This window comes from Azospirillum sp. RU38E, assembly GCF_900188385.1.
Classification (GTDB): Bacteria; Pseudomonadota; Alphaproteobacteria; order Azospirillales; family Azospirillaceae; genus Niveispirillum.
In genome coordinates this window covers 1-95,412 of record NZ_FZOI01000019.1, presented here as the reverse complement: position 1 = coordinate 95,412, position 95,412 = coordinate 1, and the positions used below count along the sequence as shown (strand labels likewise).

Here is a 95,412-nt window from a genome sequence, read left to right as displayed (position 1 = left end):
ACAAACCAAACGCCTCATCCGACGCCTCACTGAACTCGGATACAACGTCACCCTCTCCTACGCCAACCCAAACCCCTGAGGCAGTTTCTTTCTAGTCCAGATTTTTACAACTGTGCAGGCCCGGTGCCTCCTGCCCGGTGCGCGCCACATACTCCGTATAACCGCCGCCATATTGATGGATGCCATCCGGCGTCAGTTCCAGCACCCGGTTGGACAGGGCGGCCAGGAAATGCCGGTCGTGCGACACGAACAGCATGGTCCCTTCATAGGCCGCTAGGGCGGTGATCAGCATCTGTTTGGTGTCGAGATCAAGATGGTTGGTCGGCTCGTCCAGCACCAGGAAATTGGGCGGGTTATACAGCATGATCGCCATCACCAGCCGCGCTTTTTCCCCGCCGGACAGCACCCGGCAGCGCTTTTCCACATCATCGCCGGAAAAGCCGAAACAGCCGGCCAGCGCCCGCAGCGATCCCTGGCCGGCCTGCGGGAAGGCGCTTTCCAGCGCCTCGAACACGGTCTGCTCCCCGTCCAGCAGCTCCATGGCGTGCTGGGAGAAATAGCCCATCTTCACGCTGGCGCCGACATTGACCGTTCCGCTGTCAGGCTGGTCAACCCCGGCAATCAGCTTCAGCAGCGTCGACTTGCCGGCCCCATTGACACCCATCACGCACCAGCGCTCTTTCCGGCGGATGGTGAAATCGAAGCCCTGATAGATGCTGCGGCTGCCATAGCCCTTATGGACATTACGCAGAACCGCCACATCCTCGCCCGAGCGCGGGGCGGGGGGAAACTCGAACGTCACGATCTGGCGGCGTTTCGGCGGCTCCACCCGGTCAATCTTGTCCAGTTTCTTGACCCGGCTTTGCACCTGACTGGCGTGCGAGGCCCGTGCCTTGAACCGCTCAATGAACTTGATCTCCTTGGCCAGCATGGCCTGCTGGCGTTCAAACTGCGCCTGCTGCTGCTTTTCGTTCAATGCCCGCTGCTGTTCATAAAAACCATAATCGCCGGAATAGCTGTTCAGCGATCCACCGTCGATTTCGATGATCTTGTTGACGATCCGGTTCATGAATTCCCGGTCATGGGAGGTCATTAGCAGGGCGCCGTCATAGGCTTTCAGAAAGCCCTCCAACCAGATCAGGCTTTCAATGTCCAGATGGTTGCTGGGCTCGTCCAGCAGCATGGCATCGGGTTTCATCAGCAGGATGCGGCCCAGCGCCACGCGCATTTTCCAGCCCCCCGACAGGGCGCCAACATCCTTGTCCATCATTTCCTGGCTGAAGCTGAGCCCGGCCAGCACTTCGCGCGCGCGACCCTCCAGCTCGTAGCCGCCCAACTCGTCAAAGCGCGCCTGCACCTCGCCATAGCGCTCGATGATGGCATCCAACTGGTCGGCTTGATCGGGGTCGGCCATGGCCTCTTCCAGGCTGGCCATTTCCTTGGCTACGTCACTGACCGGTCCGGCGCCATCCATCACTTCCTGAACGGCGCTGCGGCCGGACATCTCGCCGACATCCTGGCTGAAATAGCCAATGGTTATCTGCTTCTCCACCGAGACCTGGCCCGTATCCGGCAGTTCCTCGCCCGTGATCATGCGGAACAAGGTGGTCTTGCCAGCGCCGTTGGGGCCAACCAGCCCCACCTTCTCCCCCCGGTTCAACGCCGCAGAAGAGTCAAGGAATAGAATGCGATGACCATTATGTTTGCTGATATTTTCAAGGCGGATCATGGGAGGCGGGGTCCAGGTGCTTAAGATTGGCCCCCCTTATGCCACAAGATGCGGGATGCACCAGTGACCAGTTCGACAGTATATCGCGATGCACGGCCGATCAGCCAGGGGGAGGATCGCCCGTGCATCCTGTGGATCGACGGGGCCCGCCGATTGCTGTGATGTCTACGGTCTGAAATTTTGACCGATGGTAATGCTGCAACTGCCGCCGCGTGGCTCGTGAAGCTGGTATCAGTTGGGTTTTGCCTCCCCGGCGGCTGGTGGTGACCGTTCCGCCGGCTTGGCCTCATCACCTGTGTTCAGGATAACGGGCAGACCGTCGCGGCCGCCAATGATGATGGTTTTGGCATTGCTGGAGGTGGCGAAGCTCTGCGTTGCCTCAATCCCGCGCAGACGCAGATATTCCGGGGTGATGGTGCGGGCGACAATATCTTGGAACTGGCGGATGCCTTCAGCTTCGATCCGCTTGCGGTCCTTTTCCTTTTCCTCCCGCGCGATGCGGAAATCATATTCCTGCATGATCTGTTCCTGCTCGGCCTTGCGTTCAATGGCTTGACGCACGGTCAGGGGCAGGGTGACGTTGGAAACCAGCACTTCATCAATATGGATCATCGGCATGTTCAATGGATTGCCGGTCGTATCCTTATCATTACCAATGGGAAAATCGATCTTTGCCTGTTCTTCCAGGAAATCCTGAATTTCATCCCGTTTAACCGAGTAGAAATTTTCTGGCGTGTGCTTGGAGACGAACTTGTACAGCAGGCTGGCGATTTCCGGCTGGATCAGCGTTTCCAGATATTCTTTTCCCGCAAGCTTGTGCAGCAGGCCCGCCGCTTCCGGGTTGACCCGGTAGCGGAGTGCGACTTCCACCTTGATGGCCAGACCATTGGCGGCCACGGCTTCATATTCACGCGTAAAGCTGCGCAGGCGGGTATCGTACAGGGTGCTTTCATCCCAGGGGAAGATGAAATGGGTGCCTTCCCGCATCACCTCTTCCGTAACGGTACCGCCGGCAAACCGTTTCCACATCACCCCGACGGAACCGGCCGGCACCTCGATCACCATGCGGGGGGCGATGGCCAGCAGTCCCAGTATTATCGCCAGCGCCAGGGCGTAAAGGGAAACCGCATTCTCCTTCGCCCAGGCCTGGGCGCTATGCCAATAGCGCCAGCGGGCGGGTGTGGCGGCAGACGCTGCGACCTGTTTCATTCGCGTTCAGTCCCGCGTCTGCATCTTGAAATGGGATCCAGGCCGGGTAATGGCTTGGATAATGAAGGAGATCAGCGGGGTAATAAAAATCGCCAACAGGAAATGGCCGATGAACCCGAAGGTTGTCTTGCGACCCATGAAGCCGCAGATGGCACAGGACAGGCCATAAAGCAGGAATACCGTAATCAACATGGGGCCAGAACCTTTGTCACCGGGTTGGCATCGTTGCTGAGGAGAGAAGGCGGGGGACTGTCGGTCCCCCGCCAGCAGGCTCAGGCGGCGACCGGGGCGGCGGCCTCGGCCGTTTCCTCCGCCTTCTTGCCGCGCACCTTGTTGTACTGGGACACGAAATAATCCTTCACCTTCGCCGGATCGAAGGTCAGGAAGGTGCCACCAGAGGCGAAATGCTGTTCGAACACCCGGCCGACGGCATAGGTGAAGGCAGCGTTGAAGCCCGGCAGGGCCAGCCAGCGATAGGCGGTGCCCACCACCGGCAGGTTGGCGACCAGGGCGCTGAGGCCGGAGCTGGCGACGGCCTTGGGGGCAATGGTGGCCAGCAGCGTACCCAGGGCCGGGCGCACCAGATCGGCACGGAATTCCTGACCGTAAACCTTGGCCAGTTCGCGCACCAGGTTAAGCTGCACCCCAGCCAGGGCGACGCTGTCCAGCAGATAGACCGGCACCACCACCGTGGCGGCAGAGGCCAGCACGTGGTTGCGGATGATGGTGGCGGCATGGGCCGAACGGGCGGCATCCAGATCGCTGGATGTCGTGGTTTCGGCCGTGGTGGCCTCCGCTGCCGGGGCGGCAGCAGCGGCAGCGGCGGGGGCATCCGCAGCGGCCGTATCGGCAGCCGGGGCGGTACCCTCGGTCTGATCCTTCTTGGTTACCATGTCAGTGCGCTCCAGTAGAAGAGAGGATGGCGGGCCCGCCCCCGGCATGGCGGCGGGCTGTTCCTGCCCCGGATCGACGGTTAACGCTGGATGGCAGGCTCACGCGGCCAGCGACACCGTACAATGGGCTAACCAATGGTTGGGTGATAGTCAAAATTTTTCTCCTTATTTACAAGTCAAATCATATGATGATTACATGATGTCCTGACGCGGCGTCGGATTGCCGGGGGCGGCGTGGCTGATTGTTTCCAACCGGCCTTCATTCATGTGATAGGCGCGGTCTGCCAGGTGGAACCAGCGGTCATCGTGGGTGACGCAGATGACGATCTTGCCCATGGCCCGCAACTCCGGCAGCAACTCCTCATAGAAAATCTTGCGGAAATGCGGGTCCTGGTCGGCGGCCCATTCATCCAGCACGATGACCTTCTTATCTTCCAGCCGCGCCACCACCAGGGCCAGCCGTTTGCGCTGGCCGGTGGAAAGGCTGGTTGTGCTGAAACAGCCATCGGCGATGGACACTTTGTCCCGCATTTCCAGCCGTTCCAGCAGGGGGGCGGCGTCCGCATCCGTCACCGGCCCCACGCCATAGAGGCGGCGTGACAGGTGATAGTCGGAGAAGATGGCGGAGATATTGTCCCGCCATTGCTGCATCGCCGCCGTCGGCACCGGCTTGCCATCCACCAGCAGCGCCCCTTCATCCAGCGGCATCAACCCGGTCAAAAGCCGCAGCATGGTGGATTTGCCCGAGCCATTGCCGCCGGTGATGAAGCTGATCTCCCCGGCATGGAAGCTGGCATCCAGCGGGCCGACGGCGAAGATGGGATTGTCCCGCGCGTCACGATAGGCGAAACGGGCGCCTGACAGGGCGATGCTGGTGGGATTGTCGAAACCATCCACCGGTTCCGGCTCGGCCGCGGCTGCTATCGGGCCGGCGGCTTCGCGCAGCCGTTCCTCCATGGCCTCAATATTGGCCAGCGACATTTCCGCCTGGGTCAGCATGGGCGTGACGAAGGAAACGGTGCTGACGGGGCCGACGATAAACAGGGCGGCCGTGGTGGCGGGCACGACAACCGTATGGAAATCCGTGGTCAGCAGGGGTACCACGAATACCATCAGCCCGATCAGCGTATAGAACATCACCTCAATCAGGGAGAAATTGCGCCCCCATTGGGTTTTGGTGGCGATGTTGACGGTGCAGGCGCGGGCGGAGGCCCGGCCGATGGCTTGGGTCAACGCATCGGCGCGCGGCCGGCTCATCCTCACTTCCTTGAAGCCGCGTAGCATGTCGGTCAGCCCGTCAAACACATCGGCTTCCGCCGCGACGGTTTCCATCAACTGCTTGCGGAAGCCATGCATCCGGGCATAGCGCACGGCCACGGCCAGCCCGGCGAAGCCGAAGGCCAGCACACAGGCGATGGGCGACAGCCAGGCCAGATAAAGCGCCAGAAAGACCAGCATCACCGCCTGCTGGGCCCCGATCACCAGCAGCGGCAGGATGCTGCCCAGCGCCTGGGTATCCTGCACCAGCACGCCATTCAGCGCGGCCCGGCCGATCTTTTCCACCGTCACCAGATCGGACCGGCGCACGGCGTCGAACAGGCGCAGCCGGAATCCGTGGATCAGCCGTTCGGCATCGTGTGAGGCGGTCACCAGGGTGACATTATGGCTGATGCCGAACAGGGTGATGGTGACGACATACATCAGCACCAGCCGCAGACCCGGCTGGCCATCATCCTGCGTGGCCTGGGTGGCGGCCTGCACCAGCCACAGCAAGGTGGCGGTGGCGATGGCTGACAGCACGTTCATCCAGGAGACCAGCCGCAGATTTTCCGGTATCTCCCGTAAGATCACGCGGGCCAGATTGGAATTGAAGGGGGGGCGGGTCATGCGGCCATGTCCCCTTGTCCGGCGGGCGGGGGCGGCACCGGCACTTCACTCATCCGGCCTTCTTCCATATGCAGGCGGCGGTCGGCCACGTCGAAATAATGATCATCATGGGTGACGGCGATCAGGGTCAGGCCTTGCGCTTTCAGCGCGGGCACAATCTCACGGTAGAATTTGTGCCGGAAATGCGGGTCCTGGTCGGCGGCCCATTCATCCAGGATCAGGATGGGCTTCTTCTCCAGCAAGGCCGCCACCAGCCCCAGCCGCTTGCGCTGCCCGGCCGACAGGTCGCGCCGGCCGAACCGGTCATCCTTCAGCGCCGTCACCTTGTCCATTTCCAGCCAGGCCATCAGCCGGTCGGCTTCCGCCCTGTCCGGTGCGGGCGTGCCATAGAGGCGGCTGAACAGGTGAAAATCGGCAAAGACGGTGGCCATGTTTTCCCGCCATGCCGCCAGCCGGTCAGGTCCGACCGAGACACCATCCAGCAGCAACCGGCCCGATGTCGGCCGGTAAAGCCCGGTCAGCAGCTTGATGAAGGTGGATTTGCCGGAACCATTGCCGCCGGTGATGAACACCACCTCACCCCGCCGCAGCGTCAGATCGAACGGGCCGACGGAAAAGCCCTTTTCCCCGTCGCGGCCGGGGAAGGTGAAGCTGACGGCATCCAGCTGCAATTGCTGGAAATCGGCCGGCAGTGCCTCCCCCGGCTGGTCGCTGCCCTCTTCGGCCAGGGCGGCCAGTTCTGGTTCCAGTTCCAGCATCCGCCCGGCGGCAGCCTCTGCCGCTGTCATGATGGCCAGCGACTGCATCAGCCCGAAGACGGGGGCCGACATGAACAGCACGGCGGCGGCCACCTGCGCCATTTCGGCGCTGAAGCCCTTGGCATAGGCGGGGGCGACGAAGATCACCAGCCCCAGCATCAGGTTGAAGGCCATTTCGCCAAAGATGAATTGCTGCCAGCTATGCATATGCACAATGTTGCGGGCACCGACGGTACGTTCGGAGGCTTCCGTGAAGCTCTGCCCCAGCCCGGCGCTGCGGGCGCTGTTCAGCCGCTGTTCCTTGAACCCGTCAAACAGATCGGATACGCCCTCGAACAGGGCGGCTTCCTGCTGCATCAGTTTCTGCTGCTGCGCCTGCAGCTCCCGCCCCAGCCGTATATAGCCCCAGGTGCCCAGCGCCAGCAGCCCGCCGATCAGCAGGAAGGCCAGGGCGTTGATGATGGCGATATAGACCAGGATCGCCAGGGTCAGCAGGCAGGATTGCAGGGTCAGCGCCAGGAACTGGGAATTCTGGGAGATGGTCTGGCTGGCCTGGCTGATACTTTCAAACAGCGGCGTCTGGCCGAATTTCTCCAGCTTCAGCAGGTCGGCATGGCGGATATGGTCCAGCAGGCGCAGGCGCAGCCCATCCACCACCTCTTCCAGGTCACTGGCCATACGGCGCACCAGCCAGACCTGGGAGAACCAGAATCCGGCCAGCGAGGCCAGGAACAGCAAAGCCAGGGCCGCATCCAGAAAATCCGCCTTTTCCTTGGCGATATTCTGCGCAGCAGTATTGATGATGGCCAGCACGATGGTGCTGCTCAAGGCGGAGCCGCCCGCCGCCAGCAGCAGCCGGCGCAGCGGCTGCGATCCCAATCGACCCAGAAGGCGCAGCAGATTCATTATATCAGGCCGCCCGGACCAGGGCGGCGGCATCGGTCTGGCCGCTTTCGGCCACCCGGATGCGCAGCACGTGCCGGTTATAATCGCTGAAGGGCGTGCGGCCATGCAGGGCCTGATGGTTGTTCAGCACCTGCAAACTGTCCGCCGGCATCTGCAGGGCCACCAGCTTGTCCTGCCGCGCCACCTCTGCATTCAGGATATCCAGGGCGCGGCGCAGCTCCGGCGTGTCCATTTCCGGGTGAAGGGCCAGACCCTTGCGCAGCGTGTCGCTGCGGTAACGCACGGCCGGCCGTTCCCCGAAGATCGGGGCCAAGGTCACCTCCACCTTGTCGGCGGTGCCGGTTTCAGTGAAAACCGCCGGGATGCGGAAGGGCAGGGGCCGGTCGGTGAGATAGTCCATCGCCCAGCGCCCTTCCGCCGTTGCCGCCAGCGATTGGCGCAGGCAGCGCAAATCCCGGTTGGTGGAAATGCCACCCCCGCAGGCTGCCGGGGTGATATAGTAAAGCATCATGTAGCGTTCAGGGTTGGCAAAGTACTGCGTATCCGTATGCAGGTCTGCCTCGAACGGATGTTCAGAGAAGGTGGAGACGCTGTTGGTCGCCATCTTCGCTTCCCGCACCTTTACATCCCAGACGACACGACGATCCACCTTGTCGGTCGCGGTGGGCAGGCCCAGGCTGACCGACAGGGCAAACAGCAGGGCCGACCGCAGCGGCAGTGGCAGCCCCGCCAGCCCCAGTTTGGGCAGCACCAGGGCGCTGTAATCGCTTTCCAGCAGTTCCTGAATGCTGTTGGCCAGATCGAACAGAACCGGGGCCCGCAAGGCCAGATCGGCCCGCAGTTCGGTTTCCCGCTCTGGCGGCACCAGCCGGCCGGGATCGATTTCCCCGCCATAATGGTCGGCCAGCACGGCCAGGGCCGCGTCAATCTGCTCGCGGGCGAAGGGGCGCAGGGAGAATTCCCCGGTGCCCGGCCCCAGATCGCGGCAGTGGCTCAGCAGGTTATGTGGCATCGACATGGTTATCACCCTCGATATCCGGCTGGTTCGGTGAAAAGAGTGTGGGCGGCCGCCACCATGGCGGCTTGGCCATCGCGCGGCACGGCGGGCCAGACGACCCCCAGCCGGCGTAAAAACTGTTGTGTGCGGTCGCTGGCCAGTTCCAGCCGGCGACCGCGCGCCTGGGGGGAAATCCCGCGATGCAGACCGAACCCTTCCAGGATTTCCGCCAGGGCGGTTTCCAGGGCGGGCGCGTCGACCGCTGCCGTCACCTTGTCCAGGAAGCAGCCGAAATCCATCGCCGCCACCCGCGCACCGACGCCGTCGGCCCCGGTGATGAAATCGGCCAGCGTGTCGCGCCGTGCATGTTCGACATGGTGGGTCAGGTTGGCCAGGGCGGGGCTTTCCGCCAGGGCCAACACGGCGGCTGCCACCCTGTCGACATGGCAGAGCCAGAGATGGCTGTCATCAGGCACGGCCCCCAGCCGCGCCAGCGCACCCATCAGGCGGAAAAAGGCATTTTCCTTGATGTTGCGCTGCAAGGGGCCGCCATCGGCGGCGAACACCACATTGCCCACCCGGTGGATGCTGGCATTGGCCAGCCGGTCCCGCGCCCGCAGTACCAGCCGTTCGGCTTCCTGCTTGCTGCGGACATAGTAATTTTCCTCCTCCCCGTCGGGGGCGGGGTCATATTCAGTGAACAAGCGGAACCCGTCTTCCGGCGGGCGGCCGCAGACCGACAGGGTGGAGATCAGATGCAGGTCGGCCGTTCGCCCGCCGCTGGTGCGGCCATGCCGTTCGGCAAGGTCCACCAGATGCGCCGTTGCCGCCACATTATCGGCCTGGAAGTCACTGTAATGGCCGATATGGCTGACATTGGCAGCAGAGTGCAGAATGGCGTCCACCGATGCGGCCAGCCCGGCAAAACCGGCCTTGCCCAGCCCCAGATCGGGATGGCGCAGATTGCCCGCCCGCACCGACAGGCCCCCATGGCCCAGCAGGGCGGCCGCACCATCGGTTCCGAAATAATGGGCCACGGCGTTCAGCAGCCGCTGGCGGGCCGCCCCATCATCGGCGGCCCGTACCAGCACCGTCACCGCCCGGTCAGGGCGTTGCAGCAGTTCGCGCAACAGATAGGTGCCGAGATAGCCGGTGGCTCCGGTCAGCAGCACATGGCCGTAATCGGTCCGCTGCCCCGGATCGAAGCCGGCGAAACGGCTGTTGTGCCGGTCATAATCGGCGCGGGCCTGCGCCAACGTTGCCTCCCGCGCTGCCTCATAGGCGGGAAGTTGATCCCGATAATCCCGCCAATGCTGCCCGGCCGCCCCGATCAGGTCACGCAGGTGATCGGCGCGCGGCCGGCACTGGCGGGCGAAATCGGCCAGCACCGGATGTTCGTAAAGATCATTGATCCGCACGCTGTAATGTTTGCGCAGCCTTGTGATGGTGGCGATGGCCCGCAGGCTGTCACCCCCCAGATGGAAGAAATCATCCGTCCGTGACGGGGAGGCCCGGCCCAGAATATCGGCCCAGATGGCGGCCACCGCCATTTCGACACTTCCCTGCGGCGGCTCAGCCGCTGCGGCGCCATTGGCGGTCAGTTCGCCGGCGGCCAGCCGTTCTTCCAGCGTGGCCAGCAGGGCCTTGCGGTCGATCTTGCCGGCCAGATTCACCGGCAGGGCGGGCAGGGCCAGGATGCCGGACGGGATCATGTAGCCGGGCAACCCCTGGCCCAGGAAATCGTGCCAGCCGGCAGCATCGGGCAGCATGTCTGCCGATGTGCCGGGAACGACGAAGCCCCACAGGCTTTGCGCCCCGTCCGCCGCCTTGCGCACCAGCACGGCGGCATGGCGCACGGTCGGATGGCTGGTCAGCGCCTGTTCAATCTCGCCCAGCTCCACCCGCTGGCCGCGCAGCTTCACCTGACCATCCATCCGGCCCAGCACCAGCAGCTGGCCATCGTGGCGCCAGCGGCCCAGATCGCCGGTGCGATACATCCGGCCGTGCGGCGTCTGCCGGAAGGATTGTTCCGTCAGGTCCGGCCGGTTCAGATAGCCGATGCCCACCCCGGCCCCGCCAACCCAGATTTCCCCCACCGAACCGGGGGGCACCCGTTCCCCCTGCGCATCCAGGATCAGGATGAAGCTGTTGGGCAACGGCCGCCCGGCCGGCAGCGGATCATCATCCGGATCAATCCGGCCGATGGCGGCGGCGGCTGTGGTCTCCGTCGGGCCATAGCCGTTGAAATAGGCCAGACGTGCCGCATAGAAGCGGGCATCGGCTGCCACCGGCGGCTCACCCACCGTCATCAGGAAGCGCAGGGCGGGGAATTCCGCCTTTTCAAACAGGCGCAGATAGGAGGGGGCCATGGTGGCCATGGTGATGCCCAGCCGGCCCAGCATCGTCTTCATGCCGGTAATGTCATCCATCTCTGCCTTGGTGGCCGGCACAATGGCGCCGCCTGCCCCCCAGACCATCAGCAGATCGGAAATCCACAGATCGAAGGAGGGGGAGGCGATCAGCAGGGCGCGGTCATCCGGGGTCGCCCCGGTTACGCGGACCAGCCCCAGGGCCAGATTGACCAAGCCGCCTTGCGACAGCACCACGCCCTTGGGCACGCCGGTGGAACCGGATGTGTGCAGGATATAGGCGGGGCTGTCCGACGCCGTTTCCACCGCGGGCGGGGTGGCGGTATCCGTCAGCGCCAGCGCCTCCGGCCGCAGCAGGGCGGCACCCGTTTCCAGCAGGGCCGGCGGCGGCATCAGCCCGTCCAGCGCCAGCAGCAGGGTGATCCCGGCATTGTCGGCCATGAAACGCAGCCGATCCGCCGGCATCCCATGGGTCAGCGGCATATAGCAGCCACCGGCCTTCCAGATGGCCAGCACCGCCAGCGGCAGCGCGGCGGAACGTTCCGTATAGACGCCCACCGTCTGGCCGGGCCGCAATCCCTGCTCGATCAACCGGTGGGCCAGCGCATTGGCGCGGCCTTCCATGGCGGCATAGCTGATGCTGCCGGCGCTGGTGATCAGGGCCGGGCGGTCCGGCTGCTGGCGGGCCAGCTGGCTGAAGCGGGCGGCCACGTTGTCGGCCGGGGCCGTCAACCGTTCCCCCTGTTCCCAGGGGGCCAGCCGCGCCAGTTCCGCCGGCAGCAGCCGGGGCAGGGGCTGATCAAGCGGCTGGTCCAGCAGCGCCAGCATCTGGCCCACAAGACCGGTCAGCCAGGCTTCCGCCGTTTCCCGGTCATAAAGGTCGGCCTTGACGAACCAGGAGAGGGAGAGCCCGCCATCGGCCAGCCCTTCATGCACCAGCACCATATCCTGGGCCGGGGCATTGTGGCGCAGATCATAGGCGATCCGGCCCGCCTCTGGCAGAACGCTGCTTTCAGCCGGCCGGAAGCGCAGGGCATCGGGGTTGCTGTCCGTCGCGGTGACGGCCGGGTTCTCCGTCACCGCCATATCGAACAGCGGATAGCGGGCGGGCTGCACCAGCCCCGGATGATCCTGGCGGAAATCGCGGGCGATGCGGGCGAACGGATAGGCGCTGTGGGCCAGCGCATCGGCCAGCATGGTCCGGGTGGCGGCCAGGGCCGCCGTCACATCCGTCACACCCGACAGATGGAAGGCCAGGGGCAGCAGGGTGACATAATAGCCGACAATGCCGGCCTCTGCCGCGCTGGCGCGGGTGCTGGCGGCGGTGCCCAGCAGGAAATCCTGCCGCCCGGTGCGGCGCCGCACCTCCAGCCCCAGCAGGGTCAGCAACAGGGCGTGCAGGCTGGCACCCTGGCTGCGGGCCAGACGGCGCAGACCCTGGGCCTGATCCGCCGTCAGGCATAGGCGCAGCGTATGGCTGCCCCGGCCGGTGCCGGCGGTGCGGGCTGGTGGCCGGGGGTGATCGGTCGGCCAGTCGGCAAAACCATCCTCCCCGCTGGCGGCCATTGCCGCCAGTTTCTGCCGCCACCAATCGGCATCGGCCTGCCCGGCCAGCCCCAGCAGATGGGTACGTTCACGCCCGGCACTGTCGGCAAAGCTGCCGCTGGGCGCGGGAAGGCTCTGCCCCGCCAACAGGGCCGTCAGGTCCGCCAGCAGCAACCCCAGCGACGCGCCATCGCCCACCGCATGATGCAGGGCCAGCCAGAAAATCGGCTTTTCCTCCGCCACCTCTGTCAGACCCGCCCGCCAGAGCGGGCAAGTGGCCATGTCGAAGGGCCGGCCCTGTTCGGCCCTGATCTCGGCCAATGCCGTGGCCACATCCGTGGCCCGGCTGATCGTGAAGCGGCCGGGGCTTTCCACCGCCACGATCCGTTTCAGGATGTCCGTCTCTTCGTCCAGTTCATAGCGGGTGCGCAGGGCTGGGTGACGGGCGGTCAAGCCCGTCCAGGCTGCTTCCCATTTGTCGGCGGCGGGGACGGGGCCATCCACCGCCAGGGTCAGGGTGATGGTGAAGCCGCGCGTTTCCAGCCCGGCCTGCTGGGCGGTCCAGAATTCCCGCTCCCCCTCCGTGGCGATGTCGCTGGGCTGGGCCTGGATGACCGGGACAGGCTCGGCCAGATAGGCGGCCACGCGGGCGGCAAAGCCGGCCAGCACCGGATCGGCGAACAGCAACCGCGCCGGCACCGGGCGGGACACCAGCCCTTCCAGCCGGTGGCAAAGGGCGATGGCCAGCAGGCTGTGCCCGCCCAGACCGAAGAAATCATCCTCCCGCCGCACGGGGCCACTGCGCAGCAGCTCCGCCCATAGCGTGGCGATGGTCTGTTCCAGGCCGGGTTGCGGCGGGGTGCCGCCCGCCGGGCGCTCCTGCATCGACAGGCCAGCCAGCAGGGCGGTACGGTCCACCTTACCGGATGCGGTGACGGGAATGGCGCTGACCGGCTGGATGGCTGCCGGGATCATATAGGCCGGCAGGATGTCGCCCAGGAAAAGCCGCCAGCCGGCGCTGTCAGGCAAGGGCGCATCCGGCGCCGCATGGATGAAGGCCCACAGGCTTTGACGCTCCCCGGCCGTGCCATCCACGGCGGCAACCGCCTGGATGATGCCGGGATGGCGGGTGATCGCGGCTTCGATTTCCCCCAGTTCAATGCGGATGCCGTTCAGCTTCACCTGCTGATCGATGCGGCCCAGCACTTCCAGCCCGCCATCCCCGCGCCAGCGCCCCAGATCGCCGGTACGATAGCGGCGGCCTTCGGTGGTCTGGACAAAGGCTTTTTCCGTCAGGTCCGGCCGGTTCAGATAGGCCTGGGCCAGGCCGGCACCCGCCAGCCAGATTTCCCCCGTCGATCCCGGCGGCAGGCGGTTGCCGCTGACGGGATCGCGGATTTCCACACCCGTATTGGGCAGCGGCCGCCCGCAATCCAGCCGGTCCGGCTGTGCCGCCGACAGGTGCCCCATGGTGGAGGTGACGGCATTTTCCGTTGGGCCATAGGCGTTCAGGTAACGCACCCGCCCCGCCAGCCGGGCCACATCGGCCGGCAGCGGCGCTTCCCCACCGGTCACCAGCAGGCGCAGGCCCGACAGGCTGTCCGTATCCAGCAGGCGCAGATAGGTGGGCGTCAGGTCGGCGACGCTGATCCGCTGTTCCCGGATCAGGGCGGCGACAGCGGCCGGCTGGTCGATCCGGTCGGCCGGAACCGGGCAGAGGGCGGCACCGGCGGCCAGCGGAATGCCGATATCGGAGAGCGAGACATCAAAGGAAGGGGCGGCAAAGCCCAGGCAGCGATCTTCGGGTGTCAGCCCATAGGTTTCCACCGCCCCCAGCAGCAGGTTCAGATAGCTGCCATGGCTGACCACCACGCCCTTGGGCTGCCCGGTCGAACCAGAGGTATAGAGAATATAGGCCGCATCATCCGGCCCGCCGGCAACGGCCGGTCGCCCGTCCGGGGCCGGTTCGCTGGTGTCGATCTGTGGCAGATCAAGGCCCGGCGGCGGGGCGATGCCATCCAGCGCCAGCATGGCCACAGCCCCGGCATCGGCCGCCATGAAGCAGAGCCGGTCAGCCGGCAGATCGGCGGTCAGGGGCAGATAGACGGCGCCGGCCTTCCAGATGGCCAGCAAGGCGGCGGGCAGGTGCGCCGACCGGCGGGTCAGCACGGCGACCACCTGTCCCGGCTGCACGCCGGCGGCGATCAGCCGATGGGCCAGCCGGTTGGCCTGTCGTTCCAGCAGGCCATAGCTGACCGGGCCGTCCGCAGTCAGCAGGGCGGGGCGTTCGGCCTGTCCCGGCTGGTCCACCAGCATTTCAAACCAGCGGGCGAAGGTCAGCGGCGGGCGGGGCCGCGCCGGCCCCTGTTCCCAGCCGGCCAATTGCCGTTGCAGGGCTGGTGGCAGGGAGGGGATGGTCGCCTGTGCGCTATGGGCTGCCAGCCAGCGGGCGGCTTCCACCAGCCCTTCCAGCCAGAAGCGGGAGATGTCGACATGATAAAGGGCGGCATTGGTCTGCCAGTCCAGCATCAGGCCGCCATCGACCAGCCTTTCATGGGTCAGCACCATGTCCTGGCCGGGCGGGTTATGCATCCGTTCATAGCCGATCCCGTCGGCCGGCAGGGTCAGCAGCCGTTCCAGCCGCAATTCGTCATCCGCTACCGGGCGCGGGCTGACCGGGTTTTCGGTGATGGCGATATCGAACAGCGGGTAGCGGTCCGGCTGCCGCCGGCCAGGATGGGTGGCCCAGAAATCATGATACATCCGGGCAAAGGGATAGCGGCCATGGGCCAAAGCCGCCGTCAGTTCCTGCGCCGTATGGCGCAGCAGGGAGGCGAAATCACCGGCGTCCCCCGTGGCGCGGAAGGCCAGGGGCAGCATGTTGACACCATAATGCACGACCGCCGCTTCCGCTGCGGTTTCCGGCAGGGTGGCCGTGGTGCCGATCAGGAAGTCGCCCCGGCCGGTGCGCTGGCGCACAAGCTGCGCCAGCAGCGCCGTCAACAGCGCGTGCAGGCTGGTGCCATGCTGCCGGGCCAAGGCCAGCAGGCTGGCGGTTTCGGCCGCGTCCAGCCGGGTGGTGTGGCGATGGCTGCCGGTGATGGCCGTACCGCGCGGCAGGTCCAGCGCCCAGTCATCAAAGGCCGCAGCGGGCAGGGCGGACAGAAGGTCACGCCACCAGCCGGCATCGCTGGCCGCCTCGTCCGCCAGATAGGCCTGTTCGCGGCTGGAAATCATCTCCGGCGTGGCGGACAGGGAAGGCAATGGCTCATCCCGCAGCAGCGCCAGCAGCTCCGCCATGATCAGGCCGAGCGAACGGCCATCGCCGGTAGCATGGTGCTGGGCCAGCCAGAACAGCCAGTCGCCATTATCCGCCACATGCACCAGCCCCACGCGCCACAGGGGGGGCTGCGCCAGATCCAGGGGTGCCGCGATGCGGGCGCGGATATGGGCCATGGCCTGGGCATGGTCGGCCTTTTCGGCCAGTTCCAGCGCGGCATCAACCGGCAGAGCCGGCAGGATGTCGCGGTAGAGCGCACCATCCTCCCCTTCGCGCAGGTGGCAGCGCAGGGCCGGGTGGCGGGCCACCAGCTGGGCCCAGGCGGTGCGCCAGCGGGCGATATCCGGCACCGGCCCGCTGACGCGGCGCACCAGGGGCATGGTGAAGCCGGCCGTGTCCAACCCGGCCTGCTGCGCGGTCCAGAATTCCCGTTCGCCCACCGTGGCGCGGCGACCGTCAAAACCGGTGGCGGCACGATCCGTACCGGCACCCTGCTGCAGGCGGGCGGCGAAATCGGCCAGCACCGGGGCGCTGAACAGGTCGCGGGCGGAGACCGGCCGGCCCAGCCGGCTGGCCAGCTTGTGCGCCATGCCGATGGCCAGCAGGCTGTTGCCGCCCAGGGCGAAGAAATTATCCTCCCGCGCTGGCGGGGCGATGCCCAGCAGGGCCGCCCACAGGGCAGCAATATCCTGTTCCAGGCCCGGCAATGTCGGGTTTTTCTCCCCCGCCACCATCGCTACGGTGGCCGGGGGCGGCGGGGCCGCCCCTTCCAGCAGCCCCGCCAGCGGCAGGGCCGGCAGGTCGGGCCGGGTGGACAGCAGGGTCAGCCGCTCCACCAGCCCGCCCAGCCAGGCGGCGGCGCTGTCACGGCTGAACAGGCTGGCATTGACATGCCATTCCAGGGCGATGCCGCCATCGGCCAGCGCCTCATGGATCAACAGTAAATCCTGGCCATGGGCGCTGTGCGTCAGTTCATAGCCATCCGCGCCGATGCCCAGCCGTTCCAGCCGCACCCCATCAGCCACCATGGGGGCCGGCGGGTTCTCCGTCACCGCCACATCGAACAGCGGGAAGCGCAGCGGGTCGCGCAAGCCCGGCCGCTGACGCCAGAAATCCGTGTAGAGCCGGGCGAAGGGATAGCGCGCGTGCTGCAGCCCGCCCGCCAGCGCCTGCTGTGCCCCGCGCAGCAGGGTCGCCAGCGGTGCCGCCGGGTCCAGCCTCAGCGGCAGGGGCAGCATATTCACCCCATATTGCACCAGGGCGGCCTCGGCCGCACTTTCAGGAGTGGAGACGCTGGTGCCCAGCATCAGGTGCTGTCGGCCCGTGCGCCGCGCCATTTCCACCGCCAGCAGGGAGACCAGCAGGGCATAAAGGCTGACCGCGTGTTGGCGGGCCAGCCCGCGTAAGCCCTCTGCCAAGGCTGGTTCCAGCACCAGCTGGAAGCGGTGGGTGGCGACATCGGCACCCAGGCGGCGTGGGAAATCCAGCGGCAGGGGCAGGAAAGCCTCATCCGGCACGGCGGCCAGCTGATCGGACCACCAGACGGCATCGGCCGCCAGATCAGGCCCGGAGAGATAGGCCTGTTCACGCGCGGCACTGGTGGCCGGATCGGCTGCCAGCGGCGCCAGCACCTGCCCTTGCAACAGGGCCTGCAATTCAGTGAAAATAAGGCCCAGGGAACGGCCATCGCCAATGGCATGGTGCAGCGACAGCCAGAACAGCCAGCCGCCATCCTGCCCCACCTGCACCAGACCCGCCCGCCACAAAGGCGGCTTTGCCATGTCGAAGGCAAGCAGCTGGTTCTGCCGGATCAGGATGCAGGCGGCATCCAGATCGGCCGCTTCCGCCCATTGCAGGCCGGCAGCCTTGCCCAAATCCGCTTCCGTGGCGAAAACCCGGCGCAGGGCGCCATCATCGGCGGGGCTGAAACCCAGGCGCAGGCCGGGCTGGCGCTGGACCAGGGCCTGCCATGCCGCTTCCCAGCGCGCCCGTTCGGGCATGGGCCCCGTCACCCGACGGATGGCCGGGATGATATGGCCGGACGTGTCCAGCCCGGCCTGCTGTGCCACCCAGAATTCCCGCTCCCCTTCGGTGGCGCGGTCATCCATCATGGCGGCCAGCAGGGGGGGCGCCCCTTTGCCCGCCGCCAGCCGGGCGGCGAAATCGGTCAGTACCGGGGCGGCGAACAGGTCACGCGGGGTCACCGGCCAGCCCAGCGCCGGGGCCAGCTGGTGGGCCAGACTGACCGCCAGCAGGCTGGTGCCGCCCAGGGCGAAGAAATTATCCTCCCGCGCCACGGGCAGGCCGTCACTGCCCAGGTTCAACAGGCGGGCCCAGGCGCTGGCGATGCGCTGTTCCAGTGCCCCTTGCGGGGCTGTGCGGCTGGCGGCACCGGCCTGTTCGGGTCGGCGTTCCCGCAGGATGGCCAGCAGGCGCAGCCGGTCCACCTTGCCATTGGGGGTTACCGGGATGCCCGGCACATCAATGATGGTGGCCGGCACCATGTGCGGCGGCAGCCGCCCGGCCAGAAAACCGCGCCATTCCTCGTTGCCAAGCGGGGTGGCATTCGGGTGCAGATGCACGAAGCCGCGCAGCAGCTTGGTGTCCCCGGCCCCCTTATCCACGATCACGGCCGCCTGGCGGACGGATGCATGGGCCAGCAGATGCTGTTCAATTTCCGCCGGTTCCACCCGCTGCCCATGCAGCTTCACCTGATGGTCAATGCGGCCGGCCAGTTCCAGCAGCCCGTCTGCCGACCAGCGCCCCAGATCGCCGGAGCGATAGAAACGCCCTTCGGCCGTATCGATGAAGGCCTTGGCCTGCTGCTGCGGATTGTTCAGATAACCGCCACCGACGCCCACACCACCCAGCCAGACCTCCCCCGTGCAGCCGGGCGGCACCCGCGCGCCATCGGCATCACGGATGCTGATCACATCACCGGGCAGTGGCCGGCCGACGGGCAGGGGGCGATCGGCCGGATGGTCCGGGGCGATCCGGCCCAGGGAAACGATGATGCTGGTTTCCGTGGGGCCGTAGCAGTTCCAAAAGGCGATGCCGGGATGGTGGATGACATCTTCATGGCTGGGGGCTTCCCCGCCCACCAGCAGCACGCGCATACCGGGGGCATAGGGCTTGTCCTGGCTGACGCGCAGATATGACGGGGCGTGGAAGGCGATGGTGACGCCCAGGTCGCGGTATAAATCCTTCACACCCCAGGGATCTTCGCGCTCGATCCGGGTGACCGGCACCAGCGGCAGCCCGTGCAGCAGGCCCAGCCCCATTTCCCAGAGGGAGGCATCAAAGGCCGGGGTGGCGACCAGGGCCACCCGGTCGCCCGGCGTGCATCCTGCGGCTTCCAGCGTCGACAGGATGGCATTGATCATGCCGTCATGCCGCACCTTGGTTCCCTTGGGCGCGCCGGTGGTGCCGGAGGTATAGATGATATAGGCGGTGGCCGTCGGGGCCAGCGGCACGGCGGGGCGGGGCGCATCCCCCGTCAGCTCCGCCGGGCGGATCAGGGTCACCCCGTCCGGCAGGCCGGCCGGCGCCTCGGCACCAGGCAATAACAGCAGATGCCGGGCACCGGCATCGGCCAGGATGAAGGCGACCCGTTCGGCGGGCATTTCCACGGCCAGCGGCAGATGCACCCCGCCCGCCTTCCAGATGCCCAGCGTGGCGGCGGGCAGCCAGGGGCCATTATCGGCCAGCACGCCCACCGGCTGTTCCAGGCCCAGCCCGACGGCTAACAGGGCCTGGGCGATGCGGTTGGCCTGTGCCTCCAGCAGGGCATAGCTGGTGCTGCCGGCACGGGTGATGATGGCGGGTTGGTCCGGTATCCGGTCGATAATGGCTTCCACCAGCCGGTGGGCGGGCAGGGGCGCGCGAGCCTGCGCCGCCCCTGGTTCCACCCCGTTCAGCCATTGGCGCTCGGCCGGCAGCAGGTCGGGCAGGGGGCCATCCAGCCGGGCGGTATCGGCGGCCAGCCATTCCGCCCAGCCGGCCAGGGCAGTCAGCCAAGCCTCTGCCGTTGCCGGCTGGAACAGGTTGGCATTCCAGACCAGGGACAGCAGCACGCCGCCATCGGTGGTTGGTTCATGCGAGAAGGAGAGGTCCAGCCCGGCGGCGGGGACAGATCCATCCCCCGCCAATGTCACCGGGGTCAGGCTGCCGCCGACATCGGCATTGCCGGTGCTGCGGCCGGGATTGGCGGTCAGCGCCACATCCACCAGCCCCATCCGCCCGGCCGGTCGCATGGCCTTTTGCTGCTGGCGCAGATCACGGATGATGGACCCCGCCGGGTACAGCCCATGCTTCACGGCGCCGGTCAGGATGGATTGGGCGTCCTGCAGCAGCTCGCAGAGCCGCGGCCCCGCCGGCACGGCCAGCGGCAAGGGCAGCAGATTGACGAAATGCCCCAGCTGGTTTTCCGTTCCGGCCGGCCGGGTGGCAATGCCGCTGCCCAGCAGAAGCTGCCGCCGCCCGGTACGCCGCCGCATCTCCATCGCCAGCAGGGCCAGCAACAGCGCGTGCAGGCCGGCCCCCTGGCGGTTGGCCAGGGCCGTCAGCCGCGCCACCACCCCGGCATCCAGCTGCCGCTGGAAAGCGGGGGCGATCACCACCCCCGCCTCATCAGACCGGCGGCGGTCGCTGGGCAATTCCTCAAACGCTTCTTCCGGTAGGGCAGCCAGCTTGTCCAGCCAATAGGCGCGGTCGCGGTCGGCGTCGGGGGAGGCAAGATGCCGCCGTTCCGCCCGCGCGGCCAGCCGGGGGCCATCCAGCGCCGGGGCCAGCGCCCGGCCGGTCAGCAGCGACAGCAGATCCTGCTGCAGCTGGCCGGCGGACATGCCATCAACCAGCGCATGATGCAGCACGAACCAGAACAAGGGGGCGTCATCCCCGATCCGGATCAAGCCTGCCCGCGACAGGGGTGGCTGGGTCAGGTCAAAGGGTTGTGCTGTCTGGGCGGCGATGAAGGCGCCTGCTTCCGCCTCGCTGCTGAAATGCCGGGTTTCCAGCGTCACATCCAGGGCGGGGGCATCGGCTGGCAGGCTGCGCAGCCGTACCGTGCCATCATGGTCGCTGAACAGGCCGGTGCGCAGGGCCGGGTGATGGCGCAGCAGGCTGACCCAGGCATTCTGCCAGTCCGACGCATCGGCCTGCGCACCCGACAGGCGCAGCACCCGCGCTACATGGGCGGCGGCGGGGGGCAGGCCCAGGCTGGCGGCCACCCAGAAATCCACCTGCCCCAAGGTGGCGGCGGGGTTTTCCTCCAGCCCAACGCCTGCCGCGTCTTCTTCCGCCGCTGACAGGCGGCCGGCCAGGGCGGCGATGGTCATGCTGCCCAGAATATCGCGCACGCTGGCCGTCAGCCCAGCTGCCTGCAGGCGCTGGCCCAGCTGGATGGCGATCAGGCTGCTGCCGCCCAGGCGGAAAAAATCATCCTCCCGCCCGATCTGCGCCGCCGACAGCCCCAGAACCTCTGCCCAGATAGCGGCGATACGGCTTTCAATCGGGCCTTGCGGCGGGCCGCCCTGGCCTTGGCCCCGGTTCCAATCCGTTTCGGCCAGGGCCAGCAGGGCGCTGCGATCCACCTTGCCGGCGCTGGCGATCGGCAATTGCGGCAATGTCAGTACCAGGGCCGGCACCATATAGGCGGGCAGTTTGGCCGACAGTGCAGCCTGCCAATCCAGCCCCGACAGATCCGTGTCCGGCTTCGGCTCGACAAAGCCCACCAGCCGGCCGCGATGCTGCACGATGGCGGCAGCACGAACGCCATCCTGTGCCAGCAATACCCGTTCGATCTCCCCCAGGGCGACAGACTGGCCGGACACTTTCACCACATCGCCGGCCCGGCCCAGGGTCAGCAGCTCCCCCGTTTGGGTCCAGCGGCCAAGGTCGCGGGTGCGATAGGCGCGGCCGAAGGGGGTGTCGACAAAGCTCTCTGCCGTCAGGTCCGGCTGGTCCAGATAGCCACGGGCGATGCCGGGGCTGAGCACCAGGATTTCACCCTCCGCCCCGGCCGGCACCGGTGCCCCCTGTTCATCCACCAGCAGGATGGTGGTGTTGGGGAAGGGCCGGCCGCTGGGGATCGCCCCTTCATCCGTGGGCGACACCTTGTGCATGGCAAAGGTGCCGCAGAGTTCCGTCGCCCCATGCATGTTCCAGTAATCAACATGGCGGGCATAGTGGCGCGCATCTTCCGGATTTGGCCGTTCGCCGGCCGTCAGGATCAGGCGCAACCCGGCCGGCACCGCGCCGCCCAGCAATTTCAGGTAGGATGGGGTCAGCAGGGCGACACTGACCTGATGCCGGGCCATGCTGTCCAACAGATCGTCCGGCCGGTCCAGCAGGGCGCGACTGGCCGGCACCCAGGCACAGCCCAGCGCCAGGGGCAGGCATAGTTCCCGGAAGCCCAGAATGAAGCTGGGGGCAGACGACAGCAGCAGCCGATCCGTTTCCCGGATACCCTGGGCCAGCGCATGGCCCAGCGCCATGTTCTGGCAGCCGACATGCTGGATCAGCACCCCCTTGGGCTTGCCAGTAGAGCCGGAGGTGAACAGGATGGCCGCCAGCTGGCCGGGCTGGCCGGGCAGGTGCGGACGGCCCCAATCCTGCCGATCCGCATCATCAAGGGCCGGCAGGCGCAGCACCTCAACCGGCCGGCCCCGGCCGTTCTCCGCCAATGCCACCAGCAAGGCCGGCGGCGGCTGGTGCCCATCCAGGGCAATCAACAAGCGGATACCGGCCTGGGCCGCCATATTGGCGAGGCGCTGTTCCGGCAGGTCGGCCAGCAGGGGCACATAGGTGCCGCCGGCCTTTAAAATGCCCAGGAAAGCAATGGGCAGCTGGGCCGACCGGTCCACCAGCACGCCCACCGGCTCTTCGGTTGCAATCTGTAACTGCAAAAGCCGGTGGGCCAGCCGGTTGCCCATGCCATCCAGCTGGCCGAAACTGATGATGCCGTCCGGGGTGATGATGGCCGGCCGCTCCGGGTCACGATCCACCCAGGCTTCAAAGGATTGGTGCAGGCAAAGGTCAGGCAGTGGCAGGTGGGCGCCATGGCTGAAATCCGGCAATTCCGGGCCGATCATCGGCGCGTTCAGGCTGTCCGGCATGTCCTTCCCCACATGTTGGGTCATTGGTCACGTGCCCGCTTACCGGGCATGTTCTATGAAAAATGTAACTCAAAGATGTGCGCACCTTACGCATCCAATGCGGGAAGTCAATTGATGTTTTGTAAATTTAAAATTCAATTTCGTTATATGATTGTGTCGGGTGGGTGAAAAATTTCTCAACCCCCTGGTGCGCGGGGTTGGTGTGCTGATATTGCTTCAACAAAAGGGTGGCGCCCCGGTGGAGATGGCGTGATCCCTCCGTTCCACTGTTAAGGATTTTGGCCAAAATGATGGCCAGTCACAGCTTTTCAGTGCATAACTGTATTAGAGCCGGGTGCGTTTAAACGGAAACGCACCCGGCTCTAAGTCCTTGTTAAGCGAGCGGATTCACGCTCCAAAGCGATTCCGCTTTTCCGCGATCCGCTCTAATATTGCGTAGCGTTGAGCCCGAAATATGGGGTCGGTGACGAATCACGCCAAGACAGAGCCGGGCGAAACCAGATGCGGCCCAAACTTCACTTCCGGTCTCACACCAATCTCCCCGGATCGGTCACGATCAAGGGAGATTGGTATTACTATTGAGGCTGTTGTGTCTCTCTGGGCGGCGATTGTGGGGTGGTCACCTCGGGCGCCGGGCCGTACAGGCGGCGGTGGCCCTCAATATCCAGCGGGGAGAAGTCGAACTGGATATGATCCCCTTCCAGCCCGCATGGATAATGCATCAGGGAACTGGTGTCATAATCGGTGAGGGCGATGACGGCGGCGGGACCGGTATTTCGCTCCGTCTTCCACCCGCAGGTCACGAGGCGGTCATCCGAGGCCATGATATGTTCGTGGCGATAGCCCAGGATATGGCCCAACTCGTGGCGAAGGATGCCGACCTTGTCGAACCTGCCTTGCGGGCTGAAATAGCTGCGGTCGATTTTTAACACCCATTTATCCTTGGGATCACTGGGGTTGAAGCCATCGGCCAGATAAGCCCGCTGCACATTGACGCCAGCCACGCGGAAGGTTGCGTCGCCCTGGTTGTGCACCTCGATAAAGCGAATGCCGCATTCGGTGCAGATATTTTCCCATCCGTCTGCCGCCTTTTCCAGATTGGCCCGCAGTTGGGCAAGCTGTGCGGCGTCGGGAAAGCTGCTGGTATCAATCCAGTACAGCAGGATTTTTTCCTGCGGCGTCCTCCAATAGGACGCCGATACCCGAAGCGCCAAGGCGGGGGCTGTCTGGATCAGGGTCAGCGCCAAAGTCAGCAGCGGCACCATCAACCTGCGGCAGGTGCGCAGCGTTCGCCCCCTGATATCAACCATGCAGCCATTCCTTCATCATAAAGGGGGATCGCCCATCCGTCGGGGTACGTGTTTCCACTGACGGGAAACACGCACCGGCTTTGCCGTACCGTTACGCGCGGCTGTGACGGCGGCTTGCAGTCAACCGCAAACAGCGTCAGGCAAAGGCGAGGTTGGGACCCTCTGCCAACTGTTCTTCGACCATTCTCATTTTCGACGTAGCCTTTGCGGCATTGGTCTTCGCCAGTTCAGGTTCGGCCACCTTGTCGATAAAGGGCACGAAGACCTGCGAGATCATCTTCTGGATTATGGATTCCTGTGGCCATATACTGTTCATAATCACGCCGATCCCAAAGGCGACAAGGGATAGGATCGCGCCGGCCCCGCTCCAGACAATGTTTGTGGCGAAGAGACCAACCACGGTGGCGATGGCTGAGGTGGCACCTGCGACAAACTCCAGGGTTGCCACGGCCTTTTGCCAGCCTGATGCGTCGGATCTTCTCCAAAGATCAAACAGTTTAATGCCTTCGATGACGGTCATCACCACACAGGAGATGATGGTTAACGCCTTCATGAACACTTTGTAGGTCAGGCGCAGGCAATTGGCAATGCCGGCCCAGGCGGGCGTTGCGGCGAACTGGTTAACCATACCGACGAAATTAACGACCTTGCCTCGTACCCAGCCCACAAAACTGCCGACCGCGCCCATTACGCGCGCGAAAACGCTGCGCACCGCCGCAATTATTGCGTTATTGGCGACAGCTGCGACCCCATAGCCGATAAACCCGTGTTGAACCGCTTGGTTGATCAGCATGACGCCGTTGGCAATGCCATTAGCAATATAGTTGAAGAATTGCGCGACCGCCAACCCAACCTGTTGCGCAGCAGGGGCTAGTGGTTGAAAAATAGCGGTGAACAGGTTTTTTACGTTACCAGCCATCGACGTTACGGTGGCAACCATCAGGGACGAGAATGATGCATATGATATCAATTCCTCGGTTGTGGATAACGAACCGGTTCCCTGCTGGATGGTGCCAATAATCCGTATGAAATTGAAGATATAGCATCCCATCAAACACACCCGGAATGCACCTGTCAGCTTGGGATATTGCTGGCTGAATGTCTGTGCCGCGTTATTGGCGCTCTCAATGAAATTGACATTGCCCGCATTGACTAGGCTTCGTACCACGTTTGCAGAAAGCTCCAAGGTGGTCATTCTTTCGGCCTTCAGCAGCGCGGCAAGATCACCAGTTTCGTTCAATTTACCGAAGTAGCTGGCGCCCCCATACGCCACATCATCTAGAAAACTTCTAATATAACTCGTAAGCGTTTCCTCATATCCAGTGATATGATTAAATTCAGCGCTTCCCATTGAATTGGCAATATAGAACATGCCGACACCATCCACATAGACTCTCGGGAGACGCCCGTCGGGATCAAGCGCATGAAGAAGGCTCGATACATTACGCATGGTCATCATCGCTATAACACTTTTTTCATTATTTTTATCTTCAATTGATTTCAAGGAATTTTTTAGAGATGGAATCGTTAATTTTAATATTTTGATCGCGCCGCGTGCCTCTATTGCCTTTGATTCATTTTCCGGCGAGGGGTTTTTTTGATAGTTGTCGATATCTTCTTGGTATTTGATCAGTTTATTTTCCATTTCTGTAATCTCATTAGTCAAATCTTCGGCTGTCTGATCCTCATCGGATGTGCTGTTGCCGGCCATGAGATTGTCGTGGATGATCTTGAACTGCTTCTCTGAGGTGGCATACCGCAATACACGTTCCCCCCAGGTCATGCTTTTCCAATCTGTGGGGTGTTTGCTGGCGTCGGATCGGCTATCCACCGTCGCCATATCCTGCTCTGCATAGCGCTTCAGGCCTGGGGCTTTGTCGAAATAGACGGTCCGCCACAGGGCTGTCTGCTCTCCAACATAGGTACTGTCAGCACCCAGGCTCTGCTGAACATAGTTCTTCAGCGTCTCCCGCCGCTGGTCATCAATCGGGCGGGGAACCAGTTTACTGTCAAATACCTGATCAGCTACGGAGTTGCCAAAGATGGCCGTCGCCATGGTCTCGCGGTACCATCTAGCATGGTACTGAATGTTGTCGATCCGACGCTGGTCGTTGATGATGGGCTTGCGTTCCTTGAAATAATTTTCCATCCACTTGCGGCGGCTGGTGACATCATCATCGTCTGTGTCTTCCCACATGGCGAACTTCATGTTCTCCATCAAATATTGGGGCGACGCTTTGGCGACCTCTTTGTCATCGGGTGTCATGCCCAGGATGGTCAGAATGCTCTGCTTTACCTCCGGGGCTTCCAGTTCCGCGTCAGTCACCGCGCTTTCGCCGGACGGCAGGATGGCATCGACGAAGGCCAGGGGCGGGGTCTCTGCCTCCACCAGGGCGGATTCCACGGCGACCGGCTCCCGGCGCTGACCGGTCCAACGGGTAACAACAACATTTCCATCCGCGTTAAGATCGACGATGTTGCCGGAAAAGCTGACCGTGCCATTGTCGCCGATATCGAACACAATATGGGTCGTGCCCGACAGGCGGGGCTGGTCGGGTATGCCGGACAAAAGAATGCCAAGGACGGGCCGCCCGGTTTCCGCGTCCAGCGACTGCACGGCCTTATAGGTGACGTCGACAGCATCCAGGAAGACAGAAATTCGCGGTGCCATCCCCTGTCCGGCGCGCAGGCCGATCCGCAAAATGGGGCCATCGGTGGTGTCGCCACCGTCGGTCGTCAGCGTGGTGGCATATTCCGACAACGGCAGCGCCGTCGCGAATACATGGAATTCGGTCGCTGTGTGTGCATCGTCACCGATACTGACCATCCCGTGCAGTTCGGTGCCACCCTTGGCGTACATCATGTTGCCGCTGGTGAAGCCGCGATTGCTCTGATGCGCCCAGGTAACGGATTGTTCGCTGAACACGGGCCGCTTTACGGTGAAACGGTCGAACTGAATGCGACCCTTGTCGAACACCAGGGGTTGCAGGTCGCTTACCTAGCGAAAGGTATCAGCTTCGTCCATGAAAGCAAGGCCGAAGAAGGGCACAAGCCCGCTTCTGATCTGGTGTGCCCAAGCGGGAGCCTTGTCGCCAAACGATATCTGCAAGCCCATGGCATGCCTCCTTTTTCGTCGATGTGATGATGCGCTTTATCAACCAAACATAATGAATATGTTCGCATATGCACCTATTATCATGGTTTTAATCTCGGTTTAAACATCCTAAGTCGCATAAGCCATAAATTTCAGCGTTGTTGTTTCTCTAAGAGTCCGTCTGAAAAGTTTTCGTTCTTTCTCAATATGTTAATGTTTTAATCCCGTCACCCCGGCGAAGGCCGGGGTCCAGTTCGTAGAGCAAAGCGCCTGTGATTCTGGACCCCGGCCTTCGCCGGGGTGACGGTAGCGTTTAAAGATAAGACGTGTAAGACGTTGAAATAACGTGAAACTTTCCGGACAGACACTAAACACAGAAAAAATTCAAATTTCGACTATTTATGACGGATTCTGTCATTGTGATAATAAATAAATTTGTAAATATGCGCAAAATTTCAGACTGGGAGAATTTTGGTCGTTTCTCTTCCAGTCCATCGCCAAGATGGTGGTTTGCTCACAGCAGGGGGCAGGGCCCTTCATGGCTGAGGCAGCCAAGCCCTTTCAGTTTCTGTCCGGAAAGTTATCTTGACTTTCGAAACCTTGCCCTTTCTACACCGTCATTCCTACGAACGCGGTAATCAAAAATCCGCGCTGTTGTATGGTTTTCGGCCTTCGCGGGAATGACGGTTAAAGGATTGGAAAAGCAGAAGAAGTTATGGGAGGACTCTTGGAATGATGTAGGAGGCTGGCGATTTCCAGCCCGTATCACGGGGGAGCCAAGCCAAGAATGCGGATGCTGCCGCCCGGTGCATGAGGGAACGCGAAATCTCCCTTTATCGGTCACGATCAAGGGAGATTGGTATGATAATGACCAAGAGCCATGGCTCCTGCGATCAGACGTGGCTTGCCAGTTGCATGACGTCAAGCGTCGATCGGGTGACAAAATCGGCACCGATACGGTGGAACGCCTTTGGTGAGGCGATAACGGCCGGGCCGCCAAGGGCGATTTTCATCCGCCGGATCCGGGGGCTGGCCTGCACGCGCCGGATCACCTCCGAACAATCCCGCACCTCATCCACGCGGCTGACGGATATCCCCAGCAGATCGTACGGTTTCTCGGCAAGGCGCGTATAAATATCCTCACCAATCTCCAGATCGCTGCCGCCATCGACCACCCAGCCCATGTCACGAAAGCAGGATGCCACAATGGAAACGCCAATCGTGTGCTGGGCCCCATGGGTGCGGGCAAGCAGGATACGCCGCGGGGCGTCTGCCTCCTCTGCCGCTGCGGTGGCAGCATGGGAAACATGGTTAACGATCATGCTGAGCCGGGTGGAGGCGACGGCGATCTGCATGAAATCCGCTTCGTCGGTACACCAGCGATGGCCCAGTGCCGTTGCCACCGGCGTGAATAAATGCACCGCCAGCGTCCGCACGGGGATGGCGGCGGCAAGCAGCTCTTCGATGAAGCGGCGGTGACGGCGTGGATCGGGGGCGATCAAACAGTCCAGCAGGCTGATCCGATAAGCCATGGCCTGTTCTGCCCCCGGCATCTGGCGCGCCATCGGATGGGATTCCGGGTGCAGCATCAGATCCCCGTCAACCCCCGGCCCGTGTCCGTTGGGCAGGGGGGGGTGATCCGGGTGGCTGGCGCTGACAATACTGGAAACAGAGCCCCTGATCGCCCGCTCCAGCGTGCGGTGATCATGGCGGCTGAGTTGGGGCTCACCCCCGGCTGACTTTGATTGTGCTGATTGGCTGGGACGCACCGGGTTTGGTGATCCGCCGGTCCCGTTATCATCCTTATCGGCCATGTCCCCCCCCGGGTGATCAGCCTGGGAAGTTCGCCTTCCTCATCGGCAAAGTTTACTGCATCCCTGCATTTCTGCAATTTTTTTCATCATCAAATTGATATTTATCATTGATTCTCCGTGACAGGTCACTCCGCCGCGATGGTGCGCGGGGTCGGATCGGGGCCAAGCTGGTGTCGCCTGGGGGAAAGGCGGCGCCGTTGGGCGTGCGCCAGGGCACCCATGACCAGCCGTTCAATATGCGCGGCATTCAACCGCGCCTCTGCATACATCTGCTCCGGTGCGGCATGGGCGATGAAGCTGTCGGGCAGCGTCATGGTCCGCACCGCGCAACGCCCATCCAACATGCCCCGCGCGGCCAGATGATGCAGCACCAGCGCGCCGAAGCCGCCGGTTGCCCCCTCTTCAATGGTGACCAGCAGCCGGTGCCGGGAGATCAGATCATCGATCAATGCCTTATCCAGGGGCTTGGCAAAGCGTGCATCCGCCACGGTGACGGAGATGCCCTGGGCGGCCAGCGCCTGGCGTGCGGCGAGGCACTGGCCAAGACGCGTCCCGAAGGAGAGCAGGGCGACAGTTGAACCATTTTCCACCACCCGCCCCCGGCCAATCGGCAGAACCGTCCCGCGTGCCGGCAGGGCCACACCAGAACCGTCCCCGCGTGGATAGCGGAAGGCGATGGGTCCCCGGTCATGGGCGGCGGCGGTGGCAACCATATGCATCAGCTCTGCCTCGTCGCTGGCTGCCATCACGGTGAAACCGGGAAGGTTGGCAAGGTATCCGATATCGAAAGCGCCGGCATGGGTCGGCCCATCGGCACCGACCAGCCCGGCCCGGTCGATGGCAAAGCGCACCGGCAGGCCCTGCAGCGCCACATCATGGACGATCTGGTCATAGGCGCGCTGCAGAAAGGTGGAATAAATGGCGCAGAAAGGGCGCAGCCCGCTGGCGGCCAGACCGGCCGCGAAGGTGACAGCATGTTGTTCGGCAATGCCGACATCAAAGGCCCGGTCGGGAAAGCTGCGGGCGAAGATATCCAGCCCGGTGCCTGCCGCCATGGCGGCGGTGATGGCCACGATGCTGGGGTCGCGCGCCGCCTCGGCCACCAGCGCCGTGGCGAAGACCTTGGTATAGCTGGGGGCGGTGCTGCGCGGCTTTGTCTGCACGCCTGTGTCAATATCGAATGGGGCAACGCCATGCAGCCGGTCAGCCGCCTGTTCGGCATGGACATAGCCCGCACCCTTGCGGGTGATGGTATGCAGCAGCACGGGGCCGTCTGCCCCTTCCTTCAACTGGCGCAGAATTCGCAGCAGGCCCGGCAGATCATGGCCATCCACGGGGCCATGATAGGCAAAACCCATCTGCTCGAACAGGCTGGTCATCGTGGCATTACCGCCAGGGCCTGTTTCCGCACCGGCCCGAACGGGTTCGGCCAGCCGTTCCAGATGGGCGGCCAGGGCCCCGATGGGCGGTGAAATCGACATGGCATTGTCGTTGAGGATGACAAAGAGCCGGCGGCCCAGGGCGCCGGCATTGTTGATCGCCTCAAACGCCATGCCTGCGGACAGGGCGCCATCACCGATGACGCAGACAACATCCCCGACCGCCGCCCCCAGATCGCGCGCCACGGCAAAGCCGAGCCCGGCGGAGATGGAGGTGGAGGAATGTGCCGCCCCGAACGGATCATGGATGCTTTCGCTGCGGCGGGTAAAGCCCGAGGCACCGCCCTTTTTCCTTAAAGCCCGCATCGCCTCGCGCCGGCCGGTCAACAGCTTGTGCGGATAGCATTGGTGCCCCACATCCCAGATCAGCCTGTCATGCGGCGTATCGAAGACGGCATGGATGGCCAGGGTGAGTTCAACCACGCCAAGGCTGGAGCCAAGATGGCCACCGGTTTCGGCGACAACGCCGATGGTTTCCGCTCTCACCTCATCCGCCAGACTCAACAAATCACCGTCCGACAATCGGCGCAGGTCAGACGGATCGTGGATACCATCAAGCAGCGGTGTCCTGGATGCTGGGGGTAATTGGCGCATTGCGTACCCTCCCGCGCCGGGTGCAACCACCCTGCGCCGGCAGGTGGTCCCTGCCGTCATTTTTTGCATGAACGCCCGGGGCCTTTGCGGCAGGGCGTGACAGGGACCATCTTCCGGCAACTTGTCGCAGGTGTAAACTTTTATTTACACTTGACGGCGAATTTGCTATTTCCCTCGGTACTATTTCCCGGGGCTGAACTGCTTCAGATAGGCGATTACGTCGGCGATCTCCTTATCTGTCTTCAGGCCGGGAAAGGCCATTTTCGTGCCATTGACCAGATTCTTGGGGTTGGGAAGATAGGATTTCAGCAGCGCCTCATCCCAGGTTTTTCCGGCGCCGAAATCCACCATGGCTTTGGAATAGGTGAAGCCGCTGACCGTTCCCGGTTGCCGGCCGAACAGCCCCATCAGCGATGGGCCCATCTTGGGCTTGTCATTTTCAACATTATGGCAGGCCATGCATTTGTTGAACACAAGCTTGCCGGCGGCGGCATCCCCTTCCTGGGCGGGGGCGATATTTGGCATCAGCACCAGTGCCAAGCCGCAGGCAAATGCGAGAAACTTCGACATAAGCGATCTCCCGTAGCGAATATGCGTCTCTGGAACGCGGTTGCCTTCTGGACGATCATTTGCCCGGGCCGCTGCCATCCGGTGGGGCGATCAGATCGTTGCGTACTGTCACGGTTGGTTTACTGTCGTAAACGCCCGTCCCGTCAAAGGATCCTGCTATGGCGGCTTTTGCCTTCATTCTGATTGTCATCGTCGCCGCGTCCAGCGGCGCCATTTTCAAGCCCGGCGACTGGTATGAAAGCTTGCAGAAACCGGCCTGGACCCCGCCGAAATGGGCCTTCCCGGTGGTGTGGACGTTGCTTTATGCCGCCATCGCCTATGCTGGCTGGCTTGTCTGGAGCCTGGCCGGCTGGTCGCTGCCCATCCTGTTCTGGGGCCTTCAGATTGTGGTGAATGCCCTGTGGTCCTGGATGTTTTTCGGCCTGCGCCGGATGCGGCTGGCGTTGGGCGATATCGCCCTGCTCTGGCTGTCGATCCTGGGTTTCATCGTCACAGCCTGGCCGGTTTCCGACTTGGCGGCGCTGCTTTTCCTCCCTTATCTTGTGTGGGTTACCACAGCGGGTTTCCTTAATTACTCCGTGCTCCGGCTGAACAGCCGGCCCTGATCCTGGCGGCGCATCAGAATGTCGGCCGCGTGGGCGACCAGCGACGCCGCCAGCAGGGCCAAAATCCATATAGGGCCCTGACCGCGCAGGGCCAGCCCCAGGGCGCAAAGAAGGCAGGTACCGGAAAGGGCATTGGGGCAGAGCGCGCGGAAGCGCCGCCATCGCTGTGGGGAGAGCAGGGAGAGGGCCGCCGTCTCCACCCACAGGACCAGGATGGCGAACAGGCTGATCCAGCCATTGGCCAACCCGTCAAGCAACAGGGCCATGCCCACCTGCCGGAATGCCGAGCAAAGCCCGGAGATCCTTGAAGAAGACGCGCAGATGGGCCAGCGGATCACGCCGCACCAAAGCCTTGTTAAGGTAGGATTCCCAGGTCAGGCGCTGCACGTCGGGGTCGGCGCACATGGCGACGAATTTCTCCCGGAACCGGTCGTTGCGGTACCAGACGGCCTGCAAAAGGCCAAGGATGAAGAACACCCGGCCATGGTCCCGCATGAAGCTGCGGCGGGCCTGACGCAAGGCGGATGGTTTGCCGGTTTCCAGGCATTGATGCACCGCCTGTGCGCAGAGCCGGCCGCAGAGCATGGCATAATGGATGCCTTCGCCGGAAGCCGGTGCCACGGTGCCGGCGGCATCGCCGGTCAGCAGCACATTGCGCCCATTGTCCCAGCGCCGCATCGGTTTCAGGGGCAACGGCGCGCCTTCCCGGCGCACCAGCCGGCAACCGCTCAGGCCGGCGGCCTGACGCAAATCCGCCGTCGCCCTGCGCAGATCATGGCCCTTCACGCCGGATCCGCAGCCGACGGAGGTGAGCCTGCCATGCGGAAAGACCCAGCCATAAAAATCCGGGGAAATGCGGCCATCATAGATCACATCACAGCGATCCGGGGTGAAGGCAGCACCTTCTTCTGTCGTCGGGCTTTCAATCACGTCATGACAGGCAAAGACATAGGGTGGGCGCTGACGGGCCGGGAACATCAGTCGGCGCACGGTGGAATTGGCACCATCCGCGCCGATCACCAAACGGGCCTGCAGGCTGCTGCTGGTACCGTCATTGGCGGCAAGGGTCAGCCGCAATGTCCGGTCGGCCGCCTCCTCCAGGGCGGTCAGCTTGCCGGTGAACAGGCAGGCGCCGGCCTGTGCCGCCCGCTGGCGCAGATAAGGGTCGAAGCTGGCCCGATCCACCATGCCGACAAAGCCGATATCGCCGATCCGCATCTCCACCGTGCGGCCGGAAGGGGCGATGATGCGGGCGGCCGCCACGCGGGCCACCAGCAACTCCTCCGGTATGGCGAAATCCCGCAAAGTCCGCGATGGAATGGCCCCGCCGCAAGGTTTGATCCGGTTGCCGGGATCGACCAGCAGCACCTGATAGCCTTTTTCGACCAGCCATTCGGCGGCCATGGCCCCGCTGGGGCCGCCGCCGATCACCGCCACATCATAAAGCTTGCTGGCTTCCGCCATGGATCACTCCGCCGGCTGCAGACTGTGGGGGCGGGGTGCGGGTGGGTGCGATAGCCTGCCCGCGCGGCCGATGCGCAGGGCCACGGCAGCAGAAAGCAGGAACAGCACGGCTTCCAGCGCGAAAACCAGGGCAAAGGCGCTGCCATCGGCACCGGTCAGCCGCCGGCCGATATCCACGCCGATGCTGCCCAGCAGCCCGCCCAGCCCGAAGGCGATGGCCTGCGCTGCCCCCCAGACGCCCATGCGCATCCCGGCATTGCCCGTCTGCCCCTGGGCCGCCAGCGCCATCATGGTGCCGATGGCGGCCACTGCGAACATGCCATTGGCAAAGCCCAGCCCGAAGATATTCACGGCCAGCGGCCAATCGGGTGCCATGGAAGCCGCCAAGCAGAGCAGCGTCAGCGCGGCGGCGGACCCCACGCAGCCGGCGATGATGAAAATCCGCGACAGGTTGGGCACCCTGGGGCCGACGATCAACCCGCCCAGCCCTACCACCGCCATGCCGGCAAAGACGCCCGCATGTTGCATCCCGGATAATTGGGTGGATTGGCCGGGCGACAGGCCGAACAGCAGCCCGGCAAAGGGCTCCAGGATCAAATCCTGGGTGGAATAGGCCAGCATCGACATGGCGATGAACAGGGTGAACAGGCGTGCCTCCCCATCGTGCCAGACCTCCCGCAAACTGTCACTGAAGCGGGCAGTTGTGCCCGCGGTCGCCTGGGGGGCGGAGAGGGCTGGCTTGCGCTCAATACCCAGTACGGCCAGCCCGGTGAGGCCGAAGGCCACCGCCCCGGTGGCCGCCGTCACCTGCACCAGCCGCAGATGGGAATAGGGTTCCAGGGCAATGCCGGTGACAATCGAGGTGATGATGATCCCCAGGATCATCATCATCCAGGTGATTGTCGCGGCCGTGGCGCGCCGTTCCGGCGGCGTGCGCAGGGCCAGCAGCGCCAACAGGGAGGTGCCGCTGGCCCCAATGCCGATACCGATCAGAATATAGGCGATGAAGGCGACGATCAGCCCCAGCGCCGGGCTCTGTGCGAAAAGCAGGGTGCTGGCCGATGCCATGGTGCCGGACAGTGCCAGCAATGCCATGCCGATGAGAATCCAGCGCGTGCGAGATCCGCCCGTGTCCGACTGGTGCCCCCAGAGCGGGCGGGTGATCTGCACCGCATAATGCACCCCGACCAGCAGGCCGGGGATGATGGCGGCCAGCCCCAATTCAACGATCATCACCCGATTCAAGGTGGAATTGGTCAGGACCACGATGGCGCCCAGTGCGGCCTGCACCAGACCCAGGCGCAGGATATCCAGCCAGCCAAGCCCCGGCCGGAACCCAAGCCGCGGGGAGGCCCTGTCAGGCGACAGGGCCGGCGCGCTCATGCTCATGGCAATCTCCTCAACCCGGAATGGTGACGAGCGCGGCATGACGCAGACCGAAGGCGGCCAGCATCATGCCGATGACATAGAGACCGACACCGACGGCGGAATACCAGACCGCCCGGCCCACCGGATCGGCCAGGAAGCGCCGCATAGCGGCCAGCTGCACGGCCAGAAGCAGCGCCAGACCGCCGGCGTGCCAGGGCAGGGACCAATGGACCAGAAGCCCGATCACCGCCAGTTGCGGCAGGGCCATGATGATGCAGGCGATCCGCGCCGCTGCCGGGGCGCCGTGCAGAACCGGCAGGGTGGCGATCTTCATCGCTGTGTCGCCGCGGATCGATTTGAAATCATTCAGCGTCAGGATGCCATGGGCGCCGATGCCATAGAGCAGGCCGACCAGCAGAACCGCCGGCGCCGGCATCAGGCCGGTCATGGCGGTGGCGGCGGTGATCCAGGGCAGGGTTTCATAACTCAGCCCCACCGCCGCATTGCCGATCCAGCCATTCTGCTTGAAGCGGAAGGGCGGCGCGCTGTAGGCCCAGGCCAGTGCCAGCCCGGCCAGCGCCGCCAGGAACACCAGCGGCCCCAGCAAGGCCGCCACCGCCGCCGACAGGGCCGACATGGCCAGCGCGATATAAAGCCCCCAGCGCCCCGGCATTCGGCCGGACGGGATGACGCGATCCGGTTCGTTGATGGCATCGACATGCCGGTCAAACCAGTCATTTACCGCCTGGCTGGTACCGCAGAGCAGGGGGCCTGCCAGCAGGATACCCAGCATCGCGGCAAGGGCCGCACTCTCCAGCCCCTGACCCGATGAAATCACCCCGCAGCCATAGGCCCACATGGGTGGAAACCAGGTAATGGGCTTCAGCAGCGCGAGCACCGCAGCGGGGCCCGGCCAGTCACGTCGCAAGGTCTGTGTGCGGGTGATGTCCATGCGGCGATGCTATGCCCGCCTCAGTAGAGTGTCAATTTGAATTGACACTTATGTATTTGAATCCGTATCGGTGTTGACACTGGCTGCGAGGGTCTGTGTAACCAAAGCCTATTCGTTCCCGCTGTGCCGGGGCAGCGGGGCAGCGGGACAGGGGGTGTTGGCGGTGGTTCTCAGTGTCTGGCCCGAAAGCTATCCTGCCTTTCGAGACCTTGCCCTTGCTCTACCGTCATTCCCGCCTTCGCGGGAATGACGGTTAAGATATTGGAAAAGAAGTGAAAATTCCTGGACAGGCTCTAAGGAAAGCATCAGTTGGATGGGCGGTAATCTTCCAGGCCGTGCCGGCGCAGTTTGATATAGAGGCTCTGGCGTGACAGGCCCAGCATTTCGGCGGCCGATGCCCGGTTGTTATTGGTCTGATCCAGGGCCGCTTCGATGCAAATCTTCTCGATCACCTCAAGCGATTCGCGGACCAGATCCTTCAGCGGCACCCGGCCGACAAGGTTGGCGAAACCATCGGCCTGTTCCGGCGTGCCGGGGGACGGGATGGCAATCCGCTCAGCACTGGGCGGCTGGGTGACGAAAATCAACTGGGTATGGCTGGTTTCCGGGTTGCGCCGGGCCGAAATCAGCACCGGGCGGTCACCGCTGAGATTGTCGGTCAGCGTCGTGCTGAACCCGCGCACCATCTGCTCCTCTGCCAGCCGGGAGACCAGCACATGCAGATCCAGCGAGGTTTTGGCGAACCAGGTTCCCAGATTGCGGCCGATCACCTGCCCAAGGGAGGGGGCATGGACAAGATCAAGGAACAGGGGGTTGGCGGCCAGAATCTGGCCGTGGTCGTTGGTCTGCACCGCTGGTTCCGGCACATCGGACAGGTCGGCCGGCCGCGCGCCCGGTTTTTCCGCCTGCTGCCGCTTGGCCTCCAGCGCATCGCCGCTGGCCCAGGCGGAGATGATCAGGTTGGTGACGCCATTTTCCCGATAGGAGCGGAGATTGAGGGAGATTGCATCCCCCTTCACCGTCTTCAGCGTATCCAGCCGGACGGGGCTGGCGCTGTGCCGCGCCTCCCCGATGGCATCGCTCAGCAGGTCCCGGTCCTGCTTGCGGAACAGGTCGCGGAACGGCTTGCCGATGATGGCTGTGGTGCCGCCGCCGATCAGGCTGATGGCGGCGGCATTGGCGTCCAGCACCGTCTTGCGCTCACCATCCAGCATGACATGGGCAATGGCGGAAACGCGAAAGGCGGTGCGATAACGCGCTTCCGCCTCCTGCAATTCCCGATAATCGGCCTCCAGCTCCATCTGGGTCTGGACCAGCCGCTGCTGGTCCAGCATCTGCTGGCGCAGTTCCTGCCCGACCACCAGCGTGTAGGGCGTGCCCGCCACGGCAACGCTGGAATAGAGCACCGGCAGGTCCGGCTTGCCGTCGCACGCGTGGTTGATCTGATAGCCGCGCGCGTGCCGGGCGGTGCCGGCATCCGACAACATGGAATCGACCTTCGGCACGGATTCGATGGTCACCAGATCCTGCAGCCGCTTGCCCACCGCCTTGGCCAGACCATAGCAACCGATTTCAGGATCGGCATATTGCAGGCGCGCGACCTTCTGATCCTGATCCATCAGAATAACGATATCGGCACCAAGGCCAACCAGGGCCACGATGGCATCGGCATCAAGCGACTTCAGCAGACCGGCTGCAACTTCGACGCCATGCATCCTGTTCTTACCATTTAGGGGCTTCATGGGGACAACCAATCAGGTCCGCCCGAACTGACCATGAACTGTTGACTGGAGGCTGATGTTTGCTGACCGACGGCTTCAAGTTCGTAAAACTTTTCACAAATCCGTGAAGCGGAATAAACACTGTCACATATGCAGTCAATCCCCAAGCCCACCAGAAAATCAACGGAATCCAGCGCTGCCGCCCCCCCTGCGACAATCGGTGTCCGCGAACCGCTCTCCACCGACCGGATGATCCCGACAATATCCTGGAATTGTTTTTTAAGGCGCTGGTTGCTCCAGCCGATGCAGATGATATCCGCCTGTTTGAGGGTGGAGCGCAGCCCAGCCCCCTGCAGGGCCTTTCCTTCCAGAATCTGGCTGGTCCAGCCCATCGCATCGAACAGCAGCCCCAGGATATGCTGGGCCAGCGTGTGCTGTTCCCCCACCGGGGTCAGCAGCACCACGAATGGCACCCAGCTGCGGGGCTGCCGGTTGCGGAAATCAAACGATAACAGGCGGATGATTTCCTGCAAGCGGGCGGTACCGATGGTGACATCCACGAATCCGCAGTCACCCTGCATCCATTGCCGGCCCAGTTGGCGGGCCACCGCCTCAATGAACAGAACCTTGACGATTTCCGGCTGATCGCCCGGCAATTCGCTGTGCAGGAACCGGTACAGCGCAGCCGCCCTTATCCGGGGGCGCACCACCTGGGCGCAGAATTCCGCCAGAGCTGCGTCGTATCGACGATCATGCTCCAATCCCATCTCATACCGCGCTGCCAGCTTTTCGGCTGTCATTGACGCCACGGTCCCCTGGATGATGCGGCGGAGCCGTTCCCGTTCGCTTGTTGCTAGGTACTCTCCTTGATCATGCGGGGCAAGCGCTACACCGGTATGCGTGCCCCTGCCCAGCAGGGGCATCCGGTCAGGACAGGTTCTGTCAGGGGCGTTCAATATTCTGGTCATGTGCCGTTCGCGGAAACGCCCCCCTTTCGATCCAGAGAATGCGCGCCGCCAGGTGCAGGCAGGGTTTCTGCCCTGGGCACACTTGCAAGCGGCTTCAGAATGGCCAGCATGACGAGAAATGTAAATAAAAATTTACGTCAACCAAGATTGACACTTTGGTTTTTGACAGCGTACTCTTTCCCATCCCCGCAGCCCCGCCGAACCCGTCTGGGGAGAAGGAGAGAGCGTGATTGGCAAGAACCACCAACCGCATCCGGGCCCGGCCCTTTACACCGACGCGCAACGGCGGCGGCGTGATGCAAGCGGGTGGACCCGGGTGCAGGGCGTGCTGGCACCTGTCCAGTTCCTGGTATTCCTGGTCAGCCTGGGTCTGATCCTGCGCTATCTCGCCACCGGCGATGGGCTGGGGCTGGCGCAGATGTCGGTGGTGATCAAGACACTCACCCTTTACGCCATCATGATCACCGGTTCGATCTGGGAGAAGCAGGTCTTCGGCGTCTATCTCTTCGCCCGGCCCTTCTTCTGGGAAGATGTCTTTTCCATGCTGGTGCTGGCGCTGCACAGCGCCTATCTGCTGGCCCTGTGGAAGGGCGGGCTGGGGGCCGATGGCCTGATGGTCCTGGCGCTGGCCGCCTACGCCGCCTATCTCATCAATGCCGGGCAGTTTGTCTGGAAACTGCGGCTGGCCCGGCTGGATGCAGCCCGCCGGGTGGCGGGCGTCGAGAACATCCATGACGGGTTGTCGGCGGCGGGAGGGGCATCATGACCCTGCCCGATATCGCCACCTGTGCCGAACCGGCCCCCCTGCGCCAGCGCGGCCAGCATGAGGTGTTCTGCGGCCTGACCTCCATCATCTGGCTGCACCGTAAGGTGCAGGATGCGTTTTTCCTGGTGGTGGGGTCGCGGACCTGTGCGCATCTGCTGCAATCGGCGGCGGGCGTGATGATCTTTTCCGAACCGCGCTTTGCCACCGCCATCATGGAAGAACGCGATCTGGCCGGGATGGCCGACATGCATGATGAGCTGGATGGGGTGGTGGCGCGCCTGCTGGAACGCCGGCCCGATATCCGCATGTTGGTGCTGGTCGGTTCCTGCCCGTCGGAGGTGATCAAGTTTGATCTGACTCGGGCGGCGACCCGGCTGAATGCACGTCACGCCCCGCGTCACCGGGTGATTGCCTATTCCGGCAGCGGGATCGAAACCACCTTCACTCAAGGGGAGGATAATTTCCTGGCCGCCCTGGTGGCCGACAAGGCGACCAGCCGGCCCGCCGGTGCCGCCGCCAAGCTGGTGGTGGCCGGCTGTCTGGCCGATGTGGTGGAAGACCAGTTTGCCCGCCTGTTTAGCGAACTTGGCCTGACCGGGGTTGTGTTCCTGCCCGGCCGTGATGCCATCAACGGCCTGTGCGTCGGGCCGGAGACGCGCTTCATCCTGGCCCAGCCCTATCTGGGCGCCACGGCGGCGGCACTGGAAGCACGCGGTGCCAGGCGGATCGATGCCATCTTCCCGCTGGGGGCGGAGGGGACATCAGCTTGGTTGCGGGCCATCTGCGCCGCTTTCCGGGTCGACCCGGCCCGGTTCGATGCCGTGGTGGCGCAGCCAAAGCGGCGCGCGGCGGCGGCCATGGCGCATTACCGGCCCTGGCTGCAAGCACGCCGCGTCTTCTTCTTCCCCGACTCCCAGATGGAGCCGTCGCTGGCCCGATTTCTCTCCCGCGAAATGGGGGTGGCGTTGCTGGAGGTGGGCAGCCCCTATCTGCACCGGGAGCATGTGGCGGGCGAACTGGCCCTGCTGCCGGCGGGCGTGACCATTTCCGAAGGGCAGGATGTCGACCGGCAGATTGACCGCTGCCGCGCCGCCAACCCCGACCTGATCGTTTGTGGCCTTGGCCTTGCCAACCCGTTTGAGGCGGAGGGGCGGGTCAGCAAATGGTCCATTGAATTCAGCTTCACCCCCATCCAGGGCTTTGAACAGGCGGGCGATTTGGCCGAGCTGTTCGCCCGGCCGCTGATGCGCCATGCCATCCTGACGGGCGGTGCCGACCGCCGGGAGGCGGCGCGATGAAGCTTTCCATGTGGACCTATGAAGGCCCGCCGCATGTGGGCGCCATGCGTATCGCCGCCTCGATGCAGGGTGTGCATTATGTGCTGCACGCGCCGCAGGGTGACACTTACGCCGACCTGCTGTTCACCATGATCGAACGCCGGCCATCGCGCCCGCCTGTCACCTACACCACCTTCCAGGCCCGCGATCTGGCAGGATCGACAGCGGATGTGTTCAAGAATGCCTGCCGTGAGGCGGTGGCGCGCTTCAAGCCCGACGCGCTGCTGGTGGGTGCGTCCTGCACCGCGGAACTGTTGCAGGATGATCCCGGCGGGCTGGCCCGCACGTTGGATGTGCCGGTGCCGGTGGTGCCGCTGGAGCTGCCTTCTTATCAGAAGAAGGAGAATTGGGGGGCGGCGGAGACGTTTTATCGTCTGGTCCGCGCCTTCGTGGGCCGGAGCCCACGCCCGGAAAACATCCCGGCCAACAGTTGCAACATCCTGGGGCCGACCTCACTCGGTTTCCGCTGTCGTGATGATGTGACGGAGATTGTCAGGCTGCTGACCGATGAAGGGCTGGATGTGCGCGTCGTGGCCCCGCTGGGGGCGACACCGGCCGATCTGGCACGCCTGCCGGAAGCGGCGTTCAACATCGTGCTCTATCCCGAAATTGCCGATGTCACGGCCCGCTGGCTGAAAACCGCGCATGGGATGCCGTTCGTATCGACCATTCCCATCGGTGTGGGGGCGACAGAGCAGTTCCTGGCTGAGGTGCGGGCCCTGGCCGGTCTGCCGGTGCGGGAGGGCCTGCGCCGTGACCGGCTGACCTGGTACAGCCGGTCGATCGACAGCAACTATCTGACCAACAAGCGGGTTTTCATCTTCGGTGATGCCACCCATGCCATCGCCGCTGCCCGCATCGCGTCGGAAGAGTTGGGTTTTCGCGTCTGCGGCCTTGGCACCTATATGCGCGAATTCGCCCGTGATGTACGCGATGCGGCGGCCAAGTACGGGGTGGAGGCGCTGATCAGCGACGACCATCTGGAGGTGGAAGCCGCTATCGTCGCCGCCCGGCCCGAACTGGTGCTGGGCACCCAGATGGAACGGCACATCGCCAAGCGGCTGCGCGTGCCCTGTGCCGTCATTTCCGCGCCGACGCATGTGCAGGATTTCCCGGCCCGCTATTCCCCGCAGATGGGGTTCGAAGGGGCAAATGTCATCTTCGACAGCTGGGTCCATCCGCTGATGATGGGGCTGGAGGAACATCTGTTGCAGATGTTCCGTGACGATTTCGAATTCAATGATGGGGCCGCCGCCTCCCACCTGCATCCGCAGGCGCCCAAGCCGGCGGCCGCCCCTGTCGAGACGGCACCCGCCGGGGTGATTGCCACCTGGACGCTGGAGGCCGAACGGGAGCTGCAGAAGGTTCCCTTCTTTGTCCGGGGCAAGGCCCGGCGCAATACCGAACTCTTTGCCCAGGGCAAGGGGATACACCCGATCACCGTGGAGACGCTGTATGACGCGAAAGCCCATTTCGCCCGCTGACAGCACCCCGGTTCGGGTGGTGCTGGTGACGCTGGATAACCACATCGTGGCCGCGGTGGATGCTGCCCGTCTGGCGCTGGTGCGGGACTTGCCGGGCCTGACGCTGACCGTTCATGCCGCCACCGACTGGGCGGAAAATGCGGGCCGGCTGGCCGCCTGCCGGGCGGACATTCTGGCGGGCGATATCATCATCGTCTCCATGATCTTTGTGGAAGAGCATGTGAAGGCCATCGCCGATGTGCTGGAGGCCCGGCACAGCGAGTGTGATGCCATGGTCTGCTGCATGTCGGCCGGCATGATCATGAAATTCACCAGCATGGGCCGCTTCCGGATGAGCGGTGAGCAGAAAGGCCCCCTGGCGCTGCTGAAGAAGCTGCGCGGGTCCAGCTCCCGCGGCGGCAAGGACAGCGGCAAGACGGCCGGCGAACGGCAATTGGCCATGCTGCGCCGCCTGCCGCAACTGCTGCGCTTCATCCCCGGTACGGCCCAGGATGTGCGCAACTACTTCCTGACTCTGCAATACCGCATCGCCGCCTCGGAAGAGAATGTGGCTAACATGGTGCGGTTGCTGGTGGCCAAATATGCCCGGGGCGACCGCAAGGGCCTGCAAGGCCGCGTCACCGTCGGCGACCCTGTCGAATATCCCGATGTTGGCCTGTACCACCCACGCCTGAAGCCGCGCGTCACCACACAGTTGGCGGCACTGCCAAAGCCGGTGGCGCCGAAGGGCACCATCGGCCTGCTGCTGATGCGCACCTATATCCTGTCCGGCGACACCGCCCATTATGACCGGGTGATTGCGGCACTGGAGGGGCGGGGATATCGGGTGGTGCCGGCCTTCTGTTCCGGGCTGGACATGCGCGGCGCGATTGATCGCTATATGGACCCGGCCAGCGGCGGCACGGCCATTGACGCGCTCTGTTCGCTGACCGGCTTTTCCCTGGTGGGCGGCCCGGCCTATAGCGACAGCGCCGCCGCCGCGCGCACGCTGGGCAAGCTGGACGTGCCCTATCTGTCGGCCTTCGTGACAGAGTTCCAGACCAAGGAAGGCTGGCAGAAGTCCGGCCAGGGCCTGACACCGATTGAAACCACCTTGATGGTCGCGATCCCGGAACTGGATGGGGCCACCGGCTCCATGGTTTTCGGTGGTCGGTCGGAAGGTGGGGGCAAGGCCAAGCCCTGCACCTGTTCCCGGCAGTTGGGCGAATGCCCCGCCACCCGCGCCTGTATGCAGCCGGATGAGGAGCGGGTGGAGCTGCTGGCCAACCGGCTGGCCGCCCTGGTCGATCTGCGCCGCAAAGTACGGCGGGAACGGCGCATCGCCGTTACCTTGTTCAACTATCCGCCCAACAGCGGCAGCATCGGCACCGCCGCCTTCCTGGCCGTGTTTGAAAGCCTCTACGCCACCATGCAGCGGCTTGCCGCCGAGGGCTATGACGTCCCGGTTCCTGACAGCGTGGAGGCACTGCGCATTCTGCTGCTGGAGGGCAATGCCGCCTTCCACGGGACGGAGGCCAATGTTTACGCCATCGTGCCGGCGGATGATCATGTGCGCCGCGAACGCCATCTGGCCGATATCGAGGTGCAATGGGGCCCGGCACCGGGCCGTATCCTCAGCAATGGGCGCGGCATCTTTGTGCTGGGCCGGCAGTTCGGCAATCTGCTGGTCGGGCTGCAGCCTTCCTTCGGGTATGAGGGCGACCCGATGCGCCTGTTGTTTGAGGGCGGCTTTGCCCCCAACCATGCCTTCGCTGCCTATTACACCTATCTGCGGGAAACGTTCCGGGCCGATGCCGTGCTGCATTTCGGCACGCATGGCGCGCTGGAATTCATGCCCGGCAAGCAGACGGGCCTGTCGGCCACCTGCTGGCCGGACCGTATCCTGGGGGCCTTGCCCAATTTCTATTTCTATGCCGCCAACAACCCGTCCGAAGGTTCGATTGCCAAGCGGCGGTCGGCGGCCACGCTCGTCTCCTACCTGACCCCGCCCATCACCCAGGCCGGGCTCTATAAGGGCTTGAGCGAGTTGAAGACCAGCCTGGACCGCTATCGCGCGACAGAGCCGGATGCGGTGGCGGAACGCAGTCGCATGATGGCGCTGATCCGGGTGCAGGCCGAACAGCTGGACCTCAGCCCCGCCCCGCCCGATGCCGATGAAGCGCAAGTGGTGCAGTACCTGATGCAGCAGATGCTGGAGCTGGAATATGCGCTGATCCCGCACGGGCTGCATGTCGCGGGCCAGGGCATGGGCCGGGCGGAACGGTTGGAACTGCTGGATCATGTCGTGGCCGGCATGGAAGACGCGGCCTTCCTGCGCGGCGATACCGCGCTCACCACCGCCATCGTGGATCAGGACCGCCGCACCATCGACATGGCCCTGCGCGGCGCGGAGGAGGGCAAGCGCGCCACCGTGGCGCGGCTGTCGGTCCTGAACGCTGGCCTGCTGCATAATGAGGAACTGGACGGTCTGGTCCGTGCCCTGGATGGGCGGTTCATCATGCCGTCGCCGTCGGGCGACCTGCTGCGCACGCCCGATCTGCTGCCCACCGGGCGCAACATCCATGGCTTCGACCCGTTCGGCATCCCCAGCGCCTATGCGATGCAGGATGGGGAACGGCAGGCGGCCAAGGTGCTGGAGCGCTATCGCCAGATCGACGGACGGCTGCCGGAAACGGTCGCCATCGTGCTCTGGGGAACCGATAATCTGAAAACCGGCGGCGCGCCCATGGCGCAGGCGCTGGCCCTGATGGGGGCACGGCCCCGGCTGGATGCCTATAACCGGGTCTGCGGGGCGGAACTGATCCCGCTGGCAGAGCTGAAGCGGCCCCGCATTGATGCCGTGATGACCCTGTCCGGCATCTTCCGCGACCTGCTGCCGATCCAGGCCAGCATGTTGGCGGAGGCCAGCTATCTGGCCGCCACGGCGGATGAACCGGTCACAATGAACTATATCCGCAAGCACGCGCTGGCCTATTGCGAGACGCATGGCTGCGTGTTGGAGGCAGCGGCTTATCGCGTCTTCTCCAATGCCGAAGGGGCTTATGGCGCCAATGTGAATATGCTGATCGGCTCCTCTGCCTGGACAGATGATGAGGAGATCGCCGAGACCTACACCCAGCGCAAGAGCTTCGCCATCAACCGCAAGGGCAAGACCAGCAACCAGGCCGCTGTGCTGGACTCCATCCTCAGCGAGGTGGACATGGCCTATCAGAACCTTGATTCTGTTGAGGTCGGCGTCACCACCATCGAACATTATTTCGATACGCTGGGCGGCCTGACCAAGGCGGTTGCCCGCGCCAAGGGCGATGCCGCCCTGCCAGTCTTCATCTCCGACCAGACGCAGGGTGAAGGCAAGGTTCGCACGCTGGGCGAACAGGTGGCCCTGGAAACCCGCACCCGCACCCTGAACCCGAAATGGTTCGAGGGGATGCTGAAGCATGGCTACGAGGGCGTGCGCCATATTGAGGCACAGGTGACCAACACGCTGGGCTGGTCGGCGACCGCTGGCGGCGTGGACCCCTGGGTCTATGAACAGATGACCGAGACTTTCGTGCTCGATCCCCAGATGCGCCAGCGTCTGTCGAGCCTGAACCCCGCCTCCACCGCCCGGGTCGCCGCCCGGCTGATGGAGGCGCATGAACGCAATTACTGGCAGCCGGACACCGAGACCCTCGCCGCCCTGAAACGGGCCGGTGAGGAGCTGGAAGACCGTCTGGAAGGCGTGGCAAGGGAGGCTGCCGAATGAACATTCAGATCAACACAAAGACCGTGGAACGCGATGCAAGACTGGTCCAGTCGTTGCGCGAGCGTGCGGATGGGGAGGGCAGTGTTCAGGTCCATCTCGACCCGACCATGGAGATTGATGGTGCCAAGGTCTTCGCCGTCTATGGCAAGGGCGGTATTGGTAAATCCACCACCTCCTCCAACCTCGCGGTTGCCTTCTCCCTGCTGGGCAAGCGGGTGCTGCAGATCGGTTGCGATCCCAAGCATGATTCCACCTTCACCCTGACCAAAAGCCTGATCCCCACCGTCATCGACGTGCTGGAGAAGGTGGGCTTCCATTCCGAGGAACTGCGGCCCGAGGATTACATGGTCCAGGGCTATAACGGCGTGCAGTGCATCGAGGCCGGCGGGCCGCCGGCGGGCACGGGCTGTGGCGGTTATGTGGTGGGGCAGACGGTCAAGCTGCTGAAGGAACATCACCTGCTGGATGATACCGACGTCGTGATCTTCGACGTGCTGGGCGATGTGGTCTGTGGCGGCTTTGCCTCCCCACTGCAACATGCCGAACGCGCCGTGATCGTCGCGGCCAATGATTTCGACAGCATCTTCGCCATGAACCGCATTGTGGCCGCCATCAAGGCCAAGTCGAAGAATTACGAGGTACGCCTGGGTGGGGTGATCGCCAACCGGTCGCGGGAAACCGACCAGATCGACCGCTACAACGCCGCCATCGGCTTGAAGCGTCTGGCCCATATCCCGGACAGCGATCAGGTGCGCCTCAGCCGTCTGAAGAAAAGCACGCTGTTTGAAATGGGCGACAGCCCGGAGATCAAGGCCATCCAGCAGGAATATCTGAAACTGGCCGAAACACTGTGGGCTGGAACGCCGGGGCTGTTGGTGGAGCCGATGAAGGACCGCGACATTTTCGATTTCCTGGGCTTCGAGTGATGGGGGCCGCCACGATGACACATGTCGACCACATACGCCGGACTGGGGAGATCGAACATTATTTCGATCGCACCGCGCTGGATGCCTGGAAGAAACTGACGGGGGAACAGCCGGTCAGCGGCATCCGCGCCACCGTGCGCCGGGGCCGCGACCTGATGCGCCGCACGTTGCTGGGCTGGCTGCCGCAGGATTTGACCGGCTGGCGCATTCTGGATGCCGGCTGTGGGTCGGGCGTGATGTCGCTGGAACTGGCGGATCGCGGCGCGGATGTGCTGGGCATCGACCTGTCGGCCCAGATGGTGGAATTCGCCCGCCAGCGCGCCACCAACCAATGCCCGGTTGGCGGTCGTACCGGCACGCTGCGCTTTGCCAGCGGTGATATGTTGGACCCCCGCCATGGTCGCTTTGACGCCGTGGTGGCCATGGATGTGCTGATCCATTACGACGCCCCCCATGCGACGCGGCTGTTGGAACAGTTGGCGGCACGCACGGAGCGTAAACTGGCCTTCACCCTGGCACCGGGTTCGCGCTTCCTGCGCACCATGCTGGCCGCCGGCCGCGCCTTCCCGCGCGCCAACCGCTCCCCCGCGATTTACCCGGTGGATACGGATGATCTGGTCACAGGGCTTGTCGCCCAGCCAGATATGGCGGGCTGGTCGGTGGGGCGGACGGAACGGGTTTCCATCGGGTTCTATAAATCCCAGGCGATGGAGGTCACACGGCCATGAAGCTCGCCGCCGCCAACCGCAAAATGATCGGGCTCTGGCAGAAGCTGGGCACCCGCTACATGCCGTTCGCGGATGCGGCGTCGGTGGAAATGCCGCTGGCCCGCCTGCTGCGGCTGGCTTTGTTCCAGATTTCGGCTGGCTGCGTGATGGTGCTGCTGAACGGCACCTTGAACCGGGTGATGATTGTTGAACTGGGGGTTCCGGTCGAACTGGTCTCTGCCGCCATCGCCATCCCGGTGTTGGCGGCCCCCTTGCGGCTGTTCTTCGGTTACCGGTCGGATACGCACCGGTCCGTGCTGGGCTGGCGGCGGGTGCCCTATGTCTGGCTGGGCAGCCTGTTGCAGTTTGGTGGGCTGGCCATCATGCCGTTTGCCCTGTTGCTGCTGCAATCACAGACATTGGGGCCGGAATGGGCGGGGGCCGTGGGGGCCTGTCTGGCTTTCATGCTGACCGGGTTCGGGATGCATATGTCCCAGACAGCCGGTCTGGCGCTGGCCAGCGATCTGGTGCCGGCGGAAAAGCGGCCGCGTGTGGTGGCCCTGCTCTATGTCATGCTGCTGGTCGGCATGATGGGCGCATCGGCCTTCTATGCCGTCGCCCTGGTGGATTTCTCGCCCAAGCATCTGATCCAGGTGATCCAGGGCACGGCGGTCTTCACCATCGCCCTGAATGTCATCGCCATCTGGAAGCAGGAGGCGCGCAACCCGGCCTTCACGGCGACCCGGGGCGACCGCGCCGGTTTCTGGGAAGCGCTGAGCCGTTATCGCGGCGATCCGGGAACGCTGCGCCTGCTGCTGACGGTGGCGGTGGGGTCGGCAGCTTTCTCCATGCAGGATATTCTGCTGGAACCCTATGGCGGCGAAATTCTCGGCATGTCGGTGGGGCGGACAACGCTGCTGACCGGCCTGTGGGCGGCGGGCGCTATGATCGGTTTTATCTGGGCGGCAAAAAGCCTGCAATCAGGTGGGCAGATGTACCGCATCGCCGCGCGCGGCCTGCTGATCGGCATTACCGCCTTTTCGGCCATCATCCTGGCCGAACCGCTGGAACTGCACAGCCTGTTCTATGCGGGGGCGGCCGGCGTGGGGATCGGGGGCGGGCTGTTTTCCGTCGGCACCCTGCTGGGGGCGATGGCGATTTCCGCCCGATCCGACAGTGGCATGGTGGTGGGGGCCTGGGGTGCCGTCCAGGCCACGGCCATGGGATGCAGCCTGCTGGCGGGCGGGGTGATCAAGAATGCCATCAACAATCTGGCGCTGAAGGGCGCGCTGGGTGAGGCGATGGTGACAAGGGCGGCGGGCTATCTCACCGTCTATGCGCTCGAAATTCTGCTGCTGTTTGTCTGCCTCGCCGCCATCGGCCCGCTGACGGGCCGGCGCTATCGGGCGAGCGGTTCACATGACATGCGTTTGGGCCTGGCGGAGATGCCCGGCTGACCGCCGGCACCAGCGCCTTATAAATGGGAGGGACAAAGATGATCGGTTCTCTCGGCGGCAGCCTCGATGTGGCCCAGATGGTGCTTTATGCCTTCTGGATCTTCTTTGCCGGCCTTCTCTGGTACCTCCGGCAGGAGGATCGGCGGGAAGGCTATCCGCTGGAGGATGACGCGACGGGGCGGTTCAACAAAAACCCCTTCCTGTTCATCCCACCGAAGAAAACCTTCATCCTGCCCCATGGCCAGGGCACCAAGCAGGTGCCGGATTTTGTACGCGACACAAGGCCCCTGTCGGGACGCCGGATCGCCAAGGCGTCGGGATATCCGCTGGAACCTCTCGGCAACCCGCTGCTGGCCGGCATCGGCCCCGGTTCCTGGGCGGAACGGGCGGAACGGCCGGATATGACCGCCCATGGCGATCCCCGCATCGTGCCGCTGCGCCATGCCGAGGGTTTCGCCATTGCGGCGGGGCAGACCGATCCGCGTGGCCTACCGGTGGTGGCCTGTGATGGCCAGCAGGCGGGAACGGTCAGCGATGTCTGGGTTGATCGGTCTGAGCAACTGATCCGCTATTACGAGGTAGCGCTGGGCACGGGCGAGGGGGCACGCCACGTGCTGCTGCCCAATAACTTCGTGGTGATCCGCAGCGGGCGCGGCAATCGCCGACAGCTTTATGTCCACGCCATCACCGCTGCGCAGTTCGCCGACGTGCCGGCCACGGCCCAGACCGGCACCGTGACGCTGCGGGAGGAGGACAAGATCGCCGCCTATTACGGTGCCGGTCTGCTGTACGCGGTGAGTGACAGACAGGAGCCGCTGCTGTGAAACAGTTCGTCGCCCGTGAACATGAGATAGAGCCGATCCCTGGATTGCCGGGGCACCTGCCGGCGGGGGAGAAAATCCTCTGGCAGGGGCGCCCCGCCGCCCGGCTGGTGGCCAGGCATGTGTTGAAAAGCCTGTGGGTCGGCGGCTATTTCCTGCTGCTGGCGCTGTGGACCGCCGCTGCCGGCTGGGCCGATGGCCAGCCTTTGGGCGGCATCCTGTTCTCCGTCGCCGTGCTGATTGCCCTGGCGGCGCTGGCGCTGGGCCTGCTGGAACTGTTCGCCTGGGGGGTGGAGCGGACGACGCTTTACACCATCACCAGCCAGCGGGTGGTGATGCGGTTCGGCGTGGCCCTGTCCATGAGCCTGAACCTGCCCTTCACCCAGATCAACGCGTTGGCGCTGGGCCGGTTGGGCGGCACGGCCGGCAGTATCGCCCTGGCGCTGCGCCCTGGCTATCGCCTGTCCTGGATGGTGCAATGGCCGCATGTGCGCGGCTGGCGCTTCGCCGCGCCGGAACCCGCCCTGATCTGTCTGGCCGATGCCGATGCTGTCGCCGCCATTCTGGCCATGGCCTATGGCCAGAATGCCAAGGTTCGGTCGCTGCCGGTCGCCGCCAATGGGCTTGCTGCCATGCCGCACGCCCTGGATGCGGAATAGGGGGGGATGATGCGATCCGCGCTCAGCCTGGGTTATTTCGACAGCCGGAAGCGACGGGCGACCAGCCGGTTTCCGCGCTGGATATTGCTGGCCGCCGCCGCCTTTCTGCTGTTCGCCACCGCTGCCGTGCTGTTCGGCCAGGTAACGGGCATCGGCGTGGTGCGGGAGGGGGCAAGCCGGCCGCTGGCCGTGCGCGATATCACCATCACCCGCGCCCCTGGCGATCAGGTTGTCGTCACCGATGCGGCAACGGGGGCGGTGATTGCAGCATATCCGCCCGATCAAGGGGGCTTTGTGCGCGGGTCGCTGCGGGCCTTTGAGCGGATGCGCGATGTGGCCGCCGCCCCCAAGGGGGCCGCCTATCGCCTGATCCGCTGGGAAAACGGCCGGGTCAGCCTGTCTGACACGGCCACCGGCCAGCGCATCTATCTGGATGCCTTTGGCCGCGACAATGCGGCGGCCTTTGCCGCCTTGCTTGGCCCGCAAGGGGGAGGAAAGCCATGAACCCCGTCTTTGCCCTGATGCGACGGCGCGAGAGTGTCGATTGCACCATTGAGATCAACAACACGTTCGAGGCGCTGGGCGCGCATCTGCGCTTTGACAATGGCGTGATCATCCATCCAGGGGATGAGGTGCTGGTGCATGGCGCGCCGGTGCAAATCCCCTATGGCGAAAGCCAGAGCTTCCGCCGCCGGGCCACCATCACCCGTGCCGGTGTGCTGGAACGCGCCTGGACCCGCGCCACCGGCGACCTGGACATGCTGGAACTGTGCGAATTCAACTTCACGGAGAGGGCATTGTCATGAGCAACGCAGTGAGGGCCGATCTCCCCGACCATGAACCCTCCATTGAGGAAAAGCTGGCCGCGGTCAATGACACCACGCGCAGCGCGCTGGTTTCCACCATGCTGGCCCCACGCTTCTACACCACCGACTTTGACGAGATGGACAAGATCGATGTGGAGCCGGTGCGGGCGGAATGGGATGGGCTGATTGCCCAGATGCGCAACGATCCCAACCGGGGCCATTTTCGCCGCAATGCCGATTGGGACAATATCGACATTAATGACCTGCCCGCCGATCTGCGGGAGGAACTGATCGATTTCCTCGTCTCCTCCCTGACGTCGGAATTTTCCGGCTGCGTGCTGTATAAGGAAATGAAGCGTCGGGGCACAAATAAGGAAATCTGCGAGCTGTTTGGCTATATGAGCCGGGATGAATCCCGCCATGCCAGCTTCATCAATGATGCGCTGAAGGATTTCGGCATCGGCGTCAATATGGGCTTTCTGGCCAAGGCCAAGAAATACACCTATTTCAAACCGAAATTCATTTATTACGCCACTTACCTGTCGGAAAAGATCGGCTATGCCCGCTATATCACCATCTTCCGCCATCTGGAAAAGCACCCGGACCGCCGGTTCCACCCGATTTTCAAATGGTTCAAGGAATGGTGTAACGACGAATTCTCCCATGGGGAGGCGTTTTCCCTGATCATCCGCTCCGATGAACGGCTGTTGCAGGGTGTCAACAAGCTGTGGATCAAGTTCTTCCTGCTGGCCGTCTTCACCACCATGTATGTGCGCGACCATATGCGACCGGCATTCCATGCCGCCATGGGTGTGGATATCGATGATTACGATATGCGGGTTTTCCGCCTGACATCGGAGATTTCGCGCCAGTGCTTCCCGCTGGTGCTGGATCTGGATAATGATGCCCTGCGTGAAGGGTTCAAGCGCATGGAGCGCATCAACCGCCGCATCATCGCCGCCAAGCAGCGCGGGGGTGTGGTGGGGGCGGTCACCAAGGCCTGGTGGGCGGCGGCGGCGGGCGGCAATTTCCTGCGCATGTATATGATCCCGTCCAAGGCAAACGCGATCCCCGCGACCTCCCGCCTGCTGCCGGTCTGGTAGGGCGCCATGGAATTCGCCCACCCGGCCATCGTTGTGCTGATTGCCGTCATCGTCTGGTGGCTGTCGACCGGGCTTGTGCTGGCCATGGTCCACCGCACGGAACGCGGCGGCTGGGGACCGGGGCAGGTCATGCCAGTCATGACCCTGTTCGGCGGTGCCGGCCTCGGCCTGATGTGGTTCGGGGCCGGGGAGACCACGCCGCTGGGCTCCTATGCCGGGTTCTTCGGCGCACTGCTGGTCTGGGCCTGGCATGAGGCGGCATTTCTGACGGGCGTGCTGATGGGCGGCCGGGCAGGCGAATGCCCGCCATCGCTGGCAGGCTTCGCCCGCTTCCGCGCGGCGTGGGAGGCGATCTGCGATCATGAAATCGCCATCCTGATCACGGGCTTTGCCCTGTGGTTTGCCCTGGCGGACAGACCGAACCTTTTCGGCTTGGCGGCTTTCGGCCTGCTGTGGGGGATGCGGATTTCCGCCAAGCTGCTGATCTTCTTCGGCGCGCCCAATGCGGTCAGCGAGCTGATGCCGCGCCGCATCGCGCATCTGAAAAGCTATTTCAAGACTGACCGGCTGACGCCGCTTTTCTATCTGCTGATGGCGGGGGCGGTGTCGCTGTTCATTCTGCTGGTCTTCTGGGCCCATCGGGCGACAGAGGATCATTCCGTGGTTGGACATTCATTGCTGGCGACCTTCATGGCGCTGGCCATTCTGGAACATCTGGTCCTTGTCCTGCCGGTATCCGACACGGCGCTGTGGCGCTGGGCGGTGCCGGGCAGGGTGAAACACGCAACCGACAAACAGCCATAAACCGGGTTACAGGGATGGAAAGGGGATAGAGATGGACGTTTTCGCCCATATGCAGGAAGCACTGAGCAACCTGAAAACCGCTGGCAATTACCGCGTCTTCGCTGAGCTGGAACGTCAATGCAGCGCCTTTCCGACCGCGACCGTCCACCGGGGCGATGGGGAGACGGGGGACGTCACCGTCTGGTGTTCCAATGATTATCTGGGCATGGGCCAGCACCCGAAGGTGACTGCCCGGATGACGGAGATCATCGCCAAATGCGGGGCCGGCGCCGGCGGCACCCGCAATATTTCCGGCACCAACCATTATCATGTGCTGTTGGAACGCGAACTGGCCGACCTGCATGGCAAGGAAGCAGCCCTGATCTTCACCTCCGGCTATGTCTCCAACTGGGCGGCCCTGGGCACGCTGCTGGCGCGCATTCCGGGGATCATTGTTTATTCCGACGCGCTCAACCATGCCTCCATGATTGAAGGCATCCGCCATTCCGGCTGCACGCGCCGCATCTTCCGCCATAATGATTACCGGCATTTGCGCCAGTTGATGGCGGCGGATGATCCGACGCTGCCCAAGATGGTGGCCTTTGAATCCGTCTATTCCATGGATGGCGACATCGCGCCGATCCGGGAGATTTGCGACGTCGCACATGAATTCGGCGCGCTGACCTATCTGGATGAGGTTCATGCCGTGGGCATGTATGGGCCGCGCGGCGGCGGCGTGGCCGAACGGGAAGGGCTGATGGACCGCATCACGGTGATTGAGGGCACGCTGGGCAAGGCCTATGGCGTCATGGGCGGCTATATCACCGGGTCGGAAACCTTGATTGATTTCGTGCGCTCCTTTGCCTCCGGTTTCATCTTCACCACCGCCTTGCCGCCGGCCTTGGCGGCGGGGGCGGCGGCAGCGATCCGGCATCTGAAGGAAAGCCCGGTGGAACGCACCCGCCACCAGGCCGCCGTGGCCAAGGTGCGCCAGGCGCTGGACGCGCGCGGCATCCCGCATATGTCTAATCCCAGCCATATTGTGCCGGTGATGGTGGGCAATGCCGCCAAGTGCAAATGGATTTCCGACATTCTGCTGGACCGGTTCGGCATCTATGTGCAGCCGATCAATTACCCCACCGTGCCGGTGGGCACCGAACGGCTGCGCATCACGCCCACGCCGTTGCATAGCGACGCCGATATCCGCCATCTGGCCGACGCGCTATCCTCGCTCTGGTCACAATGCGCCCTGGCCCGTCAGGTTGCCTGACGGGGGCGCGCGCAGCAGCAGGGGGCGTCCATGGATATGATCGAAAAGCCGATCATCATTCCGGCGGTGGCCCCGGACGGATCGCTGTTTCCGATTGAGAAAATGGCGGCGCATGTCACTGGCCAGCTTCATCTGGCCGTGTCCGTCTTCGTTTTCGATGGCGATCTGCTGCTGTTGCAGCGCCGGGCATTGGGTAAATATCATTGCGCCGGCCTGTGGGCTAATAGCTGCTGTACCCATCCGCATTGGCGGGAAACGGTGGAAGCCTGCGCTGCGCGCAGATTGCGGGAGGAATTGGGCATTTCGCTGCCGCTGCAACGGCACCAGACGGTGGATTACGCCGCCGATGTCGGGGAGGGGCTGCGGGAGCATGAACGGGTGACCTTGTTCAGCGCCTCGGCCGATCATGCCCGTCTGGTGCCGTCGCCCGACCCGGCCGAGGTTGCGGCGACGCGCTGGATCAGCCTGACGGAGTTGCGGCGGGAAGTGGCCAGCCAGCCGGAGAGCTTCACGCCCTGGCTGCGGATTTACCTGCAGCGCTTCCCCGACCTGTCCTTCGACCGGCCGGCACAGGTGGCCTGAGCGTCTGCTTGGGCCGTGATGTCAATCCGCTTTGGCGGTGATTAAGCCCGCTGTCATGCCTGATGACAATTAAATGAAAGTCCATCCACGATTTTTATTTAAAATCAATGCATTAGAATCGTCACCCCGGCCTTCGCCGGGGTGACGGCTATGTAGAAGCTAAATCATGTAAAGAATTGAAATTAATAAAAATTTTCAAAATTAAAAACCGATGTCATGCACCATGGGAAAGGAAGAGGCCGGGGGAGCATCATCGCTCCCCCGGCCTCTTCCTTATACCACCCCACCCCATTACTGCGTCGGCGGTGGGCCACCCAGAACCTGGGTTTTACCGGGAACATAGGTCGTGAAATCCGGCACCTCGGTCGATCCTTTGACCGTCATGGCCGCCACATAGTCCTTCAGCATGGACACACCATAAAGCGGCTTCTGCACGCCATTATGGCAGGTCGCACAGCCGATCTTCAGCACATCCCCTTCCGGCCCCTTGCGGTTGGCCGGGAAAACGGGGGTCAAACCTTCCATGTAATTGGTATTCAGGTAACGGGCCATTTTAATGCCATGCCAGGCGGTCACCCGCTGCGGCGGGCTCTGGTCCCAGTCATTGAAGGCGCGGGAATTGTGGCAGGTGACACAGTTCACCCCCAGCGATTCCGACATATGCATCATCAGCGCCCAGGTGTGCTCTGTTTCCTTGGTGCCGGCATGGTTGGTGCCGGTGGGCAGGGCGGTGGTGGAATGCACCCGGATCGGCTGATCCCCCAGCAGATAATCCATCAGCGCATTCTGCGGCAGGGAGCTTTTGCCAGCATAATCGGCAACGACATTCTGACCCTGCCGGTTCTGCGTCATGTTGCCGGCTGGCTTGGGTTCCAGGCTGGCCGACCAGATGGCGGCGGGAATATGCTTGCCGCGATGACAGGTGTAACAGGTGACGCCGGTTTCCGCGACATGGGGTTTCCAGTCGACATTGATCGCCTGGGTCATCTGGATCATGCGGCGGGCGACAACCTTCTGATAGATCTCGTCCGACGCCATGTTTTCCGGGTTATGGCAGTAATTACAGCCGGTTTCCGGTGCCACCCATTCGGTGATGGAGGCCATGAACTGGTTGAACTGGTCGTCGGACAGATCGCCCAGCACCTGCACATTCTGATACAGCGTCCCGGCCTTGTCGCCCGCTGGATCGGCCTGCCAGGGGGCCTGGGGCACCACATTGGCCTGCCGCAGGGCCGCTTCGCTTTCAATGTCCCGGTGATGAACCATACCGGTACCGCGAAAGCCGATCTGTTCGCTTGCCACCGGTGGGGCATCCCAGCCGGCACCGACGAAACTGGCGATGGTCAGCAGAGCGCCGGCAGAGGCGGCGAATGGTAGCCAGAGTTTCATGGTGCCCCTCCCTGGGCCGGATCGACAACGCCAGGCCACATCGCGGGCAGCGGTGACACAAGCCCGTGGTTGACACCCCACAGGTACCAGTTATCCACCACGGTGCCAGTCAACAGGATGCCGATACCGCCCGTCAGCGGGGTCAGGATGGCGAACCACCAGGCCCAGCGATGGATGGATTCCATCGTCGCGTTGAACCCCATCGTCCAGCGCCAGAACAGGGCGGCGCGTTCAGAGGCGGTGCCGCGATCGGTGATCTGTTCCAGCTCCCGCTCCCCGCCATATTTGCCAACCGCCAGAATGGTCGCGCCATGCATGGCAAACAGCAGGACAGAACCATAAAGGAAGACGATGGAAAGGCAGTGGAACGGATTGTAATAGAGATTGCCGTAACGGATGGAGAAAGCCGCCGTCCAATCCAGATGCGGGAAGATGCCGAACGGCACCGCTTCGGAGAAATTGCCCATCAGCAAGGGCCGGATGAAGCCCAGCACCAGAAACAGCCAGATGGCCGAGGCAAAGGCCCAGGCAACATGGGTGCCCATTTCCAATTGCCGGGCCCGGCGATAAACCCGCACCCACCAGAGCAGCACCGACAGGGTGAGGAAGAAGCCGGCCATCAGCCACCAACCGCCTTCGGCCAGCGGTGGCAGCACCTTCAAGCCATATTTGGCCGCCGGCGGTTCCAGCCCCAGCCAGAAAAGCTGGCGCACGAACTCAATCGGGTTCCAGCCGACCGAGGCGAACATGTTGAGACCGATGATCTCAAACGCGATAAAGCCGAAAACCAGCGACAGGGTGCCCAGATAGCCCAGATAGATCGGGCCGATCTGGGCATTGCCGATCATGCCGAACAGCCGCACGAAGAAGGGCTTGCCGGTGCGCTTGCCGTCCCCCCGGGGCAGCGGCATCCCTTCTTCGATGGGGCCGCTGATCTGGATCGGGGTGATGATGTTTTGATATTGTGTCATCGCTCAACCCTCCCTCAGCGCCAGATCGGAAGTTCAAGCCACCAGCTCCACCATTGGGGCCAGCCCTTGTTCCAGAAGGGGCCGCTGATAATGATGCAGACGGCACTCCAGAATCCGGCATTCAGCGCCAGGATCAGGCCCAGACGGTGGATGCCCAGCGTGCCGATGGAATAGCCGATAATGTCGCGGAAGAAGGTGTCTTCATATTCCGGCGTCTTCACCTCGGCCTGCTGGCCCGGCTCGTCCAATGCCGCGCCGGGATTGGCGGCGGACAGGATCAGGCCGCCATGCAGCGACAGGGCAAAGGTGGTGGTGAAGAAGAACGACACGGCGATCATATGCGCCGGGTTGTAATGGAAATGCAGATACTGATAGCCGACGTTCGACACCCAATCCAGATGGCTGAAAATGCCATAGGGGAAACCATTGCCCCAGGCCCCCAGCAGCAGCGGGCGAAACACCACCAGCGTGGCATAGGCGAAAATGGCGAAGGAAAAGGCAAAGGGCACGTGATAGCCGATGCCCAGCTTGCGGCAGATTTCCACCTCCCGCAGCGCCCAGGAGATGAAGGCCCCCAGCGCGCAGACAGTGATGATCTGCCAGAGCCCCCCCTGTTTCAGGGGTGCCAGCGCCAGCCCATAGGAGAGGTCCGGCGGGGCGATGGAAATCTGCCAGATGTTCCAGGTGGGGCCGATGGCGGCCCCGTAAAGAATAAGGGCCGTGCCCAAGGCGGCGAAGAAGGCGGTGGTGACACCGAAGAACCCGACATAAAAGGGCCCGACCCAAAAGTCGAACAGATCACCGCCAATCAGCGTGCCACCGCGCACGCGATATTTGCGTTCAAAACTGAGCAGCGCCATGTACGTATCCTCCCGCAGCGGCCAGCCAGTTGGTGATCCAGTTGGCGATGTCTGTGGTTGAGCGTTGGCGGCGGGCGGGCCGTTGCCGGCCACGCCTGCTGCCGTCTTTTGCTTCAGCCGACGAGCCGGTGATCCGCATCCTGAGAGAGCGACTGTTCGATGGCGCTGGTCTTGAGGGGCTTGCCCTCCAGCCAGTTGAACCGGTCAGTGCTCAACAGAATGAAATGGATCAGGATGGCGAGCGTGAACAGAAACACGGAAAGTGCGACCAGCGCCTTGCGCGGATCGAACAACAGCCAGATTCTCCACATGTCGCTTCCCCCTAACCGATCATTGGCAGAACTGCCTGGGCCGTCTGGTTGATGCTCTCCAGAGAGGCATAACCGTTCGGCCCCGGTATCCATGGGCGCCACATCCAGACCAGAACATGCGCGACGATGGCGATCGCCGTGAAGATCAGGAAGCCTTGGATGAAGAGCGAATGGAACTCGCGGGCTTCGCTTTCGGTCAGACCCGAAAGTGAGACGTTTGATGAGTCAGCCATCAAATCCACCTCCTCGTCTCGAACGCCGCGGCACCCCCGCGGCCGGGTTCCGGCAGCACCCTTGTGGCGGTGCGGCCGGGCTTTTGTCGGTGTCGAGAACACCGGCAAGGCGACAGTTACACGTTGAACGCGTAACCAATGGCGGCATGGACCGATGCGCGGGCCTCGGCAAAGACGGATTGCGCCGGGCGGGTGCGGCGGCGGCTGACATGCAGGGCAAGCCGGCCCGTCATCGCTGCGATCAGGCAGAGCGGATAGGAGATCAGGAAGAGGAGCTGCATCTCCACGCGTTCAAACTGGCGGTGCCGGCGGGCGTCATCTACCGCACTGTGCCGGATGCTGAACGTCATTCTGTCCTCCCTGCTGCCGTCATCGGGCGGCATTTTGGTTGCGTCCTATGCGTTCACCCTGCTGGGCCGTGCGGCCCCCGTCAGGTGACGCGGTGAGACCTCGTGCGCGCCGTCCTGGCGCGCTTCCCGTTCGGCGGCTTCGCGCAGGCGCTTGGCCGCAGAAATACGCACCAGAACCGGCTCGGCGCTGATCTGGCGTTCCAGCAGCGCCTGGGCGTCCGTCGACCAGGGCAGGGCGCTGCCGGCGCGTGTGGTGGTCGGCTCGATGGCGTCCAACTCCCCCGCCCGGGGCAGGATGTCGAACAGCATGTCGAACAGGGCGTTGCAGACCTCCTGGATCATCCAGGTCGCCCCTGAATAGCCCATGACCGGCGTACCGGTATGGCGACGGACAATGGCACCGGGATAGGAGAGCTGGATGAACTTGCCGCGCTGACCGCGTTCGGCCATGTACATGCGCTCGTTGAACGATCCGAACATGATCATCGGCGGTTTGCCGGTCAGCAGGTCCTGGACCGCATCATTGTCGGTCTTGACGCCCGGCTTGCGCTGTACCGCGAAGGCGCAGGGCAATCCCATTTCCTCTTCCAGGAAATGGCGTACCCCGCGCGTATAGGTCTCCCCCGCCACCACGGCGAAGCTGGCCGTGCCGAAGAAATCCTGCGTCACCGAGCGCCAGAGATCCCAGAGCGGTTTCAGCGTCGTGTGCTTTTCGCGGGTGATGAAGGGTTCCGGGTCCAGCCCCAGTATTTCCCCCAACTGGCGCAGGAAGGCGGTGGTGGAATGGATGCCGATGGGGGCCTGCAGATAGGGCCGGTCCAGGCTTTCGCAGAGCAAACGGCCGAATTCCCGGTACAGGCAAATATTGGCATCGGCATCGGCCAGCTTGCGCACATCGTCCACATGGCTTCCCAGCGGGAAGACCATGTTCACCTCGGCCCCCAGCCCCTCCACCAGCCGGCGGATTTCGGCCAGGTCCGACGGCATGTTGTAGGTGCCATAGATCGGGCCGATGATATTGACGCGGGGCTTGGCCCCCTCCGGACGGCGGCGGGGGGCCGGCACCTTGCCACCCTTGGGCCCGAATTCCGTCCATAGCCATTTCAGGGCGCGGTCGGCACTCTGCCACTGATCCTCATCAATGGTGCGCGGCAGGAAGCGGACGATGTTCGACCCTTCCGGCGTGACGCCGCCGCCGATCATCTCCGCAATCGATCCGGTGACGACGACGGCGGGCAGGCTGGGGTCCAGCGCCAGCCGCGCGCGTTTCATCGCCCCTTCGGTGCCGTGGCGGCCCAGCTCATCTTCCGACAGGCCGCTGACCACGATGGGCAGCTCATGCGGGGGCAGGGCGTCGGTATAGTGCAGCACGGAGGTGACGGGCAGGTTCTCGCAGCCCACCGGGCCATCGATGATGACCTGCAGCCCCTTGATGGCGGTAAAGGCATAGACGCTGCCCCAATAGCCGCCGGCCCTGTCATGGTCGAGGATCAGCATCCGACGCTATCTCCATTCTCGACCGCATTGCGCGATTGGTTGGTCTTGGCCGCGTATTTCCGGCGGAAGGCGCTGCGGTCCGGCGGCACCTCTTCCCAGATGCCGGCGGCGTCACCCGTGCCCACCCCTTCGAAAAAGGCGTTCATGGCATCAAAGCGCGGCTTGTTGGCGATGGCGGTGTTGATGACCGACGGCAGCGATCCCGGCCCCGCTGGCCCCATCAGGGGGCGGGCGGAAATCAGGTTAGTGAAATAGAGGGCAGGCGTTGCCGCCTCCTTGGCCTTCTGCACCACGGGCGTGGTGCCGATGGCCAGATCGGGTTTGAATTCCGCAAAGGCTGCCAGATCCTGTTCCAGGGAGGCGCGGAAACGGACGATCACACCCTTGGCCGCCAGCCATTCCGCATCTTCAGTGTTATAGGGCGTCTTGGGGCAGGCTGTGCCGACATAGCGCAGGTCGGCACCCAACTCCACCAGCAGCCGCCCAACCAACAGTTCGGAGCCCTCATAACCCGACAGCGTAATCCGGCCCTTGATGCGGTTGGCCGCCAGCCCGGCGGAAATGGCCCCGCGCATGGCGTTGCGTGTCTGGTCGATCCGGGCTTGGCCTACGCCACAGCGCTGGCCGATGGCGGACAGCCAGGCATCGGTGCCATCCAGCCCGATGGGGGCGGAACCAACGATGGGCCGCCCGGCGGCGGTGAATTCGCGGAAACTGGCGGTGTAGAAGGGATGGATGGCCGCCACGGCGGCACAATCCAGCGCGCCATAAAGATCGCGCCATTCCCGCACCGGAATGCTGGGCCCCACCGCCAGCCCCATCGGGTCCAGCATATTGCCGATCACCACCGGGTCGGCGGGGAACATTTCGCCCACCAGGGTGACGGTCGGCTTGTCCTTCAGCCCGGCCCGTGGCCTTTGCACCGGCCCGGCCTCTGCCTCCTGCCGCGCATAGGCCAGCATGGCACCCGACAGCACATCCTTGGCCTCCGCATGGGTGGGTACGCCAAAGCCCGGCACATCGATGCCGATGATACGGACTCCATCTATCTCCTTCGGCAGCATTTTCAGCGGCACGCCAGAGGCGGTCGGCACGCAGAGATTGGTGACGATCAGCGCATCAAACCGGCCCGGATCGGCCATCAGATGCACGGCTTCGACGATATCCTCATATAGTTTGCCGGTGACCAGCGTTTCGGAACTGAACGGCACATAGCCGACGGAGCGTTTCGCACCATAGAAATGCGAGGTGAAGGTCAGGCCATAGACGCAGCAGGCCGATCCCGACAGGATGGTGCCAACCCGCCGCATCCGCAGGCCCACCCGCAGCGACCCGAAGGCGGGGCACATGGATTGCGGCTGGTCATGCGGCCCCTTGGGGTAATCGCGTTCCAGCCGGTCCATTACTTCATCATTGCCAGCCGCACGGGCGGCGGCACGCGACAGTTCGACGCCACCATGGCACCCGGCTCCGACGGTCTGTTCTCCGCCGTCACTGCCGGCTGTTTCCGCTGTGAAAAGGGTGTGGTGGTCATCCATGGTTGCGTGCCCCCTAGACCCGGTCGTAGATGACTTCTAGCGAGGCGCGTTTCAGCGCGCCCGCAGGGCACATATCTTCCGGCGTGGCCGGCACAAGCTGGAAAGTGCCGCCGGTCTGGCTGGCATCGAACAGGCCCAGCAAACCATCTTGATCCAGCGGGCGCGGCAGCACCGGCGGGGCTTCCGCCAGATTGATCGACAGCGCCTCAAACAGGGGACCCCAACGATTATCGGGGGTGCCGATGATCTGGTAATTGGCGCTCTTGCGGCGGATATCCTCATCCTGCGGGATGGAGGCCAGCACCGGGATGCCCACGGCATCGGCGAAGGCCTGGGCTTCCCCGGTGCCGTCATCCTTGTTGATGACCAGACCCGCCACGCCGACATTGCCGCCCAGATTGCGGAAATACTTCACCGCCGAGCAGACATTATTGGCGACATAGAGCGATTGCAGATCGTTGGAGCCAACGACCACCACCTTCTGGCACATGTCGCGCGCAATCGGCAGGCCGAAGCCGCCGCAGACCACATCGCCCAGGAAATCCAGCAGCACATAGTCGAAGTCCCATTCGTGGAACCCCAGCTTTTCCAGCGTCTCAAACCCATGGATGATGCCGCGACCGCCGCAGCCCCGGCCCACTTCCGGCCCCCCCAACTCCATGGCGAAGACGCCATCGCGCTTGAAGCAGACATCGGAGATGGAAACCTCCTGGCCGGCTTCCTTGCGGCGGGATGCCGTCTGGATGATGGTCGGGCAGGCACGCCCGCCGAACAGCAGGGAGGTGGTGTCGCTTTTCGGATCGCAGCCGATCAGCAGCACCTTCTTGCCCAGTTGCGCCAGCATGTAAGACAGGTTGGCCAGCGTGAAGCTCTTGCCGATGCCGCCCTTGCCATAGATGGCGATGATCTGGGTTTCCTTGCTGACTTTGCCGGTGTGCGGCGCATCGGGTTCAATCGCCGCTTCTTCGCGCAGGCGCCGGCTCATCTGTTTCGGGCTGCTGCGGACGTCCAGATCAAGGCTCATGCGGCGTTCCTCCAGTCGATCACCATTTTCAGGCAGCCGGGGTCGTTGAATGCGGTTTGGTAAGCAGACGATGCGTCTTTCGGGGCGGCCCGGTGGGTCAGCAGCCCGTCAAGCGACAGGCGCCCGGCTTCCACCAGTTCGATGACGGCGTGCACATCTTTCGGGCGGAATTCCGCCGCGATGGAAACCGTCAGTTCCCGCATGAAGGCGGGTGCGAAGGCGTACCCCACCCGCTCCCCATAGAAGCCGGCAAGGACCAGTTCCCCCGGTTTGCGCAGCCGGTCGATGATGCCGTCAATGGCACCGGCATCCCCGCTGGCATCGATGGCGGTGTCGTACCGGCTGTCCCGGTCATCCTTTGGATCCATCACCCCATAGAGGCTGGCACCTGTGCGGCGCGCGGCCGCCGTTTCCCAAACTGTGGGCGCTGGGAAACCCAGCGCCATCACCATGCGTGTGATCAGGCGGCCCAGCACACCATGGCCCACCACCAGACCGACAGGCCCCTCGGCGCGCCTTACCGCGTGATGGGCCGTTGCCGCCAGGGCCAGCAAAACCCCGTTTTCTGCCAGTGCCTCGGCGATCTTGAACACCCGTGCGCCGGGGACGATCAATTGCGAGGCGTTGGCCCCGAACAGGCCCGCCGCATCGGCATAACAACTGGCACCGGGGACAAAGACTGTTTCCCCCACAAGATGGCCGGCGGCCGGGCCCGCCTGTACCACCCGGCCCACCGTTTCATAGCCGGGGACCAGTGGATAGGCCATGCCGGGAAACCGGGGCATGGTGCCCTGGAACAGCATCTTTTCCGTACCGGTGGAAACACCACTGACAAGGGTGTCGACCACCAAGTCGGCGGGGCCGGGAGCGTGGAGGGCCAGCCGCTGAACGGCGACTTCCCCCGGTCTCTCAAACACGATTGCCGACGCGTACATCCGGGCAACTCCCCAAGGCATGGCTTCTGATTACGCGAGTGTCATATTAAGTTGACACATCAAACTGTCAATCAATATTTACACTTTTTAACCGTGCAGGGGATGGCCGTTACCGCTTTGCGGTGACCAGGGTGGCGATCAGCGGGTTCGCGGTGGCCACGGTACGGATTGAATGAAAGCCGGCGGTTGACAGCAGATCGGCAATCTCCCGCGCGCTGCGGCAGCGCCCCGATCCCATGGCCAGGAAGTAAAGCCCGAAATAGGCGGCGGAGAGCCGGGCCCCTTCCGCCGGGCCATCCATCGCCTCTGCCACCACCAGCCTGGTGCTGGGACGCAGGGAGCGGTGAAGGTTGGCCAGAATGGCCGCCACCCGCGAATCGTCATGATCGCACAGCACCCGGACCAGGGTGACGCAATCAGCCGCCGCCGGAAGCCGGTCGCGGGTGAAATCACCGCCATGGATATGGGTTCGCTCCGCCAGCCCCAGCCCTGTCAGATGGCGGGCGGCCCGTTCTGCGACAGCGGGAAGGTCGAAAAGGCAGAGTGACAGGCGGGGATGGGCCGCCGCTGCTGCGGCCAGAAAGGCGCCATCCCCACCACCCACATCCAGCAGGGTTTGGTATTGGCTGAAATCATGGCTGGCCAGGATGCAGTCAGCCATCATGGTCTGGCTTTCCCGCATCAGCAGGGAATAGCCCTCCACCGCCGCCGCGTCGGGGCCTTGCTGTCCCATCTCCCGCACATAGGCCCAATAGTGCCGCAGCTCCGTCTGTGCGGCACCGTCACGCAGCAGCCGGTCGGGTTCGGTCAGATCGCGGTACAGCATGGCGTGGTGCAGCACCATGGCCGCCAGCCCCCGGTCGGCCGCCAGGATCACGCCGGCATCATCCAGCAGCCAGAGGTCGGGGGCCGCCTCCACCAGCAGGCCGAGGGAGCCATTGGCGCGCAGCAGCACCCGCAACCGGGCCTCCGGCACGCCAAGCCGGGTGGCCAGAAGGGCGGTTGTCGCCGGTGCGCCCGCCAAAGCCTCATACAAGCCCAGCCGCACCCCGGCCAGCAGCACCTGGGAGAAGATGAACCCACCGGTCAGGCGGAACAGGTCGTTCGCCTTGCGATTGCCGATGGCGCGCAGCAGCGGCAGCCGCGCGATCAACCGGCGAAAACCGGGCGATGCCACAAGCCGGTTGCGCCAGAGCCGCAGCCGCAGGCGAAGCGGCAGCGCCGCCATCCCCGCCACGGGCACAGCGTCGGCATGGGGGAGCCGCGTCGACATGTCCCGTGTCAAGCAGCGTTGACAGAAAGCGTCTTCGGCATCAGCCGCACCGCCTCATGGCGGATCATGGCGCGGAAGGTCTCCCGCCCGGCGCAGTCGGGCACGCTGTCGGCGGCTGTTTCCACCAGGGTGCGCAGATGCTTCAACGTGCCGGCAATGCCCAGCGACAGGGCGATGTTGGGTTTGCCATTCCGCCCGTCCTGGCCGACGGGCTTGCCCATGCTGCCGGTCAGGCCCATCGCGTCATAAAGATCGTCAGCCACCTGATAGGCGGATCCCAGCGCATCGGCCAAGGTCAGCCAATCCTGCGGATTGCCGCCGGCCGCCAGCGCACCGGTGGAAACGGCCCCGGCAAACAGCGATGCCGTCTTGGCGCGGTGATATTGCACGATGTCAATCTCAGCCTCGCTCTCCCAAGCCTGACCGGCGACCAGCCCATAGGGGGAACCCACCGCCTTGGCGATGGTGGCTACCAGCGGTGCGGTCAGCCTTGGCGCGTGCAGCGTTTCCCGCGCCAGGGTTTCAAACGCCGCCACAATCAACCCATCGCCCACCAGCAGGGCGATTTCCTCCCCATATTCGACATGCACAGCGCTCTGGCCCCGGCGGGTCGCCGCATTGTCAAAACAGGGCATGTCGTCATGCACCAGGGAGGCACAGTGCAGCAGCTCAATCGCCACCGCTGCGGCAGTGGCCGCCTGTGGGTCAGGGTCGCCGCAGGCCATGGCCACCGCCAGACAGAGCCGGGGGCGGATGCGCGCCCCACCAGGAAACACCGCGTGGCGCATCCCCTTGGCCAATAAGGGCGGGCAGCCATTGGCGGTGGCAAGCCGCAGGGCAAGCTGCAAGCCGGTTTCAATGCGCTCAGGCAAATCCATGGGGCGGCCTCCTCACACTTAAATGTCAATTCTATTTGACGACAAAATGTGTAAACATAAATTGACACACAAAAATGGAAAGTCAATGCAGCAGGGGGGCGTGTGGCGGGGGGAAGCGACGATAGCGTTGTGATCGTGGGTGCCGGGATGGGTGGCCTGTCGGCCGCCCTGGTGCTGGCCAGCGCCGGCGTGCCGGTGATGGTGGTGGAGGCGGCGGCGGGGCCGGGCGGCAAGCTGCGTCAGGTGACGGCCGGCGGGCAGCAATTCGATGCCGGCCCCACGGTGCTGACCATGAAATGGGTCTTCGATGCGCTGTTGGCCCGCTGCGGCACCACGCTGGACAGCGAAGTGCGGTTGACGCGATCTGATCTTTTGGCCCGGCATTACTGGCAGGGGGGCACCCGGCTGGATCTGTTCGCCGATCAGGACCGGACCCGTGACGCCATCGGGGATTTTGCCGGGGCGGCAGCGGCGGCCGGTTTCCAGCGCTTTGCCGCCGACAGTGCCCGCGTCTATCAGTTGCTGGAGCGCAGCTTTATCGATGCCCCCCGGCCCAACCCACTGTCACTGTCGGCCCGGATCGGGCTGCATCGGCCGGGGGCGCTGCTGGCGCTGAAGCCTTACAGCAGCCTGTGGTCAGCCCTGTCGGGCTATTTCGCTGATCCGCGACTGCGGCAATTGTTCGGGCGTTATGCCACCTATTGCGGCTCCTCCCCCTTTCTGGCGCCGGCGACATTGATGCTGGTCGCGCATGTGGAACAGGCGGGCGTGTGGATCGTCGATGGCGGCATGAACAGGCTGGCGCAGCGGCTGATGGAATTGGCCCAGGCTATGGGGGTGGTGTTCTGCTTTGGGGAGAAGATCATCGCCATCAACAAGGACCGGTCGGGCCGGGCCGTTGCCGGTGTCACCACCGATCAGCAACGCCAGCTCCGCGCCGGTTCGGTGATCTTCAATGGCGATATTGCCGCCTTGGCCCCGCTGCTGGGTTCCACCAGACAACCGGGCCGGCCCGTGGCCCAGCGATCCCTGTCGGCCCTGGTTGCCTGTGGTCCGGCCCGGCCGTGCGGGGTGCCGTTGGCCCATCATACGGTGTTTTTCTCCGACGATTATGCGGCGGAGTTCGATGCCCTTCAGCGACACCGCCGCCCGCCGGATGATCCCACCATCTATATCTGCGCCCAGGACCGGACGGATATGGGGGCCCTGTGCGGGCCAGCCACCGGCAAGGGGGAGCGGCTTTACAGCCTGATGAACATGCCGGCGGACGGCGACAGCCGCGCCTATTCGGAAAGCGAGATCGACCGATGCCTGTCCACGATGGAACGCCGTCTGGCCCGCAACGGGCTGACCCTGCCGTTCGACAGACAGGCCATGTCGGTCACGGGACCGGATGGTTTCAACCGGCTGTTCCCGGCCACGGGCGGGGCGCTGTACGGGATGGCGTCGCATGGCGCGATGGCCTCCTTCCGGCGGCCCTCCGCCCAGGGGCCGATCCGGGGCTTGTATCTGGCCGGGGGCAGTGTGCATCCGGGGCCGGGGGTGCCGATGGCGGCCCTGTCGGGCAAGATCGCGGCGGAGCGTTTGCTGACGGACCGGGCTTTGACCGGCCGGTCCCGCCCGGTGGCTATCACTGGTGGTATGCTGATGCGGTCAGCGATTGCGGACAATACGCGCTGACCATCATCGCCTTCATCGGGTCGGTCTTCTCCCCCTATTATCATTGGTCGGGGCGGGGGCGGCCTGAAAATCATCTCGCCTTCAACGTCGCGCTTTATGGCCCCCACGGCCATATCTGGTGCATGACGGAACGGGGTCAGGGCAGCCTGGAACGGGGGCCGCAGCATCTGCGCATCGGTCCCAGCCGTATGGTGATGCAGGATGGCCGGCTGGTGATTGATTTCAGTGAAACGGCACTGCCCTGGCCGGGGCAGCGCCTGTGGCCGGGCCGCGTGTCGGGCCGGGTGGAACTGGTGGCGGATATTGCCAGTGACCATTCTGTCGATCTGGATGGGGCTGGCCGGCATGTCTGGTGCCCCCGAATGCCACGGGCCAGGGCCACCATCACCTGCGACGCCCTGCCGGGCGGTGGCTGGTGCGGGCCGGCCTATCACGACATGAATTTTGGCAACCGTCCGATTGAACAGGATTTCATCGGCTGGGATTGGGCGCGGGGGCTTGGCGGGGCAGGGGAGGACACCATCATCCTCTATGATGCCACTTTGCGCAGCGGTGCCCACCGCCGCTTGGCCCTGCGATACAGCGGTCAGGCGGCACCGGAGATCATCAATCTTCCCGCCCGGCAGACCCTGCCGCGCGGCTTCTGGGGGGTGTGCAGCGGGGTTGCCTGTGATGCGGCGGGCATCCCCCGCTTGCTGACACGGCTGGAAGATTCCCCCTTCTACACCCGCGCCTGCATTGAGACGTCGTTGCAGGGTCAGCGCCTGACCATGGTGCATGAAACGCTGGATTGCCGCCGACTATCCAACCCGCTGGTGCGGCTGATGCTGCCTTTCCGGATGCCTCGGCGGGGCCGCTATCCCTGACATCAGGGGGGCGTGTTGTCCGATTTCTTTTCCCGCGCTTCCCGGTCCTGCTGTTCATAGCGGCGCAGATCGCGCCGCTGCCAGATGTAAAAGGCAATGGCGAGGCCGAAGACAAAACCTGCCTCGATCAGCCCGAAATAGCGTTCAAACAAGGCGCGCCACCTTCTGCCAGCGCGCCAAGCGCTGCTGGCGTTGGTCGTCGCGCTGGCGCTGCTGGATTTCGATCATGATCAGGGCTACCCGCTCCAAGGGGGAGCCTGATCGCGCCAGGGCCCGGCGCTGGCCCTCCACCAGGGCGAAGGCTTCGGCGGCGGCGGCCACCAGCTCTGACACAGCGGGATCGGGCGGGGCCGTACCCACCCCTTCCAAGGACAGTTCCACAGGCCGGACGGCGCGCAGCACCAGGGAAAGCTTGCGCGGCAGGCTGGTGCGCGCGCGGCGGGAAATGGTGTCATAGCCGTTGCGGGCAATGCTGCGCCCGATATCCTGATAGGTCAGGGCGGCGGTGCGGATGGCGTGGCGGCAGTTGCCGGGCAGTTGGGCAATCCCGGCATGGCCCAATCGGTAATGCCGGTCAGCCTCATCCAGCAGCCGTTTCACCACCCCGCCCAGGGCCGGGGTGAAGTGTGGATCGCGCAGAAAGGTGTCCCCGTCGATCCCCGCTTCGCGCAACCAGTCCAGCGGCAGGTAAAGCCGGCCCTGGCGTGCATCCTCCCCCACATCGCGGGCGATGTTGGTCAATTGCATGGCCAGCCCCAGATCGGCCGCGCGGGCCAGCGTCCAGCCATCGCCGGCCCGCATCACCAGTGACATCATCAGGCCAACGGTGGCGGCCACGCGCGCCGCATATTCTTTCACCGCCGCGATGGTCTGGTACTGCCGACCTGCCATATCCATGGCGAACCCGTCCAGCAGGGACAGCGGGATGGTTTTGGGGATGGCATAATTCTGCACGATCCGGGCAAAGGCGCGGTCACAGGCATGGTCGCAAGGGGCACCCGCATAAATCCGGTCCAACCGCTGCCGCAGCCGGTGCAGCGCATCGGGCCGGCGGGCCGGATCATCAATCACATCATCGGAATGCCGACAGAAAGCATAGAGCGCATGGGCCGCCTGCCGCGTGCCGCGCGGCAACAGCAGCGACGCGATATGAAACGATTTCGACCCGCGCCGGATGGCGGCGGTGCAATCATCCAAGTCGATTGCATCACCGGTGAAGCCGTAATTCATTGCCACCGTCCGGCGTGGGGTGCGGCGCGGACTGTCATGACTGCATTCAAGCGCGTCCATCATGGTTGATGCCTCCCCCTGTGCTGGCGGATGCAGGCGGCGGCATCCGGCACCAGCCCATTAACGATCCGCGCGGATGACAGCACCCCCGGCAAGCCGGCACCGGGATGGGTGCCGGCCCCGCAGAGGAACAGGTTGTCCAATTCCTCACTGCGATTATGCGGGCGGAACCAGGCGCTTTGCAGCAGCTTGGGTTCCAGCGCGAAGGCGGCCCCCTGCCAGGAGAGCAGCCGGTCACGGAAATCCAGCGGCGTCGCCAGCTTGGAGGTAACAATATGGCGTTCCAGATCGGGCAGCAGGGTGCGGGACAGATAGGCTGCGATCCGCTGGCGATAGGGTTCCGCCATCGCCTGCCAATCCGTGCCGCTGCCCAGATGGGGAACGGGGCTCAGTACATAAAACGCATCGCCGCCAGCGGGTGCAACCGTGGGGTCCACGGCGCTGGGGCGGTGCAGATAAAGGCTGAAATCATCGGCCAGATGCTGATGGCGGAAAATATCATCCAGCAGGCCCCGGTATCGCGGCCCGAACAGCATGGTATGGTGATACACATCCTTGTACCGCCGGTTGGTGCCGAAATACCAGACGAACAGCCCCATTGAATAATCGCCCCGCGCAATCTTCGCATCGGTCCAGCGCCGCCTGGGATGATGGCGCAGCAGCTTGCCATAGGTGGTGGCCGGATCGGCGTTGGAGATGACGATGTCCGCCGGCACAATCTCCCCCGACGCCAGCCGCACGCCGGTGGCCCGGCGTCCCGCCGTCAGGATGGTTTCCACGGTTTCGCCCAGCCGGATCACCCCGCCATGGCGGCGAACCAGCCCGGCAATCCCCTGCACCAGCGCGTTGGTGCCGCCCATGGCGTAATGCACGCCATACCGGCTCTCCAGATGCGCGATCAGGCAGTAAAAGGAGGTGGCGGAGAAAGGGTTGCCGCCGATCAGCAGCGGATGGAAAGAGAAGATGGTGCGCAGCCGTTCATCGCGGAAATGCTTTGAAACAACCGCATAAACAGAGCGATAGCCCCCCAGCCGGGCCAGCGATGCCAGGGTGTGGGCGGTGAAGCCCAGGCTGTGGAAGGGCTGATCGGCCAGTTGCTCAAAGGCGACGTCGTAAATGCGGCGGCTTTCCGCCATGAAGCTTTGATAGCCTGCGACATCGGCGGTGTTGAAGCGCGCCACCTCTGCCGCCATCGCCGCCGGGTCGCCGGAATAGTTGAACCAGGCACCATCATCGAAGCGGATTTTGTAAAACGGGTTGCAGGGCCGAAGCGCCACATCATCGGCCAGCCGCCCGCCGCAATCGCGCCACAGATCCTCAAACATCCAGGGGGCGGTGATGATGGTGGGGCCAGCATCGAAGATGAAACCATCCTGGCGATGGGCATAGGCCCGCCCGCCCGGCGCATCCAGCGGGTCGATGATGGTGACGCCATAGCCCCGCGCCGCCAGCAGCGCCCCGGTGGACAGGCCGCCCACACCGGCCCCGATGATAATCGCCTGGGGCCGGGCGGGATCGGGGGCCTGGGCGTCGGGCCGGAGATGGGGGGTGATTATGTTCATGCCGCATCCACCCGGTTGGCGGGGCGCGCCCGCAGCGCATCCGTGATCAACCCCGCCACCAGATCGGCGCGGCATTCATGCAGCAGATGCCCGCCGCGATCCACCAGCGTCAGGCTGGCGCCGCGCGCAACGGTCGCCGCGTGGCGGCTGTCACCACAGGGGACCATCGGGTCATCCTTCGCGGCGATCAGCACCGGCGGCTGGGGCAGGGCAGACAGCAGCGCATCGAACCGTGTCAGATCCCAGGCCGCCATCATGCCCAAGGCCCCGCGCACATGGCCGGACGCGGTGAGCAGCCGCCGGTACAGCCCCGCCCCCGCCGGGTCGATGGGCGATCCGGTGGCGGTCAGCAGATTATCCCCAAACCAGCCGCCCCGCGCCACCAGGGCGAACAGGCTGGCCGACAGGGGGGCGGCGAACAAGGCCTTGGCCAGGGGGGAGAAGACCCGCTCCCCCCGGATCGGCCGGAAGGCCCCATTGATGCCAATCACCAGCGGTTTGGTCTGGGCGGCGGGCTTGGCACCCAGCGACACGGCGATAGCCGCCCCCGCCGAATGGCCGATAATGGTGGTGGGTGCGATGCCCAGCAGCGCAATCAAGGACTGGATGGCCCCGGTCATGCCGGCCAGCGACAGGTCCGGCCAGCCCTGGGGGCGGCTGAAACCATGGCACGGCAGATCGGGTGCCACGATCCGATAAGCCCCCGACAAAAGGGGCAGCAGATGCCGCCAGGAATGGCTGGAAGCGCCGGTGCCGTGCAGCAGCAGCAATACCGGCGCGTCCGCCGGCCCCATTTCCTGCACATGCCAGCCTATCCCGGCGGTGGAGACAAAGCGGCTGGCCGACCGGTGGGGCCAGTCGCGTCCATCCCTGTCCCAATCCAGCCAGCTGCCGATCATGCTGGCACCCCCCGATGCATGGAGGCGCGGACAATTTCCGACATATGGGCGGCGTTTGCCTGACGCAGCAAATGCAGCTCCGCCCCCAGCAGCCCCGCCAGAGTGGCCACGCTGTCACGCGGGCGGCGGGCAATATCGATACAGAGGCATTTCAGCCCGTTGGCGCGATAGAGCCGGGCGATGCTCTCCGCCTGCCGCCCGGCCAGCGCACGGTCGGCCGTGCCATCCAGGGCAATATTGCCGCTGCCATCGGTCATCACCACCACGATGGGGGTGCTGCCCCGGCGGCGGGCGGCCAGCGCCATCTCCAGCCCCCGTTCCAGACCGGACGCCAGCGGCGTCGGCCCGCCGCCGGGCAGGGCGGACAGTTTGCGCTTGGCGGCCACCAGCGACCGGGTCGGCGGCATCAGGATTTCCGCCGTCTTGCCCCGGAAGGCGATCAATGACACCTCGTCCCGGCGGACATAGCAGGTGGCCAGCAATTGTTCGATGGCCCCCTTGGTTTCACCCAACCGTTCCAGCGCGGTTGAGCCTGAGGCATCCACCACGAAGATGGCGGTGGATGGCTGCTGGTGCCGCCGCCGGCGATAACGGAAATCTTCTTTCCGGATCAACGGATGGGTCGGTTCCGCCCCGGTGCGGGCCTGATACAGGCGTGCGCGCAGCTGCTGCCAGGGGGCGGCGGCGCGCAGGGTTTCCACCAGATCGGGCCTGGCATCGGGGAAGGGTGGCGTGCTGCTGCTGCCGACGGGTCGGCCCCGCCGTGCATGGCGGGTGGCCGCCCCGCCCTTGCCGGTCTTTTTGCCCTGTCGGGCCGCCCGTTCGCTGACCGACAGGGACAGGCCGTCCACGGTACCCTGTTCGATGGCGGTCAGCAGTTCGGTCAGGCAGTCCAGCCCGCCGCTCTCCCCTTCGCCCTCCCCGCCGCCGGCAGAGGGCGGTTGATCCGGGGTGGCGGCAGGGGTGGGCTGTTCGGGTTGGGTCTGGCGATGCTCCAACCGGATGCCCAGGCAAAGCCGCAGGGCCGCCACAGCATCCGCCACCCCGGCAGTCCCCCGCCCATCAAGGGCGGCATGGAGGCGCGCCACCTTTGACAGATGCTGCAACGCCCGCAGGGAGCCGTGACCGGTCGCACTGGCGATGCCACAAAGCTGTTCCAGCATCCCATCATCCAGGCAGACGGATCGCCAATCAACCGGTGGGGCAGGGGGCGCGCCCAAGGGCATGGCGCGGATGGTTCGCAAGGTAACGCCATCCAGGCAGATATGCAGGCCCAAACGGTCGGAAAGGCAGGCGGGCAGCATCTCCTCCGGCTCGGCGGCCTCGTCCAATGCCACCACGGCGAAGCGGCTGGGTTGCTGCCCCCCCTCAGCGCTCGGGCGAAGGGCTGGGCAGGTTCCTGTATCCATCGCCGCCGCAATGATGGCCGCCGCCCCCGCCTCCAGCCGTTCCGCCATGGGGATCAGCAGGATACCGCCATGGGCGGCGGCCAGAATGCCGCTGTCCCAGATGAGGCGGCCCGTCTTCAGTGAACGGCTCATATCCAGATGGCCGCACAGGGCCGCTGCCGTGGCACCGGGCGGTAGTTTCAGTGTCGGCGTGGCCTGGGTGATCCGTCCCAACTGATCCAGAAAATGGTCACGGACCCCCGATGCCCGCGCTGTCAGCCACAGGCCGCCAATATCGGCCCCACCCACCGCCAGGATATGGGCGGCCAGGATGGCATCGCGCCAGCGATCCTCGCTCTGCTGCTGCATGTCGGGGCAGGTGGTGGTCCCGTCAGGCATGACCATGCCCGGCATCCAGGGCCGCCAAGGCGCGTTCAATGCGCGGGGTGGTGCCGGCCTCGTCCATCGGGTCGCGGCGCAGCCGGTGGCACAGCACCATGGGTGCCACCTCCTCAATATCGTTCCACTCCACCACCATGCGCCCATCCAGCGCGGCGGCGGCGCGCCCGGCCCGCATCAGGGTCAATTCCCCCCGCATCCCGTCAATCCCCAGCCGCATACAAAGCTGTGACAGGCGGAACAGGATGGCGTCCGGCATCGCCACCTGTTTCAGGATTTTGCGGGCCGCCACCACCTGGCCGCCGATGGCGGCATCCTGCTTGGCCCAGGCCGCCACGAAACCGTCAGGATCGCTTTCATAGGCATCGCGGCGGCGGATCACCTCTATCCGCAATTTCAGGTCCATAATGGTGCGGACCTCCACCGACAGGCCGAACCGGTCCAGCAATTGCGGGCGCAGGTCACCCTCTTCCGGGTTGCCGCTGCCGACCAGCACGAAGCGGGCGGCGTGGCGGATGCTCAACCCCTCCCGCTCCACCACATTCACGCCCGATGCCGCCGCATCCAGCAGCAGATCGACCAGATGATCCTCCAGCAGGTTCACCTCGTCGATGTAAAGGAAACCCCGGTTGGCGGCGGCCAGCAGCCCCGGTTCGAAGGCCCGTTCGCCGGCCACCAGCGCCTTTTCAATATCCAGGGCGCCGCAAACCCGGTCCTCCGTCGCCCCCAGCGGCAGATCGACCATGGGCGTGCGGATCTTCACCAGCGCCGGCCTTCCCGTGCCGGTGGTGCAACAGCGGGCACAGGCCGGCTGGGGGTCGCCGGGCGGGCAATTATAGCGGCAGCCACTGCGCGTTTCGATCTTGGGCAGCAATTCGGCCAGCGCCCGCACGGCGGTTGATTTGCCGGTCCCCCGGTCCCCCATCACCAGCACCCCGCCCAGCAACGGTTCCACCGCCGCCAGCAACAGGGCTTTCTTCATATCCTCCTGGCCAACGATGGCGGCGAATGGAAACGGCTTCGACATCGCACGCGCTTCCCTTGAAAAGTGTCAATTTATATTGACACTTCTGCCGGGTTTTATGAAGGGGAAATTGACACAGGGGGCGTGATGGGGATTATCCCGAACGGCCCCGCCGGTACCAGCCCGGCGGCGGGGGTGACCACTGCCGTCTGGCCAAGCCTTGCCTATCCTGACGGTGGCCCAGCCGCCTCTGCATGTCGTGAGTCTGCGGCTGGGCCCTGCAAGTTTCCGGTGAGCCGTGCCAGCGTATCGCCCCGGCCCGCGCCGTTGGGCAGCCCCGGTCTTCCGCCACCGCAGGGGCGGCGCCACGGAACTGTCACGCTTCGGCGCCTATAGTCGCCGGCCTTTGACCAGCCGATTGTCTGCCGCCGATGCCCCTCCGGGTTGCCATTGTTCGGGTTCATCTTTGCCTGGGGCTCGCCCTGGCATTGGGTTCCCCGTTGGCGCGCGCGGCGGAACCCCCGCTACCTTCCTTGCCCGCCGGCCTGCTGGAGCAATCTTTGGATCGGCTGGCCGCCGCTAAGGGGCTGGCCCTGGTGATGCGTCCGGCCGATGTGGCCGGGCGACAGGCGCCGGCTGTTTCCGGCGCCCTGACCCTGGCGGATGCGCTGGACCGGCTCTGCCGACCGACTGGTCTCTCCTGCCTGCTGGATGCCGGCGGCATTCTGGTCTTGCCCGTGGAGCCGGCGCAGCGCCGGGGCGCTGCGGCGGCCGCCCCCCGCCCCCTGCGGGTCATGGAGACCATGCCGGAACTGGTGGTGACCGGCCGGCGGGGCAGCCGGATGCAGGATCGGCTTGATCTCTCCTATTCCCTGTCATCGCGTGGTCTGGATGAGCTGGGCCGCATCCCCCGCTCTTCAGGGGGATCGGCCCTGCTGGTGGGCATTCCCGGCATCTGGGCCGATACCTCGGCCGGGGTGGCGGCCAATACCATCCGGGCACGCGGCATCCCGCTGGATGGCTATAGCGGGATTGCCGTGCTGGAGGATGGTCTGCCGGTACAGCAGGATGTCAGCCTGCCCTGGGCCGATGTCGACCAGTTCTTCCGGCTGGATGATACGATCATCCGCAGCGATTATGTCCGGGGCGGCCCGGCCTCCCTCTTCGCCAGCGGGGCGCTGGGCGGCACCTTGAACCTGATCACCCGCCCGGCCGATCAAGCCGGTGCCAGCGCTGCTCTCACCCTGTCGGACCGGCATCTGCGCCGGCTGGATGCGCAGATTGCCGGCCCGCTGTCGGTGGCGGAGGGCGAGGAAGGCTGGTCGGCGGCGCTGGGCGGCTTCTGGTCGCGTGATGCCGGCGTGCGCGACCATGTCGCGCCGCTGCAGGGCGGGCAGGTACGGCTTTCCCTTTCCCATCCGCTGGAAGGCGGGACGCTGCGTTTCAATCTGCGCCGGCTGGATGACCGCACCTTCAACACCTCCTCCTTTCCGTTGCGGCTGGAGGGGGGGAAGGTGCGGCCCCTGGAAGGGTTCGACCCGCTTTATGGCAGCTGGTTCGGGCCGGATTTATCCCAGCTTGCCTTGAAAGGCTGGGTGGACCAGGGCGAGCTGGTGCCCTTTGGCCGTAACAATATCAACCGGCTGACCGCCGGCACCCTGTTATGGGATCAGGCGCTGGACGGAACGACAAGATTGTCACTGAAGGCGCGGCTGCGCCGCTCGGCTACCGACCGTTATTCCATCGCCTCGGCCGGTCCGCCCATGACCGGGGCGGATTTTCTGGCCGGTCTGCCCACCCCCTTTGCGGGCCAGGCGGGCTGGGCCTTGGTCTATGCCGGCGATGGGGCGGCGGCCGATCCCGCCCGGCTGGTGGCCCGCGTCAGCCCGACCTTGGCCAACATCGCCATCCGGGAAGGCGTGCTGGACCTGTCGCTGGGTCATCGTACCGGTGACGGCGACCGGGGGCATGATCTGACCGTCGGGATTTATGCTGCCGGCACCCGCTTCGATTATCACCGCCGCATCGCCAGTGCCCTGGTGGAGGCCCGGGATGCGCCGCGCCTGCTGGATGTGCTGGCCCGTGCCGGTGATGGCGGCATTCTGGGCCGGGCAACCGATGGCGGGGTGTTGAACCCGCTTGCCACCTATGAACATACGGACGGACGCAGCGGTACGCTGGCCGTCTATCTGGCCGACGAATGGCGCTTTGCCCCCGGCTGGCGGCTGGATGGCGGGCTGCGGCATGAAAGGTTGGGCTTTGACGGCGCGGTGGAGCAGGTGCGCCTGGTTGATCTGGGGGATGCCGGCACCCTGGCGGATGATGCGGTGGTGCAGGGAACCGGCGGGGCCGATGGCTTTGGCCGGCATTTTGCCGCCACCGCCCTTTCCGCCGGGCTGATGCATCGGCTGTCGCCGCAAACCGGCCTGTTCGCGCGCGGCACCTATACGTTCCGTATGCCGGGGCCGGGCAATTTCCGCAATGATGTCAACCCACCGGGGGTGGGGGTGCAGCATGTCCGGCAGTGCGAACTGGGCTTGAACCATCGCGGGCCGCTGGCGGGGGCAGGGCGGATCAGCCTGAATGCCACCCTGTTCTGGAATGATTTCCGCAACATCGCCTTCAGCGACCAATATGGCGATGATGCCGGCCGGCTGGTCCGCCGCACCCTGAACGCCAATGCCCGCACCCTGGGGCTGGAGCTGGAGGGCGACTGGCAGCCGGTCCCCTGGTTCGATCTGTCCGCCGATGCCACCTTGCAGGATGCCAGGTTCGGCCATTACCTGTTTCGCCAGCCGCTATCCCGCGGGGGGCAGCGTGTTCAGGATTATAATGGCAATCTGCCACGCCGTATTCCCCGGGCCATGCTGGGTCTCCGTCCGCAGCTTCTGTTCTGGGATGGGGTGCTGACGTTGCAGGGCGACTGGCGCTATCTGGGGCGTCGCTATGGCGATGATGCCAACAGCCTGCCATTGCCTGGGGCGCAGGTTCTGGGGGGCGGCGCGGTGCTGCGCCCGGCTGATGGCGTGGAAGTCGCCCTGCGGGCCAGCAATCTGACCAATGCGCTGGCCGTGATGCAGGGCGATGCCAATAGCGGGGAAATTCTGGCCAGCCGCAATGGCAGCCTGATCACCGCCCGCACCCTGCCGGGCCGCAGCCTGGAGCTTTCCCTGCGCGTTTCATGGTAAAGCGGTCATGGTAAAACCGGGCGGACGGTATCGGACCGGGGTGTTGCAGCGGCGGTGAGGCGGCATGGCTGGGCGTGTGGTGATCAGAAACCAGGATCGGCGATGCCGTCAGGCGGGCCGCTGAGTCATGACCGGGCATAGCAAAGGGCCGCGCCTGGCATTGTTCAACCCGTTCGACCCGGCCCAGCCGCTGGCCGAACGGGAACTGGCGTTGCGTCTGGGCCGTGCCATGGCCGGGCTGGGCTGGCAGGCAGCCATCCACAGCCGGGCCGCTGATGTGGCAGCGATGGATCCGGATGCCGTGCTTTGCCTGCATCCGCAGGCCACGCCCAAGCTGACGGCGCATCCCTGGCTGGCCTGTTACTGGAACCCGCCTTCCCTGATCGAAGCCGGCAGCGCCACCGCCTTTCACCATGGTCGCGCGTTTGAGCTGAGCCATGATGCCTATCTGGTCTCCGGCCCCGGACTGGCGGCGCATCTGGCCGCGCGGATGGCGCTGGTGGGGCGCGATCCGCCGGTGCTGCCCTTCCATGTCAGCTCCCCCCGCTCCACCCTGGCGCCCAATCTGGGACCGCAGAGCCGGCTGTTCTATGTCGGCTCCAACTGGGATGGTCGGCGCTATCCGCAGGTGCTGGGCCGGTTGGCGGCGGCGGGGGTACTGGCCTTGCATGGCACGGCCGACCGCTGGTCGCATCTGCCGGACGCCTATCAGGGGTCGTTGCCCTTTGATGGAAGTGCCGTGATCGCCGCCGCCCATCATTGGGGCATGGGGCTGTGCCTGCATCTGCCGGCGCACCGGGAGGCGGCGGTGCCCAACATGCGGGTGTTTGAACTGGCGGCGGCCGGTGCCGTCATCATCGCCGACCGCCACCCCTTCATCGAACAATGGTTCGGTGACACGGTTCTTTATGTTGACCCTGTTGGCGGGGAAGCGGCCTTGGCCGCCGCGATCCTGGACCGGGTGGCCTGGATAGAAACCCACCCGGTGCAGGCCCGCGCCATGGCCGCGGCGGCACAGGATATTTTCAACCGCGCCCTCTGCCTGGAGGTGCTGTTGGAACCGCTGCCCGATCTGCTGGCGGACCTGCAGCGACGGCCCGTGCCGGCCCAACCATCCACGGTGGCGGTGCTGCTGCCACCGGGCGGGGAGCTGGACAGCCGGCTGGCGCAACTTGCCGCCCAGGCGGGGCAGGGGCTGGCGGTCACCGCCCTGCTGCCGGCGGGGGACGCCCCGGCCAGCATCCCCGCCGGGCTGTCGCTGCGGTTGCTGGATGGGCCGGTGGGGCTGCCCGGTCTGGTGGCGGCGTTGGCGGGGGTGGAGATGCTGGCCATCCTGCCGGCGGGGGTGGAATGGCATCCCGGCCATCTGGCAGGGCTGCTGCGGGCGACCGGGAAAGCGGGGGCGGCGCTGGCGGCCGGCCTCTGGCCGCGCGACACGGTGGATCAGGGCTTTCCCATCGATCCGGCGGAAGACCGCACCCTGCCACCACCCCCGCCCCTGACCATCCCGGCAGACCGCCAGGGGGAACGCGCCTGGCTGCACGCGGCAGGCCTGGGGTGCCGGGTGGTGCGGCTGCGGGAACTGGGTGAACTGCCGGGGGATTGGCTGGAACTGGCGCTCAACCTCGCACCCGCGCTGGCTGCGCGGGGACCGGTGCAGGAAATCCCCGTGCCCAGCCTGCGCCTGCTGCGGCCGCCCCCTTTTGCAGCCGGGCAGCTGGGCTGTCTGCTGCCCTGGCCTGAACCATCGGATCAGGGGTCGGAACGTCCGCCGCGCCTGACCGGGCTGAACGATCTTGATCCGGCCCTGGCGGCCAGTATCCCCTTCCTCTGGCGGGCAGCGGATTTCGCGGCTTTGCCGGGAACGGGGCCGATCTGGCTCTATGGCGCGGGGCAGGGGGGGGCCTTGGTGCGGGCGTGTTTGCCGCCAACCATTCGCCCCCGCCTGCAGGGATTCCTGGACAGTGAGCGCCGGGGGGAACTGCTGGGGCTGCCCCTGGCACGGCCCCAGGATATCGCTGCGGAGGAGATGGCGGCCGCCACCGTCATCATCGCCGCTCAATATGTTTCCGACATCCTGCGGGTGCTGAGCGGCGGGCCGGTGCGGCCCGCCCATATCCTGAACGCTTATCCCTATATTGCCGCCAAGCAGGCGGAAGGGGATCGCTGATATCGTTCCAATCTCCTTTGATCGTGATCGATCAAAGGAGATTTCGCGTTCCCTTACGCGCTGGGCGCTGCCTCCGGCAGCTTGGCTTAACGGCGCATGAGCGCCGGGCAGGCCACCCCGCCGATTACTCCGCCACCTCAACCGTCATCCCGCTGGCTTGCGCTGCCTCGCGGATGGCGGCGGGGGGCTGGGCGTCGGTATAGAGCGTCTTCACCTCGGCGAAATCCGCCACCTGGATGAAGCCGGGCTTGGTGAATTTCGTCGAATCGGCCAACACGACGACGCGGCGGGAGCGGTCCAGGATGGCGCGTTTGAAGGTCGCCTCGTCGGCATCGAAATCCAGAAAGCCGCAGGCGGCATCAATTGCCCCCATCGACAGGATGGTGATATCTGGCACGAAACGCCGGCAAAAGGCGATGGCCTCCGGCCCGAAGGCGGCATGGTAATCCGGCTTGATCGGGCCGCCGGCGACGAACAGGCGCTGGCCGGGCCGGCCCAGCACCTCATGCGCCACTTCCATGCTGTTGCTGATGATGGTCAGGTCACGGAAACCCGCCAGTGCCCGCGCCAGCCAGAGGCAGGTGGTGCCGGAATCCAGCAGCAGGGTCATCCCTTCCGTCACCATACGGGCGGCGTGCTGGGCGATGCGCTGCTTGGCATCTGCCTGTTCGCGCAGGCGAATGCGATAGGGTGCCTCCAGCTCACTGCTGGGGATGGAGACGCCGCCATGGGTCTTCTGCACCCGTCCCGTCCGCTCCAGCTGGCGGATGTCGCGTCGGATCGTTTCCTCCGACACATCGAAATGCACCGCCAGTTCGGCAACGGAGCAATGGCCCCGTTCCCCCAGCAGTTTCATCAAGGAGGTGAGCCGCGCGACCTGGATGGGCCGCGCGCCGCTCTTGCTGTCCAGCGTGTCGATCTCAGTCATAGGCACATGATACCCACATTAGTTAGGGTGATAAAGTCACAAAATCCCACACACAACCACATAAATCTCACAATTTGTCACGCGGCTGTCATCAGGCGCGGTTAGTGTTCGTTCCGTCTCGCAGTTGCAGCATTGCGATCATGGGGAAAGGGAATAGAACGATGTTACGGAGCAAGACGGCCCTGCTGTCATTTCTGGCAGTGACCACCGCGCTGATGCCACCGATGGCCATGGCGCAGGAAAGCACAGGGATGCAATCGATTGACGAAATCGTCGTCGTTGGTCGGGCAGTCACCTTTGCCAACACTCAGGTGACACAGACGATGATCGACCGTCAGTCGGCGCTGACCAGCGTGAATGACGTCATCAAGGAACTTCCCGGTGTTTTCGTGGCGGAGGGTGACGCCTTCGGCTCGTCGGACTGGGCGACCTCCATCAGTATGCGCGGTTTCAGCAGCGGCGGCGGTGGCGGGCAGCAGATCGGCACCACGATTGACGGGCTGCCCAATGGGGGCTCGGGCTATGGCGGCGGTTCGCGGGCCAACCGCTATGTCGATGTGCTGGATTTGAAGACCGTCATTGTATCGCAGGGCACGGCGGACATTTCCTCCCGCTCCAACGAGGCGTTGGGCGGCACGCTGAACTATATCACCTCTGACCCGCTGGATGAGGCACGGGCGCGCTTTACGGTGGCAGGGGGTGATTTCGATGCACGCAAATTCTATGCACGCGTGGATACCGGCACCATAGCGCCTGACACGCGCGCTTATCTCAGCGCATCTTCCTCCCACGTCAAGGACTGGATCGGCGGTGCCGGTGTCACCAAGCGCGACCATGTTGACGGCAAGATCAAAAGCCGCATTGGCCAGGTCAATCTGACCGGCTGGCTGTCCTATGATGACGCCGATGAGGCGGAGTTCGGCTCTGTCTCCCCGGCCATGTTCGCCAAGGATCCCAACCATGATGCCTATACGGATCAATGGACCGGCATCCCCTATATCGACCAGTCCTACCGCGCCGGGTCACGCGCCCTCCGCGAGAATCTGTTCAGCTATCTCAAGGCTGACACGGAACTGGGCGAGGTCAAGCTGGCGGTGACCGGCTACTATCATCACATGACCGGTCGCGGTGACTGGATCCCGCCCTATCTGGTCGATGTGCGCAATGATGGTGCTGGCAAGCCGGAAAGCGAGTTTACCGGAGGGGGGACGACGATTGGCGGTAGCTCCCTTGGAAAGATTTATTTCGTGACCCCATCGGGAGCCAAGGCGTCGATGATTGCGGGCTGTGCCGGCACAGCTTTGGTTCCGGCGGAATATTCACCCTCCTGCTATCCGACCGGTTCAACGGCGGTCATGTCCTACCGTCACACTCATTACAAGAACGAACGTGCCGGTGTGACCAGCGATGTCGACTGGACGCATGATTTCGGCGACTTCCAGAACACCCTGCGCGCGGGCATCTGGTATGAATATGGTCGTGCCAACCAGGTACGCGACTGGCACAAGATCAGTAACCCGTTGCTTGGCATTGCCTTTGACGACACGCCCTATTATGTGCAGTTCAGCACCGATTATGATCTTGATGAAGTGGTCGGCTATGCCGAGGATTCAGTGACCTTTGGCCCCATTACCGCCCGTTTTGGCGTTCGGCAGTTTCACTTGGATCAGCGCCGCGCTGAACTTTTGAATGCCCGTGACAGCACAGAAATCAGTTATCATTCCGATCCGCTGATCTCCACCGGTTTGACCTATCAGACCCCGATTTCGGGCCTGGAACTGTTCGGCGGCTTCTCCCAGAATTTCGCTGCCATTGGTAATGGTCCGCTGGGTGAACCGAAAGCGGTCATCGCCAAGCTTGAGCCGGAAACGGCTGACAATATTGAAATCGGTGCTCGTTACAATATGGGGGACATCCAGGCGTCGCTGATTGGGTACGATATCAAGTTCAACAATCATATTGAGTCGATTTCGTCCAATCTGGTGACGGGGATCGACTATCTTTCCGAACAGGACAGCGTCTATCTCAATGTCGGCGGCATCAAGAGCCAGGGTATCGAAGCGGCACTTGCCTATCGTGTCCTGCCGGAGCTGACCGTGTCAGGCAGCTACACCTATAATGACGCAACCTATATCGGCACGGGCAACAAGGCGCAGGATGATGATATCGGCATCACGCCCGGCCGGCAGGTGATCAACTCGCCGCGTACCATGTGGGTGCTGGCGGCTGATTACAAGGAGGACGTTTTCAAGGCAGGGCTTTCCGCCAAGTTCGTCGGGGATCGTTTCATTGATACACAGGGCCAGGCGATCGCCCCCAGCTTCACGGTGGTTGATGCCTATGCCGGTGTCGATCTGGCGCTGGTGAATGAACGGCTGGCCGGCATTTCACTGATGATCCAGGCCAGCAACCTGACCGACAAGCGCTATCTTGCCGGTGCGGATGGTGGCTCGGCCTTCCTAGGCACGCCGCGGACGGTGACCGCGTCGCTGACCTTTGATTTCTAAGTTTAGAATCGCAAGGAATGTGCCGGCATCATCGCCGGCACATTTCCGTTAAGGAGGTTTTCCGATGGTTGATCTGTCCCGTCGCCGGCTGCTTTCCGCCGGGATGCCGGCCATGGGGGCGGCCACCCTGATGCCCTCCATCGTGCGGGCCGCTTCCATCGGGCCGGACCGGCGCAGCGGCAGCATCCGCGATGTGCAGCACGTTGTCATCCTGACGCAGGAAAACCGCGCCTTTGACCATTATTTCGGGTCGATGAACGGGGTGCAGGGCTTTGGCGACCGGTTCGCCATTCCTGCCCCGCCACTGCCCGAGGCACCCGACCGCACCGTTTTTGTGCAGCCGGCGGAACAAGACAAGCCCGGTCCCCGCCTGCTGGCCCCGTTCCGGCTGGATACCCAACAGGATTTCCGCCTGATCCGCCCGCTGGGCACGCCGCACAGTTTCCCCGACAGCCAGGCTGCCTGGGATAATGGCCGCATGGCGGACTGGCCACGTTACAAGCATAACCACGCACTGGCCCACTTCACTCGCGCCGACATTCCGTTCCAATATGCGCTGGCCGAGGCGTTCACCCTGTGCGACGCCTATCATTGCGCCCTGCATCTCAGCACCAATCCCAACCGGCTTTATATCTGGACCGGCACGCATGATCCGCAGGCCAAGGCCAATGGCCCGGCCATCGATAATGGCTATGACGGGTTTGAAGACCCGCGCGGCCATGGCGGCTATACCTGGACCACCTATCCGGAGCGGTTGCTGGCGGCCGGGGTCAGCTTCCAGATCTATCAGGACATGTCGGATAATTTCAGCGACAATCCGCTGGTCGGCTTCAAGGCCTATCGCGCGGCGCGCGGGGCGATGGAGGGGCCGGCGGCGGAGCTGGCGCGCCGCACGCTGACCAGCCGCACCCTGGATGATTTGCGCCAGGATGTGCTGTCGGGCACGCTGCCCCAGGTTTCCTGGATCGTGGCACCGGCCGTCTATTCCGAACATCCCAGCGTTTCCACGCCCTTGCAGGGGGCCGAATATACTGCGCGCGTGCTGGATGCGCTGACCGCCAACCCGGATGTCTGGTCACGCACCGTGCTGCTGATCAATTTTGATGAGAATGACGGGCTGTTCGACCATGTGCCGCCGCCGGCACCCCCGGCCCGCGATCCGGCCGACCCGGACCGGCTGCTGGGTGGTTCCACGGTGGAAGCGGGGGACGAATATCACCGCCATTCGCAGGGGGAGAAGGACGCGCCCTATCTCAACCGGCCCTATGGGCTGGGGCCGCGCGTGCCGATGTATGTCGTCTCCCCCTGGAGCACCGGCGGCTATGTGGCGCCGGAGGTGTTCGACCATACCAGCGTTATCCGCTTTCTGGAGGCGCGCTTCGGTGTGATGGAGCCGAATATCAGTGCCTGGCGGCGGGCTGTCTGTGGCGATCTCACCTCCTGCTTCGATTTCGCCCGCCGGGACAGCCGGCCCTTCCCGGCCAAGCTTCCGCCCACCCGCGCCCTGTCGGACCGGGCGGCCGGGTTGAAGGAGGTGGACCCGCCGCTGCCGGCGGCACTGACGGCGCCCAGCCAGGAAACCGGCCCCCGCCGCCGCCGCGCCACCCCCTATCGCCTGGATGTGGCGCTGGGGACGGGGCTGCGGTTCCTGAATGAAGGGCAGGCGCGGGCGGCCGTCTTCCATCTCTATCGGCTGGGCCAGTTGGATCAGGCGCCCGCCCGCTATACCGTTGGGGCGGGGGCAGCGCTGGAGGCGGTGCTGGAGCCAGGGCGCGACCTGTTCATTGTCGGCCCCAATGGCTTCCACCGGCGCCTGACCGGCTGGAATGGGGTTTTCGGGGCTGCCTTTGAGCAGGGGCGCGGCCGTCAGGCGCTGCTGCGGCTGAGCAATCCGGGCACGGCCGGGCTGACCCTGACCCTGGCCGACCTTGCCTATGGCCAGGGCACGCGGCAGGTGAAAGTGCCGGCGGGCGGGGAGACCAGCCTGCCGCTGGATTTCGCCGGCAGCCATGGCTGGTACGATCTGCTGCTCTCTGCCGCTGGCCAGTCCTGGCGCATGGCCGGCCATCTGGAGGATGGATCGGAATCCTTCTCCGACCCGGCCACCCTGGCGGCGGCACCGCTGCGGGTGGTGGGGCTGCGGGGTTAAAGGCGCTTCCCGATTGACGTATTCCCCCCCCCATCACCCCGGCCTGCGCCGGGGTGATGGGGGTGAGAGCGGGGACCGTTTGCCCCAACGCTTAAGTCAATATCACCCCGCTTAATGCGGGGCGGCAGCCTGTTGCGGCATGGTCCAGATCGGCACGCCCGTCATGTCGGGCAGCCGGTGGGCGATGCCCTTGTGACAGTCGATGCAGGTGGCCTGCCCGGTGAACAGGAAGCGCTGATGCGCCTCGGCCCCGCGCGCCCCCTGGCGGGTGATGTCCATGCTGTCGGCACTGTGGCAGTTGCGGCATTCCAGGGAGTTATTGGCTTTCAGCCGCGCCCATTCGTGGCTGGCCAGTTCCTTGCGCTTGGCCTCAAACTTTTCCGGCGTGTCGACGGTGCCGAAAATCTTGCCCCAGACCTCTTTGGAGGCCTGCATCTTGCGGGCGATCTTGTCGGTCCATTTATGCGGCACGTGGCAATCCGGGCAGGTGGCCCGCACGCCCGACCGATTGGAATAATGGATGGTCTGTTTCAGATCGGCATAGGGATTGTCCTTCATCTCGTGACAGCCGATGCAGAACGCCTCCTTGTTGGTCATTTCAAGCGCGGTGTTGAAGCCCCCCCACCAAAGCACGCCGGCGACAAAGCCGCCGATGGTGAGAAAGCCTAAGGAGAGATGGCCGGCCGGGCGGTTGAAAGCCCGCCAGGCTACCAAGGCCAGATCCAGCGCGCGGCGGATGATGCCCATCATTGGCCCCCTTTGGCGGCGGCATCCTTTTCGCGGATGACACTATCCACATCGCGGAAGCTGTTGGGCACACGCGGCTGCACGTCCGTCTGCGGCACATGGCATTGCAGGCAGAAATAGCGGCGGGCCGACACAGCCCCCAGCACCTGCCCGTCACGATCCTGGAAATGCGTGACGGAGATCATGGGCGCCTGACTGTCGCCGGTAAATTCCCGTGCGTGGCAGGTCAGGCACTTGTTGGCGCGCAGGTCCAACTGATAGCCCACGATCTGGTGCGGGATCACCGGCGGCTGTTCGGGGTAATTGCGCTGGCGGCGGCGGTCGTCGGTGGCATCCTTCGGGATGGGCGGGGCTTCCTGCACGGTCAGCCCCTCAGCCCCGGTGAAGGCCGGGCGGCCGCTGGCTTTGACATCGCGCACGCTGGCGCTGGGCGCGGCAGCGACCTGGGCGGGGGCCGGATCGGTGGCCAACGCCCGTTGCGCCACCGGCACGCCCAAGATGGGCAAGGGCGCCAGCAGGGAAAGGATCAGGGCGGTGCGGAGGTGTTTCATGATCATGCCCCCTGGACCGGCGTGATGCGCACGGCGCATTTCTTGAAGTCGGTCTGTTTGGAGATCGGATCGGTGGCATCCAGCGTGACGCGGTTGATCAGCACATCGGCATCAAACCAGGGCACGAAGACCAGCCCGCGCGGCGGCTTATTGCGACCGCGCGTTTCCACCCGCGCCCGCACCTGCCCCCGGCGGGAAGCCACCAGCACTTCCTGCCCGCGCCGCACATTCATGGCTTGGGCATCATCGGGATGCATGTAGCAGAGCGCCTGCGGCACGGCGCGGTGCAGTTCCGGCACGCGGCGCGTCATGGAGCCGGAATGCCAATGTTCCAGCACCCGGCCTGTCGACAGCCAGAACGGATAATCCTTATCCGGGCTTTCCGCTGGCGGTTCATAGGGCAGGGCGAAGATACGGGCCTTGCCGTCCTTATGGCCGTAAAAGCGCATCCCTTCGCCGGCCGGCACATAGGGATCGCTCCCCTCCCGGAAGCGCCAGCGCGTTTCCTGGCCATTCACCACCGGCCAGCGCAACCCGCGTTCTTCGTGATAGCGCTCATAGGGGGCCAGATCATGGCCATGGCCACGGCCAAAGCTGGCATATTCCTCAAACAGCCCCTTTTGCAGATAGAAGCCCAGTTCCTTGGACTCGCGGTTTTCATAGGCAGGGTCACATTCGCTGACCGGGAACCTGTCCACCTGTCCGTTGCGATAGAGGATATCAAACAGGGTCTTGCCGCGGAATTCCGGGGCCTTGGCCAGCAATTCCTCCGGCCAGACCTCCTCCACCTTGAAGCGTTTGGAGAATTCCACCAACTGCCACAGGTCCGACCGCGCCTCACCGGGGGCGTTCACCAACTGATGCCAGACCTGGGTGCGGCGTTCGGCATTGCCGTAAGCGCCTTCCTTTTCCACCCACATGGCGGCGGGCAGCACCAGATCGGCCGCCATGGTGGTGACGGTGGGGTAAGCGTCTGAGACGACAATGAAATTGTCCGGGTTGCGATAGCCAGGCCAGGTCTCGTTGGCGGTATTCGGGGCCGCCTGCATGTTGTTGTTCACCTGCACCCAGTAGCAGTTCAGCTTGCCATCCTTCAGCATCCGGTCCTGCTGCACGGCATGGAAGCCGGGCTTGGCCGGGATGGTGCCTTCCGGCAGCTTCCACAGATGTTCGGCATGGGCGCGGTGTTCGGCATTCGTCACCACCATGTCGGCGGGCAGCCGGTGGGAGAAGGTGCCAACCTCCCGCGCCGTACCGCAGGCGCTGGGCTGGCCGGTGAGGGAGAAGGGGCTGTTGCCGGCTTCAGAAATCTTCCCCGTCAGCAGATGGATATTATAGACAAGGTTGTTGGCCCAGACGCCGCGCGTATGCTGGTTGAAGCCCATGGTCCAGAAGCTGGTGACCTTGATCTTCGGGTCGGCATACAGCTCCGCCAGCGCCTTCAGCCGGGCCGCCGGCACGCCGGACTGGGCGGCCACCTTTTCCAGCGTATAGGGGGCGACGAAGGCGGCATATTCCTCAAAACTGATCGGGTCGGAATCATTGGCGTTGCCGGCATTCTTGGCCGCCTTTTCCAGCGGATTATCGGGCCGCAGCCCATAGCCGATATCGGTGCGGCCCTTCACGAACGTCGTGTGCTTATTGACGAAATCCTTGTTCACCCGCCCGGTCTGGATGATGTGGTTGGCGATATAGTTCAGGATCGCCAGATCGGTCTGCGGCGTGAACACCATGGGGATGTCCGCCAGCTCAAACGAGCGATGTTCGAAGGTGGACAGCACCGCCACCTTCACATCCGGGTTGGACAGGCGGCGGTCGGTGACGCGGGTCCACAGGACGGGGTGCATCTCCGCCATATTGCTGCCCCACAGCACAAAGGCGTCGGCGGTTTCGATATCATCGTAACAGCCCATCGGCTCATCAATGCCGAAGGTGCGCATGAAGCCGGCCACGGCGGATGCCATGCAATGCCGGGCATTGGGATCGATATTGTTGGAGCGGAAGCCGGCCTTCATCAGTTTGACGGCGGCATAGCCTTCATGCACCGTCCATTGCCCGGACCCGAACATGCCGATGGCTTCCGGCCCCTTGGCCTTCAGCGTGGCCTTCCATTTCTGGGCCATGATGTCAAAGGCCTGATCCCAGGTGATGGGGGTGAAATCCCCCTCCTTGGCGTACTGGCCGTTCTTCATGCGCAACATGGGCGTGGTCAGCCGGTCCTGGCCATAGATGATCTTGGACAGGAAATAGCCCTTCACACAGTTCAGGCCCCGGTTCACCTCAGCCTTCTGGTCGCCATGGGTGGCGACAATGCGGCCTTCCTTCACCCCCACCATGACGCCGCAGCCGGTGCCGCAGAAGCGGCAGGCAGCCTTGGACCATTTCACCTTGGCATCCATGCCGGTGGGCAGTTGCGTGGCACCGGCCTGCAGGGTGACGCCGGCGGTGGCGGCTGCCGTTGCGGCAGCCTGGGCCTTCAGATAATCGCGGCGGGTCAGTGTCATGGCATGGGCTCCGCAAGGCACACCGCAGGTTCGGCGTGGTGATAGACGGGAAGGGCGCTGTAGACGCCCTGGATGGCATTGATGGCGTCCAGTATGTCGGCGGTCGCGCGGGCGCTGGGCTGTTCGACGAGCACGATCAGCCGGCTGGCATCGCCGGCGCTGGGCACGATCTCACCCCCCAGCGCCTGGATGCGGGCGGTGACGTTGGCCAGCGCATCGGGGCGGGCATGGACGATCAGGCTGGAAATGTGGATTTCATCGCTCATGCGCTGTCTCCATCGCGGGGGGCAAGCTGGATGGCACCGACGGGGCAGGGGGACAGGCAATCACCGCAGCCGGTGCAGCGATCCCCATCCACATCCGCCCGCGCCCGCCCGCGCGGCTGTAACAGAAAGCGGATGGCCGCTTCCGGGCAGGCATCGCCGCAGGTCCGGCAATAGGCACCGGTTTCCGCCAGACAATGGGCGGCAATGACGGCCAGCGGCGGGCCGGCAGGCGGTGCGGAGGTGGGGTCTGGTCCACGCCCGAACAGGGCGCGACGGGAAAGCCTGGGTTCCATGGTGCGCTCCCCCCGTCACATGCCCGGTGGGCCCGCGAACATCTGGTAGATCCAGACAGCGAAGCCATAGGCGGCCACCACCCCGATCGACAGAACCGGGATGAAAACGAAAGCCAGGAAGACGAACTTCAGCAGTTCGGCTTTTCTGGAGTCCGGAGCGGGGGTTGCATCCATGACATCCTGCCAGAATCTATTGTTTGCTAGGAAAACCATACAGTGCGATGGAGTGCTCAAGCATTGATCAGAATCAATTTGGCGTCATCTCAATAATGTTGATTTAATATCGCTGTATAGATTGCGATACATCGACATTGATTTTTGATTTATTTAAAATTGACATTTATCAATTCAGACCATGCTTGTTTTCTTTTGTGCTTGATGGCCGGCGCCGGCAGCGCAAAAAAAGCAAAGCGCTTGCCGACAAATTTGCCGAAGCGCAAGGACGCTGCGGCGGCGGCCTGCTTGGATGGGGCACTTTCCTCCCTGCAAGGCTCTGGCCCGATGAAAACCCAGTTCATCCAGTTCCGGCGCGATGCCGCCCACCTTCTTCTGCCGCAGCCCGATACCGTTCCGGGAGAACTGCCGGATGGGTCGATCATCTGCGCCATTGATGAGTGCCCGGACGGGCTGCCGCCGGAACGGTTGCTGCGACGGCTGCAGGGGTTGTTCCCCACGCCCGGTACCAGCCGTATCCGCTTTGCCGACCTGCCCGAGCGCGACGGTGGTTGCTGCGGCGGCCATTGCGGTGGTTGAGCCCCCTCCCCAAACCCAGAGAAACGCCATGACATCGCTGACGCAACCCGTATCGCTGTTCGCCGCCACCATCCCCGGGGCGACCGCTATCTTCCGCCGCCATGGCATTGATTTCTGCTGTGGCGGCGGCCTTCCCCTGGCCGATGCCGCCCAGGCCCATGGGCTGGACCCGGCCGAATTGCTGCGGGAGTTGATGGATCAGGGCGGGGCGGCGGACCCGGCCCCGGCCCCGGCCAGCCTTTCCACCCCCGCCCTGACCAGCCTGATCCTGGACCGCTTCCATGCCGGCCACCGGCAGCAACTGGATGAACTGCTGTACCTGTCGCAGAAGGTTGAAAGCGTTCACGGCCAGCATCCGGATTGTCCCAAGGGCCTGCACGCCCTGCTGGCGCAGGTGGCCGGGGAGCTGGAGGAACATATGCAGAAGGAAGAACAGGTGCTGTTCCCGGCCATGCTGTCAGGCGGATCGTTTTTTCTGGCAGCCCCCATCGCCTGCATGATGCAGGAACATGATGTGTTCGGTGATCAGTTGCACCAGATGGCGGCACTGACGCGGGATTTCACCCCACCGGCCCGGGCCTGTGCCACTTGGCGGGCCCTGTACAGCAGCCTGCAGCATTTCGTGCAGGAGGCGCAGGAACATGTGCATCTTGAAAACAATGTGCTGTTCGCTCGTTTTGGCGCTTCCGCATAGTCTATCCCGGTGACTGATCCGGTGATATGACGGGGCCCGCCGGATAGCATCCCTAACCGGCAGCCCCCTTCGGTTACCCAGCCCATCTTGATAATGAAGCCTGACGATCTCCATCTGGTGCGCAGCCTGCCCATGTTTGCCAAGGTCACTGACGCGCAATTGTCGGTGCTGGTGGCGCGTGGGTCTTTGCAGCGCTATCCACGCGGCACCTTGTTGTTCAATGAGGGGGAGCAGGCGGATTTCCTGATGGTGTTGCTGGAAGGCGGGGTGGAGCTGTTTGCCCGCGACCAGGATGATAACGAGGCGGTGGTGGACATCCTGTTCCCCGTTGACAGCTTCATCCTGGCGGCCGCCCTGACCGGCGCCCCCTATCTGATGTCGGCCCGCACCTTGGTGCCATCGCGCATATTGCTGTTGGAAACCGGTGCCTTCCGTCGCGCGGTGGCCGCCGACCCGGACCTCTCCACCCCGGTGATGGCGGAACTGGCCCAGCATTTCCGCCGTCTGGTTCGCCAGATCAAGGATTTGAAGCTGCGCACCGGTGTGCAGCGCCTGGGCTGTTATGTGCTGGCCCTGGCCGGCCCGGCAGATGAGGTGATGTTGCCGTTTGATAAACGCATCCTGGCGTCCCGCCTGGGCATGACGGCGGAAAACCTGTCGCGTGCCTTCTCCGCCCTGCGCGATCAGGGCTTGTCGGTGCAGGGCAGCCGGCTGGTGATCCAGGACCGGGAGAGGCTGGTTGCCTTCTCCCGCCCGGCCCCGCTGATCGATTCGGCGGAGGGACCGCTTTCGATCATTGCGGATTGATCGTCGTCAGGCCGGGCGGGGCAAATCCTCCGCGATGGCCAGCAGCGTGTCGGGCTTCACCACCACGATCTGCTGCCGCCCGCCGGCGGTGAGGCCATCGCTCTCCCAGGCGGACAGGATGCGGCTGACCGTGTGCAGGGTGGTGCCGGTCATTTCCGCCAGATCCTGCCGGGTCAGCGGAAAGCTGATTTCCACCCCTGCCGACACTTCCCGCCCGGCCTGACGGGCCAGCCGCAGCAGGGCATAGGCAACCCGCCGCTCCACCCGCTGCGTTGAAAGCTGGCGCACGCGGGTCTGCAAATCCTCCAGCCGGTCGCCCAGCATGGCCATGCTGTTCATGGCAATCTGCGGATAGGTCAGCATCAAGTCCTTCATGGTCTCTACCGACCAGACCAGATCGACACTGTCCGTCACCGCCACCGCGTCGCCGGGATATCCCGACAGGAACATGGCCAGCGTGCCATACATCTCCCCCGGGCCCACGAACTGCACCACCACCTGCTGCCCATCCGGCCCTGTCTGCTGAATCTTGATCCGCCCGTCGATCAGGGCATGGCAGGTGCTGGCGCTGTCGCCCTGTTTGAAGACGATGCTGCCCTTGGCCACACGCCGGGCCTGACCATGTTCCATCACTGCGCTCAAGGCGCTGGCATCCAGTCCGGCAAACATGCGCATCGGCCGCAGCAGCGACGGGTCGGGTTTCGGCTTTTCCATGGGGTCTGCCTTGGCCGGTTTGGGAAAGGGCGTGCAGCATAGACCCATCAGGGCGGATAAATCCATATCCCTCACCCCGGTCGCCCGTCGGCACGCTGGGTGATCAGGATGGGTGCATAAACCAGGCTGTAAAGGATGAAGGCGGCCACCCAGCAAAGGCCAGCAATGCTGTAGGCCAGATTCATGTCCGGCAGCAGCGGGGCCAATACCCGCACCAGCGCCGCCAGGGTCAGCAGAACATAGGCGGCCACGGTGGGCTTGGCCGCCACAATTTCCCGCCCGGTATGGCCCAGGGCGGCCCGCGACATCACGGCCAGAATCATGCCGGAAAAGGCGCCGGCGGTCAGGGCATGGACCCAGGTTTGGCCGATGGCCAGCCCCCCCAGCAGCCAGCCCGCCTTCAGCAGCAGCCCCAGCGGTATCCAGGCATAGGCCAGGTGCAGCGACCAGAGGATAGGCTGATCCAGCGCCTTCACCCCTTGCCAGCGGGCCAGCCGCAACGCCTGGGCGATCCCAGCCAGCAAGGCGGCAAGACCCGGCAGCCAGCCCTGCGGCTGGGCCAGATCGGCCAGCGTCAGCAGGGCCAGACTGATCAGGGCCACCCGGTCCAGCCGCCCGAACGGCGGCACCATCGCCGGCCGGCCCAGCCGCTTCAAGGCGCTGCTGGTGAAGGAGGGCACGATGCGCCCGCCGATCAGCGCCACCATCAGCAGCACCATATCCATGGCCAGCGCCTGCCCCCAGGCCCAGCCGCCTTCCAGCCAGCCCAGTCGTTCCGCATGGTAAAAGCCGCTGGCCAGGGTCAGCAGGCCGAGCAGAATCAGCATGATATAGTTGCGGCGGTTCCTGGCCCGGATGATGGAGGGCAGCACCATGGCGCCCAAGGCCGGGAAAAAGGCCAGATCAATCACTGCCGCCGGCAGCGCCGGCAAGGGGGCAAGCGGATTCAGCGCCACACGACCGGCCAGCCACAGGCCCGTCAGCGCGATCAGCCCGCCCCCGGCAAAACCGCGCTCCCCGGTCCAGTTCGGTACAGCGGTCAGCAGGAAGCCGGCAATGGCGGCCCCCGCAAAGCCAAACAGCATCTCATGCCCATGCCACGCTATGGGGCTGCCCAGCCCGTCCGGCCAGCGGCCTGTGTGCAAGACCATCAGCCACAGCATCACCACGGCGATGGCATAAAGCCCCGCCGCCAGGAAGAATGGCCGGAAGCCATAGGCAAACAGCGCCAGCCGCGCGGGGCGGGGCTGGGCGATGTCCTGAAAGGGCGTGCTCATGATGGGGAACCTCCTGACCACTGATCTTGGCCTCTCCCTGATACGCCTTCCCAGTCCTTCCCAGTTTGTGCCGCCACAAACTCCGGCCGCGTGACGCCCGTGTGGGGGCTGCTTTGCATGACGCGAAGATTTTCATTTTTCTTCAAAAAACCTGTTGCATCGGTTTTATCATGCGCCTATACAGCGCCTCCCACGACGGCGGGCCGGTTGGTTTGTCAAGTTGTGGGACGGGGTGATGGTGGTTTTGGTCAGTATCACCGACGGTTCTTTGAAGGTTTAGGCCTTCGGACAAGTGGATTTATCTATCGTACTGTTGGGCATTGTGTCTGCTGGACTTAGTTCTGGTGGGTTGATTGCTTGATGGTCCGTTGACCGGGTTGGTTCTATGCTTTTTGTAGCGTTTCGGCGCTGCGGAGAAAAAAGTTTGGAACGGTGAAAAAACGGTTGACGGGTTGGTTGGAGGTGTTTAGAAAGCGCTCCACCAACGACGGCGGCGCCGCTGCCGACGATGGATTTGCAGTCTC

The 95,412-nt window shown here is 64.3% G+C and carries 72 protein-coding genes; 25 read left to right on the top strand and 47 right to left on the bottom strand.

Annotated elements, in window-relative coordinates; translation table 11 throughout:
- Positions 1 to 91: 91 nt before the first annotated feature.
- The 13 genes from CHB97_RS21955 to CHB97_RS21895 form a co-directional block, all read right to left on the bottom strand.
- The gene (locus CHB97_RS21955) at positions 92 to 1,729 is read right to left on the bottom strand and encodes an ABC-F family ATP-binding cassette domain-containing protein (protein ID WP_089290150.1); all 1,638 of its coding nucleotides are present in this window, start codon (positions 1,727 to 1,729) and stop codon (positions 92 to 94) included.
- Positions 1,730 to 1,960: 231 nt separating this feature from the next.
- On the bottom strand, positions 1,961 to 2,938 hold the full coding sequence (locus tag CHB97_RS21950; RefSeq protein WP_089290149.1) for a prohibitin family protein: 978 nt from the start codon (positions 2,936 to 2,938) through the stop codon (positions 1,961 to 1,963).
- A gap of 6 nt (positions 2,939 to 2,944) precedes the next feature.
- Positions 2,945 to 3,130, bottom strand: a complete 186-nt coding sequence (locus tag CHB97_RS21945) for a hypothetical protein (protein WP_089290148.1) — start codon at positions 3,128 to 3,130, stop codon at positions 2,945 to 2,947.
- An 80-nt stretch (positions 3,131 to 3,210) separates the two neighbouring features.
- A complete protein-coding gene (locus CHB97_RS21940; protein ID WP_160106143.1) occupies positions 3,211 to 3,831 on the bottom strand; it encodes a YcjF family protein in 621 nt (206 codons plus the stop codon).
- Positions 3,832 to 4,023: 192 nt separating this feature from the next.
- Positions 4,024 to 5,718, bottom strand: a complete 1,695-nt coding sequence (locus tag CHB97_RS21935; protein WP_089290146.1) for a cyclic peptide export ABC transporter — start codon at positions 5,716 to 5,718, stop codon at positions 4,024 to 4,026.
- Positions 5,715 to 7,382: a cyclic peptide export ABC transporter gene (locus CHB97_RS21930; protein ID WP_089290162.1), complete on the bottom strand. Its 1,668-nt coding sequence runs from the start codon at positions 7,380 to 7,382 to the stop codon at positions 5,715 to 5,717. Before CHB97_RS21930 ends, CHB97_RS21935 begins: the two co-directional genes overlap by 4 nt.
- A gap of 4 nt (positions 7,383 to 7,386) precedes the next feature.
- Positions 7,387 to 8,400: a TauD/TfdA family dioxygenase gene (locus CHB97_RS21925; RefSeq protein ID WP_244559665.1), complete on the bottom strand. Its 1,014-nt coding sequence runs from the start codon at positions 8,398 to 8,400 to the stop codon at positions 7,387 to 7,389.
- A 5-nt stretch (positions 8,401 to 8,405) separates the two neighbouring features.
- On the bottom strand, positions 8,406 to 22,688 hold the full coding sequence (locus tag CHB97_RS21920; RefSeq protein ID WP_160106141.1) for a non-ribosomal peptide synthetase: 14,283 nt from the start codon (positions 22,686 to 22,688) through the stop codon (positions 8,406 to 8,408).
- 575 nt (positions 22,689 to 23,263) lie between these two features.
- On the bottom strand, positions 23,264 to 23,953 hold the full coding sequence (locus CHB97_RS21915) for a hypothetical protein (protein ID WP_089367499.1): 690 nt from the start codon (positions 23,951 to 23,953) through the stop codon (positions 23,264 to 23,266).
- Positions 23,954 to 24,134: 181 nt separating this feature from the next.
- Positions 24,135 to 26,975, bottom strand: a complete 2,841-nt coding sequence (locus CHB97_RS21910) for a hypothetical protein (RefSeq protein ID WP_089290143.1) — start codon at positions 26,973 to 26,975, stop codon at positions 24,135 to 24,137.
- 1,010 nt (positions 26,976 to 27,985) lie between these two features.
- Positions 27,986 to 28,681: a B12-binding domain-containing protein gene (locus CHB97_RS21905; protein WP_089290142.1), complete on the bottom strand. Its 696-nt coding sequence runs from the start codon at positions 28,679 to 28,681 to the stop codon at positions 27,986 to 27,988.
- A gap of 350 nt (positions 28,682 to 29,031) precedes the next feature.
- Complete coding sequence (locus tag CHB97_RS21900; RefSeq protein ID WP_089290141.1) at positions 29,032 to 30,939, bottom strand: 1-deoxy-D-xylulose-5-phosphate synthase; 1,908 nt, start codon at positions 30,937 to 30,939, stop codon at positions 29,032 to 29,034.
- A 180-nt stretch (positions 30,940 to 31,119) separates the two neighbouring features.
- Positions 31,120 to 31,587 carry a cytochrome c family protein gene (locus tag CHB97_RS21895; protein WP_244559664.1) on the bottom strand — a complete coding sequence of 156 codons (468 nt, stop codon included), beginning with the start codon at positions 31,585 to 31,587 and terminating at the stop codon, positions 31,120 to 31,122.
- A gap of 80 nt (positions 31,588 to 31,667) precedes the next feature.
- Between CHB97_RS21895 and CHB97_RS21890 the strand changes: the two genes are divergently transcribed.
- Positions 31,668 to 32,114, top strand: coding sequence for a TspO/MBR family protein (locus CHB97_RS21890; RefSeq protein ID WP_089290139.1), 447 nt, complete (start codon positions 31,668 to 31,670; stop codon positions 32,112 to 32,114).
- On the opposite strand, the gene CHB97_RS21885 is transcribed toward CHB97_RS21890, so the two are convergent.
- The 6 genes from CHB97_RS21885 to CHB97_RS21860 form a co-directional block, all read right to left on the bottom strand.
- Positions 32,081 to 32,380, bottom strand: coding sequence for a hypothetical protein (locus CHB97_RS21885; RefSeq protein ID WP_089290138.1), 300 nt, complete (start codon positions 32,378 to 32,380; stop codon positions 32,081 to 32,083). The genes CHB97_RS21890 and CHB97_RS21885 overlap by 34 nt on opposite strands.
- Positions 32,364 to 33,578, bottom strand: coding sequence for a geranylgeranyl diphosphate reductase (locus tag CHB97_RS21880; RefSeq protein WP_089290137.1), 1,215 nt, complete (start codon positions 33,576 to 33,578; stop codon positions 32,364 to 32,366). The genes CHB97_RS21885 and CHB97_RS21880 overlap by 17 nt, the downstream gene beginning before the upstream one ends.
- 3 nt (positions 33,579 to 33,581) lie before the next feature.
- Positions 33,582 to 34,967, bottom strand: coding sequence for a BCD family MFS transporter (locus CHB97_RS21875; protein ID WP_244559663.1), 1,386 nt, complete (start codon positions 34,965 to 34,967; stop codon positions 33,582 to 33,584).
- A 10-nt stretch (positions 34,968 to 34,977) separates the two neighbouring features.
- Entirely contained in the window at positions 34,978 to 35,898 is a 921-nt protein-coding gene (gene chlG, locus CHB97_RS21870) for a chlorophyll synthase ChlG (protein WP_089290136.1), read from the bottom strand.
- 305 nt (positions 35,899 to 36,203) lie between these two features.
- Positions 36,204 to 37,613: a transcriptional regulator PpsR gene (gene ppsR, locus CHB97_RS21865; RefSeq protein ID WP_244559662.1), complete on the bottom strand. Its 1,410-nt coding sequence runs from the start codon at positions 37,611 to 37,613 to the stop codon at positions 36,204 to 36,206.
- A gap of 23 nt (positions 37,614 to 37,636) precedes the next feature.
- A complete protein-coding gene (locus CHB97_RS21860) occupies positions 37,637 to 38,419 on the bottom strand; it encodes a cobalamin-binding protein (protein ID WP_089290134.1) in 783 nt (260 codons plus the stop codon).
- A 394-nt stretch (positions 38,420 to 38,813) separates the two neighbouring features.
- On the opposite strand from CHB97_RS21860, the gene bchF reads away from it, so the two are divergent.
- The 15 genes from bchF (at position 38,814) to idi (ending at position 55,033) form a co-directional block, all read left to right on the top strand.
- Complete coding sequence (gene bchF / locus CHB97_RS21855; protein ID WP_244559661.1) at positions 38,814 to 39,353, top strand: 2-vinyl bacteriochlorophyllide hydratase; 540 nt, start codon at positions 38,814 to 38,816, stop codon at positions 39,351 to 39,353.
- The gene (locus CHB97_RS21850) at positions 39,350 to 40,651 is read left to right on the top strand and encodes a ferredoxin:protochlorophyllide reductase (ATP-dependent) subunit N (RefSeq protein WP_089290133.1); all 1,302 of its coding nucleotides are present in this window, start codon (positions 39,350 to 39,352) and stop codon (positions 40,649 to 40,651) included. The genes bchF and CHB97_RS21850 overlap by 4 nt, the downstream gene beginning before the upstream one ends.
- Positions 40,648 to 42,174 carry a ferredoxin:protochlorophyllide reductase (ATP-dependent) subunit B gene (gene bchB, locus CHB97_RS21845; protein ID WP_089290132.1) on the top strand — a complete coding sequence of 509 codons (1,527 nt, stop codon included), beginning with the start codon at positions 40,648 to 40,650 and terminating at the stop codon, positions 42,172 to 42,174. The genes CHB97_RS21850 and bchB overlap by 4 nt, the downstream gene beginning before the upstream one ends.
- Positions 42,146 to 45,919, top strand: coding sequence for a magnesium chelatase subunit H (locus tag CHB97_RS21840; RefSeq protein WP_089290131.1), 3,774 nt, complete (start codon positions 42,146 to 42,148; stop codon positions 45,917 to 45,919). Before bchB ends, CHB97_RS21840 begins: the two co-directional genes overlap by 29 nt.
- Positions 45,920 to 46,026: 107 nt before the next feature.
- Positions 46,027 to 46,845 (top strand): ferredoxin:protochlorophyllide reductase (ATP-dependent) iron-sulfur ATP-binding protein, encoded by an 819-nt coding sequence (bchL, locus tag CHB97_RS21835; protein ID WP_244559666.1) that lies wholly within the window; start codon positions 46,027 to 46,029, stop codon positions 46,843 to 46,845.
- A gap of 14 nt (positions 46,846 to 46,859) precedes the next feature.
- The gene (bchM, locus tag CHB97_RS21830) at positions 46,860 to 47,573 is read left to right on the top strand and encodes a magnesium protoporphyrin IX methyltransferase (protein WP_089290158.1); all 714 of its coding nucleotides are present in this window, start codon (positions 46,860 to 46,862) and stop codon (positions 47,571 to 47,573) included.
- Complete coding sequence (locus CHB97_RS21825) at positions 47,570 to 49,009, top strand: BCD family MFS transporter (RefSeq protein WP_089290129.1); 1,440 nt, start codon at positions 47,570 to 47,572, stop codon at positions 49,007 to 49,009. Before bchM ends, CHB97_RS21825 begins: the two co-directional genes overlap by 4 nt.
- 38 nt (positions 49,010 to 49,047) lie before the next feature.
- The gene (puhA, locus tag CHB97_RS21820) at positions 49,048 to 49,833 is read left to right on the top strand and encodes a photosynthetic reaction center subunit H (RefSeq protein WP_089290128.1); all 786 of its coding nucleotides are present in this window, start codon (positions 49,048 to 49,050) and stop codon (positions 49,831 to 49,833) included.
- Complete coding sequence (gene puhB / locus CHB97_RS21815) at positions 49,830 to 50,489, top strand: photosynthetic complex putative assembly protein PuhB (protein WP_089290127.1); 660 nt, start codon at positions 49,830 to 49,832, stop codon at positions 50,487 to 50,489. The genes puhA and puhB overlap by 4 nt, the downstream gene beginning before the upstream one ends.
- Before the next feature lie 6 nt (positions 50,490 to 50,495).
- Positions 50,496 to 50,993 (top strand): photosynthetic complex assembly protein PuhC, encoded by a 498-nt coding sequence (gene puhC / locus CHB97_RS21810; RefSeq protein ID WP_244559660.1) that lies wholly within the window; start codon positions 50,496 to 50,498, stop codon positions 50,991 to 50,993.
- Positions 50,990 to 51,295 (top strand): hypothetical protein, encoded by a 306-nt coding sequence (locus CHB97_RS21805; protein ID WP_089290126.1) that lies wholly within the window; start codon positions 50,990 to 50,992, stop codon positions 51,293 to 51,295. The genes puhC and CHB97_RS21805 overlap by 4 nt, the downstream gene beginning before the upstream one ends.
- Positions 51,292 to 52,398, top strand: a complete 1,107-nt coding sequence (gene acsF / locus CHB97_RS21800; RefSeq protein WP_089290125.1) for a magnesium-protoporphyrin IX monomethyl ester (oxidative) cyclase — start codon at positions 51,292 to 51,294, stop codon at positions 52,396 to 52,398. Before CHB97_RS21805 ends, acsF begins: the two co-directional genes overlap by 4 nt.
- Before the next feature lie 6 nt (positions 52,399 to 52,404).
- A complete protein-coding gene (gene puhE, locus CHB97_RS21795) occupies positions 52,405 to 53,202 on the top strand; it encodes a putative photosynthetic complex assembly protein PuhE (protein ID WP_089290124.1) in 798 nt (265 codons plus the stop codon).
- Between the two features lie 31 nt (positions 53,203 to 53,233).
- On the top strand, positions 53,234 to 54,451 hold the full coding sequence (gene hemA, locus CHB97_RS21790) for a 5-aminolevulinate synthase (protein ID WP_089290123.1): 1,218 nt from the start codon (positions 53,234 to 53,236) through the stop codon (positions 54,449 to 54,451).
- 30 nt (positions 54,452 to 54,481) lie between these two features.
- Positions 54,482 to 55,033: an isopentenyl-diphosphate delta-isomerase gene (gene idi, locus CHB97_RS21785; RefSeq protein ID WP_244559659.1), complete on the top strand. Its 552-nt coding sequence runs from the start codon at positions 54,482 to 54,484 to the stop codon at positions 55,031 to 55,033.
- 291 nt (positions 55,034 to 55,324) lie between these two features.
- On the opposite strand, the gene pufC is transcribed toward idi, so the two are convergent.
- The 12 genes from pufC to CHB97_RS21725 form a co-directional block, all read right to left on the bottom strand.
- Positions 55,325 to 56,422, bottom strand: coding sequence for a photosynthetic reaction center cytochrome PufC (gene pufC, locus CHB97_RS21780; protein ID WP_089290122.1), 1,098 nt, complete (start codon positions 56,420 to 56,422; stop codon positions 55,325 to 55,327).
- Entirely contained in the window at positions 56,419 to 57,393 is a 975-nt protein-coding gene (pufM, locus tag CHB97_RS21775; RefSeq protein WP_089290121.1) for a photosynthetic reaction center subunit M, read from the bottom strand. Before pufM ends, pufC begins: the two co-directional genes overlap by 4 nt.
- 14 nt (positions 57,394 to 57,407) lie before the next feature.
- Positions 57,408 to 58,253, bottom strand: coding sequence for a photosynthetic reaction center subunit L (pufL, locus tag CHB97_RS21770; RefSeq protein WP_089290120.1), 846 nt, complete (start codon positions 58,251 to 58,253; stop codon positions 57,408 to 57,410).
- A 113-nt stretch (positions 58,254 to 58,366) separates the two neighbouring features.
- Positions 58,367 to 58,564 carry a light-harvesting antenna LH1, alpha subunit gene (gene pufA / locus CHB97_RS21765; RefSeq protein ID WP_089290119.1) on the bottom strand — a complete coding sequence of 66 codons (198 nt, stop codon included), beginning with the start codon at positions 58,562 to 58,564 and terminating at the stop codon, positions 58,367 to 58,369.
- Between the two features lie 11 nt (positions 58,565 to 58,575).
- Complete coding sequence (gene pufB, locus CHB97_RS21760) at positions 58,576 to 58,797, bottom strand: light-harvesting antenna LH1, beta subunit (RefSeq protein WP_089290118.1); 222 nt, start codon at positions 58,795 to 58,797, stop codon at positions 58,576 to 58,578.
- A 116-nt stretch (positions 58,798 to 58,913) separates the two neighbouring features.
- A complete protein-coding gene (locus CHB97_RS21755; RefSeq protein ID WP_089290117.1) occupies positions 58,914 to 59,147 on the bottom strand; it encodes a hypothetical protein in 234 nt (77 codons plus the stop codon).
- 45 nt (positions 59,148 to 59,192) lie between these two features.
- Positions 59,193 to 60,644, bottom strand: coding sequence for a chlorophyllide a reductase subunit Z (gene bchZ, locus CHB97_RS21750; RefSeq protein WP_089290116.1), 1,452 nt, complete (start codon positions 60,642 to 60,644; stop codon positions 59,193 to 59,195).
- Positions 60,638 to 62,182 (bottom strand): chlorophyllide a reductase subunit Y, encoded by a 1,545-nt coding sequence (gene bchY / locus CHB97_RS21745; protein ID WP_089290115.1) that lies wholly within the window; start codon positions 62,180 to 62,182, stop codon positions 60,638 to 60,640. The genes bchZ and bchY overlap by 7 nt, the downstream gene beginning before the upstream one ends.
- A 13-nt stretch (positions 62,183 to 62,195) precedes the next feature.
- The gene (locus CHB97_RS21740; RefSeq protein ID WP_089290155.1) at positions 62,196 to 63,167 is read right to left on the bottom strand and encodes a chlorophyllide a reductase iron protein subunit X; all 972 of its coding nucleotides are present in this window, start codon (positions 63,165 to 63,167) and stop codon (positions 62,196 to 62,198) included.
- Between the two features lie 35 nt (positions 63,168 to 63,202).
- Positions 63,203 to 64,141, bottom strand: coding sequence for a chlorophyll synthesis pathway protein BchC (gene bchC / locus CHB97_RS21735; RefSeq protein WP_089290114.1), 939 nt, complete (start codon positions 64,139 to 64,141; stop codon positions 63,203 to 63,205).
- Between the two features lie 109 nt (positions 64,142 to 64,250).
- The gene (locus tag CHB97_RS21730) at positions 64,251 to 65,414 is read right to left on the bottom strand and encodes a methyltransferase (RefSeq protein ID WP_200820068.1); all 1,164 of its coding nucleotides are present in this window, start codon (positions 65,412 to 65,414) and stop codon (positions 64,251 to 64,253) included.
- Positions 65,415 to 65,422: 8 nt separating this feature from the next.
- Positions 65,423 to 66,292 (bottom strand): polyprenyl synthetase family protein, encoded by an 870-nt coding sequence (locus CHB97_RS21725; RefSeq protein WP_089290113.1) that lies wholly within the window; start codon positions 66,290 to 66,292, stop codon positions 65,423 to 65,425.
- 102 nt (positions 66,293 to 66,394) lie between these two features.
- Here CHB97_RS21725 and crtD point away from each other — a divergent pair, with 102 nt between their 5' ends.
- Both crtD and CHB97_RS21715 read left to right on the top strand, forming a co-directional pair.
- Positions 66,395 to 67,972: a 1-hydroxycarotenoid 3,4-desaturase CrtD gene (crtD, locus tag CHB97_RS21720; RefSeq protein ID WP_089290112.1), complete on the top strand. Its 1,578-nt coding sequence runs from the start codon at positions 66,395 to 66,397 to the stop codon at positions 67,970 to 67,972.
- Between the two features lie 122 nt (positions 67,973 to 68,094).
- Complete coding sequence (locus CHB97_RS21715) at positions 68,095 to 68,838, top strand: carotenoid 1,2-hydratase (RefSeq protein ID WP_244559657.1); 744 nt, start codon at positions 68,095 to 68,097, stop codon at positions 68,836 to 68,838.
- Positions 68,839 to 68,840: 2 nt separating this feature from the next.
- On the opposite strand, the gene CHB97_RS26540 is transcribed toward CHB97_RS21715, so the two are convergent.
- Genes CHB97_RS26540 through bchI form a run of 6 tightly spaced genes read right to left on the bottom strand, consistent with a single transcriptional unit; the run spans position 68,841 to position 75,403 of the window.
- Complete coding sequence (locus CHB97_RS26540; protein WP_160106139.1) at positions 68,841 to 68,990, bottom strand: hypothetical protein; 150 nt, start codon at positions 68,988 to 68,990, stop codon at positions 68,841 to 68,843.
- Positions 68,983 to 70,131, bottom strand: a complete 1,149-nt coding sequence (locus CHB97_RS21710) for a phytoene/squalene synthase family protein (RefSeq protein ID WP_244559656.1) — start codon at positions 70,129 to 70,131, stop codon at positions 68,983 to 68,985. The genes CHB97_RS26540 and CHB97_RS21710 overlap by 8 nt, the downstream gene beginning before the upstream one ends.
- Positions 70,128 to 71,690, bottom strand: a complete 1,563-nt coding sequence (locus tag CHB97_RS21705) for a phytoene desaturase (protein ID WP_089290110.1) — start codon at positions 71,688 to 71,690, stop codon at positions 70,128 to 70,130. The genes CHB97_RS21710 and CHB97_RS21705 overlap by 4 nt, the downstream gene beginning before the upstream one ends.
- Positions 71,687 to 72,589 carry an alpha/beta fold hydrolase BchO gene (gene bchO, locus CHB97_RS21700; protein ID WP_089290109.1) on the bottom strand — a complete coding sequence of 301 codons (903 nt, stop codon included), beginning with the start codon at positions 72,587 to 72,589 and terminating at the stop codon, positions 71,687 to 71,689. Before bchO ends, CHB97_RS21705 begins: the two co-directional genes overlap by 4 nt.
- Positions 72,586 to 74,382, bottom strand: a complete 1,797-nt coding sequence (locus tag CHB97_RS21695; RefSeq protein ID WP_143271124.1) for a VWA domain-containing protein — start codon at positions 74,380 to 74,382, stop codon at positions 72,586 to 72,588. Before CHB97_RS21695 ends, bchO begins: the two co-directional genes overlap by 4 nt.
- A complete protein-coding gene (gene bchI / locus CHB97_RS21690; RefSeq protein ID WP_089290107.1) occupies positions 74,369 to 75,403 on the bottom strand; it encodes a magnesium chelatase ATPase subunit I in 1,035 nt (344 codons plus the stop codon). Before bchI ends, CHB97_RS21695 begins: the two co-directional genes overlap by 14 nt.
- A gap of 470 nt (positions 75,404 to 75,873) precedes the next feature.
- Between bchI and CHB97_RS21685 the strand changes: the two genes are divergently transcribed.
- Entirely contained in the window at positions 75,874 to 78,528 is a 2,655-nt protein-coding gene (locus CHB97_RS21685; RefSeq protein WP_089290106.1) for a TonB-dependent receptor, read from the top strand.
- A gap of 127 nt (positions 78,529 to 78,655) precedes the next feature.
- Entirely contained in the window at positions 78,656 to 80,698 is a 2,043-nt protein-coding gene (locus CHB97_RS21680) for a glycosyltransferase (protein WP_089290105.1), read from the top strand.
- Positions 80,699 to 80,822: 124 nt separating this feature from the next.
- On the opposite strand, the gene CHB97_RS21675 is transcribed toward CHB97_RS21680, so the two are convergent.
- Positions 80,823 to 81,626, bottom strand: a complete 804-nt coding sequence (locus tag CHB97_RS21675; RefSeq protein ID WP_089290104.1) for a DeoR/GlpR family DNA-binding transcription regulator — start codon at positions 81,624 to 81,626, stop codon at positions 80,823 to 80,825.
- A gap of 161 nt (positions 81,627 to 81,787) precedes the next feature.
- Between CHB97_RS21675 and CHB97_RS21670 the strand changes: the two genes are divergently transcribed.
- Positions 81,788 to 84,133 carry a TonB-dependent receptor gene (locus CHB97_RS21670; protein ID WP_200820067.1) on the top strand — a complete coding sequence of 782 codons (2,346 nt, stop codon included), beginning with the start codon at positions 81,788 to 81,790 and terminating at the stop codon, positions 84,131 to 84,133.
- Positions 84,134 to 84,197: 64 nt separating this feature from the next.
- The gene (locus tag CHB97_RS21665) at positions 84,198 to 86,282 is read left to right on the top strand and encodes a phosphocholine-specific phospholipase C (protein ID WP_089290102.1); all 2,085 of its coding nucleotides are present in this window, start codon (positions 84,198 to 84,200) and stop codon (positions 86,280 to 86,282) included.
- A 111-nt stretch (positions 86,283 to 86,393) separates the two neighbouring features.
- On the opposite strand, the gene CHB97_RS21660 is transcribed toward CHB97_RS21665, so the two are convergent.
- The 7 genes from CHB97_RS21660 to CHB97_RS26185 form a co-directional block, all read right to left on the bottom strand.
- Positions 86,394 to 87,029, bottom strand: a complete 636-nt coding sequence (locus CHB97_RS21660; RefSeq protein ID WP_089290101.1) for a NapC/NirT family cytochrome c — start codon at positions 87,027 to 87,029, stop codon at positions 86,394 to 86,396.
- Positions 87,029 to 87,580, bottom strand: a complete 552-nt coding sequence (locus tag CHB97_RS21655) for a nitrate reductase cytochrome c-type subunit (protein WP_089290152.1) — start codon at positions 87,578 to 87,580, stop codon at positions 87,029 to 87,031. Before CHB97_RS21655 ends, CHB97_RS21660 begins: the two co-directional genes overlap by 1 nt.
- Positions 87,581 to 87,582: 2 nt before the next feature.
- Positions 87,583 to 90,084, bottom strand: coding sequence for a nitrate reductase catalytic subunit NapA (gene napA, locus CHB97_RS21650; protein WP_089290100.1), 2,502 nt, complete (start codon positions 90,082 to 90,084; stop codon positions 87,583 to 87,585).
- A complete protein-coding gene (locus tag CHB97_RS21645; protein WP_089290099.1) occupies positions 90,081 to 90,350 on the bottom strand; it encodes a chaperone NapD in 270 nt (89 codons plus the stop codon). Before CHB97_RS21645 ends, napA begins: the two co-directional genes overlap by 4 nt.
- Entirely contained in the window at positions 90,347 to 90,643 is a 297-nt protein-coding gene (locus CHB97_RS21640) for a 4Fe-4S dicluster domain-containing protein (RefSeq protein ID WP_089290098.1), read from the bottom strand. Before CHB97_RS21640 ends, CHB97_RS21645 begins: the two co-directional genes overlap by 4 nt.
- A 15-nt stretch (positions 90,644 to 90,658) precedes the next feature.
- On the bottom strand, positions 90,659 to 90,817 hold the full coding sequence (gene napE / locus CHB97_RS21635) for a periplasmic nitrate reductase, NapE protein (protein ID WP_089290097.1): 159 nt from the start codon (positions 90,815 to 90,817) through the stop codon (positions 90,659 to 90,661).
- Positions 90,818 to 90,966: 149 nt separating this feature from the next.
- On the bottom strand, positions 90,967 to 91,161 hold the full coding sequence (locus tag CHB97_RS26185) for a hypothetical protein (RefSeq protein ID WP_143271121.1): 195 nt from the start codon (positions 91,159 to 91,161) through the stop codon (positions 90,967 to 90,969).
- Here CHB97_RS26185 and CHB97_RS21630 point away from each other — a divergent pair.
- The 3 genes from CHB97_RS21630 to CHB97_RS21620 all read left to right on the top strand — a co-directional run bounded on the left by CHB97_RS21630 (position 91,145) and on the right by CHB97_RS21620 (position 92,897).
- Positions 91,145 to 91,396: a hypothetical protein gene (locus CHB97_RS21630; RefSeq protein WP_143271118.1), complete on the top strand. Its 252-nt coding sequence runs from the start codon at positions 91,145 to 91,147 to the stop codon at positions 91,394 to 91,396. The genes CHB97_RS26185 and CHB97_RS21630 overlap by 17 nt on opposite strands.
- 28 nt (positions 91,397 to 91,424) lie before the next feature.
- Positions 91,425 to 92,090 (top strand): iron-sulfur cluster repair di-iron protein, encoded by a 666-nt coding sequence (gene ric, locus CHB97_RS21625; protein WP_089290095.1) that lies wholly within the window; start codon positions 91,425 to 91,427, stop codon positions 92,088 to 92,090.
- Positions 92,091 to 92,183: 93 nt separating this feature from the next.
- Positions 92,184 to 92,897, top strand: coding sequence for a cyclic nucleotide-binding domain-containing protein (locus CHB97_RS21620; RefSeq protein WP_089290094.1), 714 nt, complete (start codon positions 92,184 to 92,186; stop codon positions 92,895 to 92,897).
- A gap of 6 nt (positions 92,898 to 92,903) precedes the next feature.
- Here CHB97_RS21620 and CHB97_RS21615 read toward each other — a convergent pair whose 3' ends face one another.
- Both CHB97_RS21615 and CHB97_RS21610 read right to left on the bottom strand, forming a co-directional pair.
- Positions 92,904 to 93,677: a Crp/Fnr family transcriptional regulator gene (locus CHB97_RS21615; RefSeq protein WP_244559655.1), complete on the bottom strand. Its 774-nt coding sequence runs from the start codon at positions 93,675 to 93,677 to the stop codon at positions 92,904 to 92,906.
- A gap of 5 nt (positions 93,678 to 93,682) precedes the next feature.
- A complete protein-coding gene (locus tag CHB97_RS21610; protein ID WP_089290093.1) occupies positions 93,683 to 94,888 on the bottom strand; it encodes an NnrS family protein in 1,206 nt (401 codons plus the stop codon).
- Between the last annotated feature and the right edge of the window lie 524 nt (positions 94,889 to 95,412).

Coding starts and splice junctions, on each gene's coding strand:
- CHB97_RS21955 (WP_089290150.1), bottom strand. CDS start 1,729: ATGATCCGCCTTGAAAATATCAGCAAACATAATGGTCATCGCATTCTA.
- CHB97_RS21950 (WP_089290149.1), bottom strand. CDS start 2,938: ATGAAACAGGTCGCAGCGTCTGCCGCCACACCCGCCCGCTGGCGCTAT.
- CHB97_RS21945 (WP_089290148.1), bottom strand. CDS start 3,130: ATGTTGATTACGGTATTCCTGCTTTATGGCCTGTCCTGTGCCATCTGC.
- CHB97_RS21940 (WP_160106143.1), bottom strand. CDS start 3,831: ATGGTAACCAAGAAGGATCAGACCGAGGGTACCGCCCCGGCTGCCGAT.
- CHB97_RS21935 (WP_089290146.1), bottom strand. CDS start 5,718: ATGACCCGCCCCCCCTTCAATTCCAATCTGGCCCGCGTGATCTTACGG.
- CHB97_RS21930 (WP_089290162.1), bottom strand. CDS start 7,382: ATGAATCTGCTGCGCCTTCTGGGTCGATTGGGATCGCAGCCGCTGCGC.
- CHB97_RS21925 (WP_244559665.1), bottom strand. CDS start 8,400: ATGTCGATGCCACATAACCTGCTGAGCCACTGCCGCGATCTGGGGCCG.
- CHB97_RS21920 (WP_160106141.1), bottom strand. CDS start 22,688: ATGCCGGACAGCCTGAACGCGCCGATGATCGGCCCGGAATTGCCGGAT.
- CHB97_RS21915 (WP_089367499.1), bottom strand. CDS start 23,953: ATGGTGCCGCTGCTGACTTTGGCGCTGACCCTGATCCAGACAGCCCCC.
- CHB97_RS21905 (WP_089290142.1), bottom strand. CDS start 28,681: ATGCTGCACCCGGAATCCCATCCGATGGCGCGCCAGATGCCGGGGGCA.
- CHB97_RS21900 (WP_089290141.1), bottom strand. CDS start 30,939: ATGCGCCAATTACCCCCAGCATCCAGGACACCGCTGCTTGATGGTATC.
- CHB97_RS21895 (WP_244559664.1), bottom strand. CDS start 31,587: ATGGCAGCGGCCCGGGCAAATGATCGTCCAGAAGGCAACCGCGTTCCA.
- CHB97_RS21890 (WP_089290139.1), top strand. CDS start 31,668: ATGGCGGCTTTTGCCTTCATTCTGATTGTCATCGTCGCCGCGTCCAGC.
- CHB97_RS21885 (WP_089290138.1), bottom strand. CDS start 32,380: ATGGCCCTGTTGCTTGACGGGTTGGCCAATGGCTGGATCAGCCTGTTC.
- CHB97_RS21880 (WP_089290137.1), bottom strand. CDS start 33,578: ATGGCGGAAGCCAGCAAGCTTTATGATGTGGCGGTGATCGGCGGCGGC.
- CHB97_RS21875 (WP_244559663.1), bottom strand. CDS start 34,967: ATGAGCATGAGCGCGCCGGCCCTGTCGCCTGACAGGGCCTCCCCGCGG.
- chlG (WP_089290136.1), bottom strand. CDS start 35,898: ATGGACATCACCCGCACACAGACCTTGCGACGTGACTGGCCGGGCCCC.
- ppsR (WP_244559662.1), bottom strand. CDS start 37,613: ATGCATGGCGTCGAAGTTGCAGCCGGTCTGCTGAAGTCGCTTGATGCC.
- CHB97_RS21860 (WP_089290134.1), bottom strand. CDS start 38,419: ATGACAGCCGAAAAGCTGGCAGCGCGGTATGAGATGGGATTGGAGCAT.
- CHB97_RS21850 (WP_089290133.1), top strand. CDS start 39,350: ATGACCCTGCCCGATATCGCCACCTGTGCCGAACCGGCCCCCCTGCGC.
- bchB (WP_089290132.1), top strand. CDS start 40,648: ATGAAGCTTTCCATGTGGACCTATGAAGGCCCGCCGCATGTGGGCGCC.
- CHB97_RS21840 (WP_089290131.1), top strand. CDS start 42,146: ATGACGCGAAAGCCCATTTCGCCCGCTGACAGCACCCCGGTTCGGGTG.
- bchL (WP_244559666.1), top strand. CDS start 46,027: ATGGAGATTGATGGTGCCAAGGTCTTCGCCGTCTATGGCAAGGGCGGT.
- bchM (WP_089290158.1), top strand. CDS start 46,860: ATGACACATGTCGACCACATACGCCGGACTGGGGAGATCGAACATTAT.
- CHB97_RS21825 (WP_089290129.1), top strand. CDS start 47,570: ATGAAGCTCGCCGCCGCCAACCGCAAAATGATCGGGCTCTGGCAGAAG.
- puhA (WP_089290128.1), top strand. CDS start 49,048: ATGATCGGTTCTCTCGGCGGCAGCCTCGATGTGGCCCAGATGGTGCTT.
- puhC (WP_244559660.1), top strand. CDS start 50,496: ATGATGCGATCCGCGCTCAGCCTGGGTTATTTCGACAGCCGGAAGCGA.
- CHB97_RS21805 (WP_089290126.1), top strand. CDS start 50,990: ATGAACCCCGTCTTTGCCCTGATGCGACGGCGCGAGAGTGTCGATTGC.
- acsF (WP_089290125.1), top strand. CDS start 51,292: ATGAGCAACGCAGTGAGGGCCGATCTCCCCGACCATGAACCCTCCATT.
- puhE (WP_089290124.1), top strand. CDS start 52,405: ATGGAATTCGCCCACCCGGCCATCGTTGTGCTGATTGCCGTCATCGTC.
- hemA (WP_089290123.1), top strand. CDS start 53,234: ATGGACGTTTTCGCCCATATGCAGGAAGCACTGAGCAACCTGAAAACC.
- idi (WP_244559659.1), top strand. CDS start 54,482: ATGGATATGATCGAAAAGCCGATCATCATTCCGGCGGTGGCCCCGGAC.
- pufC (WP_089290122.1), bottom strand. CDS start 56,422: ATGAAACTCTGGCTACCATTCGCCGCCTCTGCCGGCGCTCTGCTGACC.
- pufM (WP_089290121.1), bottom strand. CDS start 57,393: ATGACACAATATCAAAACATCATCACCCCGATCCAGATCAGCGGCCCC.
- pufL (WP_089290120.1), bottom strand. CDS start 58,253: ATGGCGCTGCTCAGTTTTGAACGCAAATATCGCGTGCGCGGTGGCACG.
- pufA (WP_089290119.1), bottom strand. CDS start 58,564: ATGTGGAGAATCTGGCTGTTGTTCGATCCGCGCAAGGCGCTGGTCGCA.
- pufB (WP_089290118.1), bottom strand. CDS start 58,797: ATGGCTGACTCATCAAACGTCTCACTTTCGGGTCTGACCGAAAGCGAA.
- CHB97_RS21755 (WP_089290117.1), bottom strand. CDS start 59,147: ATGACGTTCAGCATCCGGCACAGTGCGGTAGATGACGCCCGCCGGCAC.
- bchZ (WP_089290116.1), bottom strand. CDS start 60,644: ATGCTGATCCTCGACCATGACAGGGCCGGCGGCTATTGGGGCAGCGTC.
- bchY (WP_089290115.1), bottom strand. CDS start 62,182: ATGGATGACCACCACACCCTTTTCACAGCGGAAACAGCCGGCAGTGAC.
- CHB97_RS21740 (WP_089290155.1), bottom strand. CDS start 63,167: ATGAGCCGGCGCCTGCGCGAAGAAGCGGCGATTGAACCCGATGCGCCG.
- bchC (WP_089290114.1), bottom strand. CDS start 64,141: ATGTACGCGTCGGCAATCGTGTTTGAGAGACCGGGGGAAGTCGCCGTT.
- CHB97_RS21730 (WP_200820068.1), bottom strand. CDS start 65,414: ATGTCGACGCGGCTCCCCCATGCCGACGCTGTGCCCGTGGCGGGGATG.
- CHB97_RS21725 (WP_089290113.1), bottom strand. CDS start 66,292: ATGGATTTGCCTGAGCGCATTGAAACCGGCTTGCAGCTTGCCCTGCGG.
- CHB97_RS21715 (WP_244559657.1), top strand. CDS start 68,095: ATGACGGAACGGGGTCAGGGCAGCCTGGAACGGGGGCCGCAGCATCTG.
- CHB97_RS21710 (WP_244559656.1), bottom strand. CDS start 70,131: ATGATGGACGCGCTTGAATGCAGTCATGACAGTCCGCGCCGCACCCCA.
- CHB97_RS21705 (WP_089290110.1), bottom strand. CDS start 71,690: ATGAACATAATCACCCCCCATCTCCGGCCCGACGCCCAGGCCCCCGAT.
- bchO (WP_089290109.1), bottom strand. CDS start 72,589: ATGATCGGCAGCTGGCTGGATTGGGACAGGGATGGACGCGACTGGCCC.
- CHB97_RS21695 (WP_143271124.1), bottom strand. CDS start 74,382: ATGGTCATGCCTGACGGGACCACCACCTGCCCCGACATGCAGCAGCAG.
- bchI (WP_089290107.1), bottom strand. CDS start 75,403: ATGTCGAAGCCGTTTCCATTCGCCGCCATCGTTGGCCAGGAGGATATG.
- CHB97_RS21680 (WP_089290105.1), top strand. CDS start 78,656: ATGACCGGGCATAGCAAAGGGCCGCGCCTGGCATTGTTCAACCCGTTC.
- CHB97_RS21675 (WP_089290104.1), bottom strand. CDS start 81,626: ATGACTGAGATCGACACGCTGGACAGCAAGAGCGGCGCGCGGCCCATC.
- CHB97_RS21670 (WP_200820067.1), top strand. CDS start 81,788: ATGTTACGGAGCAAGACGGCCCTGCTGTCATTTCTGGCAGTGACCACC.
- CHB97_RS21665 (WP_089290102.1), top strand. CDS start 84,198: ATGGTTGATCTGTCCCGTCGCCGGCTGCTTTCCGCCGGGATGCCGGCC.
- CHB97_RS21660 (WP_089290101.1), bottom strand. CDS start 87,029: ATGGGCATCATCCGCCGCGCGCTGGATCTGGCCTTGGTAGCCTGGCGG.
- CHB97_RS21655 (WP_089290152.1), bottom strand. CDS start 87,580: ATGAAACACCTCCGCACCGCCCTGATCCTTTCCCTGCTGGCGCCCTTG.
- napA (WP_089290100.1), bottom strand. CDS start 90,084: ATGACACTGACCCGCCGCGATTATCTGAAGGCCCAGGCTGCCGCAACG.
- CHB97_RS21645 (WP_089290099.1), bottom strand. CDS start 90,350: ATGAGCGATGAAATCCACATTTCCAGCCTGATCGTCCATGCCCGCCCC.
- CHB97_RS21640 (WP_089290098.1), bottom strand. CDS start 90,643: ATGGAACCCAGGCTTTCCCGTCGCGCCCTGTTCGGGCGTGGACCAGAC.
- napE (WP_089290097.1), bottom strand. CDS start 90,817: ATGGATGCAACCCCCGCTCCGGACTCCAGAAAAGCCGAACTGCTGAAG.
- CHB97_RS21630 (WP_143271118.1), top strand. CDS start 91,145: ATGAAAACCCAGTTCATCCAGTTCCGGCGCGATGCCGCCCACCTTCTT.
- CHB97_RS26185 (WP_143271121.1), bottom strand. CDS start 91,161: ATGAACTGGGTTTTCATCGGGCCAGAGCCTTGCAGGGAGGAAAGTGCC.
- ric (WP_089290095.1), top strand. CDS start 91,425: ATGACATCGCTGACGCAACCCGTATCGCTGTTCGCCGCCACCATCCCC.
- CHB97_RS21620 (WP_089290094.1), top strand. CDS start 92,184: ATGAAGCCTGACGATCTCCATCTGGTGCGCAGCCTGCCCATGTTTGCC.
- CHB97_RS21615 (WP_244559655.1), bottom strand. CDS start 93,677: ATGGATTTATCCGCCCTGATGGGTCTATGCTGCACGCCCTTTCCCAAA.
- CHB97_RS21610 (WP_089290093.1), bottom strand. CDS start 94,888: ATGAGCACGCCCTTTCAGGACATCGCCCAGCCCCGCCCCGCGCGGCTG.